70 protein-coding genes (1 of these 70 running past the window's edge) are annotated in these 90,732 nt (G+C 46.7%); 28 read left to right on the forward strand and 42 right to left on the reverse strand.

Annotated features, from left to right (window positions below; translation table 11 throughout):
- From MYF79_RS32050 to dnaB, 4 genes are all read right to left on the reverse strand, one after another.
- Nucleotides 1-113, reverse strand: the start of a protein-coding gene (locus MYF79_RS32050; protein ID WP_247811883.1) for a sigma-70 family RNA polymerase sigma factor. The gene continues 475 nt to the left of window position 1, outside the view; only the first 113 of its 588 coding nucleotides appear in the window; it begins with the start codon at nucleotides 111-113; its stop codon lies off the left edge, out of view.
- Between the two features lie 121 nt (nucleotides 114-234).
- Complete coding sequence (locus tag MYF79_RS32055; RefSeq protein ID WP_247811884.1) at nucleotides 235-939, reverse strand: RsmE family RNA methyltransferase; 705 nt, start codon at nucleotides 937-939, stop codon at nucleotides 235-237.
- Nucleotides 940-1,366: 427 nt separating this feature from the next.
- Nucleotides 1,367-2,707 carry an MATE family efflux transporter gene (locus tag MYF79_RS32060; protein ID WP_247811885.1) on the reverse strand — a complete coding sequence of 447 codons (1,341 nt, stop codon included), beginning with the start codon at nucleotides 2,705-2,707 and terminating at the stop codon, nucleotides 1,367-1,369.
- Nucleotides 2,708-2,784: 77 nt separating this feature from the next.
- Nucleotides 2,785-4,353, reverse strand: a complete 1,569-nt coding sequence (gene dnaB, locus MYF79_RS32065; RefSeq protein WP_247811886.1) for a replicative DNA helicase — start codon at nucleotides 4,351-4,353, stop codon at nucleotides 2,785-2,787.
- 640 nt (nucleotides 4,354-4,993) lie between these two features.
- Here dnaB and pheT point away from each other — a divergent pair.
- The 7 genes from pheT (at nucleotide 4,994) to MYF79_RS32100 (ending at nucleotide 14,543) form a co-directional block, all read left to right on the forward strand.
- Nucleotides 4,994-7,426 carry a phenylalanine--tRNA ligase subunit beta gene (gene pheT / locus MYF79_RS32070; protein ID WP_247811887.1) on the forward strand — a complete coding sequence of 811 codons (2,433 nt, stop codon included), beginning with the start codon at nucleotides 4,994-4,996 and terminating at the stop codon, nucleotides 7,424-7,426.
- A gap of 70 nt (nucleotides 7,427-7,496) precedes the next feature.
- Nucleotides 7,497-7,805 (forward strand): hypothetical protein, encoded by a 309-nt coding sequence (locus MYF79_RS32075; protein WP_199653536.1) that lies wholly within the window; start codon nucleotides 7,497-7,499, stop codon nucleotides 7,803-7,805.
- 20 nt (nucleotides 7,806-7,825) lie between these two features.
- Nucleotides 7,826-8,119, forward strand: a complete 294-nt coding sequence (locus tag MYF79_RS32080; protein WP_149693732.1) for a cell division protein ZapA — start codon at nucleotides 7,826-7,828, stop codon at nucleotides 8,117-8,119.
- A gap of 364 nt (nucleotides 8,120-8,483) precedes the next feature.
- The gene (rny, locus tag MYF79_RS32085) at nucleotides 8,484-10,049 is read left to right on the forward strand and encodes a ribonuclease Y (protein WP_176842132.1); all 1,566 of its coding nucleotides are present in this window, start codon (nucleotides 8,484-8,486) and stop codon (nucleotides 10,047-10,049) included.
- A gap of 118 nt (nucleotides 10,050-10,167) precedes the next feature.
- The gene (locus MYF79_RS32090; RefSeq protein WP_247811888.1) at nucleotides 10,168-10,767 is read left to right on the forward strand and encodes a DUF1080 domain-containing protein; all 600 of its coding nucleotides are present in this window, start codon (nucleotides 10,168-10,170) and stop codon (nucleotides 10,765-10,767) included.
- Between the two features lie 320 nt (nucleotides 10,768-11,087).
- The gene (locus MYF79_RS32095; protein ID WP_247811889.1) at nucleotides 11,088-11,900 is read left to right on the forward strand and encodes a purine-nucleoside phosphorylase; all 813 of its coding nucleotides are present in this window, start codon (nucleotides 11,088-11,090) and stop codon (nucleotides 11,898-11,900) included.
- 210 nt (nucleotides 11,901-12,110) lie between these two features.
- A complete protein-coding gene (locus MYF79_RS32100; RefSeq protein WP_247811890.1) occupies nucleotides 12,111-14,543 on the forward strand; it encodes an ABC transporter permease in 2,433 nt (810 codons plus the stop codon).
- A 73-nt stretch (nucleotides 14,544-14,616) separates the two neighbouring features.
- Here MYF79_RS32100 and scpB read toward each other — a convergent pair whose 3' ends face one another.
- From scpB to MYF79_RS32130, 6 genes are all read right to left on the reverse strand, one after another.
- A complete protein-coding gene (gene scpB, locus MYF79_RS32105; protein WP_247811891.1) occupies nucleotides 14,617-15,951 on the reverse strand; it encodes an SMC-Scp complex subunit ScpB in 1,335 nt (444 codons plus the stop codon).
- Between the two features lie 150 nt (nucleotides 15,952-16,101).
- On the reverse strand, nucleotides 16,102-16,986 hold the full coding sequence (gene atpG / locus MYF79_RS32110) for an ATP synthase F1 subunit gamma (RefSeq protein ID WP_247811892.1): 885 nt from the start codon (nucleotides 16,984-16,986) through the stop codon (nucleotides 16,102-16,104).
- Between the two features lie 168 nt (nucleotides 16,987-17,154).
- The gene (locus tag MYF79_RS32115; RefSeq protein ID WP_247811893.1) at nucleotides 17,155-18,087 is read right to left on the reverse strand and encodes a WG repeat-containing protein; all 933 of its coding nucleotides are present in this window, start codon (nucleotides 18,085-18,087) and stop codon (nucleotides 17,155-17,157) included.
- Between the two features lie 106 nt (nucleotides 18,088-18,193).
- The gene (locus tag MYF79_RS32120; RefSeq protein WP_247811894.1) at nucleotides 18,194-18,775 is read right to left on the reverse strand and encodes a DJ-1/PfpI family protein; all 582 of its coding nucleotides are present in this window, start codon (nucleotides 18,773-18,775) and stop codon (nucleotides 18,194-18,196) included.
- Nucleotides 18,776-18,959: 184 nt separating this feature from the next.
- The gene (locus MYF79_RS32125; RefSeq protein WP_247811895.1) at nucleotides 18,960-20,573 is read right to left on the reverse strand and encodes a RagB/SusD family nutrient uptake outer membrane protein; all 1,614 of its coding nucleotides are present in this window, start codon (nucleotides 20,571-20,573) and stop codon (nucleotides 18,960-18,962) included.
- 20 nt (nucleotides 20,574-20,593) lie between these two features.
- Nucleotides 20,594-23,584: a SusC/RagA family TonB-linked outer membrane protein gene (locus MYF79_RS32130; protein WP_247811896.1), complete on the reverse strand. Its 2,991-nt coding sequence runs from the start codon at nucleotides 23,582-23,584 to the stop codon at nucleotides 20,594-20,596.
- A gap of 242 nt (nucleotides 23,585-23,826) precedes the next feature.
- On the opposite strand from MYF79_RS32130, the gene MYF79_RS32135 reads away from it, so the two are divergent.
- From MYF79_RS32135 to MYF79_RS32145, 3 genes are all read left to right on the forward strand, one after another.
- On the forward strand, nucleotides 23,827-25,200 hold the full coding sequence (locus tag MYF79_RS32135) for a DUF1080 domain-containing protein (RefSeq protein ID WP_247811897.1): 1,374 nt from the start codon (nucleotides 23,827-23,829) through the stop codon (nucleotides 25,198-25,200).
- Between the two features lie 299 nt (nucleotides 25,201-25,499).
- Entirely contained in the window at nucleotides 25,500-27,263 is a 1,764-nt protein-coding gene (locus MYF79_RS32140) for a DUF885 domain-containing protein (protein ID WP_247811898.1), read from the forward strand.
- Nucleotides 27,264-27,663: 400 nt separating this feature from the next.
- Nucleotides 27,664-28,005, forward strand: coding sequence for an MmcQ/YjbR family DNA-binding protein (locus tag MYF79_RS32145; protein ID WP_247811899.1), 342 nt, complete (start codon nucleotides 27,664-27,666; stop codon nucleotides 28,003-28,005).
- Nucleotides 28,006-28,150: 145 nt separating this feature from the next.
- Here MYF79_RS32145 and MYF79_RS32150 read toward each other — a convergent pair whose 3' ends face one another.
- The 14 genes from MYF79_RS32150 to MYF79_RS32215 all read right to left on the reverse strand — a co-directional run bounded on the left by MYF79_RS32150 (nucleotide 28,151) and on the right by MYF79_RS32215 (nucleotide 46,910).
- Entirely contained in the window at nucleotides 28,151-28,939 is a 789-nt protein-coding gene (locus MYF79_RS32150; protein ID WP_247811900.1) for a sulfite exporter TauE/SafE family protein, read from the reverse strand.
- A 317-nt stretch (nucleotides 28,940-29,256) separates the two neighbouring features.
- A complete protein-coding gene (locus tag MYF79_RS32155) occupies nucleotides 29,257-29,862 on the reverse strand; it encodes a DUF6992 family protein (RefSeq protein ID WP_247811901.1) in 606 nt (201 codons plus the stop codon).
- A 91-nt stretch (nucleotides 29,863-29,953) separates the two neighbouring features.
- Complete coding sequence (locus MYF79_RS32160) at nucleotides 29,954-31,321, reverse strand: alkaline phosphatase family protein (protein WP_247811902.1); 1,368 nt, start codon at nucleotides 31,319-31,321, stop codon at nucleotides 29,954-29,956.
- A 46-nt stretch (nucleotides 31,322-31,367) separates the two neighbouring features.
- Nucleotides 31,368-32,582, reverse strand: a complete 1,215-nt coding sequence (gene eboE / locus MYF79_RS32165; protein ID WP_247811903.1) for a metabolite traffic protein EboE — start codon at nucleotides 32,580-32,582, stop codon at nucleotides 31,368-31,370.
- A complete protein-coding gene (locus MYF79_RS32170) occupies nucleotides 32,569-33,732 on the reverse strand; it encodes a 3-dehydroquinate synthase (protein ID WP_247811904.1) in 1,164 nt (387 codons plus the stop codon). Before MYF79_RS32170 ends, eboE begins: the two co-directional genes overlap by 14 nt.
- Before the next feature lie 104 nt (nucleotides 33,733-33,836).
- Complete coding sequence (gene eboC / locus MYF79_RS32175; protein WP_247815104.1) at nucleotides 33,837-34,697, reverse strand: UbiA-like protein EboC; 861 nt, start codon at nucleotides 34,695-34,697, stop codon at nucleotides 33,837-33,839.
- 155 nt (nucleotides 34,698-34,852) lie between these two features.
- Nucleotides 34,853-35,839, reverse strand: coding sequence for a TatD family hydrolase (locus tag MYF79_RS32180; RefSeq protein WP_247811905.1), 987 nt, complete (start codon nucleotides 35,837-35,839; stop codon nucleotides 34,853-34,855).
- 104 nt (nucleotides 35,840-35,943) lie between these two features.
- Complete coding sequence (locus MYF79_RS32185; protein ID WP_247811906.1) at nucleotides 35,944-36,831, reverse strand: EboA domain-containing protein; 888 nt, start codon at nucleotides 36,829-36,831, stop codon at nucleotides 35,944-35,946.
- A gap of 379 nt (nucleotides 36,832-37,210) precedes the next feature.
- Nucleotides 37,211-38,704: an FG-GAP repeat domain-containing protein gene (locus MYF79_RS32190; RefSeq protein ID WP_247811907.1), complete on the reverse strand. Its 1,494-nt coding sequence runs from the start codon at nucleotides 38,702-38,704 to the stop codon at nucleotides 37,211-37,213.
- A 91-nt stretch (nucleotides 38,705-38,795) separates the two neighbouring features.
- The gene (locus MYF79_RS32195; RefSeq protein ID WP_247811908.1) at nucleotides 38,796-38,975 is read right to left on the reverse strand and encodes a hypothetical protein; all 180 of its coding nucleotides are present in this window, start codon (nucleotides 38,973-38,975) and stop codon (nucleotides 38,796-38,798) included.
- A 333-nt stretch (nucleotides 38,976-39,308) separates the two neighbouring features.
- On the reverse strand, nucleotides 39,309-41,105 hold the full coding sequence (locus MYF79_RS32200) for a RagB/SusD family nutrient uptake outer membrane protein (RefSeq protein ID WP_247811909.1): 1,797 nt from the start codon (nucleotides 41,103-41,105) through the stop codon (nucleotides 39,309-39,311).
- 53 nt (nucleotides 41,106-41,158) lie between these two features.
- Complete coding sequence (locus tag MYF79_RS32205) at nucleotides 41,159-44,413, reverse strand: SusC/RagA family TonB-linked outer membrane protein (RefSeq protein WP_247811910.1); 3,255 nt, start codon at nucleotides 44,411-44,413, stop codon at nucleotides 41,159-41,161.
- Between the two features lie 465 nt (nucleotides 44,414-44,878).
- Nucleotides 44,879-45,505, reverse strand: coding sequence for a peptide chain release factor H (prfH, locus tag MYF79_RS32210; protein WP_247811911.1), 627 nt, complete (start codon nucleotides 45,503-45,505; stop codon nucleotides 44,879-44,881).
- Between the two features lie 4 nt (nucleotides 45,506-45,509).
- Nucleotides 45,510-46,910, reverse strand: a complete 1,401-nt coding sequence (locus MYF79_RS32215) for an RtcB family protein (RefSeq protein WP_247811912.1) — start codon at nucleotides 46,908-46,910, stop codon at nucleotides 45,510-45,512.
- A gap of 442 nt (nucleotides 46,911-47,352) precedes the next feature.
- Between MYF79_RS32215 and MYF79_RS32220 the strand changes: the two genes are divergently transcribed.
- Nucleotides 47,353-47,733 (forward strand): transmembrane 220 family protein, encoded by a 381-nt coding sequence (locus MYF79_RS32220; protein WP_247811913.1) that lies wholly within the window; start codon nucleotides 47,353-47,355, stop codon nucleotides 47,731-47,733.
- Nucleotides 47,734-47,796: 63 nt separating this feature from the next.
- Here the strand turns inward: MYF79_RS32220 and MYF79_RS32225 are convergent, their stop codons facing one another.
- The 6 genes from MYF79_RS32225 to MYF79_RS32250 form a co-directional block, all read right to left on the reverse strand.
- Nucleotides 47,797-51,213, reverse strand: a complete 3,417-nt coding sequence (locus MYF79_RS32225; RefSeq protein WP_247811914.1) for a ThuA domain-containing protein — start codon at nucleotides 51,211-51,213, stop codon at nucleotides 47,797-47,799.
- A 75-nt stretch (nucleotides 51,214-51,288) separates the two neighbouring features.
- Nucleotides 51,289-52,131, reverse strand: coding sequence for a ThuA domain-containing protein (locus MYF79_RS32230; protein ID WP_247811915.1), 843 nt, complete (start codon nucleotides 52,129-52,131; stop codon nucleotides 51,289-51,291).
- Between the two features lie 12 nt (nucleotides 52,132-52,143).
- A complete protein-coding gene (locus MYF79_RS32235) occupies nucleotides 52,144-52,857 on the reverse strand; it encodes a DUF1080 domain-containing protein (protein WP_247811916.1) in 714 nt (237 codons plus the stop codon).
- Between the two features lie 125 nt (nucleotides 52,858-52,982).
- Nucleotides 52,983-53,396 carry a c-type cytochrome gene (locus tag MYF79_RS32240; protein WP_199653566.1) on the reverse strand — a complete coding sequence of 138 codons (414 nt, stop codon included), beginning with the start codon at nucleotides 53,394-53,396 and terminating at the stop codon, nucleotides 52,983-52,985.
- A 230-nt stretch (nucleotides 53,397-53,626) separates the two neighbouring features.
- Nucleotides 53,627-54,679: a sugar phosphate isomerase/epimerase family protein gene (locus MYF79_RS32245; RefSeq protein WP_247811917.1), complete on the reverse strand. Its 1,053-nt coding sequence runs from the start codon at nucleotides 54,677-54,679 to the stop codon at nucleotides 53,627-53,629.
- 15 nt (nucleotides 54,680-54,694) lie between these two features.
- Nucleotides 54,695-55,858: a Gfo/Idh/MocA family protein gene (locus MYF79_RS32250; protein ID WP_199653568.1), complete on the reverse strand. Its 1,164-nt coding sequence runs from the start codon at nucleotides 55,856-55,858 to the stop codon at nucleotides 54,695-54,697.
- Between the two features lie 823 nt (nucleotides 55,859-56,681).
- Between MYF79_RS32250 and MYF79_RS32255 the strand changes: the two genes are divergently transcribed.
- From MYF79_RS32255 to MYF79_RS32315, 13 genes are all read left to right on the forward strand, one after another.
- Nucleotides 56,682-57,428, forward strand: coding sequence for a glycosyltransferase family 2 protein (locus MYF79_RS32255; protein ID WP_247811918.1), 747 nt, complete (start codon nucleotides 56,682-56,684; stop codon nucleotides 57,426-57,428).
- A 30-nt stretch (nucleotides 57,429-57,458) separates the two neighbouring features.
- Nucleotides 57,459-59,144 (forward strand): LIC_10190 family membrane protein, encoded by a 1,686-nt coding sequence (locus MYF79_RS32260; protein ID WP_247811919.1) that lies wholly within the window; start codon nucleotides 57,459-57,461, stop codon nucleotides 59,142-59,144.
- Nucleotides 59,145-60,313: 1,169 nt separating this feature from the next.
- Nucleotides 60,314-60,982, forward strand: coding sequence for a DUF4253 domain-containing protein (locus MYF79_RS32265; RefSeq protein ID WP_247811920.1), 669 nt, complete (start codon nucleotides 60,314-60,316; stop codon nucleotides 60,980-60,982).
- Nucleotides 60,983-61,318: 336 nt separating this feature from the next.
- Complete coding sequence (gene secA / locus MYF79_RS32270) at nucleotides 61,319-64,684, forward strand: preprotein translocase subunit SecA (protein WP_247811921.1); 3,366 nt, start codon at nucleotides 61,319-61,321, stop codon at nucleotides 64,682-64,684.
- Nucleotides 64,685-65,157: 473 nt separating this feature from the next.
- Nucleotides 65,158-66,030: a carboxypeptidase-like regulatory domain-containing protein gene (locus MYF79_RS32275; protein ID WP_247811922.1), complete on the forward strand. Its 873-nt coding sequence runs from the start codon at nucleotides 65,158-65,160 to the stop codon at nucleotides 66,028-66,030.
- Nucleotides 66,031-66,079: 49 nt separating this feature from the next.
- Nucleotides 66,080-66,865 carry a carboxypeptidase-like regulatory domain-containing protein gene (locus MYF79_RS32280; protein WP_247811923.1) on the forward strand — a complete coding sequence of 262 codons (786 nt, stop codon included), beginning with the start codon at nucleotides 66,080-66,082 and terminating at the stop codon, nucleotides 66,863-66,865.
- A 6-nt stretch (nucleotides 66,866-66,871) separates the two neighbouring features.
- Complete coding sequence (locus tag MYF79_RS32285) at nucleotides 66,872-67,696, forward strand: carboxypeptidase-like regulatory domain-containing protein (RefSeq protein ID WP_247811924.1); 825 nt, start codon at nucleotides 66,872-66,874, stop codon at nucleotides 67,694-67,696.
- Between the two features lie 445 nt (nucleotides 67,697-68,141).
- Complete coding sequence (locus MYF79_RS32290) at nucleotides 68,142-69,002, forward strand: carboxypeptidase-like regulatory domain-containing protein (protein WP_247811925.1); 861 nt, start codon at nucleotides 68,142-68,144, stop codon at nucleotides 69,000-69,002.
- Nucleotides 69,003-69,051: 49 nt separating this feature from the next.
- Complete coding sequence (locus tag MYF79_RS32295; protein ID WP_247811926.1) at nucleotides 69,052-69,837, forward strand: carboxypeptidase-like regulatory domain-containing protein; 786 nt, start codon at nucleotides 69,052-69,054, stop codon at nucleotides 69,835-69,837.
- Nucleotides 69,838-69,843: 6 nt separating this feature from the next.
- Nucleotides 69,844-70,650, forward strand: a complete 807-nt coding sequence (locus tag MYF79_RS32300) for a carboxypeptidase-like regulatory domain-containing protein (protein ID WP_247811927.1) — start codon at nucleotides 69,844-69,846, stop codon at nucleotides 70,648-70,650.
- A 306-nt stretch (nucleotides 70,651-70,956) separates the two neighbouring features.
- Complete coding sequence (gene deoC / locus MYF79_RS32305) at nucleotides 70,957-71,604, forward strand: deoxyribose-phosphate aldolase (protein ID WP_247811928.1); 648 nt, start codon at nucleotides 70,957-70,959, stop codon at nucleotides 71,602-71,604.
- Nucleotides 71,605-71,658: 54 nt separating this feature from the next.
- Entirely contained in the window at nucleotides 71,659-72,099 is a 441-nt protein-coding gene (locus MYF79_RS32310; RefSeq protein ID WP_247811929.1) for an SPOR domain-containing protein, read from the forward strand.
- Complete coding sequence (locus tag MYF79_RS32315) at nucleotides 72,083-73,258, forward strand: M20 family metallopeptidase (protein ID WP_247811930.1); 1,176 nt, start codon at nucleotides 72,083-72,085, stop codon at nucleotides 73,256-73,258. Before MYF79_RS32310 ends, MYF79_RS32315 begins: the two co-directional genes overlap by 17 nt.
- A gap of 150 nt (nucleotides 73,259-73,408) precedes the next feature.
- Here MYF79_RS32315 and MYF79_RS32320 read toward each other — a convergent pair whose 3' ends face one another.
- From MYF79_RS32320 to MYF79_RS32335, 4 genes are read right to left on the reverse strand one after another with little or no spacing between them, the layout of a single operon-like run.
- On the reverse strand, nucleotides 73,409-74,080 hold the full coding sequence (locus MYF79_RS32320) for a hypothetical protein (protein WP_247811931.1): 672 nt from the start codon (nucleotides 74,078-74,080) through the stop codon (nucleotides 73,409-73,411).
- Between the two features lie 18 nt (nucleotides 74,081-74,098).
- Nucleotides 74,099-74,470: a GntR family transcriptional regulator gene (locus MYF79_RS32325; RefSeq protein ID WP_106601798.1), complete on the reverse strand. Its 372-nt coding sequence runs from the start codon at nucleotides 74,468-74,470 to the stop codon at nucleotides 74,099-74,101.
- 30 nt (nucleotides 74,471-74,500) lie between these two features.
- Nucleotides 74,501-75,328: a hypothetical protein gene (locus MYF79_RS32330; RefSeq protein ID WP_247811932.1), complete on the reverse strand. Its 828-nt coding sequence runs from the start codon at nucleotides 75,326-75,328 to the stop codon at nucleotides 74,501-74,503.
- Between the two features lie 14 nt (nucleotides 75,329-75,342).
- A complete protein-coding gene (locus MYF79_RS32335) occupies nucleotides 75,343-76,176 on the reverse strand; it encodes an ATP-binding cassette domain-containing protein (RefSeq protein ID WP_247811933.1) in 834 nt (277 codons plus the stop codon).
- 228 nt (nucleotides 76,177-76,404) lie between these two features.
- Between MYF79_RS32335 and MYF79_RS32340 the strand changes: the two genes are divergently transcribed.
- Nucleotides 76,405-77,478: a hypothetical protein gene (locus MYF79_RS32340; protein WP_247811934.1), complete on the forward strand. Its 1,074-nt coding sequence runs from the start codon at nucleotides 76,405-76,407 to the stop codon at nucleotides 77,476-77,478.
- A gap of 202 nt (nucleotides 77,479-77,680) precedes the next feature.
- Here MYF79_RS32340 and glyA read toward each other — a convergent pair whose 3' ends face one another.
- Nucleotides 77,681-78,958, reverse strand: coding sequence for a serine hydroxymethyltransferase (gene glyA / locus MYF79_RS32345; RefSeq protein ID WP_247811935.1), 1,278 nt, complete (start codon nucleotides 78,956-78,958; stop codon nucleotides 77,681-77,683).
- Nucleotides 78,959-79,218: 260 nt separating this feature from the next.
- Between glyA and MYF79_RS32350 the strand changes: the two genes are divergently transcribed.
- The 3 genes from MYF79_RS32350 (at nucleotide 79,219) to MYF79_RS32360 (ending at nucleotide 82,777) form a co-directional block, all read left to right on the forward strand.
- Nucleotides 79,219-80,211 (forward strand): sugar phosphate nucleotidyltransferase, encoded by a 993-nt coding sequence (locus MYF79_RS32350; RefSeq protein WP_106601803.1) that lies wholly within the window; start codon nucleotides 79,219-79,221, stop codon nucleotides 80,209-80,211.
- 869 nt (nucleotides 80,212-81,080) lie between these two features.
- Nucleotides 81,081-81,545, forward strand: coding sequence for an IS200/IS605 family transposase (gene tnpA, locus MYF79_RS32355; protein ID WP_247811936.1), 465 nt, complete (start codon nucleotides 81,081-81,083; stop codon nucleotides 81,543-81,545).
- Nucleotides 81,546-81,841: 296 nt separating this feature from the next.
- Nucleotides 81,842-82,777 (forward strand): NAD(P)H-dependent flavin oxidoreductase, encoded by a 936-nt coding sequence (locus MYF79_RS32360; protein ID WP_247811937.1) that lies wholly within the window; start codon nucleotides 81,842-81,844, stop codon nucleotides 82,775-82,777.
- A 2-nt stretch (nucleotides 82,778-82,779) separates the two neighbouring features.
- On the opposite strand, the gene MYF79_RS32365 is transcribed toward MYF79_RS32360, so the two are convergent.
- The 7 genes from MYF79_RS32365 to MYF79_RS32395 all read right to left on the reverse strand — a co-directional run bounded on the left by MYF79_RS32365 (nucleotide 82,780) and on the right by MYF79_RS32395 (nucleotide 90,143).
- Nucleotides 82,780-83,442 carry a hypothetical protein gene (locus MYF79_RS32365; protein WP_247811938.1) on the reverse strand — a complete coding sequence of 221 codons (663 nt, stop codon included), beginning with the start codon at nucleotides 83,440-83,442 and terminating at the stop codon, nucleotides 82,780-82,782.
- An 18-nt stretch (nucleotides 83,443-83,460) separates the two neighbouring features.
- Nucleotides 83,461-84,774, reverse strand: coding sequence for an ABC transporter permease (locus MYF79_RS32370; protein ID WP_247811939.1), 1,314 nt, complete (start codon nucleotides 84,772-84,774; stop codon nucleotides 83,461-83,463).
- A 61-nt stretch (nucleotides 84,775-84,835) separates the two neighbouring features.
- Nucleotides 84,836-85,789: an ABC transporter ATP-binding protein gene (locus MYF79_RS32375; protein ID WP_247811940.1), complete on the reverse strand. Its 954-nt coding sequence runs from the start codon at nucleotides 85,787-85,789 to the stop codon at nucleotides 84,836-84,838.
- A gap of 37 nt (nucleotides 85,790-85,826) precedes the next feature.
- Nucleotides 85,827-86,519 carry a LytR/AlgR family response regulator transcription factor gene (locus tag MYF79_RS32380; protein ID WP_247811941.1) on the reverse strand — a complete coding sequence of 231 codons (693 nt, stop codon included), beginning with the start codon at nucleotides 86,517-86,519 and terminating at the stop codon, nucleotides 85,827-85,829.
- On the reverse strand, nucleotides 86,516-88,024 hold the full coding sequence (locus tag MYF79_RS32385; protein WP_247811942.1) for a sensor histidine kinase: 1,509 nt from the start codon (nucleotides 88,022-88,024) through the stop codon (nucleotides 86,516-86,518). Before MYF79_RS32385 ends, MYF79_RS32380 begins: the two co-directional genes overlap by 4 nt.
- A gap of 69 nt (nucleotides 88,025-88,093) precedes the next feature.
- A complete protein-coding gene (locus MYF79_RS32390; protein WP_247811943.1) occupies nucleotides 88,094-89,656 on the reverse strand; it encodes an NAD(P)/FAD-dependent oxidoreductase in 1,563 nt (520 codons plus the stop codon).
- 103 nt (nucleotides 89,657-89,759) lie between these two features.
- The gene (locus MYF79_RS32395; RefSeq protein ID WP_089828619.1) at nucleotides 89,760-90,143 is read right to left on the reverse strand and encodes a DUF3127 domain-containing protein; all 384 of its coding nucleotides are present in this window, start codon (nucleotides 90,141-90,143) and stop codon (nucleotides 89,760-89,762) included.
- Nucleotides 90,144-90,732: the final 589 nt, after the last annotated feature.

Genomic DNA, 90,732 nt, shown 5'->3' on the forward strand with positions numbered 1-90,732 from the left:
TCCCAATACCGCCTGTACACTTCGTTAAAAGCGTCTACGGAATCGTCCCTGATCATATCCCACAGGTATTTATCCGTGCAAGTGGAATCCGGATGAATGTGCGCGTTCTTCACGTGAAAAGTATAAAGCCCTATAAGTGTGTAATCTACAATTAAATCTTCACTTTTCCAATATGGGATTAGTTATCAGAAAAACGCGTGTTCTGATATTTTTCCTCTATATGTGATAGGATTATCAGGCAGTGGCATTGACTGCATTCATCATCGTACAAGCTGCTATTCCTGCCGTTTCCGTACGCAGGCGGGTGTCTCCCAGGGAAACAGGCTGGAATCCTTTTTCCAGTGCAAGGTTGATTTCCTGGGGAGTAAAGTCGCCTTCAGGCCCTATCAGCAGTAAGCTATCCCTGCCGGCTTGCATGGCTTGCCAGAGGTGCTGCTTCTGTTCCGGCAGGCAATGGGCAATGAACAGTTGCTGAGCAGGCGGCTGTTGTACCAGTGAGTCAAAGGCTGCGGGTGCAGCGAGTTCCGGAAGATAGAACTGCTGCGATTGGAGCATGGCCGAGACGAGGATATTCTCAAAACGGTCTGCACGGAACTTTTCCTTTTCTGTACGCTGGCTTACCAGCGGAATGATGGTCTGTATACCAATTTCGGTCGCTTTCTCGAGGAACCATTCTATGCGGGAGGTATTCTTGGTAAAGGAGATGGCAATACGGACAGGGGCTTTGACAGGCGGCATCAGTTCATAGTTCTTTACCTGTACAACACACTTCTTGCGGTTATCGTCGGTGATAACAGCGGTGTAGCGCCCCCCGCGACCGTCGGCCAGCAGCACTTCGTCGCCGGCTTCATGGCGGAGCACCTGGATGCAATATTTAGAGGTAGGTTCATCCATTGTATAATGCCCGGCGCCGGGAGTGATGTCTTTAGCGTAAAACATGGTGGCCTGTTGAGATTTTTTGCAAATATCGGTTACCTGGAGGAGAATGGGACATCTGATCATCTCCCCACCGGCAGGAAGCGATCCATAGTGAAGACGGCTTTATGCTGGTATGCATCTATAGCAGAGATCTTATACTATAATGATGCTAAACTGATACTAAAATATCATCTAAAGGTCACCTCAATATCGATTCGATATACAGATGACATTTATATGCCTTTTTAGTATTGTTTTGATAACGGTATTGTAAGCCGACTGCATACTGACTGAAGCCTATCTTAACACTACAAAGAGCGGGTAAGACCTTAAATTCACATAAGAAGGAAATAAAAAGCCGCCTCACTGGTTAATGAGACGGCAGTTCAGAAGTATGAGGTTTAATTAAAGTATTGTTTGTCCATGTATAGGGACAGTATTATGCCGTTTACCCGGCCAATGCAGCTTTTGTGCGATGCTGGAACCTGAAAAACAGTAATATCGACGCCGTCAGTAATCCTATCAGCAACCCCCACCAGATGCCCTGCACACCAAAGTGCAGATAGATACCCAGGAAATAGCCTACAGGCAGTCCCAGTACCCAATATGCCAGCAATGTAATGATGGTTGGCATGCGCACATCTCCCAATCCGCGGAGAATACCCAGTCCTACTACCTGTGTACCGTCGAACAACTGGAAGAATGCCGCAATGATGAGCAGATCTGCAGCAATGTCGACAACAGCAGGATCATTGATATACATGAGCGGCAGCACCCTGCAGCCCAGCATGAAGATCAGGGCCGCTGCGCCCATCATCACCAATACCATATGATAGCTGGCAATGGCAGAGGACCGCAGTTCGCGCCATTGTCCTGCGCCAAAATGATTACCGCTTTTAATACCCGCTGCAGCAGAGATACCGCTGGCCATCATATAGGTAATAGACGCCAGGTTGATGGCTATCTGGTGAGCAGCCTGTTCCCGGGCGCCTATCCAACCTGCCATTACAATAGCACTACTGAAGGCGCTCACTTCAAATATATACTGCAGGGCAACAGGCGTACCAATGCCCAGAATTTGTTTAATGGCAGCAAGAGACAAATAATGTTGCCGGAAATGCACCAGGTAAGCTTTGAAACGGGGAGAAGACAATACATACCAGGTCATAGCGGCGGCCATCAGGACCCTGTCTGTCAGCGTACCGATACCCACCCCCACAACGCCCAGCCGGGGCGCTCCAAACAGCCCGTACACCAGGGTAATACCTATCAGAATATTCAGCACATTCCCAATGATGCTGATGTTCATGGCCTGCCGGGTAAATCCCAGCCCCTCTGCAAACTGTTTAAATGTGAGGAAGATCATCAGGGGGAAATAGGATAGGCCCAGTAATTGTAAGAAGGGCCTTGCCAATATGCGTACATCCTCTTCCTGTCCAAGCAGGTGCAGGTAATTGCTGCCGGTTATAATTGCAGTAGATAATAACAGTCCAAGCACGATATTAATAACCAGGCTATGGCGCAGCAGAAAACCGCATTGCGCGAGGTTCTTACGGCCATGTTCCTGCGCTATCAGCGGGGTAAGGCCATAAGACATGCCAATACCTACTACCATGAATATGGAAAATATACTGCTTCCCAGCGCTACTGCCGCCAGGGGAACATCACCTGTATGACCAATGATAATAGTGTCAGAGAAGGCAACCAGGACGTGTCCCAGCTGGGAGATAACTACAGGATAGGCTAACCGGAAATTGTCTTTATAGTACAGACGATATTTATTCCACATAATATTATAAGGGGGAAATTAAAAAGGCGCCCCGTGCAGAAGGAGCGCCTTTCAGTATTATTACTAATTCTGTTTACTTAAAAAGGAGCGTCTTCAAATCCTTCATCAAAATTCATGTCATTCATTTTGGAACCCTTCTGGATATACAGCTTCGCCTCGTCATTTCCTCCGCCATCATTACCACGCAAACCTGCAAATGCGTTGCTGCTGCCACCTCCGGGGTTTTCCAGGCTACCATCGTCCTCAAATCGCTGGAATTCCAGCACCGCGCGCAACTTGATGGTATCCAGCTGACCGTTACGGTGTTTAGCTATACGCACGTGGGTTTCACCTTTGTTGGACTCGCCCATTTCGTTGGTGTTGATCTCATAGTATTCAGGACGGTACAGGAACATTACCATGTCGGCATCCTGCTCGATCGCACCAGATTCACGGAGGTCACTCAACTGCGGCATCTTGTTACCATCCTTACGCTTTTCCACATCACGGCTCAACTGGGAGAGGGCCAGGATCGGCACGTGCAACTCTTTCGCCAGACCTTTCAGGTCCCTGGAGATCTTACTGATCTCCTGCTCACGGTTGCTACCCTTTCCGTCGGCGCTACCGCTCATCAACTGCAGGTAGTCGATGATGATCACCCCTACTCCATGGTTATGTACCAGCCTTCTGGCCTTGGCGCGCAACTCGAAGATGTTCAGTGCCGGGGTATCGTCTATGAAGATAGGCGCTTTTGCCAGGCGTTCAATACCATGGGTCATCAGCTTCTTCATCTCATACTCCTCCAGTTTACCCCTGGTGATCTTTTCCAGTTTTATTTCAGACTCCGCGGACAGGATACGTTGTACGATCTGCCCGGAGGACATTTCCAAAGAGAATACCGCTGCACCTTTCGGGAATCGTGGGTGAAGGGCGGCATTTCTGGCCAGGTTCAGCGCAAATGCCGTCTTACCTACCGCAGGACGTGCCGCGATGATGATCAGGTCCGTCGACTGCCAGCCATAGGTCACCTTGTCCAGTGAAGGGAAACCGGAAGGTACCCCGGTAATATCATCCCCACGGTTACGCAGATCTTCGATACGTTTCATCGTATTCACCAACACACGGTCAATACTGTCGTAGTTCTTACGTAAGTGGTTGTTGGTCACCTCGAAAAGTTTACTTTCCGCGGAGTCCAACAGGTCGAATACGTCTGCCGTATCCTCATAAGATTCACTGAGTATCTCGCCGGATATGCGGATCAGTTCCCGCTGGATGAATTTCTGGAGAATAATACGGGCGTGCGCCTCGATATTGGCGGAAGAAACCACCGTATTTGTCAGTCGGGTAATATAATATGGGCCGCCTACTACTTCCAGTTCGCCCATTGAACGCAGTTCCTCCACAACGGTCAGGATATCCACCGGCATGGACTTACCTGCCAGCCGTGTCATAGCCGTAAATATCTTCTGATGTGCTTCTACATAAAAACATTCACCTTTCAATATCTCTACCACCGTGTCAAATGCTCCTTTCTCCAGCATAATGGCTCCCAATACAGCCTCTTCCATCTCCTTTGCCTGCGGAGGAATCTTGCCGTACATCATGGTAGATACGTCAACGGACGACTTACGGCGTACATTGCGGTCCTTCTTAAGATTGAGATCCATCTATATGTTCGTGATTAGTCTGTTAATCAAAAAATTAATATGTCGTGGCTTCCTTAGTTATCATTACAATTTTATTGTACCAGCTGAACCATTCCCGTTTTATGAAATTGTAAACTTTTTTGGGCCGTACAGACTAAGGTAACCGCATTTTTCGATTTTCTAAAGTTTGCCTGGGTATATAATTTATAAGGTGACATGCACAGGTTATGCACCCGCAAAATGACAGTTATGCACTGACTATCGATTCATTATCCACCAAACTCACACAATATCCCCATACAAAGGTCTGGATATTCACAAACAATGTGCAAAAAAGTTTCACACATAAGCCTTGTTGATTTGCACATTCTCTTCCGGGAAGATTTCGATTGCCTTCGTATCCGGATGACCGGTATAATCTGGTGCGATTATTGGAAAGGCACCCCCCTGCTCACAATGCAGGGACGATGAAATTCACGCTGATCCATACATGCAGTCAGCAGTGTTCTCAGGCATGCCAGCACGGAATTGGGTAGATGCCGTTTATTCACATTTCTGAGGAACAACCGGTCTGACCCTGGAAATGCTGACCGCTATTCCGCCCTATATATAGGGACTATTCGTGATTTACACTAACTTTACGGACTTATATAATTTACAAATGACTATTTCGTACAATTGGCTGTGTGACTATTTGCCGGTTAAACCTACACCGGAGGAACTATCTGTTATTTTGACGCGTATAGGCCTGGAGGTGGAAAGCCTGGAACAATTCGAGTCTGTAAAGGGCAGTCTTGAGGGGCTTGTGATAGGCGAGGTATTGACTGTAGCACCCCATCCCAATGCCGATAAACTGAGATTAACAACGGTAAATACAGGTAGCGGGGAACCGCTCCACATTGTTTGCGGTGCACCCAACGTAGCAGCCGGACAAAAAGTAGTAATAGCTCCTATAGGAGCCACTATCTACCCGGTTAGCGGAGAACCGCTGACCATGAAAAAGGCGAAGATCCGCGGAGAAGAGAGCCATGGAATGATCTGTGCAGAAGATGAGATCGGCATCGGTGAAAGCCATGCCGGTATTATGGTGCTCGACCCTTCACTGAAACCCGGTACTCCTGCCAGGGAGGTGTTTAAACCCGTTCAGGACTGGATCTATGAGATCGGGCTCACTCCCAACAGGATGGATGCCATGAGTCATCTGGGTGTGGCAAAAGACGTATGCGCCTACCTGAACAACAGTGAGAACACACTGAAATACAAGGCATTAACACCTGAACTTTCCACGCTGCCCAAAGCAGCTACGCCTTACCAGATCGGTGTTACCATAGAAAATACAGACGCTTGTCCCCGGTACAGTGGTATTTCCATTACCGGTGTGAAGATCGCGCCTTCCCCCGACTGGCTGAAGAATAAACTGCTGGCCATCGGCGTAAGGCCTATTAATAATATAGTGGACATCACCAATTTCATCCTGCATGAAACCGGTCAGCCGCTGCATGCATTTGATGCCGACGCCGTAGAGGGCCGCCAGGTCATTGTAAAGAACCTGCCGCAGAATACGGTTTTCGTAACGCTGGATGAAAAAGAGCGTAAACTCGATGCCACCGATCTGATGATCTGCAATGGTAAGGGTGAGCCAATGTGTATTGCCGGTGTTTTCGGCGGACTGCATTCCGGTGTGAAAGATACTACTACAAACATTTTCCTGGAAAGCGCCTGCTTCAGCCCTGCCAGCATCCGGCCTACTTCCTTCCGTCACGGACTCCGTACCGATGCGGCAGCCCGTTTCGAAAAGGGAACTGATATTTCTGCAACAGCATATGTATTACAGCGCGCAGCCGCATTGATCTGTGAACTGGCAGGTGGTCAGGCAGCATCGGAGGTAGTGGATGTATATCCTCATCCGAAGGCACAAACAGAAGTAGCGACCAGCTGGAATTACATCCGTAAGCTGAGTGGAAAGGCCTATCCTGAAGATAAAATTGTGAATATCCTCAGCAGCCTGGGCTTCGGCATTCTTAAAAAAGATGCGGACGGGCTGCGTGTGAGCGTGCCTTACAGCAAACCTGATATCAGCATCCCGGCCGACCTGGTGGAGGAAGTTATGCGTATTGATGGCCTGGATAATATTGAGATCCCTTCCCAGGTGATGATCACTCCCTCGGCCAATCCGAAGCCGGATAAGGAGAAGGTGCGTGAAAAGGCAGCTAATTACCTGGCAGCCAACGGGTTTAATGAGATTTTTACCAACTCTATCACAAATAGTAAGTACTTTACAGCTGAAGTGCTGCAGCATACCGTAAAGATGATCAACAGCCTCAGCGCTGACCTGGATGTGATGCGTCCTTCCATGCTGGAAACCGGCCTGGAAAGCGTAGCTCACAACCTGAACCGCCGTAACGACAACCTGTTGTTCTTCGAATTCGGTAACACATATGCTGTCAGCGAGCAGGGCAAGTACGACGAAACGGCTCACCTGAGCCTCTACCTGAGCGGCCAGAAAAGAACGGAAAGCTGGATGCACAAGGCCGAACCGGTAGACTTTTACTTCCTGAAGGGCTATGTGCAGAACCTCTTCAAACAGCTGGGTATCAATGGCCTGCAATGGTCCGAAGCCGAAAACGACGCGCTGCAGAATGGCTGGCAGATCAGTGTGAAGAATAAGCCGGTAGTAGTGCTCGGCGCTGTTAACGCACAGAAACTGAAACAGTTCGATATTAAGCAGCCGGTGTGGTTTGCCGACTTCAACTGGAAGAATGTATTGGGATTACTGCAAAAAAGCGATAACTTTTACAAGGAAATACCGAAATTCCCGGCCGTTCGCCGTGACCTGGCGCTGGTACTGGACAAGCAGGTAAAATTTGCTGCAGTGGAGGCGGCCGCAAAAACGGTGAAGTCATCCCTGTTACAGGAACTGAACCTGTTTGACGTTTTTGAAAGTGAGAAGCTGGGCGCTAATAAAAAGTCATATGCCGTTAGCTTCACCTTCCAGGATGCACAGAAGACCCTTACCGATAAAGAGATCGATGCGGTAATGGACAAGCTGGTAAAAGCATTCGAAGGACAGTTACAGGCAGAAATCAGGAAATAATCAGGGATTAGGAATAAAGAAGGAGGTAGTATAACCGCACTTCTTTATTCTTAATAATGAATTGAATTTTATGGCTTTAGAGCAGTACATACAAAGGATAGACGATAAGCTCCATTTGTTGTTAAAAAAGCTGCAACAGGTGCAGGCTGAAAATGTATTGCTGAAAGAGCAATTGCAGGCACAGGAAGAAACACTGGCAGCCCGGGACGAAACGATCGCAGCCCTGGAAAATAAGCTACACCTCGCTAAAATGGCCGTAGCCACCCAGGGTACACCGTCCAGCCGGGAAGACGATGAAGAATTCAGAAAGGAAATGCGAAACAAGATCAATGATTACATAAAAGAGATTGATCGCTGTATTGCACTGTTAAACAGCTAGTTAAAACCAAATCTACCGACATGGAACCGCTGATTCCCATTAACATTGTGGTAGCCGACAGGTCATACCGCATTAAGATAAAGCCGGAAGAGGAAGAGGAAGTACGCCGTACCATGAAGGAAGTGAACGAAAAGATCATTGAATTCAAGACAGCGTACGCTGGTAAAGACCTGCAGGATTATATTGCTATGGTCCTTATCATGTACGCCACCCATCCCGTGACAAGCGGAGGGAAGATACAGGCGGGCCTTGCGCCATTCCTGGAAGAGAAATTACAGCACCTCGAAGCGCTGCTGGACAGCTCGCTGAAGTAAAACCAGGATCGAACGGATCAGGAAACCGGAGAGATGACATATTTTGGGCCGGTCACTATTCCTGATACTTCATTCCTGACTGACACAGATCTGTGATGCACTAAATATTTTGAAAAAGTAGATTAGCAGCTAGTAACGTATTGAAATAAAATCAGGACATACTACGAAGAAAATCAATGCTTTATCGACTTATCTAATATAGGATTTTCCTGTAAGCTTCCACACATCTGCATATCAGCTTATCATCCCGTCGTTTCGCACGTTCTTTTTTGTATTTTCGCGAATCAAGTTCTAAACCCTCTACCTTTCCACGGAATGGGATATGGCCAGGAATGCAACATAAATCAAGTATTAAAATTTTTGTATGGAAGTTACTTTAATGTCGACAATAGCTGCAGTGGTGGCATTGATCATAGGTATTTTGTTAGGTAAGGTGATTTTTGCCAAGAACACTCAACATAAAATACAGGAGGCAGAATTACAGGCACAGAAAATAGTATCCGAAGCACAACTTACCGCAGAAAACCTCAAGAAGGACCGCCTGCTGGAAGCAAAAGAAAAATTCCTCCAGCTGAAAAGTGAGCACGAGAAAGAAGTTTTACAACGTAACCAGAAAATAGCAGATTCAGAGAACCGCATCAAACAGAAGGAACAGACGCTGAACCAGAAGACGGAGAATCTTCAGAAACAGATGCAGGAAAATGAGGCGATCAAGGAAAACCTCAACCGCCAGATGGAACTGGTTGCTATAAAACGTACCGAGCTGGAAAAACACCAGGAAGAGCACATCCGCCGCCTGGAAAAAGTAGCGGCCCTGACAGCAGAGGAAGCACGCCACCAACTCATCGAAAGCCTGAAGGAAGAAGCCCGCTCACAGGCACTTGCACACATCCAGGAAATTATCGAAGACGCCAAACTGAAGGCAAACAAAGAAGCTAAAAAGATCATCATACAGTCCATCCAGCGTACTGCTGCCGAGCAGACCATTGAGAACGCTATCACTGTGTTCAACCTGGAAAGTGACGAGATCAAAGGTCAGATCATTGGTCGTGAAGGCCGCAACATCCGTGCTATCGAAGCAGCAACCGGTGTTGACCTGATCGTGGACGATACCCCGGAGGCTATCGTACTGTCTTCCTTCGATCCATTACGCCGCGAGATTGCCCGTTTGTCCCTGCAACGCCTGGTACAGGACGGCCGTATCCACCCTGCGCGTATCGAAGAGGTAGTAGAAAAGACCAAGAAACAACTGGAAGAACAGGTAATGGATATCGGGGAAAGAACCGTGATCGAGCTGGGTATCCATGGCTTACATAAAGAACTGGTACGCTTGGTAGGTAAAATGCGTTTCCGTTCCTCTTATGGTCAGAACCTGCTGATGCACTCCAAAGAAACAGCTAACCTTTGTGCTGTAATGGCGGCAGAACTGGGCCTGAACCCTAAACTGGCAAAACGCGCCGGTCTGCTGCATGACATTGGTAAAGTACCTGATGAAGAAACTGAACTGAGCCATGCCCTGCTGGGAGCGAAGCTGGCTGAGAAATATGGTGAGCATGCTGCTGTAGTAAATGCTATCGGCGCCCACCACGATGAAATGGAAATGCAATACGTGATCTCTCCTATCGTACAGGCTTGTGACGCCATCAGCGGCGCACGTCCCGGTGCACGTCGTGAGATCATGCAGAGCTACCTGCAACGTATCAAAGACCTGGAAAACCTGGCCCTCGCCCATGATGGTGTGGAAAAGGCTTATGCAATCCAGGCCGGCCGCGAACTGCGCGTGATCGTTGAAAGTGATAAAGTAACCGATAATGACGCTGACCGTCTGTCTTTCGAGATCGCTAACAAGATCCAGACTGAAATGCAGTACCCTGGTCAGATCAAAGTAACCGTGATCCGTGAGAAACGTGCTGTAAACGTAGCTCGCTAAACCGGCAACTGTATAACCTAATTTAAAAGGCGTCCTGAAAACAGGGCGCCTTTTTTATTTTTAGTTTCTTACATTTAAGTTCCACGTATTCATTTAGCTTATAAAACCGTTCTGAAAAATGAAAAGACTCCTTTTGTTAGCTGCCGTCCTCTTCATAGGCAGCCCTCTCCTCTTCGCACAAAAACAGTCCCTCTTCAATGGTAAAGACCTTGAAGGCTGGAAGATCTACGGTACCGAAAAATGGTACGTGGAAGACGGGACACTGGTCTGTGAAAGCGGCCCTGATAAGGAATATGGCTACCTGGCCACCAACCAGTCGTTCAAAGATTTTGAACTGACCCTCCAATTCAAACAGGAAGCTGACGGTAACAGCGGCGTATTCTTCCACTCTTCCATTGAAGGCACAAAGATCACCGGCTGGCAGGCGGAAGTAGCGCCCAAAGGGAAACACACCGGAGGCATATACGAATCCTACGGCCGCGGCTGGCTGATCCAGCCGGCAGCCGATAAAGAGCAGTACCTGAAAGAGGGGGAATGGAACACCATGAAAGTGATCGTCAAAGGAGATAAGGTGAGCACCTTCCTCAATGGCCATGAAATGATCCAGCTCACAGACGATAAGATCGGCGCTGCCAATGGGCAGATCGCACTCCAGATCCATTCCGGCGGAGGGATCAGGGTAAGATGGAAGGATATTTCAATTACCAGTCTCGACTAAATAAGGGTACTACATTGATGCATTTAATCAATGCCCTCCATCAACTGCGGTGAAGCATTTTTCAGGAAGTGTTTCACCGCAGTTTTTATTACTGCGGATGCCTGTAAACGGTACCCATCTCCCGGCGGCAGTGATGACCTACCCATTATTATGCTCAGCCAGGAATACCTGCTTAACTTCTCTGTATATATCATTTCCCCGTCTCCCGCGGGCAGTGATACTCTTCCGTACTATTTGGCGAATGTTAATGTTCAATCAGGAATACCTGCGTAACTTCGCCGCTGTCTAACCGTAATTAATAATTCGTAACTGATAAAACCATGCTTCAACAGCAAATAAAAGACGTAGCAGCCTTTCTGAAAGACCTCCAGCCGGCCCGTGTAGGCATCGTACTGGGAACAGGACTTGGTCAGTTGGTGAACCATATTAAGATACAGAAAAGCATCCCTTATAACCAGATCCCCCATTTCCCTGAATCTACAGTGGAATCGCACAAGGGGCAACTGATATACGGTCATATCGGCGATACTCCTGTTATTGCCCTGCAGGGCAGATTCCATTATTACGAAGGCTACACTATGCAACAGATCACCTTCCCGGTGCGCGTCATGAAGGCCCTGGGCATTCAGCACCTGCTGCTCAGCAATGCGGCCGGTGGTATTAATAAAGCCTATTCCAAAGGCGACCTGGTGTTGCTGGACGATCATATCAATCTTCAGACAGACAATCCGCTCCGGGGCCTTAACTCCCCCGATTTCGGCCCCCGTTTCCCTGATATGAGCCGGCCTTACGACCCGGTGCTGGGCGAGGCATTATTGGCAGCAGCAGCTACCCTTGGCCATAAAATGCATACCAATGGAGTATACGCGGCAGTTACAGGCCCTAATCTCGAGACGAGGGCAGAATACCGTTACCTGCGTACTATCGGCGCTGATATCGTCGGTATGAGCACCGTACCGGAAGTAATTGTGGCAAACCAGCTGCAATTGCCCTGTGCCACCGTTTCCGTGATCACAGATGAATGCGATCCTGACAACCTGCACCCGGTGTCTATTGAAGAGATCATCGCTGTGGCGGGTACTGCCGATAAAAAGCTGAGTGCGATCTTTGCAGCGGTTGTGAGCAAGTTATAATCGTTATTTAGATAATAAAGCCCCTTATAGTTTCCGCAACTATAAGGGGTTTTGTTTGTTTATCCGACAGCGATGCTCCGAAGCCGGACAACGATGTATTAAAACCGGACAGTTTAGAACATATTAACATACTTATTCTCCTGATGAATTTTGGATTATAGCCTGGCATCTTCTTAGTGAAACTGTTAATTGGCTTCAAACACATGTCACATGCTTAACAACTTTCTCAGGATTGCTATACGGCATATCACGCGAAATAAGGCCTTCTCATTTATCAACATTGCCGGTTTTGCTATAGGATTAGCCACCTGTTTGCTGATCATGTTATATATCCTTGATGAGCACCGTTATGATAAACACCAGGAATATGGTGACAGGAGTTATCGTATTGCCTACTTAAATAATAAAGGAGAAAAGTGGGTAGCCGCATCGGCACCACTGGCATTTGGCATCAAAGATGCCTTACCGGAAGTGGAACAGGTAAGCAGGTTGCTGACATTTCCCGATATTGCCAGGATGCTGTTGCAGTATAAGGATGGTACGCAACAAAAGCAGCTATTTGAATCAAATGGCTATTATGTTGATTCTACATTCTTTCAGATACTGAGCTACAAATTTATCTATGGCAATGCACTAACTGCGTTAAATAACCCCAATAGTCTCGTCATCTGTGAAGATATAGCCCATAAATTTTTCGGTCATGTAAATCCTGTAGGGAAACAGATCAACGTCAATACTCCGTTTGGACCGTTCAACTACACCGTAACAGGAGTTTTTGAGAGTAAAACAAGCAAGTCGCACATTCCTGGCCGGTATTTTCTTTCCATGCGAAATAATGATACCTGGAACTGGGTACGGCAGCAAACCAGTTGGATTGGCAATAGTGTTTTCTATACCTATGTGAAACTGAAAAAAGGAACAGATGCAAAACACTTTGAAGCAAAGCTGCAGTCGTTCTTTAATGAAAAAACTGCAGCCGACATGAAAGCAGCAGGATTTTCCCTGACCCTGTATCTACAGCCGGTGCCGGATATTTATCTTCACTCCTCCGCCGCAAATGAGATTGGGGCCAACGGCAATATCATTTATTTATACATACTTGGCTCTATCGCTGTATTTATACTTGTTATTGCTTGTGTTAACTTCATGAATCTCTCCACGGCATCTGCTGAGAAAAGGGCGAGAGAAGTGGGCATGAGAAAAGTATTAGGCGCAGGAAAAGGAGCACTGATACGACAGTTTATCGGAGAGTCTTTTCTTATGAGCCTCCTGGCACTGATACTCGCCCTCGTACTTGTTTTTACGCTGTTACCGTATTTCAATATACTTGCCCAAAAAGAAATCAGCCTGTTCGATAATCCCTACCTTTTGTTATGGATTATTGTCCTTACTATTACATCAGGACTATTTGCAGGAGCATATCCCGCCTTCTATTTATCAGCTTTCAACCCCGTATCAGTATTAAAGGGAAAAGTACTCAACAATTTCTCTGCGGTAGCTATCCGGAAAGGACTCGTAATATTTCAGTTTACCATTTCGATCTGCCTTATTTTCGCTGCCATCGTCATCAGGCAACAGCTTCATTATCTCAAAAATCAACCGCTCGGCTTCCGTAAAGAACAACAGTTAATTTTGCCACTTGGACAAGCATTCCTGAATAGCGAGGTACACTACTCTTCACTAAAGAATGAACTGACAGGATACCCACAAATAAAATCTATCTCCAGTGGTTCCGTCTACCCCGGCACTTCCGCCATGAGTGATATGCTGTTCTACCCTGAAGGCGGCTCTAAAAGCGATATTGTAGACATACATCTGGCAACGGTAGAAAAAGACTATATAGAAACATTGGGATTCCAGGTGTTGAATGGGAGAACATTCTCAAAGGATTTTCCTGCCGATTCTACCAGTATCATCCTCAATGAAACTGCTGTGAAAGCACTGGGATATACGACAGCCAATGCCGTTGGCAGGAAGATACACTATGATTTTGGTCAATTCCGTGATGCGAGAACAATTGTTGGTGTTGTAAAAGACTTCAACTTTGAAAGCCTCCACAACCCTATCCAGCCATATGGCTTTACCACTAACACTTTTGGAAGTCCTTACAATTATGTCATTGTCAGCGCTGTTACTGACAATTACACAGATCTTCTTCAAAAGATCAGACAGGTTTGGGAGAAATTACACCCGGCTATCCCCCTTGAGTATTCCTTCCTGGATCAGGACTTCCAGCGCAATTATCAGAAAGAGCGACACGCTTTCGGGATCATCTCCTATTTTACTATCATTGCTATCTTCATTGCCTGCCTGGGCCTGTTTGGACTGACGATCTTTTCCGCAGAACAAAGAAAGCGGGAGATAGGTATACGAAAAGTACTGGGTGCTTCTGCCAGGAACGTAGTGGTATTACTCTCAAGAGATTTCATACGGCTGGTACTGATTGCCTTTCTGATCGCATCTCCCCTGGCCTGGTATGCAATGGACAAATGGTTGAGTGAGTTTGCTTTCCATATACAGATAAGCTGGTTAACCTTTCTTGCTGCCGGCATGTTGGCCATCTTTATTGCATTGCTGACGGTAAGCTCACAAGCAGCAAAAGCAGCTTTGACCAACCCGGTGAAAACATTGAAAGCAGAATAATTTATCAGCATACATAATTAAAAAGCCGGTCATTGCGCATGTAGCAATGACCGGCTTTTTAATATCTGATTATCTATTTTCTGTCGTCGTCATCTTCATCATCCTCCTCATCTTCGAAGCCACCGTCTTTATAAAAATCTTCATCATCTACCTCTTCTTCTTTACCATTACCCGCTTCATCGTCTTCTACATCCTCATCATCCTCCTCGTCTTCATCCTCATCGAAGTCTTCGTCTTCCTCTTCGTCGTCCTCGTCCTCGTCATCATCTTCATCTTCATCTTCATCATCATCTTCTTCTTCTTCTTCTTCAAATTCATCGTCTTCATCATCTCCATCCTCCTCATCATCTGATTCATCGTCTTCGTCGCTGTCCTCATCGTCCTCGAAGTCTTCATCATCATCTTCTTCCTCATCTTCTTCGTCGTCACCTTTAGGGCCCAGGTCTGCAGCCGCTTCGAGGAAAGCAGCTATATCATCATCTGTCGCCACTACATTATCATCGTCAGCGACAGGGTTCTCCTTTTCCCCGGCTATATTATCCGGAGATTCATCCTTTTCATTGTCATCCACAGCCTCCTCATCCACAGCAGGGATATCTTCCACTACCACCGGTACAATCCCCTGTGCAGAAAGATCACTATCCTCAGCATCTTCCAGGTCTGTCACCGGAACATCTTCATCCACTACGGGAATTTCTTCCTCCACATCCACATGGTGGCCATTGAGCCCGGCCTCATTATCATGCGGGAGCTCACGTTCAACAAGTTCTCCTGTTTCAGACACGACCATGTTCAGGCCATCTTCGTCCGGAGATTCAGTATTGCCATCAATGCCTACAAGCGTAGGTTGAATACCTTCATCGTCAAATACTTCCTTCAGTTTCGGCAGGTCTTTAGGAGAGTTCAGGCCGAAATAATCCATAAAGGCCTTGGAAGTAGAATACAGAAGCGGCTTACCGGGCAGCGTTTCACTACGACCGGATATCACAATCAATTCTTTCTCAAGGAGTTTCTGAATAGAATAATCAGTACTTACACCGCGGATATGTTCTATTTCCCCTTTGGAGATCGGCTGCTTGTATGCAACGATCGCCAGGGTTTCCAATGCCGCTGTAGAAAGGCGTTTCAGGAATTTCTCCCCGTTCAGCTGAGCAACGGTCTGGTAATATTCTTTTTTTGTCAGGAACTGGTAGCCGCCACCGCTTTCCCTTACCTCGAAGGGATAGAATTCAGAGCTGTATTTCTCCTTGATAGCATCCAGGGCCGTCTCCACCTGTTCCAGTGAGGCACGGTCTTCCAGGAAGGCCAGTGCATTGTTCAACAGATCGAGTATTTCCAGCAGGGGCAAAGGCCTGTCTGCGGCAAATATCAGTGATTCTATGTGCGGTATGATTTGTGAAAGTTCCATTATCGGGTTTTTCAGTATTCAGGTGCAGAAGGCCGGAGCCATTACCACGCCTGTAAAAGAAAAAAGTCAAAGGCCGAAAATACAGCCTTTGACCCTTATGAAGAAATCAAAATATCCTGATGTTAATTCGATGTGTATAAGTTGCTATGATCAGCCTTCCAATGCTGCAGCACCGCTCACGATCTCAGTCAGTTCGGTTGTAATAGCGGCCTGACGTGCACGGTTGTAAGAGATCTTATAACTACGCAGCAGTTCATTCGCATTTTCAGTTGCCTTATCCATTGCGGTCATACGGGCGCCATGTTCAGAAGCGTTAGCATCCAGCATTGCCTTGTACAACTGGGTGTTTAGGATCTTAGGCATTAATTCGGCGATCAGGGCTTTCTTCTCAGGCTCGAAGATAAAATCTGCACGGCCTGCGCTCTGATCTGTATTTTCCACCCGCGCTACCGGCAGGAATTGCTCAGCTACAAAACGTTGGGTAGCAGCGTTCTTGAATTCGCTATAGATAATTTCTACGGCATCGTAGTTACCGGCGATAAAACCTTCCATGGCGAAAGCAGCAGCCTGTTTTACGTGTTCGAAATCCAGGTGAGCGAACAGGTGCCAGAAACTATCGTTCAGTTTATAACCATTCTTTACAAAGTGCTCATACCCCTTTTTACCGATAGGCAGTATTTCTACATGGCCTTTGGCAAACTGCTCCTCGTATTTCTCACGGATCACCTGTTTGGTCAGCTTGATCAGGTTAGAGTTATAAGCTCCACATAATCCCCTGTCAGAAGTGATCACTATCAGCAGCACCTTTTCTACCGGACGTTGAGCGGCCAGCGCCAGATCAATGCTTCCTTCACTGTTGGAAACAATGTTCTTCAACATTTCCTGCAGTTTCAGCGCATAAGGACGCATCAGCAAGATAGCATCCTGTGCACGACGCAGCTTGGCAGCACTTACCATTTTCATGGCTTTGGTGATCTGCAGGTTAGACTGTGTTGACTTTATACGGTTGCGAACTTCTTTAAGCTGACCGGACATAATGTTTTATGTATTACTTTATTTTGAATGATAATAAGGCCCTCTGGGGCTTTTCAATTTGGCTGCAAAGGTAATAAAAAACAAGTCTATTTGAGCATGTAATATAAAACATCCCGGAGGGCTGGGGTATTTCTGAGGGCAGGCCCGCCGTGGCGGGCCGATCACAATTTATTTATTCTGAGCACCTTCTGCCGGCTCGCGGGGCAGCGCTGCTGCAGCCTCCGGCCAGGATTCATTGCCGTCCTTATCCACATAACCAATACGGCCATTCAGGCGGATCAGGCCCCTGCCTTTGGAATAAGTATAGGCTTTATCGTATTTCTGAGGGATCACCACCTGGTTAGCCTTATTAATGAACCCATATTTTCCTCCGGTGGCCACTGCAACAAGTCCTTCATTGAAATTGCCGACCCAGTCATATACCAGTGGTATCACCAGCTCACCCTTTATATTGATGAAACCGAATTTTTTCTGTTGTCTTACCCAGGCCATCCCGTCCCGGAAAGGACCTACCTTCTCATAAGGGGTCATCACCACCTTACCTGTTACCAGGTCAGCACGGCCGCATTTCCCGTCTATGTATACCAGCATACTGCCATTGGTCACAAAACCAAGATGCTCATATTCAGGCTTTAAGATCATTTTCCCCTTGGGACTGACTACCCCGTATTTTCCCTCCAGGAACACAGATACATATCCATCTCTCAGTCCGGCTACCTCGTCATATTTGGGAGATACCAGCTCTTTCCCCCTGCTATCCAGCATACCGGTCTTCCCATTAAGCTTTACCATAGGGTAACGTCCTTCTTTTATCCAGGCAGAGTCGTATTTCAGGGAAGAAGTTTTGCCATCGGTCAGCAGGAAGCCATATTTCTTATTCTTTTTCACGGCAGCAAGACCATTTTGAAAAGGCGCAATCGCATCGTATACTGGTGCAATGACCACTTTGCCCGCCGTATCGGTAAATCCGTACTTGCCGGCTTTCTCAATCTTTACCAGGAGAAGGGAATCTCCGTCTGTTTTACCCGGGGAGGTCAGGGACTGGGCAGAACCCATTATAGCCGGAAACAGCAGGGACAGGAGCATAGGACTCTTTTTCATAGGTAGCTGATTATACTACCAAAAATAGTAAAAAAAGAGGCATTCGAATATAATAAATATGTAAACTATTCGCTGGCACCTGACAAACAGATCATTAATAACTGCGCTATAACTGGATCTTTGTGCCCAGCACTTTCAGGAAAGCCGCGACCCATTGCGGATGAGCGGGCCATGCAGGAGCCGTCACCAGGTTGCCGTCTGTTACGGCTTCATCGATATTCACGGAAGCATAAGTTCCCCCGGCCATCGTTACCTCAGGGGCCACAGCCGGATAAGCCGTCAAAGTCCGGCCTCTCACTACATCTGCTGCCGTCAGGATCTGGATACCATGACAAATAGCTGCAATGGGCTTGTTTGCAACGGTGAACTGTTTTACCAGGTCAATCACCTTTGCATTCAGGCGCAGGTATTCCGGCGCCCTTCCACCGGCTATCATCAGCGCATCGTAAGATGATACCTGCACATCTGCAAAAGATGCGTTCAACACAAAGTAATGCCCGCGCTTCTCACTATAGGTCTGATCTCCTTCAAAATCGTGAATAGCGGTAATGATCTTATCTCCTGCCGATTTATCCGGACAAACAGCATGGATAGTATGTCCTACCATCTGCATCATCTGGAAAGGCACCATTGTTTCATAATCTTCTGCGAAATCGCCTGTAAGAAAGAGGATCTTTTGTTGTGACATGAATCGGGGATTTTTGGGTGTCTTTAAAGTTAGTGAAAAAAAGACTCCGGTAGTATATTTCTACACTACCGGAGCCACTGGATTTTCATGAGGGAAATATCGTTTGCGTACGTCCTGCTTCCTGACTGCTTAAAACAGGAATTCAAGGCAACAGATGACGATGAAAGAGCCAATTCCCAAGCGGTCAATACCCCGGGTTTTGCGGGAATTCATTGCTTGTCCGGTCTATCTGATCCTGCGGAATTGGGCGCAGCATATGCTTTTCTTCAATATTGGGGCCACCCTGCGGATTGTGGAGGCGTACTCGCTCCAGCAATTTGTGGGTGCGTACCAGGTCAAACCACTGTTGCTGCTCTCCTACCAGTTCACGGCCACGTTCATCCAGGATGAAGTCTATATTCAGCTGGCCTTCTGTGATCTTCATGGCATCGCGGTGTGCGCTGGTTTCAGCTTCTGTGGCGCCCACACGTGCCGCACGCATACGCAGGGTGTTCAGGTAACCGACGGCACCTGTTAAGTCGCCTTTATACATCAATGCTTCTGCTGCGATCAGGTAATCTTCCGCCAGACGGTAAGCAATGAAAGGACGCACACCTGAAGCCTGGTTATCAGGACGCAAAGCATCGGCAAATTTATTCAGTGAAGGATACAAACGTTCTGTGTAATTGCGTGGCGGCACCAGCAGGTAGTTCTTGCTGGCTATCTGCTCGTCCGTCACATTATAACCGGGCATATACACAGAAGTATCTCCTACTTTCAACTTGGTACTGCCGGCATTGGCAAACCATACCCTCGTGAAGAATTTCTCATAACGGGTATCGTGTGTACGCTCGGCAAACAATGTGTCCAGCAGGAACTTTGTAGGACGGAAACGCTTCCATGGCGTACCATTCGCCAGATCACGCTTCATACCGCCCAATACATCATATTGCATCAGGAAGAAACGGCAGGCATTATTGTCCGTAGCATTATACAAGGCATCTGTGGTGAATTGTACGGCAAAAACTGTCTCAGCATTGTTCTCCTTTCCCTGTGCCCAAACCTGCCCCACATCCGGCAATAATTGTAAACCATATTGGGAGATCACACGCGTAGCATAGGTAGCTGCGCTGTCGTAGTCTGTAGCGCCCTTGGCTGCAGAAGTAGCCCTGGTCAGGTACACTCTTGCCATCAGGTGCTCAGCGGCAGGCTTCGTAGCCCGTCCCCACTCCGTCTGCGTTACAGGCAATACCTGCACTGCATACTGCAGGTCAGCCAGGATAGCATTATAGATATCAGGCACCGGGTCCCGGTGCGCCTCTGTAACAATCTCCTTGTTCTCGGTCAATCTCAGCGGAACAGCGCCAAACATCTGCACGAGTATAAAATAATAGTTTGCCCGGCAGAATCGTGCCTGCGCCACGCCCAGGCGTTTGGCGGCACTGTCCAGATCAGGTACCTGGTCAGCTCTTCCAATCACGACATTGCAGGTATTGATAGACTGATAAAAGGCATTCCATATTTCGCGCAGGTGTGCATAACGGGGGTCCAGTTGCGATGTATACTGATTCGTAAATTTGAAATCGCCATCAGAACCATTTGTATATGTATCCGTACCAAATACACTCGTTGTCATACCGCGCTCTGTGCTATAAAAGCTGCGAAGCCCGCTATAGCTGCCGTTTACAGCGGTCTGAAAACCGGCAGCGTTATTATAAAAATCATCCGTTACTGAAGACACCACATCTTCATCCAGCATTTTATTACACCCCGTCACAATGCATGCGCATAAGAACAGGTACCAGCATATATTTCTCATAAAGATCTTGTTTTGTTGCATTAAAAAGTAGCATTGACACCAAACTGTAACATCCAGGTAGCAGGTGCATCCACACCGATAATATTCACGTCTTCAGGATCAATACCTTTGTATTTCTGCCTGTAAGGTGCAAGGATCAGCGGTTGTTTCACATCCACAGAGAACCTTAATGATTCCATCTGCCAGCGTTTCATGATACGGGAAGGCAGTGAGTATCCAAGCGTGATATTGCGGATCTTGATGAAATCACCATCAAAGTAACTCAGTGTATTGTAGTTGTTTGGACGCTCCTGGTTGGCATTTGGACGAGGGAATGCATTGGTATGATTGGCAGGTGTCCAGTAGTCCACATCCAGGTTATTGTAACGACCGAAGAGCGTATTGTATGAAGAATAAAAATCACTCTTCACCATACTACCCATACGGGCAAACGCAACGATAGCCAGGTCAATTCCTTTGTAGGAAAAGCGCTGCGTCATACCACCCGACCATTTAGGCTGAGGTGCGCCAAGAATAGTACGGTCTTTATCATCCAGCTTTTTGTCGTTGTTAAGGTCGGCCAGCTGTATCTCACCCTGGTGTTGTTTGTACACCTGTGCAGATGCTTCATCCTGCCAGATACCTACTTTTTTGTAATCATAGTACACATAGGTAGGCTGTCCTACAAACCAGCCATTACCCACGTCCTGTGTTTTACCTTCACCCAGTGCGAGGATCTTTTCGCGGTTCCTGAACCAGTTCACATCCATTGACCAGTTGAAGCCTCCTTTTGTATCGAGAATAACAGCAGACAAACCCAGCTCCCAGCCTGTGTTTTGCGTAACGCCTGTATTTTCCAGTACATAGTTCACGCCGTTGCTGAAAGGCAGGAATCGCTGTAACAGCAGGTCGGTGGTTTTCTGTTTGTACTGATCAATGCTACCGGTCAGTCTTCCTTTGAAAAGGCTGAAGTCAACGCCATAGTTGTAAGAAGCGGTCGTTTCCCAGGTAAGGTTGGGATTCCGCAACAGGATCGGGGAAAAGCCCGTTACGCCTTTGTTGCCGAAGGAATATGGCATACGTCCCAACAGGCCCTGGGTAGCATATGGCGGGATACCGGTATTACCGATACGGCCATAACTGGCACGGAGTTTCAGGTTTTCAACCCAGGACACGCTTTTCATAAAATCTTCGCTGGTCACATTCCAGCCGACTGCTACTGAAGGGAAATATCCCCATTTATGTCCCGGAGCAAAACGGGAAGAACCATCCGCACGCAAGGTCAATGTTAACAGGTAACGGTCGTCATACCCATAGTTCAAACGACCCATATAAGACAGGATGGTCCATGTACCCAACTGGCTGCCAATAGCAGTGACGTTGGCCGCCTGGCCCAGGTTATAGTATTCCTGCCATTCCACCGGTATACCTCTTACAGAAGCGGAAGAAGAGTCCTCACGCTGACGCTGCACACTGTACAAGGCGGTCAGGTTCAGGGAGTGTTTTTTGATGGTCTTGTTGTAGGTCAGCAGGTTCTCCACTGTATATGCCCACACCAGTTGTCCCTGTTTGGTAGCGGTAGCGTCGCCACCACCTATCAGCAGGTCTGTATTCTTTTTGCCCTGGAAGAGGCCATAGTTGTTCTGGAAAACATCAGTACCAACATTGAGGCGGTATTTCAATCCATCGAGGATGGTGACCTCACCATACAGGCTGTTAAAAAAACGGATATGGCTCAGTCTTTCCACGCGGTTACCATCCTGGTAGTCCAGCAATGCATTGGGTTGCTGGTTGTCGGCCGTAGGATAAGTGATCAGTTTACCTGATGCATCATATGGGTCTGCAATGGGCAGCATTTTAAGCGCAGCGCTCATGCCATTGTAGGTGCTGCCTTTGCGCATGCTATAGGTAGACAATGAAGAGACGCCTACCTGTATACGTTTGCCGATCATCTGATCAACAGCTACATGGAGGTTATAGCGCTCATAGCTTTGTAATTTCATCACACCCTGGTCTTTGAAATAACCGCCGGTCACAGCATATTTGGTAGCTTCATTACCACCGCTCACCCCCAGGGAATGGCGGGTTTGCCAGCCCTGATCTATCAGGAGGGATTGCCAGTCAGTGTTCACACCTTTCTTGATATTGGCCAGTTCCACAGCGGTAAATATCTTGGCATCTGAAGCATCGGGATTACTATCGTCATAAAGTCCCGCTGCACGGTTTGCCTCTCTTTTCATGGCGAGGTACTGCTGACTGTTCATCATATCAGTTCTGCCAAGTGAGTTGACAACACCATACATACCACTATAATTCACCTGTGGCTTACCGATCTTTCCCTTGCGGGTACTTACCAGTACCACACCGTTTGCGCCACGTGAACCATAGATGGCAGTAGCAGAAGCATCTTTCAGCACATCCATGGAAGAAATGTCCTGCGGGTTGATGTCGTTAAGATTACCGGCAAATGGAATTCCGTCCACAACGTAGAGAGGATCATTTCCGGCAGATAAAGAACGTGTTCCCCTAACCCTTACCTGTGGCTCATCGCCTGGCTTATTACTGTTATTTAATACATCAATCCCCGGTGTTCTTCCCTGAAGTGCCTGTTGTGCATTCGTCACAGGAACTTCCATAATTGTTTTACTGTTGATAGAGGATATGGCCCCGGTCACATCCTTTTTCTTTTGCTGACCATACCCGACAACAACGACCTCGTCGAGTTTTTTCTGGTCTTCTGCGAGTTTTACTTCAATGTCTGAGCGGCCGTTCACAGGTATTTCCTGTGGGAGGAAGCCGAGAAAAGAGAAAGTCAGTACAGCATCTTTAGGTGCCTGTAGCTTGTAGGAACCGGTAACATCGGTCACTGTTCCGGTTTTTTGTCCCTTGACGGATACGGAAGCTCCGATAATAGGACTACCGTCCGGTCCGGTAACTTTCCCCCTGATAGGGATGGATTGGGCGCTGATAAATGTGCCATACAATAACAGGCATAGTAAAATGGCGCCCGCCTTCGATAACGTGTTCTTCATACGTAGAATTTTAAATTTGTAACAGAATACACCTCCCTGAAAAAGAGTTATTATAAGTTCAATCAGGTTTTTCTAAAACATTTTTCAGAGAATGGGGTAGTACAAGTTAAGGAGATTAGTCATAAATTGCAAACGATTGCATAAAATCAACCTGAAATAATACCGCTTATCATAAAATTTGTGCAATCGGTTGAATAAATAATTATCATTATTTACTTTTAAGAGTACTTTAGGTTATGGTTATGAAAAACACGTTATTAGTATGCAGCGCCATACTTATAAGCAGCTTCTCTGTCGCCCAGAAAAAAGCAGAATGGAAAAACCTGTTTGACGGCAAGACACTGAATGGCTGGAAAGAAGTAAACGGGACAGCACTCTATGATGCAAAAGACGGGATGATAAACGGCACTTCCGTGGCCGGCAGCCCGAATTCCTTCCTTGCTACGGAAAAAGAATATGGTGATTTCATACTTGAACTGGAATTGAAGCTGGATGCTCCGATGAATTACGGCATTCAGTTCCGCAGTGAAAGTAAACCAGAGTACAATAATGGCCGTGTGCATGGGTATCAGATGGAAGTTGATCCCAGCGACCGTGCCTGGAGCGGCGGCATTTATGATGAAGCCCGCCGTGGGTGGCTGTATCCGCTGGAACTGAACCCCGCGGCTAAATCCGCATTTAAGAAAGAAGGCTGGAACAAATACCGTATAGAATGCCGTGGCCCGGAGATCCGTACCTGGGTAAATGGCGTTCCTACCGCTCACCTGGTCGATGACATGACCCTGAAAGGGTTCATTGCATTGCAGGTGCACCAGATCTACAAAGAAGACGATAAGGGAAAACAGATCCACTGGCGCAATATCCGCATCCTGGAAAATCCGGCTCCTTCCCAATATTCCCCATATGATAATATATATGTGGTAAATGATGTTCCGAATAACATTTCCGGCCAGGAAAAGAAAAACGGGTATCAGTTGCTGTGGGACGGTAAAACCAGCAACGGCTGGCGCAGGGTGAACCAGGATAAGTTTCCGGCTACCGGCTGGACAATGGATAACGGCGAATTGTCCATTCATCAGTCCAACGGCGATGAAATGGGCTCCGGCGGCGATATCATCACCACTAAGGAATATGGTGCTTTTGAGCTGGAGTTTGACTTCAAACTGACGGAAGGCGCTAACAGCGGGGTGAAATATAATGTAAAGGAAAGTTACGACACGAAGGGTAAATCAGCTATAGGCCTGGAATACCAGGTGCTGGACGACGAGCGTCATCCTGATGCAAAACTCGGCCGCGACGGTAACAGGACCCTGTCTTCCCTGTATGACCTGATCCCCCGGAAAAATACCGATCTGAACAAAGCTGCTATAAAGAAGATTGGAGAATGGAATAAAGGACGTATAATTGTATATCCCAACAATCATGTTGAACATTGGTTGAATGGTTTCAAAATGGTTGAGTACGACAGAGGTTCCAAAGAATTTAAAGACCTGGTAGCGATCAGTAAATACAAAAATTGGAATAACTTTGGCTTGTGGCCCGAAGGACACATTTTATTGCAAGACCACGGCAATACAGTGTCATTCCGTAGCATAAAAATCAAAAATTTAAAATAGGTTAACAAGTTCGGTTTGTTAATTAAGCTAATTTTGCATTCGTTTGCTGGCTTGTCCAGGCAGACGGGTTGATAAAAGTAAGCTCCGTATATGCTGGTTTGTGGGATAAAGTATCACGGAATCAATTACTTGCCTTTACTATAAATTTATAATAATGGCTTTATCAACTGATGAAAGAGTTTTCATTGTTCACTGTTCTATATAAAACATTCCGATTCTTCGGAGTGTTTTTTTTATGTTTATTCTACCCGAAAGCTTATAACGCAGGAAAATATATCACCTTCATCTAATCGCAAAACATGCTAAAGACTAACTACGCCCTTTTGCTGGCAGTGACGATCTTTTCAGTCTCCTGTTCAGGACCAGGTAAACCGGCTGGAAATAGCGCTCCCGATTCGTTGCATCATCTTGTTGAACACTACTATGACGAGAAAATGGAACTCTTTCCTATGGAGGCTACCATGAATGGAGAACATCAGTACGACGGACTGTTGCAGATCGATATCAGCGATCGTTTCCGGCAAAAACTGGATAGCTTTTATACCCGCTACCAACAGGCGTTACAGGGATTTGATACTACAGTACTTAATGATAATGACCTGATTAGCTATTCCATGCTGCAAAGGGAAATATCCGTAGGTAAGGAAGGCCTCCGCTTTCCGGATCACCTGATGCCTATCCAACAATTCTGGGGCCTCACCCTTACGCTCCCCCAATTTGGTTCAGGTACAAGCGCCCAGCCGTTTAAGAACAAAGCAGATTATGAAAAGTTCATTATGAGAATGAAAAGCTTTGCGGAATGGAGCGATACAGCTATTGCAAACATGCGGCGTGGTATGTCTGCCGGCTATGTATTACCCAAAGCGCTTGCAGTGAAAGTAATACCTCAACTTGCAGACCTGGCGAAGAAAGATAGCAACAACGTATTTTATACGCCGCTGCGGCTCCTGCCGGCAGACATTGACAGCGCAGGCAGGAGTGAACTGCGTATAGCCTATAAAGCAGCTATTGAGCAGTATGTACTTCCTTCCTATGCTAAACTGCATGACTTCATTGCCAATGAATACCTGCCTAAAACGCGGACCAGCAGCGGTATTGACGGCCTGCCCCAGGGAAAGGAATGGTATACATACCTCATCAGGTACTGGACAACCACTGATCTGACGCCCGATCAGATATTCTCAACCGGAGAAAAAGAAGTGGCCCGTATCAGAAGGGAAATGGATTCGGTGAAGAATAGCACCGGTTATACAGGCGACCTGCCGGCCTTTTTTAACTTCATCCGTACAGACAAACAGTTCAGGATATTTACTACTCCCTCACAAGTGCTGGATTCCTTCAGAGCCATTGAGCAAAAGATCATGCCTGCCGTTAAACAGCTCTACGGACATCTGCCAAAGACAAAATTTGAGATCCGCCAGACAGAAGCTTTCCGTGCAGCATCTGCCAGTGCTGAATATATGCCCGGCAATCCGGATGGCTCCCGTCCCGGCATTTTCTATGTGCCCATCCTGGATGCTACCACTTTCAATTATACAGGCATGGAATGCCTGTTCCTGCATGAGGCTATTCCCGGACATCATTTCCAGACTTCCATACAGCAGGAAAATGACTCCCTGCCTAAATTCCGTCGTTTCAACTGGATCGGCTCCTACGGTGAAGGATATGCATTATACTGTGAAAGCCTGGGCAGGGACCTTGGCATTTACACCAATCCCTACAGTTACTTCGGTCACCTCTCAGACGAAATACATCGCGCTATCCGCCTCGTTGTGGATGTGGGAATGCATTCAAAAGGATGGACGAGGGAGCAGGCTATCAAGTACATGATGGACAACGAACCGGTGAGTGAACATGAAGCTGTGGCCGAAATAGAACGGTATATGGCTATACCGGGCCAGGCACTGTCTTACAAGATCGGCGAACTGAAGATCCGCGGACTGCGGGATAAATACAGCCAATCTACCGGGTTCAGTATGAAAAATTTCCATGATGAACTGTTAAAAGATGGCTGCGTACCGCTAAGTGTGCTGGAAGAAAAAATGGCAAGACGCTTTAAGTAACTCATCCATAATAGGTAGTAGTCCATAGGCGATAACCACTAACTCATAGTATTTTTTTATACTATAACAAATATGGCGGTCGTTGCCTGTGGACTACCCGTTTACAGACTTGTCTTTATCAGTTGTTAACGAAAAATATACATCTGGCTTTGGGAAAAGATACTTAAATTTATAGTACGAATAGAGTCAGGAACCTTAAGGTTTTAGGTTAGTTGTCCATCAGCGATACACAATAAAAAACAACATATCCGGAACAGACCCTCATGTCTGGCAAAAACTGGAGTAAGAAGACAATCAACAACCTTTTACCATCATTTGTTGTTTCATTTTTTTGATTGTGCTTTTATATTTTCCACCCGATTATTTTTTAACTTTTTAAGCTGCCAGTATTATGTTTGACATGACCCTTAATTACTGTCTCGCATTTCCTGCTGTAACACAGGAAGAAAAATGGGATGAAGATCTGCGGTTCTCCGTTGGAGAAAAGTTATTCTGCATGATCTCCAAGAACGAGCCACATCGCGTATCCCTGAAATGCCGTCTGGAAGATTTTCATCGTCTTATTTCACAACCAGGCATCGTGCCGGCCCCATACCTGGCGCGCTACCACTGGGTGCAGATAAGAGCGCTGGATACCTTGCCTTTGCCTGAGCTGCAGTCGCTTCTTCAGAATGCGTATGATCTTGTGGTGAGTACGTTACCGCCGGAAGAACGAACCCAAATACGGAAAGAAAGAGTATAAGGGGTAATGCATTGGTGCTATTGATACATGAGGAAGTTTTGCGTATAGCGCCTGGCAGCGCCTATAATATTAAAATAGAATGGCTCGCTTAGCGAGCCATTTGTGTTTTCTCTACTTCTAGCATATCCCCTTGTCCCCCGTTTAATTATTTCCAAAGAGTATAGATAATGTCGTATAACCCGAATATGATCAGCGTGCAGGCAAACACCTTCTCCAGCAAGGGTGACTTCATTTTCACGGCTGTTTTGGCCCCCAGGTAAGAAGAAGGAATGGCTGTCAGCGACAGTAACAATGCAATATTCCAGTCAATATGCCCCAGCCACCAATGCGCCAGCGCGCCGGGCACCGATAATAAGGCCGATAAGACAATAGAGCAGGCCAGCGCCTGCTTGATAGGCATATGCAGTTTTTTGATGAAGAAGGAGCTGAACAACACACCGCCGGCATTCGCCAGCAATCCTGACAACAGGCCAATGCCCACGGACGCCATAACGATCAGTACATGATTGCCTTCTTCTGCAGCTACCGGATGTTCTTCAACATGGCCCTTTTTACGCAGGAAAGAGAACAATAAAGAGCCGCCTATCGATACAATGAACAAAGCGGTCAATATCATTAAGGTCTTTCCCGGAAGGAACTTGCTCAGCCACGCACCGGCCAGTGTAGCCGGTATACCGAACAGCGCTCCGGTAACGATGACCCGCCTGTTAAACAGCTTCTGGCGGCTGTATACAGTAGTTGCTGATATTGTGCTGGTAATAGCTGCCGGTAATGGTGATGCCAATGCATAGAACGGATTTACGCCTGCAAAGATCTGCAAGGCCGGCGTACTCACTGCACTTCCTCCCTTGCCCAATAAACCGGACAGATAACCCACAATAACGCCAATAACTAAAACGACCAGATAATCGGTCTGTTGCAATAATGTGATCATAAATACTTCCTTCAGCAAACAGGCCTGGTGCACAGCCCTCGCTGCTTATTATTTGATTGGTTGGTATGTGTGAATTACAGGTATCCTCTTCAGTACATCGATGTTTTGTGGAAGGACAGTTCAAAGCTACAGCACTGGTACGGGTTCAACAAAATTCAGGACAGGGTGTCACTATTACTAAAAGTTATCGGAGATAACCTGAAGTAATGATTTTGACAGTAGCGACTTACACGGGTGTATAACCTAGCTAGCCTACTAAATCTATGATTTGAATAAGTTCAGTATAAAAAGGCAAAAAGAGAAGATATGGGCGAATATTACCAACTATATACCATTCCCACTCCCCCAGGGGCAACAGTTAACTGCAGCTCATTAAACCGCTGGAATAAGCCCTTGCCATGTGCATGATGCAGGGTGAAATTGACACCGTCATAGAGTAACAGGAAAGCACCCTGTAAGATAAACGAGTTGCCATAACCCTTCCACCGGTCATACGCCTTCCCCGTCAGTTTTAGTTTGCCCCGCTCCCGCAGGAACAATCCACCGGCTATGTAGGCCAGGTCCAGCGCTCCGTTTACCAGATAGATCTTTTCTATTTTATGCTGTTCCTGTACGCTTCCCTGCCAGTTATATTTACCAGGGTCCAACCTGCTGTTGCCAAGATAACTGGCAGTGGCAATGCCCAGGTTTACAACACCCCAGACAGCATTCATCTGGTGAAAATATTTCGCCTCTCCCCCGGCAGTACTGTTACCGATCAGTCCTGCCGTGATGTTGGCTATTCCCCAGCCGCCCAGCACGAGCATCGCAGTTTTGGTGCTGTTGATCCGCTGTTTGTTGTATTGATAAAGAAAGGAATTATCCTGTGCTGAAGACACACCTGTAAGCAGCAGCATACATACAGAGAGGAAGAGTAGTTTCATGGGGTAGTGTTTTCTGTATATACGGAAAAATAAAGGGTCAGGAATTACATAAAGGCCATCCGGCATTGCAATTCCTGACCTCTATAAGAAGTTATCTCGTCAGCGCGTTCCAGATCACACCATAAACGTCCGTAGCAGCCAGTTCCTGGCCCTGAGGCACCCTGCCCGATATGAGTACAGGATGATTGGCTTTATCTTCCGAAATACGTCCGTGAGATCCTTTTATGAGCGTTGCATCCAGCGGTATCACGTTCATGAGGTAGCGGAAGCCCAGTTTCTTTTTCAGCAACTTGAAGCCGGCTTTTAGTTTGACCAGCGGATCGGCAGGATTCATGAACATTTCCACCGGATCATATCCTGGTTTCTTATGAATATCTACCAGGCGGGCGAAGTCAGGCGCCTTAGCATCGTCCAGCCAGTAATAGTAGGTAAACCAGCTATTGGCATCTGCTACGAGTATCAGCTCACCACTACGTGAATGGTGCAGATGATGTTGCCGTTTGCCTTCCCTGTCAAGCACCAGTTCCACTCCCGGGGTATTTTCCACAATACTGCGCACCTTCTTATACACAGACGGATCGTTTACATACACGTGAGCGATCTGGTGATCTGCCACCACAAATGCTTTTGAAGCACCGGCATCCAACAGCTCCAGGCCCCTTTCTTCCCTGATCTGTATCAGCCCTTCCTCACGGAAACGGCGGTTCAGGTGAATAGGGTGATTGACATTCGTGATGCCATATTCGGATAAAATGATCACTTCGCAGCCTTTCTTCTCATAGAATTCAACCAGCTGTTTACATACCGCATCTATTTCTCCCAGCTCTTTGCTGATACGGTTGAAGTCCTGTCCGAATTTCTGCAGGCAGTAGTCCAGGTGCGGCAGATAGATCAGCGTTAATGTCGGATCGTATAAGTTATCCGTTATCATCGACGCGTCTGCAATCCATTTTGTGGACTTGATATTGGCGCCCGGTCCCCAGAACTGGAATAAGGGGAAGGTCCCCAGCTCCTTCTGCAGATGATCCCGCAGGGATGCCGGATGAGAATAACAATCCGGCGCTTTTCTGCCATCGGCCAGGTATTGCGGACGGGGAGTGACGGAATAATCGGCAGTGGAATACATATTGTACCACCAGAACATTTTTGAGCAGGTAAAGGAAGGATCAAGGCGTTTGGCCTTGTCCCAGATCTTGGGAGCTTCTACCAGTTTGTTGGATTGCTTCCAGAATTTAACTTCACTGTCCTGTCTGTCGTACCAGCCGTTGCCGACAATACCATGTTCAGAAGGCCATTGCCCGGTAACATAAGTGCTCTGCACGGCTGTGGTCACTGCCGGCACCATGGGTTTAATGGTCGACAATTGCTGCCGGCTGACATATGACTGCAGGAAAGGTGTGTGAGAACCTATCAGGGAGGAGGAAAGCCCTACTACGTCAATTACTACTGTTTTTTTCATGAGAGTGGCGCCGTTAGGATATGTGGGTCAAAACCAGACGTAGGGATCATTTGTTCAGCTGTTGCAATACCCAGTGCAGTTCCCTTGATATGGACCTGTCCATGGGCAACTTCAGATCAGCCGGCAAAACATCCCAGGTGTAAGTCTCGACTTCCATGTGTTGTGTAAATGGTTGTTTCCGTTGTAATGCTAATACTTTCTCTATATCGGAACGGGTAGATGACAATACGCCGTAACTGTCGATAAATACCGGTACATGAAAATGCGAGCGCCATTCTTCCACTGCAGGGTTGGCAGCATCTTCCAGTGCCTGCGGAAGATCCGGATAATGTATATACCCGTCTGCCTTTCGTGCAACGACCTGGTGCAAATAGGTTGTTTCATTGAATTCACTGAAGGCATCTATCAAGGGTTTCCTTGCCTCCATCTCCGCCGGCAGCAAAGCTTTTACTGCAGCACTGATCTGTATCTTACCTACCTTTAATCCATGCTCATCCAGTTTCTTTACGACACTTTCTGCTGACTCATATACCAGTGCAAAATGACATACATCATAGCACAGCTGTACATGTGCCTTTATGCCGGCCCTCGCCTCTTCTTCACTCATGCCAAATTTATCCTGCAGAAAAGGTACTCCATATGGCAACAGATAATTCAGGTACCAGTACAGATATTCCTTCGAATTTTCCATCAGGCCATCAGGCTCGGGCTCAATATCCAGGTGCATCAGGGGCCCGCCTCCCCTACGGGTGCGTATCAGCTGTTCTACTACAAGTAATACTTTGAGGGTGGCGTTTTCCATAACCGCCTCCCTTTCTGTATCGCAACGTACATGCCACAATTTATAGGTAAGTGGAGAAGTAGAGATGCCTCCTTCCATGCCTTCAGGTAACAGGGCGGCCAGCAAACGGAACAGACGGATGGTATAGGCTACCCGCTCTGCCGTTGTCCAATCCGGGGTATGTACCTGGTCTTTCACTACAGTATGATGAAACCCGCCATAGGGAAATCCGTTCATGGTAAATACATAACAGTCCTGTTCCTGCAGCCATTGTTTAAATTCAAGCAATGCCTCTTCTTTGCTCAGTTCCAGGCTGGCGGTATTGGACAGGCGTAATCCGATGCCAAAGGGTTTATCAGGCGATACTTCCTGTTTTACTGCGGGAACGAACTGTTTGAGCTGCTGAAAATGAGCGTGCCAGTTCTCCCCCAGATGAATGTTAGTGCAATAGGTTAAGTAAGAATGGTCAGATACTTGCATGGTTCACTTTTAAATGCGCTATGGCTTTATTCAGTAACACTTCGTCTATTACATGTACCTCAGCGCCCTGCCCTATTGCCTTCAGCAGGCAGATAGTGAGACGTCCGCCCAGGTGCTCCCTGAACTCCTGTAAGCCTTTTATAACAGGCGACGAAACACCATTCTGCATTTCCAGCAGTGAATGATAGACAGGCAGCTGCAGGTTCACCAGCAATCGCACGATCCTCTCTGCATCTGCCGCATCGATCCACCCTAACAGGGAAGAGTATACGCTGTCAACAGCTATTCCTATCGCTACAGCTTCGCCATGACGTAATACGAAGTCTGTCAGTTGTTCCAGTTTATGAGCGCTCCAGTGCCCGAAATCCAGCGGACGTGAAGAACCGCTTTCAAACGGATCACCACTTCCTCCGATATGCGCCATATGTAAGGCAGCACACCGGTACACCAGTTCCTGCATCACGGGCAGATCGTTATTTACCAGGGCAGCGGCATTCGTCTCCAGCCATTCAAAGAAGGCAGCGTCTTTTATTAACGCTACTTTCACTGCTTCTGATATACCTGAGCGCCAATCCTGACCAGATAACGTTGTCAGGAACTGCGCATCATTGAACACGGCAGCCGGCGGCGCAAACGTACCGAGGAAGTTCTTCTTTCCCCTGTAATTGATACCGTTCTTTACACCTACCCCCGAATCATTTTGCGACAATACGGTAGTTGGTATACGAATATGGCGCACTCCCCTGTGCGATACTGCGGCCACCATCCCAACCAGGTCAAGTACTGCGCCTCCGCCGATAGCTACTACAAATGAATGACGGTCTATTCCCTGTGCATCCACCTGGTCTATCAAACGATAAAAAAGTTCCTGGTCATTTTTGCAGGCTTCTCCGCCAGGTACCAGTATCACATCTCCTGCTATCTTAAAACCCTCTATCTGTTGTAAATAAGCTGCTATTTCTGTCGCAAGCGCCGGATGGGCCCTGGCCACTCCGTCATCTAAAATGAAAAGTAGTTTCTTGGTTAGTCCCTGCGTAACCTGGGACGCCAGATAATTCCGGAATTCCGGGTTAGATGGATTAAAAAGGTACCGGGTAAAAAAGACCTTATATGAATAATCTACGCTAAAAGTCTGTTGAATACTCTGCATGGCTAATCGCTCTGATGTTTCTTTCGTTTAATGAATCGTCAAACCAGGCCGTTAAAGTACAAAATTTAATTGCTACGAAGAACTACGAATGACGAGCGAGGAGCTCAGGTCACTGCAAACGCCCTGGCCATCAATAGTGACAATGGTAATAATATCAGTACCAGTAAAGCATGAGGCATGGTGGAAAAGGCTGCTACCCAGGCGGCATTCATCGCTATCAGGGCTATAATGCCTCCTTTTACCGCTTTTCCTATATTGGGACCGGAGGGGTCCTTCATGGCCCTGAATAAGGGCAGGTTAATCATAAGTGCGAACAGGATGACAAATGGAGCGGCTATGAGAAGATGCCCGTTCATCGCTGCCAGTACCAACACAGTACCATATACCAGCGCATAGCAAAGAGCTGCAATACGCAGCGTACGTTTACTTCCTCCATGCACCTCTCCCCTGCTGATAGCTGTCACAGCGGCAATATAGATCACCGGGATGATACCTATCCACCAGTACTTATTCAGGGTAGCCCCAACCATGCTGATTCCCATCAGCAGGTTCAACCCGCGGCATAAGCCCATATTGACCGGCCCCCAGGAGAAGTGCTTCCCCCACTTATCATATATCAGTGCAGAAGCTGCAATGCCCAATCCGAAATAACCTGTAACACGGCCAACCGTAAAGGCTGCCAGTATACCTACCAGCAAAAGGTAGCTTCCCAGTACAATCGCCTCGGTAAGAGAAATGACCCCGCTGGGGATCGGACGCTCAGGACGTTCCTTTTTATCCAGCTCGGCGTCCATCACATCGTTAAATACCACCCCTCCGCCATACAGTCCGATAGTTGCCAGGCACATGCACATCACGGGTAACAAATGATCAAGGTAACTTGATACCTGCGACCCCAGAAAACCGGAAATAGCAACCCCGGCCAATATATCTGCTACTGCAGTAACTATGTTGGCGGGCCGCATTAAACGTAAATATCCTAACAACTTGCTTATAATATAATTCACCGGGCTCGGGTTTTCTCCAAGTAGGCAATACGGCTCACCGGTTATGCAAGACACAGCAATGTTTCTGCGTCACTGCACAGCAAGGGATATCCGTAGTACAGACTTGTAACGATTTATCTAATAATATTAGATTGTTTATCTATTCTTGGCTGCTGGCCACCGCGCAGTACGGTGCTTCCATTAAATTTCAGACTTTGATCCACGTCCTTGACCGTGTCAAAATCCGCTTCATCCATCTGACCACTTTGAGCGAAAGCAGTTATAGCATTGCGGAAAGTTACCAAATGAATGTCATTCAAGTCAATACCACTTTCGTGCATGAGCGCCGCGGTTTTTGGTACAGCCAGGGGGTCACTGATGCCCCAATCGGCGGCAGAATTGACCATTATGCGTTCACTACCATACTGTTTTACGATTTCCACCATGCGTTCATTACCCATTTTAGTAAAAGGATAAATAGTGAACGCTGCCCAGAAACCACGGTCTAATACTTCTTTGACCGTTTCCTCATTGTTGTGATCCACGATGACCATATAGGGGTCCAGGCCATGCTCCAACGCAATGTCCATACTACGTTGAGTACCTTTTTTCTTGTCCCGGTGCGGGGTATGTATCTGAACAGGGAGCCCTGCTTCTTTAGCGAGTTCAAGCTGTGCGCGGTAGTATTTCTCTTCAGCAGCAGTCTGATCGTCAAAACCGATCTCTCCGACACCTACCACGCCTTCTTTATACAGGAATGAAGGTAATATCTCCATTACGGCTTCTGCCAGCCTTTCGTTGTTGGCTTCCTTGGAATTGAGGCCTATAGTGCAATAATGCTTGATACCGAACTGGGAAGAACGGAATCTTTCCCAGCCGATCAGGCTGTTATAATAATCACGGAACGTATCCACACCGGTACGCGGTTGTCCCAGCCAAAAGGCCGGTTCAATGATGGCCACTACCCCGGCGTCTGCCATTGCCTGGTAATCATCCGTTGTACGGGATGTCATATGTACGTGAGGATCAAAAAAACGCATGCCTTTTATGCGTTCCAAATAGGAGGAAGACGTGGCAATAGGTTGATATTCTTTACCTGTTAACTCATGACTGCTACACATATCTTATTCTGTTTTTCGAGACCTGTAAATTGAAGCACCTGCCTTAGCTGGCGGAATTACTGCATGCAAGTTACTATTATATACACTGAAGGTGTGATACACGTTTATGCTATTCGGGCCGCAATAGTGTCCCATGTCAGGTGTTGGCTGGCGATTTCTTCTCTAAGTGTGGCCGACTGCTCCAGCAACTGTTTCGCCGGAGCATATGTACTTGAAGCGCAGGCTAATGCCGCTGCCTCTTTTTCGACATTCACTTCAGAATGCCATACTCGTTGTATATCTGTGAAATTGTCAGCATTAATAAAAGGCCCTACCAATCTCCATAACATCGGATGCACCTTTCTGCCTGCGGCCCAGCGCTCATGCGCATAGTCTGTAAGAATAGCAGCTAATGCCGGATTCGCTCTTTCATCCAGCCCCCGGATGAGGTGGATCGGCTTGTCCGTGAAGAACGCTTTCATTACCAGCTGGTTCCAGGCTGGCTCCTCCAGGTTACGTGCAGGGTAAATGTTATATAACATCACTGCCTCCTGCACAGGACCAATATTAGACCGGATCCCCTCCGTTGTGCGGAATACCCATGCCTCCGGCCATGCCAGTACAGGCAAAGCAGCATACAATGCAGCCTGTTCATTCATATCAGCCGCATCAAACAGTCCCTCTATCACCCTGACATACGCCTCCCTGTCGGCCGCCGGGAACTGCAATAACCACCAGATCCTCACCAGCTTATCTAACGTATAGCCCTGTATGAAAAAAGGAGTATTGTCAGACAATTCAATATATGATGGGGCAGTCTGTATGGTATTTTTCCCCATGAACCGCGGGATGGCGGTGAAAGTGAGATTGAAACGCTGTACACTTACTGGTTCGCCCAGTTTCTCTTTTTGTTGCTGTAACCAGCTGAGCGCCTGTTCCGTACTGTTTTGCTCAATGATCCCGTATAATAACGTGTCGAATTTATTCCTGTCGTAGTAATAAGCATGTTCCATCGCTCCGGTTGAAATTTAGCTACGTTAAAGTTAGCTGAATAAGCATTATAAAAAAGGGAAAACTGTGATAGATGGTGTAGTAAATAAAAGAGAGGCACGGTGTGCCTCTCCTTCCGCCATTCTAAAACCTGATCAGTTCAATCAGGAGTATCTTGAAAAACAATAACACTGCGGAGATTATTGCTTTATAAATTCAGTACTGTTTACAGGGAAAAAGAAATACTACGTGGGCTAAACTGAGTAGTTTAAGCAGCATAGATTTAGATTTTTGCCTGACATTGCTTATGCAATATAAGTATTTATTTGTTACAACTGCAATCGAATGATCAAAAAACTGATCCCTCGATTACTATTTTTAAACTGAGCAAGTGTAATTGCCTCATTTTGTTTTATTTCTGAGGATTATAAATGGAATGTTAACGTTCCAATCCGGCTTAAAATCGCCCTGGATAATGAACCCTTTTGAGTAGTTTCCAAGCACTATATCCGCATCCCCATCTCTGTCATAATCCCCCACATCCATGCAGATCCACCTGCCCGCTCCTGTCAGTGCCGGCATAACATGTGGATTAAATTGCATAGGATGATCCTGGGTGAATAATATAAACTTCTCCGCCGGCTTGTGTTTCAGATCTGCAAAGAAGGCGACGCTGGCAATATCCAGGTCTCCGTCCTGGTCAAAGTCGGCCGCTATTGCCTTTGTACAGCCATTCACCGGGTAAAACCAGGCCTGCTCAAACCGAAAATCGCCCTTATTCAGGTAGAGATAGACCCCATGAAAGGATTTCAGCTCCATCGAATAGTCACCGTTATCGCCGGAGGTATATAATATATCCGGCAGGCCATCCTTGTTCATATCCACCACCTGGAAGCCCGTGGAACCCTGCACAGGAGGAAACCGTAAGAGTTGTTGCTGTTTGAAGCCGCCCTTATGATCGTTGCGGAACAACCAGATGCCCTCATCTCCATAGGCAAACAATGTCATGATATCCGGCCAGCCATCCTTGTCAAAATCTTCCACTACACTATGAATGGCGCCCGGCACCTCCCAGACGGCCTGTTTGGTATATTCTTCGGCTGCTGTTTGCTGCAACACATACAAGCCACCATAATTATGACCAAAGCCACAGACCAGGTAATCCATCCTTCCGTCTTTATTAAAGTCGGCCGCTATACTCTGCACCGGGCGGGGTAATCCCATCGCGATGGTCTTTACCTGCCCGGCCTCTTCTGCCGCGGGGTGCACCTCCCACAATACGCCTGTTGGCACATCCACCGCCCGTATGTTACCAATACAGGTCAGCAGGGCGGTATCGGCCGCACGCCAGCTCATATCCACTGCTGTAGATTGCAGCCTGATTGCCGGTGAAGCCTTCCCCTGTCCCTCCCATTTGTAAAGGGTAGCGCCATATTCTGTAGAGGAGTAAACAACGCCGGTAAATGGATTGACAGCAACCATCGTCGTGGTGGCAGTCTGGGTGTATCCTGCCGTATCCGGCTGCACCAGGTCAAACAACTGCAGGTCCCCCGCCAGCGGCCGGGAGGCCTTTGCCGGAGCCAGACTATCAGGCGCCAGCTCCTGGTAATAAGCAACAATACTTTTCCAGTCTTCTATGCTGATATTGGCGGCGCCATTCGCCGGTTTAAGGAAATACTCATTTTCCCGCCATACGCCAATACCCAGCTTCGGCGCCATCGCAGGCAATACATGCTGCGTCCAGGTGGTTTTATCCAGCATGGCAGGAGATACAGGCAAGTGGCAACTGCCACAGTATTTTTCGGCGAGAAGTTTTCCTTTTTCCTGTTTGCTCAGGGAACAGGAGGTGTATGTGGTGTATGTAATAATGAGAATGAAAGGGAGTAGTGTTTTCAAGTGTGTTGGATTGCGTACGTGGAAGTATATTTCCTCAGTTTGAGAAGAAGCTAGGGGAACATATCAATGAATAGTTATAAGGCGGTGAAAATCACTTGAATTTATGCAATAACTCTTTGGCAGGCACTCTCTTCACATTGCCGTATTTATCTCCAACAACCAATTCCTTGTTGTTGGCCGCACTTGTTTCAGCCAATTTTTTCAAGGCTTTGGTTATACCTTGAAGCACTTTTTCAGATAACTCGTCAATATTCTTTTTCTTATTTTCCATAGTGCTCACTTTGCATCAAAATGGTTTCCCAAATATCGTTATTTAATATCGTTTTTTCAAAAGCTCCGCTTTTCGCAACGATCTGAGGCCTCATCTCTCCGTTATCAACCACGATCCAGTTCGAGAAAGCCCCGCTGCAATGCTGTCAGCATTTACAAATTCCCGGCAATTTAACATTTCAGGAAGTACAGTATAGCTAGCCGTAGTTTTTCCGGCACCGTTACAACCGGATATTATATAAAGTTCAGGCATACTGTAAATATACCCAAAAAGAAGAAAGACCCCGTTGCCAGGGTCTTTCCATTTTATCCTCTTCGTTTAAAAAGCAATCTGTTAATATCCCTCATTCTGCTCAAGCGTCTTAGCGCCATTTTTGAAGCTCAGGTCAATCTGACGTTGAGGAATAGGATAATGCTCATTACGGCCAACAACGAATTTACCGCCATTCAGGTCAGTAGTGATCTTGGACTCATAAGCAAAGAACCTGGTCAGCTCAGCCGGCGCTGTGCCCCAGCGAACGATGTCGAAGAAACGCTGACCTTCCATCGCCAGCTCCAGTTTACGCTCAAAACGGATCGCTTTCAGCGCACCATCTTTACCCATTCCGGTGAAAGCACCTGCAGGATAGCTTGCTATTACATAATTTGCAGCCGGTGTATTGGAAAAACCGCCCATTGGTTTGGTATCGTCAATGTATTTGTATACACGGGTCTGTGGATTAGCAGCCCTGGTACGCACCATATTTACATATGCCTGCGCAGCATCCAGGTTAGTCAGTTCTGCTTCTGTTTCCGCAGCCATTAACAATACATCTGAGTAACGGATCAACACCAGGTTGATAGCGGAACCAGGCGCCCAGGAGTTAGGATCTTTATACTTATCCTGGTTGTACTGCCAGTAAACGTTCTTTTTAGGAGCGTAAGGACCAGCATAATCCTGATCACGCACCCAGCTACGGCCAGGGTGGTTACCCCAATCCAGGTAAGGAATACCACGACGGCCTACAGTCCAGTCAAGACGTGGGTCAAGGTTACCGGCATCAGGCGTAAACGGCGCGGTAGACAATACCTTCATATCGCTTTTTACTGCATGATCGTTATAATCTTCCAGGAAAGGCAATCCGTTAGCATCGGTACGGAAAGAGTTTACCAGGTCCTGTGTAGGCTGATAGAATCCGCAGCAACCAAATGGACTGTTGTAAGGGAAGTTCAGCATTTCACCCTGGTTACCATTGGAGATCTGACCGGTACCGTTATTCGCAGACATCTGAATGGCAAACACAGACTCACTATTATTCTTTGTTGCAGCATCAAAGTTGTCTTCGAATCTTGGCGTCAATGCATATTTATCACCTTTTGCAGTTACACCCTGTGTAGTGATCAGGTCAAACAGCGGTTTAGCATCTGTCCATTTTTTCTGATATACGTAGGTCTTAGCCAGGTATGCAGCTGCAGCCCATTTGTTGGCACGGCCTGCCTGCGACTGTGTAGGTGGCAGGCTCTCGTATGCAAATTTGAAGTCTTCTTCAATCTTCGGCCAGATATCTGTATTGTTAGGCTGTTTGTAATCAGTGATATGCATCTCGTCTACCCAGGGCACTTTACCGAACATTTTCTTCAGTTCGAAGTAGTAGTGACCACGCAGGAAACGCGCTTCTGCCTGCACCTGCGTAACCTGAGCTGCTGACATGTCCTTTACATTAGGCAACAACGACAAGATGATATTTGTACGTGTTACACCTTCAAACAACACTTTCCATTTGGTATTGAAGAAGCCATTGCTCGCATCAAACTGACCGGTTGCTATCAGACTGATAGGCGGCTGGTCTGTCGCATCACTGCCTTTGTGTGCATCGCCACCGGCTACGCTTCCGTAGATCCAGTTGCTGGGCGCTGCTTCCCATGGGCCACCTGTACCGATAGCAGCTACGTCCTGCTGCTGACCATCCAGTGCGGCATAAGCGCCAATCAGTAATGCATCTATACCATCTTTGGTAGATACGTTCTCACCTGTCAGTGAGCCGCGGGGGTCACGTTCCAGGAAGCTTTTGCTACAGGCGTTAAAGAAGAATACGCCTCCCACAACTGCTGCTGCAAGTATATATTTTGATCTTATTAAAGTCCGTTTCATGTTTAGATTTTTTTGATGTTCTCCAATTGTTTCCGGTATAATCACTACGCAGATCAGAAGCCTACGTTAACACCCACCAGGAACTGACGTTGGTTAGGATAAGCACCCTCATCCAGACCAAAGTTGGTAGTACCACCGGTGATCTCAGGATCAATACCTGAATATTTGGTGATGGTGAACAGGTTAGCTGCCTGTACATAGATGCGGAATTTCTCAATGCCTATGCGCTGCAGAACAGCCTTAGGTAAAGTATAACCAAGCATCATGTTTTTAGCACGCAGGTATGAACCATTTTCAACGAGGAACGAGTTAGGCACTGTGTTGGTACTGAAAGAACCTTCGTTCTCCTGGATTGGTGCTTTTGCGTTCTGATGATCAGGCCTCCAGGAATCGTACAGGGCTGTTTTGCTCTTAGCACCTGCGAAAGATGGATAGAAGTCTGTCCACCAACGTACCTGGTTCCAGATGTTATTACCCTGTACACCATACAGGAACACTGTGAAATCAAAATTCTTGTAATCCAGTTGCAGGTTCAGGCCATAGCTGAAATCAGGGCTCGGGTTACCCAGGAAGGTACGATCAGCATCTGTGATAATGCCATCACCATTTGTATCCTGGTAACGGAAACGACCCAGTTTGATACCTGTCTGGTACACTGCATTAGGATTGTTGGTAGCTTTCTGCGCCTGATCATTTGCTGCTGCGATTTCTTCTGCAGTATTCCAGAAGCCCACAGTTTTATAACCATAGAAGCTGGAGATAGGATGATCGATCGCGTTACGGATGATGAAGTTACCGTTGAAACGACGTGCTTCCAGGTCGAAGTAAGGCGCGTCGCCGGAGATATTAATGATCTTGTTCTTATAAGTGGTCAGCGTAGCATTTGCTTTCAGCACCAGCTCCTTAGTGATATGAATATCATTGATGCCCAAAGACAGATCAATACCATGGTTCTGCATTTCTGCAATGTTCACAGCCGGAGGGTTGGAACGGCCGGCAGTACCGGAAACCTCTGGTGTGAACAACAGATCTTTTACGCGTTTCTTATAGTAGTCTGCGCTGATTTCCAGTTTGCCTTTAAAGAGGGTCGCATCAAAACCAACGTTGGTGTTGATATTGCTTTCCCATTTAGCATCCGGGTTACCGATGGTTGTTCTGAAGAAACCGGAAGCGAGCGTATTGGAAGTACCGCCAATGTCATAGAAGGAAGATCCTTTGTTCAGACCATACTGAGTAAATGCATTGGATGGATCAACGTTTAGCTGGTTACCCATGATACCCCATCCACCTCTGATCTTTAAGTCAGAGATCCAGGATACATGTTTCAGGAATTCTTCCTGGGAAACACGCCAGCCCGCGCTGATAGCCGGGAAGGTACCATAACGGTTGTTGGCACCGAACCTGCTGGAACCGTCACGACGGATAACAGCACCGAGCAGGTATTTATCAAACAGGCTGTAATCCAAACGGCCAAATATAGAAAACAGACCATCAGTGAATGCATTACTGTTGTTGGTAACAGTACCTGTACCAGTACCCAGGTTAGTGAAGTTAGGATCAAAGATGAAATAGTTCTGTGTAGTACCTGTTACCATACGACCATGGTTGTCGAAGGCTTCAGTACCTACCAGTACCTTCACATTATGTATCTTATTGAAACTCTGTGAGTAGGTCAGGGTATTGCTCCATGTCCAGTTATAACCGCTGGTAGCGCTTTCTGTATAAGAGTTAACCTTGTTGTTCTCAGCATTCTCATATTCCGGATAAGTGAAGCTGTGATTGGAAGCGGAATATACCTCACCACCAAAGCTGGTACGGAAGGTGAAATGCTGCAGGAAATCAACTTCTCCATATACGTTACCTAACAGGCGGTTACCCAGACCTCTGTTGTCTTTGGTACGCTCCTGTATGGCTACAGGGTTACGGGCGTTACCTAACTGAGCGCCATTGGTACTGAATGAACCTGCAAAGTTACCCTTGATATCGCGCACCGGGATAATAGGTTGCTCGCGGAAAGCCATACCGATACCACTTCCTTCTGTCAGCGCAGTGATACGTGGGTTGTCTATTACAGAAAACTCCAGGTTTTCACCGATACGTACGTGTTTGCCTACATTGAAGAAGCTGTTGGAACGGATAGAGTAACGTTTCAGGTAAGTGTCCAGCAAGGTACCTTTCTGATTGAAATAATAGAAAGAGAGGTAGTAAGCTCCCTGATCGCCACCACCACTTACTGATACGTTGTGGCTGGTGATCATCGCAGGCTTGAAGATTTCATGGAACCAGTCTGTACCTCCTTTATTCGCCTTGTTGATACGGTAGAAATTGTCCAGATCAGAAGGGTTCTTGTAGAAAGGATTTACATTGTATTTGGATGGATCTACAGCAGGATCTCCTTCCATCAGCCCACCGGGAGCGATGTAATCTGGCAGTCTCGGCGTAGCGCCCGAGCCATACAGTCCATCATTATAAACAACGTTAGGATCTGTGTTTTTTAAGGCCATCCATTTCAGGTTAGCCATTTCCTGCGGAGAAAGGATGTGCCATACATTGCCACCTTTAGGACGCTGGGTACCATAGTAACCATCGTAGGTCACTCTTACTTTACCATCAGGTTTACCTCTTTTGGTGGTGATGATGATCACACCGTTAGCTGCTCTTGCACCATAGATAGAAGCAGAACCTGCATCTTTCAATACCTGCATAGAGGCTACATCATAGGGGTTCAGGTCTACGATGTTCTGAGTAGGTACTCCATCTATTACATAAAGCGGAGTGTTGTTACCGAAAGTGTTCACACCACGGATACGTACCTGTGGCTCTTCACCCGGCTGACCAGAACCTAATACAGTGATACCAGATACCTGGCCCTGTAACTGGTTGCTCACCTGGGCTGTGGGTTGACGGCTGATCTGTTCTACATTTACAACAGATACAGCGCCTGTCAGGTCTTTCTTACGTTGAGTAGCGTAACCTGTTACCACTACTTCATCGAGTGAACCTACTTTTTCACTCAGCACTACACTGATAGAAGCAGCATCTCCCAATACTACTTCCTGCTGCGTGTAGCCTACAAATGAAAACACCAGGGTCTCTCCTTTCTTGGCAGTCAGACTGAAATTACCAGCCGGGTCTGTGGCTGTACCACGGCCGGAATTCTTAACTGCTACAGTTACACCTGGCAAGGGATTACCGGAAGTCTTGTCTGTGACCTTCCCGGTAAATTTAGTCTGGGCGAATGCAGCGCCGGCAAACAACAACAACAATAGCCAGCAACACGCAAATGTGCGGTAGACATGTCTCTTCATAACGTGAAACGTTTTTAAAAATTGGTTAATAATTAGCCTGTTCGGGTGTATACACTGCGCCGTCCGGCAGGTACAGACACGAAAAATGACCGGGTTAAGTCAATATCCTGGTCTTAGAGGGACACTATTTAAATCCTTCCTCTCGGCTCAAATCCATATTGATACCGATTGCATCGGTATCAATGCAATAATATATCCGGGCGTTTAAGTTGTTAAAAAATGGGAATGGCGTTTTAATTCTTTTTTTGGACTACAGTTTAGTTTTTTCATACGTGTTAACATCAAAAAATTAGGGAACATGGATTAGATCTTGGCAATTATTAAACACACACTAAAATTTCAATTGTTAACTGGCGACCAAGGTAACACATTCGTTTAATTTAAGCAAGACAAGCGGTAAATTTTTAATCAGTATTTAAGAATTTACTATCAGTTTTACAATACGATGAAGAAAGAAGGCGGCGATCACAGTTTGTCTGTGATCACCTTTACCGCCCTTCCCCTCTCCAGTTCATTATGTTCCTGCCACTGATCCTGCCGGCGTGCCAGCAGCTGTTCCATTTGCCAGGACATAAACTTTGCTTCCAGCCTTTCGAGGCAAAGCTGTTTATTCTGCAACTGTGAGCGGCTGTCCATTGCCAGCACCTGGATGCCCGATGGAAGATGTGTACCCCGTACGGCCGTTTCCACTTTATTCACATGCTGCCCGCCGGGCCCCGATGCACGGCAGGATTCCAGCTTCACATCTTTCAGGTCCCATTTCGCCTGCTCCTTTACATCAAACACTTCGACCCCCACAAACCAGTTCTTGCGCTTGTGGAACTTACGGTAAGGGCTCTCTGCGATCCACTGCACCGTACCCCGCCACTCTTTTACGAAGGCGTCAAGTTGCTTAGCGCCTTTTTCTTCCTTTATTAAAAGTACTGCGGATAACAGTGTTCCCTTCAGATCGCCCTTTTTGCTTTCCAGTACCTGGATATCCAGTCCCTGCCTGCGGGCGTCCTTCATCATCAGCTCTACCACCTTTGCCACTACCCTCGTGCATTCTGCCGGCCCTCTCCCCGCTGTTACCTGTATAATTGACTTGTTCATGTTGTTACTCTTTATGCATTCTTACAATCCGGGGTAAAAAGCGACCCTCAATGTTGACCAGTTCCTGTTGCGCAGCAATCACGCTCTCGATGTCTTTATAGGCGAGCGGATTTTCTTCCACACTTCCACCGATCAGCGTAACACCCGCATCGCCCAGCATCTTCTTTAATGCGGAGACTGTCATACTTTCCCTGGCGCGTTTCCGGCTCATCATTCTGCCTGCACCGTGTGACGCAGAAAATAAAGACTGCTCCACTCCTTTTCCGGTCACCAGGTAAGCTGCCGTGGTCATACTGCCCGGAATAATACCCGGTTCTCCTTCGTGAGCAGGTGTAGCTCCTTTGCGATGTACGATCACTTTACGGCCATCTTCCAGTCTTTCTTCCCACGCAAAATTGTGGTGGTTCTCAACAGTGATCAGCCGCTCCAGTCCCAATGCTTTCGCCATATTAATATGTATCCTGTCATGACAGGCCCTGGCATAATCACCCGCCAGTTGCATGCTGAGCCAGTACTCCTGCCCCGCCTCACTGTTCATATCCAGCCAGGCCAGTTGCTGCGCTTGTCTCGGCAGCTTGCAGGTATCCATAGCGATCTTCGTGTAATGCATCGCTACATTGGCGCCCAGTCCCCTGCTGCCGGAGTGCGATAATAGCGCGACATAATCTTTCGCCGGCAGCCCCAGTGAGTTATCTTCAGACAAACGGATCATACCAAACTCCACGAAATGATTACCACTGCCTGAACTTCCCAGCTGCCGCGCCGCTTTTGCCTGCAGCTTCTTTAATAAGTCAGTTGCCTGAAAAGCAGGATCATCCAGTACCGCATGCTCCTGTTCTACATCCAGCCCGCCTTCCATACCAAAGTGTGTCCACTCTTTCAGTGCCACCTTCATCTGGTATCCGTAACGTTTAATAAAGCTCTCTCCTTCATCGAAGATGGACAATGCCATGCGGCAGCCAATGTCTACGCCTACAGCATAAGGTATAACAGCATTATCAGTAGCCAGCACACCGCCAATGGGCAAGCCATACCCGGCATGTGCATCCGGCATCAGCGCTCCCTGTACCGTTACAGGCAGTGACATAGCGATCTCCATCTGCTGCTTCGCGCTGTGCTCAATCTCCTTACCACCGTAGATCTTCAGTCGCCCGGTCTCTTCCAGTAAATTGAACGCCGTATGATGTGTTACTTCTTCTTTTTCTATGAATGTGCCTGCGATCTTACCCAGTATTTCATCATTGATGTATTGCTCAGGCTTCTCTTTTATGCCAGACAATAATGTAATGAGCTGCTCTTTGGTATGATGCTTAAAATGTTTTGAAATAGTATTAATGACCAGACTTCTTGCACGGTCATTTGTATAACCGATCTTACTCAGTTCTTTTGTGCGTAAATTGCCCATATGGGTGCGTAATAATTGTATAGTGATGCGTATCGTTCAAATGATATCGAACGGACAATTAAGGCATGAGATACCCTTTCCGCAGGCGCAGAAGGTCTTGCTGTCGTGATTCCCGGGGTGCTCCTCCGGGACACAAACATGCAAGCCCCGCAGCAAGTGATCTGCACGATCATTCCCCGGGTGTTCATGGTACACCAGTTATACAGGCATAATAATGGAAGACACTAATGATGAATGATCATCAATGTTACTCGCTTTCCAGTAAATTAAAAAGGAAATATTACCTGTATCAGGCAGCGGGCGAAAAGGGTGATATGTGAATACGTTCTGTCATGATTCCTTGTGTTTTTAGAGGTGAACAATAAAGGAATTCGGATGCAAAGGTATATATTTTCTATGTTATATCAAGTATCTTCGTTCCATCGCTGATAATTTTTTTTCTATGAAAATATTCAACATCATCTGGGGTATCCTGTTCATCATTTTCGCAGGACTGCAATACAATGATCCTGATCCATATATATGGGGCCCCATCTACCTGTTTGGCGCCGGCTGCTGCCTGCTTGCTGCACGTGGCCGCTTTTACAGGCGGGCATATCTTATCGGTATATTTGTATACCTGGCATATGCCGCATATCTTTTCTTTGACAAGAACGGCGTTATAGACTGGGCCACAGAACATCATGGTGAGAATATTGCAGAAACAATGAAAGCAACGAAGCCCTGGATAGAAGAAACACGTGAGTTCTTCGGCTTGTTCCTTCTCATCATAGTGCTGCTGATCAATTATTTCTATGCTGGCAGACGATTGAAGAAGAGCTAGCATAAAAAAAGAGAGCCTGTATCGCAAATTGATACAGGCTCTCTTTTTTTTATTTGAAATCACTTATTTACTCATCAACTGGAAAGATGATATTCCAAGCCCGGTTTTCTCTGCCGGATCAGCCGCTTTAATCGTTACATGCAATGTATGCTCCTTCCCGTCTGCCACCGGTGCAAACGAGATCGTTGCAGTATTAGGCGCCATTCCTTTAGCTCCTACTCCAATTATAGCTTCTCCCAGTTTCTGACCATCTGCCTTATCCAGGAATATCTCTACGATATAACCATGCTGCAAAGGCTCCTGCGTGAAATAGTTAATATTGATACCATTTACTGCTGTCAGGTCAAGATTTTTGTAAGTAGCCCATCCATTGCCGGCAGGTATCAACAACTTCTTACCATCAAATTCGAATGTAGAGACACCGTCCGATTTATCAAATGATGCTGCAGCTATTTTCGGGCTCCTCAGCGTAATGGCATCGGTACCAGTAATAGGCTTGATACCAGGACCACCTTTATCAGTATAACTCGCCATCAGGTACAACACACCATTGTCTTTTTCCGGTTTCCCCACAGTAGGATCTACCGTACCGCTTACTGGCAATGATGGTGCAGCTTTGGTATTACCGCCTAATGACATCACATACTCTACCAGCTGATGCGCCTCTGACTGTGTGATGGTAGGATGCGCAGACATGGCTGTTTCGCCCCATACACCGCCACCACCTTTGATGATCTTGTCTGCCAGGTAATCAGCCGCTTTCGGATCATCTTTATATTTCTCTGCCACCTGTTTGAAGCTGGGCCCGATAGATTTTTCATCTACTTTATGACAGGTCTTACAATCGCTGGATTCTACCATGTTCTTACCGGCAATAGCGCCGGTAATGATCTGGTGCCCCTGCTGGGGAATACCGGCTTTGTCATTACCTTCCATATAGTCTGCCCTGATATACAGGTTGGCAACATCGATCTTGCCATCTGCTGTAGAGCCGTCTTCTTTATCCTTCACACTTACACTGTAAGCGACAGGCTTGCCGGGGAAATAGAACATCTTATTGCCGGTCACACTCACCTTCACTTCCGGTGTTTCATTACCAGCATACAGCTCTATACCACTGCTGCGCGTGCTGGCGCCATTGCCATCCAGCACTTCTACAGATACTGCGTATTCACCTGCAGTGGTAAAGGTTACTTCTGTTTCAGGCTCTTTGGTTTCTTTCTTATTGCCATTGCCCAGGTACCATACATATGTCAGCTGATCGCCATCAGGATCGGAAGATCCTTTCGCACTCAGTTTCGCTTTAAATGGCAGACCGCCCGACAGTTTATCGGCATGGATCTCTGCTACAGGCGCACGGTTGCCGCCATTATAGTCGATACGTGACAGGGCTGCATCCTTATTTTTACTGAACCATCCATTGCCATATTCCAATAAATACAGGCGACCATCAGGCCCCATTTCCATATCGATGATGGCATTGAATTTTGTATGTGGTATAAAATCTTCCGTCTTTGACAGGTTGAAGTCTTTGTCGAAGCTCACTGCCTTGATCCAGCCGCGTACCCAGTCGTAGATGAAGAACTTGTTGTTATAATAATCCGGGAAACGTGTTTCCTTCGGATAGAATTCATTGTAGTATACAGGTCCCGCCATTGCATTACGTCCACCACTACCCATTGAGGGGAAGTCGGGCGATTTGGCATAAGGGTACCATATAAAGGCCGGCTGCGCGGGTGGCAGGTTCTTGATACCGGTATTATTGCGTGAATTGTTCACAGGCTTTGCAGGATCAAACGCAGGGCCGCTCTTACCTGTTTCATAGTCATACAGATGATAGGCATAGTTGTTACCTACAAACATCGGATAACCAAAATTGCCCGGTTTCTTTGCCTGGTTGATCTCATCATAACCACGCGGACCACGGTTAGGATCGTCGTTATTAGCATCCGGTCCTACTTCGCCCCAGTAGAGGTATCCATTCTTACGGTCTACAGAAATACGGTAAGGGTTACGTGTACCCATTGCATAGATCTCAGGACGGGCATTAGGCGTACCTGGTTTGAAGAGGTTACCTTCCGGAATGCCGTAAGTACCATCTTCGTTGATCTTTATGCGCAGGATCTTTCCGCGCAGATCGTTGCTATTGGCAGATGTACGGCGGCCGTCATACTGCAGGTGCCCCGGGCGGTCATCCAGCGGGGCATATCCGTTGCTGACATATTTCTGTCCGGGTTCGTCGAAGGGTGTACTGTTATCGCCTGTAGACAGGTATAAGAGACCTCCGGGGCCAAAGGTGATAGAACCACCTGTATGGCAGCAGATATTACGTTGGGAATACAGCTGGAGGATGATCTTTTCAGATGCAGTATCCAGCACGTTGTTCTCAAACTTGAAACGGGACAAGCGGTTTACGGAAGTATCTGCCGGGGAATAATAGATATAAACATAATGGTTCTTTGCAAAATCCGGGTCTGCGCTCATACCCAGCACACCTTCTTCTGCATTTACATTAGGCACTTCAGTTTTATAATATACCCGCAGGAAACCGGCCTGTGTCAGTTTACGACTGGCCTGGTTATAATACATGATCTCTCCCCTGCGTTGTGCCACCAGGATGCTGAGATCCGGCAGGATGGTCATTTCAGTAGGCTCAAAGAGCTCTCCAGAAATGAGCGTGTTTTTAGTGAACCTGTTCTCTTCCGGCACACGCAAAGTGGTAGCCTGCGCATAATCGAGCATGGTATTCTTGCCGATGGCATATTTAATACCACCCAGGATATGTGCGAGATACTGTGGTTCTGTATATGATTCGTTGGTATGACCTAACTCTGTATAAAAGGCGCGGCCACCGTCGAAATCGTGGTACCAGCTGATAGGATGATCAGGTCCGTTGGTACCGCCTTCATAAGTCTTTTCATCTACTGTGATCAGCACATGTGTATGCTTGCTGATCTTCTTAAAATTATACCACTCATCGGTATGTTCCCATGTATCAGGCAGTGTAGCTGTGGCCTGGAACGTTTTGTCCTTCACCGTCAGTTTGGCCTTGTGTGTACCCGCGGGATGATTATCGAAATAAGCACCTACCAGTTCTCCATACCAACCCCACTCATATTCAGTGTCAGTTGCAGAGTGGATGCCCACGAAGCCTCCGCCTGACTGAATATATCTTTCAAAATCTGCTTCCTGGTAATTGTTCAGTACATCGCCAGTGGTATTCAGAAAGATCACAGCTGCATATTTCTGCAGCGTATCTTCGGTAAAATTGGCGGCATTCTCTGTGGTGTCTACTTCAAAGCCATTTTCTTTTCCGAGCTTCTGAATAGCCTGTATCCCTGCGGGGATAGAAGCATGCCGGAAACCGGCGGTTTTGGTGAACACCAGTACCCTTGGGTTACCGGGCCGGGTTTTCTTCTGGCAACCGGACATTACTGTTCCCAGTAATACCAGCAGCATCATTACGTACCTGATTTGCATGATATTTTAATGTTGATTGATAAGACGGCATACGGCGCCTTTCGCAGGCCGCATGCCGTAATAGGGACTAATCCTTTATTTTCCAGCTTTTAAATTCATTGCGTAGCGAAGGCCACCCATTACATGCTGCAGGTATACCGGGTCGGCATAGGACTCTTTAGTATGGCCCAGTTCCGTATAAAAAGCACGGCCTCCTTCAAAATCGTGGTACCAGCTCATCGGGTGATTGTCTCCATTCTTACCACCTTCGTAAGAACTTTCATCAATTTTGATCAGTACATGTACATCCGGGTTGAGGTCTTTGAAATTATACCATTCATCCCAGCGTGACCATTTCTCCTGCAGGTGGCGGGTTGCATCGTTGTTACGGTCTACCACCAGCAAAGTAGCCTGCTGTTGTTTAGGATGGCTGGTGAACCATGCACCGGCCAGCTTATTGTACCAGGGCCAATCATATTCTGTATCGGTAGCAGCATGGATGCCCATGTATCCGCCACCGTTATGAATGTATTTCTCCATTGCCGCCTGCTGCTCATCGTTCAGCACATTGCCGGTTGTATTGAGGAACAATACTGCAGCATAGCGCTTCAGATCTTTATCATTGAACACGCTGGCATCTTCGGTTGTATCTACAGCGAAACCGTTTTCCTGACCCAGTTTGATCATGGCCAGTTTGGCAACAGGGATACAGTCATGCCGGAAGCCGGCAGTTTTGGAAAATACCAGTAAACGGGGCATTTTTTTGAAGGATGCTGCATAGCTGTCTGTACCGGTAACCAGTGCCAGCAGGAGGGCAACAATAAAGCATGGTCCCATCCTGAAGGGGACCATGCTTATACCTGCTTTATTAGAAGCGAGGTTATGATGTTCTTCCGTACGGGACGAAAGCATTGTTTCTCTTACGTGGATCTTGCTCATGTGTATGTGGTATTAAAGTACGTGAATCTTGATGTTGCGGTACCATACCTCATTCCCATGATCCTGGAGCGCAATATGACCTTTTGCATATTCGCCAAAGCCTTTCCAGGTCTTGAATTTACTGTTGGCCAGGAGTGTTTTCCACTCTTCGCTGCCCATGGTAGTTTCTACGGTTTTAACACCATTCAGCCAGAAGGTCAGCTTACCATCCTTTTTCAGGATCTTTACCTTGTTCCATTCACCAACAGGTTTTGCGGCGTACTTCACAGATTTCTTCATGTCGTACAGATCGCCGGAATTATGTTTGGTGATCTTACCATCAGGATGTTTAGCATCATCCAGCACCTGCATTTCAGGACCGGTGAGGTAAGTAGCTTTGAACTGCGGATCTTCGTGAACGCCGAAAATGATACCGCTGTTACCACCTTCGGAGATCTTCCACTCCAGTGTTAACTCATAGTTTTCGTATTCGTCGTTGGTCACCAGGTCACCACCTGGAGCGCCGTTCTTTTTAGCTTCCTGGTCCAGTGCCAGTGCACCGTCCTGCACTTTCCAGGCAGCACTTGCATCTTTCTGCAGATAGGTGTGCCAGCCTTCGGTATTGGTACCGTTGAACAATAATTTCCAGCCCGCTTTCTTTTCTTTAGCGGTGAGGGTATTCAATTCCTGCGCGGATGTGGATAAAGAGATCAGACTGAGTGCCAGAACGGGAATAATGTGCTTCATTGCAAATTGAGTTTTTTAATAGCCGATAATTGCTATACTGCCTAACGGGAGGTAAGGCAGGCAACTACCGGCTATTTATGATAGTTAATTTAGAAAGCTGAGAGACCAATATAAAATGCCGTCTGCTATTTCAGCGACAGAACATATTTCACCATTTCCTTAGCATCTTCCTTGGACAGGTCAGCGTGAGGTGTCATTGCTACTTCACCCCAATGACCGCTACCACCGCTGATCACTTTGTCGGCCAGCATTTCTATGTTGGCATCTGTGGCTTCATATTTCTGTGCTACTTCCTTGTAAGCAGGGCCTACCAGCTTCACATCCACCTTGTGGCAGGTTTTACAATCCTTCTGCTCGATCAGGGCAGCTCCTTTAGAGGCTGCAGCTTCAGCTGCACCCGGAGTTACCATGGAATTGTCTGCCGGTGTTTCGCTGGCAGCTTCTTCTTTCTTTTCAGTTTTGTTTTCGCTGCTGCCGCCACCGCAGGAGGCCAGCACTACAGCACATAATACAACCGGCGCCAAAAAACGCATTCTCATTTTACAATCGTTTATAAGTTCCTAAATACAAATTGACTTTATAATAAAGCATACTACTTCCATAAGTATGCCTAATTACCGTAATTATTCCCAGCTAAAGCAGCATAGCATCTTTTACGAACGACCGGAAGGTAATATACTCATCATTGTACAACCCTGTATACATAATATGATGAGCAGTCCCATTATTCCCCATTCCTGATTGGTTATCTGCAGCTGACCGTTCCGTTTTACAGCCCCAATACTTTTCTGTTCAGGGCTTCATCGGCCCCTCCGCCAGCAAAGTCATCAAAGGCTTTTTCGGTAACACGGATGATATGGTTCTGGATGAACGGCGCACCTTCTTTGGCGCCATCTTCCGGATGTTTGATACAGCACTCCCATTCCATCACCGCCCAGCCACTGAAATCGTACTGGGTCAGTTTGCTGAATACGGCTTTAAAATCCACCTGGCCATCTCCCAGTGAGCGGAAACGCCCCGGACGGTCAATCCATCCCTGGTACCCGCCATAAACGCCGGAACGGCCGGTTGGATTGAATTCTGCATCCTTTACGTGGAACATTTTGATCTTCTCGTGATAGATGTCAATATATTCCAGGTAATCCAGGCATTGCAGCACGAAATGGCTCGGATCGTACAGCAGGCAGGCACGGTTATGATTGCCGGTAGCCTCCAGGAAACGCTCATAAGAAACGCCGTCATGCAGGTCTTCGCCAGGATGGATCTCATAACAGAGGTCTACCCCGTTGGCGTCAAACTCGTTCAGGATCGGCAGCCAGCGCTTCGCCAGTTCCTTAAAGCCAGTCTCTACCAGTCCTGCAGGGCGCTGTGGCCATGGATATACCGTATGCCAGAGCAAGGCCCCGCTGAAAGTAGCATGTGCATTCAGGCCCAGGTTTTGGCTTGCCTTTGCGGCATATTTCAGCTGGTTTACCGCCCATTCTGTACGGGCAGCCGCATTGCCTCTTTTATCGGCAGGCGCAAAGCCATCAAACAGTTCATTGTATGCGGGATGTACAGCCACCAACTGTCCCTGCAGGTGCGTGGACAATTCAGTGATCTCCAAACCTGCCGCATTTACGATACCCTTGATCTCGTCTGCATAGGTCTTGCTTTCGGCAGCCTTTTGCAGGTCTATCATACGGGAGTCCCAGGTGGGGATCTGAACCCCTTTAAATCCTAATCCTGCCGCCCATTTACAGATGCCTTCCAGGCTATTGAAAGGCGCAGCGTCTCCGAGAAACTGCGCCAGGAAAATTCCAGGTCCTTTAATTGTTTTCATACGTGCCTTTATTAATTAGATTTCAAACGTTGTCCATTTCTCCGTGCTCTGGCTGGAACGAACCACGTTGTCGATGAACGCCATACCACGGATGCCATCATCTACGCCAGGGAAGTCGAGTGATTCCGGAGCCGGGGTATTTCCATCCAGTTTAGCCTGCAGGGTCTGTGCGAAGTTGCGGTAAAGGTTACCGAATGCTTCGAGGTATCCTTCCGGATGTCCGCCCGGAGTACGGGTATTGTGAATGGCATAACTGCTCTGGTAGCCGCCGTAATTGCCCCCTGCGCGATATATTTCAGCCGGTTTATCCAGCCATTTTACCAGCAGTGTGTTAGGCTCCTGTTGCGCCCATTCGAGGCCGCCTTTTTCACCATACACCCTGATTTTCAGTGCATTCTCTTCACCGGCAGCTACCTGCGATGCCATCAGCACACCGGCAGCGCCATTGTCGAAACGAAGCAGTACAGCGCCGTCATCATCCAGACCGCGGCCCTCCACCATGATATGCAGGTCAGCGCAAAGCTTTTCGATCTTCAATCCGCTGATATATTCCGCCAGGTTAGCAGCATGGGTACCGATATCGCCAAAACATCCGCTCTTACCGGAACGTTTAGGGTCGGTTCTCCAGGCAGCGCCGGCACTATCTTTTTCTGTTGGTCTGCTCAGCCAGCCCTGCGGGTATTCCACCCATACCTTACGGATCTTACCCAGTGCGCCTTCAGCCACCATGCGGCGGGCCTGTTTCACCAGCGGATAACCGGTGTAGGTATGTGTGAGCAGCAGGGTCAGGCCGGTCTGTTCTACCTTAGCCTTTAATTGTTTGGCTTCATCGAGGTTGAAGGTGATCGGTTTTTCTATCACTACGTTAAAGCCTTTGTCCAGCGCCATCATCGCAGGTTCGAAGTGTGCGAAGTTGGGTGTTACGATGGTAATAAAATCCAGCCTTTCATTTTCCGGCATTGCAGCCTCTTTTTCCAGCATGGTCTTAAAATCAGTGTAGGTGCGGGCAGGGTCCAGGAATAACATTTTTCCTGATTCCAGGGCCGTTTCAGGATTTACACTCAGGGCACCGGCTTTCAATTCGATCAGTCCATCCATATTGGCAGCAATACGATGGATTGCTCCGATGAAGGCATCCTTACCGCCTCCGATCATTCCCATTCTTAACTTACGGTTCATTGGCAAAACGTTTTATTCTTTATAAGGTTTTGAGTTGTCTCTGTGACATTTAACGTGGAATAAGCAGGAAAAGAGCTTTTCCGCCGTCTAATATATAAAAAAGTACAGGCAACAATCAATATAATACGCAAAAATGCAACAAGCATGAGGGTTTTTACCACCTCCTGCATGAAAGTCCTGACCTGTACAATTTTTAAATACGAACGCGCTGCCGGCATTATCCTGCCCTCTCTACGCTGGCTATCCCTTCCATTTCCGCAGGGCATTACGGCCCCTTATACGGTTGATGGGCTGCCCTCAACACTGCAATTGCGAAAAGTATCCATGAGCACGACAGGGTACTTCCGGATACCCGTTCATAACGTAAGCGCTACAATCACCGCCGGCAAAAACCCTAAATGTAGAAAACTCCCGCCACATTTTTGTGTGATATTTTCATGAAGAGATTAGGTAGAACTACCTACAAAAATGGCTACTTTTGTCCTACGAAAGTGTTACAGTTGATACCATTTAGTATACACGAAAACATGATTCCGGAGATGCATAACGAATAAGAGAAAGATAAATAAAAGGCTAAAAAACAAAGTTTTATAAAAAAAGAAAGAGCCAAATAAGACTATCCGGCTCTTGTTTTACTATCCTATGAAAACCCTAATAATGTAAAGGTAAAGTGTTGTAACAAATGATAGTGTTAAATGGTCGTTAATAAATAATATTTTTTTCCAAACGAGCTGACCTATTAATATTTTTTTTCTACATACTTTTTTCGCTTCTTTGCACACGTTTACGGCTAAATGGCCGCAGGATTTAGAAAATTGTCATTATGTCACAACTGCTTTCCGTGATCATTCCGGCTTACAATGAAGAAAGATATATATACGATATCCTTGAAAGGGTACAGGCAGTAATGCTGAATGGTGATGTGGAAAAAGAGCTGGTTGTAGTGGACGATCATTCCAAAGACAATACCGGCGGAGAAGTAGCGCGTTTCCGTGCCGCCTATCCGCATGTTAAGCTGCAATACGTACGTCATGAAGTGAACAAGGGCAAAGGCGCTGCGCTGCGCACAGGTATTCAGCAGGCCAGCGGCGACTTCACCATCATACAGGACGCGGACCTGGAATATAACCCGGAAGAATACAACCGCCTGCTGAAGCCCATGTTACAGGGTGTGGCAGACGTCGTATATGGATCACGTTTCATGGGAGATGGCCCTCACCGTATCCTCTTCTTCTGGCATACTATCGGGAACAAGTTCCTCACCTTCCTGTCCAATGCACTCACCAATCTGAACCTGACAGATATGGAGACCTGTTACAAACTGTTCCGCAGCGCTGTTATTAAACAGATCGAGCTGAAGGAAAACCGTTTCGGATTTGAGCCGGAAGTAACCGCCAAGATCAGCCGGGTACCTGGCATTCGTATATACGAAGTAGGTATTGCTTATTATGGCCGTACTTATGCAGAGGGCAAAAAGATCAACTATAAAGATGGTTTCCGTGCTATTTACTGCATCCTGAAGTACAATATCTTCTCACGGCAGAAAAAGGTTGTGCAACTCAATAAGTAATCCAATACATCATCCTATTACTCCATTATTATGTTATTCCTGTTAGTTAAATTTCTGTATATCATCATACTATCATTCCTGTATGGATATACGCTGCAGCAATTTATACATAACAGGATCCTGAAAAACAATCCCGGGCTGCCGCATTTCCCGCTCATTGCGCTCAACGGCCTGCTGGCCATCACCGTGCTGGCCTCCTGCCTGTCCATTTTCATGCCCCTGGCTGGTGTGGCACACGGCATTATACTGGTTACGGCATTGTGTTGCTACATGTTCCAGCGCGCTGCCATCCATCAGCAGGTATCGGCTTATGCAGAACAGGTACGCAACGCGGGAAGGCCCCGGCAGTTGCTGGCCATTGCAGCCATTATATATGTGCTGTATCTTTCGGCACAACAGCCTTTTACCTACGATGAAGGTCTATACTACGCACAGTTCATCAAATGGATGCAACACTATAAAGCAGTACCGGGACTAGCTAACCTGCATGAACGCTTTGGTTATAATTCGCACTGGCATGTACTTTCAGCCATTTTCAATTTTTCCTGGCTGAGCGGGATCGATGATAATCGCCTGAATGGTGTCTTGTACCTGCTGACGGTATTATATCTGTTTCCCCGTAAGGATGATACCAATTTCATTGCCATGTTGAAGGCAGGTCTGCTGGTAATGGTCAACATGCCCCAGTTTGGCGTTTACTACATTATAGCCCCTGCTGCAGATACTGCTATATACTATATCAGTTGTATGGTGGTGGTAAGCTGGCTGGAAAAAAGCGCAGCGGGAACATCTCCGCTTCAGAGCGAGAATGGCGTGTTCATGTTGCTGGCGCCCATCTTCCTGCTTACAGTAAAGGTATCGTCCATTCCCATTCTTATATTGACGCTCCTGATGTTCTGGCAGGTATTGGTTCAGAAAAAATATACCCAAATACTCGTACTCTGTGGAATCGGTATCGTGATCGTGGCGCCCTGGTTAGCCAGGAATGTCATTCTTTCCGGTTACCCGCTTTTTCCCCTGGAAATGCCGGACCTGTTCCATACCGGATGGGCGGTCCCAAAGGAGGTGATACATGCTACCCGGCTGGATGTTACTGTCTTCGCCCTTTACCGGGCAAGTGATATTCAACGGTATTTATCCGAGAACATTATACAACAGTATAGCAACTGGTTCCTTCATAGTCTTCGCATATATGATAAACTGATCGTATTGGCCGCGATGGCATCGCCCATACTGGTATTTATCCGCCGTAAGCAATTGCCGGCGGGTTTTGTTCCCCTATATATCTTTTTATTGCTAGGCAGCTGCTTCTGGCTGAAACAGGCGCCGGATCCACGCTTTGGATACAGCTACCTCGCTCCGCTGGTGATATTGACAGCTATATTCTGCTTCCCTGCACTGCAATTAAAGTATATCCGTATCCCAATTTTTTGTGTGACATTGTTATTCCTGGCCGGCACACTTGTGTTGCGGCATCATCTGAATAAAGTGTTTGTAAGTGAGAAAATAGTCAATGAAGCCCCTGCCAACAGCTTTTTGTTAATGCCTGTCCCTTATGCATCAACAGAAATTATTCAACACAATGCGCCTTTCCCGGTCAATACGACACCTTCCGGACTTTGCTGGACCGCACCTCTTCCCTGTGCCGATTTTCTGCCAAACGGGGTTAAAAGGAGGGGGACTTCCCTGGGGGATGGTTTCGCTCCTGAGCGGTAATGTTTCGTCGTCGCTTGTTCGATGCTAGTTCGATGCTTGTTCGTCCATAATATTTCGGATGTAGCAGGTTATTTTGTGTTTTTCCCTGGTTTGTCGTTTCACATTCCATGTTTCCCCTGTTCCATGTTCCGTGTTTCGATTTTCCGTGTTCCGTTTCACGTTCCCGTTTCCCGTTTGTCGTGTTCCGTGTTCCGTTTCACGTTCATGTTTTCCATTCCCCGTGTTCCGGTTCCGGGTTTCCGTTTTCCGTTTCGTTCCCCGTGTTCCGTGTTTCGTTTCACGTTCCAGTTCCGTATTCCGGTTCCCGTTTTCCGCGTTCCGTGTTCCGTTTCACGTTCCCCGCGTTCCATGTTCCGTTCGCCGTTTCGTTCCCCGTGTTCTGTTTTTCGTTTCACGTTCCAGTTCCGTATTCCGGTTCCCGTTCCCCGCGTTCCGTGTTCCGTTCGCCGTTTCGTTCCCCGTGTTCCGTGTTTCGTTTCACGTTCTCGTTTTCCCCCGTAGCTATCGCTACGGGCTACAAACACCTGGACTCCTGACGGAGTCCTATTATGTTTTGTTGTTTGCGTTTGTTAGCATGTAGGCCTTAGTAACTGACAGTAGCGTACATGTTCGGTATCTCTATAGCACCAGTAGTCTTAACTTACGTTCATCTTACGTCTTGAACGTAAGTTTAACGTAAGTTAAGACTACTGGTACACCGTTGGTACCGGATACATACTATACTCCAAACAGTGGTTATTCCCCAAAACGGCCCCTAAGTGAATCTTGTGTTGTTTTCCTGGATTGCAGCCATAATGAATTATACCTCTCGAAGAACCGAAAATGGCGGTCTCCCGGTTCAACCCGATCCTGATTAAGATAAGGTCCAGTCGAGGTTCGGTCAAGGTTCGCTCGAGGTAGCCTCATCTTCCCTTAATCTTCCGTTGCGGAACGGAAGATTAAGGGAAGATGAGGCTACCTCGAGCGAACCTCTGCTAAACAATCAAACCGGCAATTATATATCCCAATATGAAAACTTAATCTGCACTAATACATCCCGAGTAATGATCAAAATGCTCAGACCGCCGTTCTGTCTGAAACCACGGATTCACTACAACAACTAATGACAATTCTTCATCAGTCCGCTATACAAACATTTTGTACTTTTATTTAATATTTCAGTAAATCCTATGAGTAGAATCCTATTATCCTTATCGCTGGCAACTGTGATGTATGGCTGTAGCGCTGCCGGAAAACAGAAATTTCCTTCGTCGACAAAAGACTACGCACTGGCAGACGCAATGCACTACGATCACGCAATTATTGACGCACTAAGAGAAACAGTACCTGGCAACATTAACAGATTAAAACCAACATCAGACGAGGCAATCGACAACACTACACTGGGAGATGCACTGCAATTCGAGTACGAAGTGAATGCAGATAATGCCGAACATTATGAACAGCTCAGAACATCATTAAAAGAACAGGGATACCTGTTGTTCAAATCAGAAGAAAATTTTGGCACTACTCCCGATAAATTTGCCGTCCTGAAAAGCAGGAATCAATTCGATATCGTAAAATTCCGGGCTACTACCGGTGCGAATTATAACATCAGCAATGACAGCATTATGCTGAAATTGCATGAGTGGTATCAACAACAGCCTTTCGAGATCACGGGCGCCGATGCAGACTGGGTGGAAGTGCATCTGCTCAAACTCACATCGCCCGGGGCCCTCTCATTTGCCAGCGAAGTTGCTGCCTTCTGTCCGGACCTGACAGAACAGGGCACTGAGACCGTAGAGAACCTGGCTGCCGAAATGTTACATACCAGGCGCTTATTCCTTTGGTGGGATTAAACAGATTAAATAACAGTATTTTAACATTTGAAGCCGTTCCGGTCAGCCGGGGCGGCTTTTTTGCACCCGCTAACAGCTTCCGCTTCCTTTAAAGGCCCCTACCCTGCTGTATTCTGCCTAAAAATAGGCGCGCGCCTGCCATAATACGGCATTTAGCCTTCACTATGTGCAAATAATTCCTAATTTTACAGGCCTTGCCAAAACCGGGTTTCCAGTCTGACAGCTTGTCATCCGATGCTGCATAAGCACAATATTTGGGTAAGGTAGTCAGGCACGATAGGACTATCGTCCTTTGACTGTACAACTGTTTTAACAATCATTCGTAATAAACACAACATGTTAGGTTTTTTAACTAAACTTTTTGGCGGGCACAAGTCGGAGAGAGATATCAAAGCTATCGAGCCTATAGTGAGGCAGATCAATGAAGCGTTTGAAAAACTGCAATCCCTTCCTGTAGACCAGCTGCGCAACAAAACGCAGGAGTTCCGCCTGCGTATCAGTACGCATCTGTCAAAAATCGACGGTACCATTGCCGAAAAGAAAGCTGCGGCTGAAAATGTACATGACGTAGCAGAGAAAGATACTATCTACCAGGAGATTGATAAATTAAAGAAAGATCGTGATACACAGCTGGAAGAAGTACTGAAGGAGATCCTGCCTGAAGCCTTCGCCGTTGTGAAAGAAACTGCGCGCCGCTTTTCACAGAACCCGACCATCACGGCCACGGCTACTCCGCTGGACAGGCAACTGGCAGTGAAAAAGGATTATGTCACTATAGAAGGTGACAATGTGACGTGGAAAAATACCTGGACGGCTGCAGGTAATACCGTTACATGGAACATGGTACATTACGATGTACAGCTCATCGGTGGTATCGTGCTTCACCAGGGTAAGATCTCCGAAATGGCTACGGGTGAAGGTAAAACCCTCGTTTCCACTCTCCCTGCCTACCTGAACGCCCTTGGCGGTGAAGGTGTGCATGTGGTAACAGTGAACGACTACCTGGCTCGTCGTGACTCCGAATGGAATGGTCCTATCTTCGAATTCCTCGGCATTACGGTAGACTGTATTGATAAACACCAGCCTAATACCCCTGAGCGTCGCAATGCCTACCTCGCGGATATTACCTATGGTACAAATAATGAGTTCGGCTTTGACTACCTGCGTGATAACATGGTGCATAGCCCGGACGAAATGGTACAGCGTAAACACCACTTTGCCATGGTCGATGAGGTGGATAGCGTACTGATCGACGATGCCCGTACACCGCTCATCATCTCCGGTCCTATCCCCCGTGGAGAAGAACAGGAGTTCTACGCATTAAAACCACGTATCCAGCAGCTGGTAGACGCACAACGCAGAGCTACCAACCAGTTCCTGATCGAGGCAAAGAAACTGATAGCTGAAGGTAAAGACGATCCGAAAACCGGTGGTCTGGCCCTGATGCGTGCATGGCGTGGTTTACCAAAGAACAGCGCCCTGATCAAGTACCTCAGTGAACCTGGTGTAAAAGTGCTGTTACAGAAAGCTGAAAACTACTACCTGGCAGATCAGCAACGTGAAATGCCGAAAGTAGATGAAGAACTGTACTTCACCATCGACGAAAAAAACAACAGCGTTGACCTGACTGAAAAAGGTATCGGCCTGATCACCAAAGCCGGTGAAGACCCACACTTCTTCATCATGCCCGACGTTGGATCTGAAATAGCAGAAATAGAAAAAAGCAAAGAGTCCGCAGACGAAAAGCTCCGTCGCAAAGAAGCGCTCCTGCAGGACTTCGCTCAGAAATCCGACCGTATCCATTCCGTTCAGCAGTTGCTGAAGGCATATACCCTCTTCGATAAAGACGTGGAATATGTGGTAATGGAAGGTAAAGTAAAAATAGTAGACGAACAGACAGGCCGTATCCTGGATGGCCGTCGTTACTCCGACGGTCTGCACCAGGCGATTGAAGCAAAGGAAAACGTGAAAGTGGAAGCTGCTACGCAGACCTTCGCTACCGTAACCCTGCAGAACTACTTCCGTATGTATCACAAACTGGCGGGTATGACCGGTACGGCTACTACAGAAGCCGGTGAGTTCTGGGAAATCTACAAGCTGGATGTGGTAACCATCCCCACCAACCTGCCTATTACCCGTAAGGATGCGGAAGACCTCGTTTACAAAACCAAGCGCGACAAGTACAAAGCCGTTATAGAAGAGATCAAGATACTACAGACCGCTGGTCGTCCGGTACTGGTGGGTACCACCTCCGTAGAGGTATCCGAATTGCTGAGCAAGATGCTCACCTTCGAAAAGGTGCCACACAATGTATTGAACGCGAAACAGCACGCCCGTGAAGCGCAGATAGTAGCAGAGGCTGGTTTGGCCGGCGCTGTGACCATCGCTACCAACATGGCAGGTCGTGGTACGGATATCAAACTCGGACCTGGTGTGAAAGAAGCGGGTGGTCTTGCCATCATCGGTACTGAACGCCATGAAAGCCGCCGTGTAGACCGTCAGTTGCGTGGTCGTGCCGGTCGTCAGGGAGATCCCGGTACTTCACAGTTCTTCGTGTCTCTGGAAGATGACCTGATGCGTATGTTCGGTTCTGACCGTATTGCCGGTCTGATGGACCGCATGGGCTATAAAGAAGGTGAAGTGATCCAGCACAGCATGATCACCAAATCTATCGAAAGAGCACAGCGTAAAGTAGAAGAAAACAACTTTGGTATCCGTAAGCGTCTCCTCGAATATGATGATGTGATGAACAAACAGCGTACTGTGATCTACAACAAACGTAATCACGCCCTGTTTGGTGAACGTCTGGCCATCGATATCGACAACGCGTTCTATGATGTAGCAGAGAAACTGGTTACCACGCACAAAGATTCCGGTGACCATGAAGCCTTCAAACTGGATGTGATCGTCAATTTTGCTATTGATACAGACATTACCCAGGAAGACCTGGCCCGTACTGATATCAATACACTTGCCGGCCGTCTTTATCAGCAGGCAAAAGAAAGCTACGAACGTAAAACAACTGAACTCGCGGAAAATACACTGCCTGTTATTGAGCAGATCCACCGCGAACAGGGGCATCATATCGAGAATATCTCTATCCCGTTCACTGATGGTAAACGCGGTATGAACGTACTGGCCAACCTGCAGAAAGTAGTAGAGACCAAGGGTTACGAAACTATCAATGCACTGGAGCGCAGCATTACGCTTTCATTGATCGATGATGCATGGAAAGAACATCTGCGTGCAATGGACGACCTGAAACAATCCGTTCAGGGAGCCGTTTACGAACAGAAAGATCCATTGCTGATCTATAAATTCGAAGCATTCGAGCTCTTTAAAGAACTGAATGCCGAGACCAGCCGCGAGATCGTATCATTCCTCTGCAGATCAGGCATTCCTGTTCAGGAAGACAATCGTCCGCCTCAGCAGCAGCAACAACAGCAGCAACAGGCCCCACAACGTCCTGCGCAACCGCAGATCCGTGAGGGACATGAAGAAAAGACCGATATGAGCCGCATGCGTGCTTCTCATCAGGAATTCGAAAGCAGCAACGGACAAACTATGGTGGAAGAATATGCAACCAATGCAGAACCATCAAAACAGGAACCCGTGAAAGCAGGTCCGAAAGTAGGCAGGAATGATCCTTGTCCTTGCGGAAGCGGAAAGAAGTTTAAACAATGTCACGGAAAAGATCTTTAGTTCTTCCGTATAGATATAACTGGAATAGCCTGTATCGAATTGATACAGGCTATTTTTTTCCAAATACCTGATGGCGCCCCGACAGGCCTTAAACAATACGCCAGGCCCCGATTTAACCCTGGCAGCTTCTTTATTGAAATCGAAAGCAGATAATATTTTGCTATTTCCCTGCGCAGCCTACACATATTTTTACGTAGATTTGGAGGACCAACGTCGTCTTATTGCTTTTTAAGGACAAACAGCAGGGTACGAGAACACTATCAGATCTACCTCAAAAGATCTGCAACACCACCCCGATTGCCAATAGTTTTATTCTTCCGGATTGTCTAATATATACAACAAGTTTCTTGCTGTTGTAATGCATTGGATCTGCCAACGCCTGGATATGTCGAAACGCAGGGCTATCTCATATGTCATATATGTATCCGATTCATCGTTAAATCCTGTTTACTTACTTTGATAACCTCATATGTATGACCACCAAAATCATCTTCAGCCTATGCTGTCTGCTGGCATTCTATTCAATGTCCTCATGTACTAAAGATGAGTTTAAGGGGCCTCCCGGGCCTCCGGGAGATACAGGAGCATATATCCCTCCAAAAGGAGACATCAGCGGCACAGTAGCCGTATATGACTCACTGGGAAGGTCGCTTGCCGATTATTCCGGTGTGCAGGTGATAATAGATTCATTAGGTATTTCAACCATGACAGATACCAGTGGCGCTTACTTTTTCCACGATGTGCCGGCAGGCAGATATAATTTTTCTTTTAAGAAGGACGGTTATGGTACTTACCGCATTGTACGTCAGTTACATCCCGGAGGGCCGCAGGCAACGCACCTTGTAAATGCGGATGTGGGCAAGATCTATGACGGGCCGCCAGTCATTCATTTTGAGCTGATATCGATAGGTACCATGCACTATCCGGAGATCTTTCCGTACGTTGAATTTGCATCTCCCTATCGCATTCCGGTCGCTTCCGTAATATATGTCAACAACACGCCTGGTGTTTCTGCAACAAACTCCAGGGCCGCCATCAGGTATCCTTTCAATAAGGATGCCCGTGTAAACGAACTGTATTATCAGACGGACCCGATTCCGTCTTCCGTGATCCAGAACGATACTACCCTCCTCAGGGCGGAACTCCTTTATATGTTCTTCGCGTTTGACAATATCAGGGATATCCATTACATCGATGAAGAGGGACATGTGGTATATCCATGTACGGGGAAACCGCTCGCCACATTTGCAATGTCCCCCTTTCCTTTCCAATACGTCAAAGACTTCCCCGCCAGGAAAGCCAATGATGGCATCTATCCCCTGTTGCGGAAATTCCGTTTGCACTAAAGCTATATTCATGTGCGTAGCATATGATAATCATTTTCAATTCATCCATATGAAAAAGATTGCGTCCCTGTCTCTCTTCTTATGCCTGATCATGGCATGCATCAAAGAAGGTCCCGTAGGCCCCAAAGGACCAGACGGCCCACCGTATGCATGGCCACCGGGCAACATAACGGGCTATATTGAATTGCACGATCAATTCGGAGATCTGATCGGGAGAGGAGACAGTGTCTTATTACATACATATAATGCGGACAGCATTTTCAGGGCATATACCGATTCTAACGGCCATTTTAATCTCCGCGGACTTCCGCCGGGAAACTATGACATCAGTATATCGAAACCAGGCTTTGATTCACTTCATATGTATGTACAGCATGCAGGTGGGATGTTGGACAAATTCACCGGCTTCACCACGATGAGTAAGCCGGTGACAACAAAACTGCTGTCCATCACGCTCGATACCCTCCGAAGCTACATCTTCCCTCATATAGATGTTAAAGCTATTTTTGAATGGCCGCAGCCATTTATAGCCGGCAAAGTGGCTATTACGGCCTTTCTTGATACCTCGTCCGTTCCCGGATCCGGCAGGTCGCTGAGCACTTTTTACGGATTCGCCGACAACATGATGAACATAGATAATACCAAGGGTAGTTTGCATGGATACTTCAGAACGGAAGACTCCCTGCTCAAAGCAGTCACCCGAGTCTACGTTACAGTAGTTGTCATTCCTCCATACTTCGCCCGAAGTTCATGGTTTAATTACGCAACATTGACGGAGGTGCCTTATCCATATCCGGGCGATTCAATAAAAGCAAGCATTATACTACCAAAATAATCTAACATGAAACAGCTGATATTAGTGTTATGCTGCTGTCTCAGTCTGGCAGCCTGTGTAAAATGGGAGATCACTGGCCCCGCAGGACCAGCAGGACCGCAAGGCCCTCCGGGACAAAAACCGCCAGGTGCTGACACCGGTACTATATGGGGAAGGGTATATACTGTTAATGAACTCACCTTTCCTATCGCACCGGTGGATAGTGTAAAGATAACCTTGCAGGTCAGCGTAGACTCTGCACTTACGACAATGGCCGATTCAGCGGGCTACTATTATTTTCACAACATGGGCACCGGTACATATAACCTGATATATAGCCGCCCGGGGTTTGGCGAAATGAAAAAATTTGGATTGACACATTTATCGGGAGGCAAGCAGGGCTCAAGAGCACCGGATGTACTGCTCCTGCAGATCCCCGTAAAGACCGTTGTTGATACTGCCTGGTTTCAAAGAATGATGAATGGCGATCTCAGCCTGCAGTTTGAGCTGCGTATCCCTTATCCCACCTATCAGCCGATACCGGGCAATCTTGATTTTTATTTTTCCAAACATTCAGATGTAACAGCAAATAACTATCTCTTCCGGATGGATGGCGCGAGCTATATTCCGAAAGCAACACTTGACAAATACTTTGCAGCAGGTGATTCGATGTATTGCAGGATCTATACTTTAGATAGATATTTTATCGCTGATACCCTCCTGGGAATATACTCGAACGGATATGCATGGCAACAGATGAAACAGCCTATCTATTACATAGATCCGGCTACAGGATTGTGGATATATCCTTCCAGAAGCATCGAGTCTGCGCTGGTTGGCACGGTTTACTAAATCACTGTTCTTTTTTCAAATACAGATAGTTCATAGCACCTTTCCCAAGGCGTGAAACATGTCCGCCCTTTGAATAGCTGCTGCAGGTGTAAATAACGTTAGCGGAAGATCTTTCCCTTCAGATTTTTTTCTGTTTTGCAGCAGATGAAAGATTTTTTTGCGTAGATTTGATCAGGCGAACAAACGCACTATTATGTAAAACCAATTGGAATGGCATAAGAGCACACGTACAGATCAACCTCAAAAAATCATAGATTCCACTCATTTCATCAACAGTTTTATTTCTATTAACCTTATCATCATGCTGCAGCGTTTATTGCTGTTATAAGTTACATAGGCTATTTACCGCCGGAAAATAGGGACACAAGACGATTTTGTTATATGACTCAAGGATGCATAGTCATGGTACTATCTGTTTGAATTTTTTGATTAACCTCTTAATGTTATGAGCTCCAAAATCCTTCTCAGCGTATGCTGCTTTGCAGCTATTTATTCATTGTTCTCATGCACCAAAGACGCCCCACAGGGCCCACAGGGGCCGCCAGGCGATACGGGCATCTATGTACCTCTCAAAGGCGAGATCAGGGGTAACGTGGTCGTATATGATTCAACGGGAAAAGCGCTCGCTGACTATTCCGGCGTGATCGTAACCATTGATTCCACTGGCTGGGCAGACACTACCGATGCAAGCGGCGCTTACAGTTTCAGCCAGGTGCCTGCGGGACGGTATAACTTTTCCTATAAGAAAGCCGGTTATGGTACTTACCGGATCATCCGTCAGCTGCATCCTGGCGGGCCACACTACACACAACTTGAAAATGCGGACGTAGGACAGATCTACGTCGGTCCGCCGTGTTTGGGGGCTGGTCCGATAGCCTATGGAGGTCCGGAAAATCACGAGATCTTCCCCTTCGCTGAGTTTTCAGATCCTATGCAGGTGCCTACAGCGGTGGTCTTATATCTAAGTGTCGGCGGGCCACCCAAGACTAACTTCGTGAAGAACACGAGGACTTACCAGGCAATTAATGACTATCCTACACAATACGTCGGGCCTGTTATCTCCTCGTATATGATATATGGCGACAGTATATTGGTCAATGCGCCCAACATTACTTTCTCTCTGGCATTTGACAACCCGAAGGATATTCACTATACAGATGAACAGGGCCGTACTATATATCCTTGTACGGGACCTGTCTTCGGTTCTTTTACATTATCTGCATCAAGTTTTACACCTCCGTTTGAACAATCCAGGCAACGCAATGACGGCATTTATCCATTGATGCGGAACTTCCGTCTGAAATAATGCACACATGCATCCGCATTTATACTATCATCCATCCTAATTCATCCACATGAAAAATATCATATTTCTCGCATTCTTTTTGTGCCTGATCACGGCATGTGTTAAAGAAGGGCCTCCCGGCCCCAAAGGACCAGATGGTCCGCCATATACATGGCCACCGGGCAATATCACCGGTTATATTGACTTACTGACTCAGGCCGGATGGCCCTTCATCACCAGGAAGGACAGTGTGCTGCTACAGATCACCAATATCGACAGCATGATCACGGCTTATACCGATACTACGGGATACTTTCATTTCGATTCTATTCCGCCCGGCAATTATGACATCCGCATATTAAAATCAGGATATGACTCCCTGCACCTGTATGTGCGGCATGCAGGGGGAGCGATAGACAAATTCACAGGCATTACTTTTCTGAGCCAGCAGATAACGACCAGACTTGTATCGATAAGCAGTTTTACCCGACATGAGTACAATACCATCCGTATAGGAGCAACGGTAAGATTTGAATGGCCGGTCCCTTCCAATACTGCAAGTGCTTCCGGTTTCAGGTTCTTCCTGGATACAACTGCCGCTCTGGGAGCCGGCAGGCTGGTAAATGAGGTGCCCTCCTACCGGATACGTGATATCAATGGTGTGACAGGCGAAGCATATGGAGAGTTTATCATATCCGCTTCCGGGATTCCCTCAGGCAAACAATATTATGTAACTGCCGCTGCGGCTCCGCCAACCAGGGTGCAGAAAACATGGCTTGATTATACAAACGGCATGCAGATACCTTATCCGTATCTGGGAGATTCTATTAAAACAACTATTACTTACACTGAATAGTCTTATATGAAACAGCTCATATTAGTGTTGTTCTGCTGCCTTTTTCTGGCAGCCTGCGTAAACTGGGATATTACTGGTCCTGCGGGACCGGAAGGCCCTCCCGGACCTCCGGGACAAAAGCCGCCGGGGGCTGATACTTCTTCTATCGTTGGAAGGGTATTTACTTTTGATCAATTTACGGTACCAATGTGGCCGGTGGATAGTGTCAAAATAACCTTACATCTGGGCGCTGACTCTACACTTGAAACAATGGCCGATACGGCCGGCTACTACCAGTTCAATGGCATAGGCACCGGCACCTATAATTTGACATTCAGCCGTAACGGTTTTGGTGAGATGAAGGTGTTTGGTCAGACCCATATTTCCGGTGGCACATTGAACACGACGGTGCAGGATGTATCGATCGTTCAGTTACCCGTTCAGACTATTGCGGATTCAGCCTGGTTTTACACGGGCGCACCCGGATATTTTTCTGTGAGGTATAGTGTACCGCCGGCAGCCATTATACTGACCTCACGGAATTATGAAGTATATTTTTCTCATCACGCAAATGTCAGTTCTACTAACTACGAGTACAGCACAGAATTTATATATCACATGCCAACCGGCTTGCTGGGCCACTATTTTACTCCTGGCGATTCCATTTATGCAAGGGTGTATACGCTGACGAAATATTTTTATACGCCGGTAATAGGATGGTCGAACAATATCAGGCCCGGCATTACTTATGTGGACCCGGCTTCCGGAAAAGTGGTATACCCATTCCGAAGCAGTCAGGGTACATTGGCCGCCGGCGTATTTGTCAATAACTGATGGCACATAGCAGGAGCAGATCCTTCAGTGACATCTATGACTGTATAGTCATGCAGCCCTTTAAATGCATATGGAACAATTGCTCATCTAACGGCACTATTTGAGGAGAATCCTTATAGCAGCAGGCAAACAGGAGCCGCTCCCCGGCTGCAGTTCAGGCATCAGTAATGGATCCCTTTGTTTTTATTCGGTACAAAACGTTCCTTCAGGCAGCACTGCATAGTGCTGCCTGATCTGTTAATATTGCCCCCTGTCTGTCACCCCATTTCCGGATTTCCCTTACTTTCGTGGGCGAAACCTGTCACAATGAAACTCAACAGATACATAGACCACACCGTCCTCAAGCCAACTACCACACTGGAAGACATTAAGAAACTCTGCATGGAAGCGGTAGAATATGATTTTGCCGCAGTATGTATTCCTCCTCCCTTTGTAAAACTGGCGAAGACCTTTGTAGGCAGTACCACAACGAAGGTGGCTACCGTTACCGGGTTCCCTTTCGGGTATTCTGCTATAGAAGCAAAGGTGGCGGAAACGGTGCTGGCCATTGTGGATGAGGCAGACGAGATCGATATGGTAGCCAATATACTGGCCATCCGGAATAAGGACTGGGAATATGTGGAGAAAGAGATCGCAACCATTATGCCCATCATCCGTAACCATAAAAAGGTGATCAAAGTGATCATTGAAAGTGGCATATTATTGGAAGAAGAGATCATACAATGTTGCCAGCTATATGCCAAATACCAGGTAGATTTTGTAAAGACCTCTACCGGCTATGCAGAAAAAGGGGCGACCGTAGCAGCCGTACAGCTGATGAGGGCCAATCTGCCGGCAAATATTCAGATAAAAGCTTCCGGCGGTATTCGTACCTTTGCGTTCGCCAAGGAACTGATCGACGCTGGCGCCACAAGGATAGGAACGAGCAATGGAGTGGCACTCATGAAAGAATAGTTACGATGATGGCAGGACCCCTGCCCTCGTAATTATCCGCCTAAACAGATGAATATGAAACACTTAATATTATTATTCTCCGGATTGCTGATCGGAGGCCTGGCCATGGCCCAGGATGCCCCGATAGCCAGTACAGGTGGCGTGAAGGTTGTAAAAGACCCGCGTCTCGACCTGCTGATCAGGAAACAGATCTACATCAATACCCTGGCCATCCGTAACCAACCGGGATTCAGGGTACAGATCATCTCTACCAACAAAAGGAATGAGGCCAGCGATATAAAGGCCCGTGTAATGCAATTATATCCCGATTACCGTACTTATATGGATTACCAGGCGCCGTATTTCAAGGTGCGCGTGGGTGACTTCAAGAGCCGGGAAGAGGCAGCCGATCTGCGGGAAAAGCTTTCCGAAAGTTTTCCGGGCGGCGTATTTGTAGTACCAGCCATCATTAATGTGTCACCTGAGAAAGAAGCCGGGAATGAAGAATCGTATTAAAGAACTGGCGCAGCAGTATGCGCCGGAGTTCGTTGCTATCCGCCGCCACATCCACTCCCATCCCGAACTATCGTTCCAGGAATATGAAACATCTAAATTCCTGCAACAGAAACTGGATGAATTCGGGGTGTCTTATACAGCTGGTATTGCGGGAACCGGTATTATCGCTACTATAGAAGGAAAGAATCCGTCTTCCAAAACCATCGCCTTAAGGGCAGACATTGACGCACTTCCTATCACGGAAGCCAATGACGTACCTTATAAATCGCTCAATACCGGGGTCATGCATGCCTGCGGGCATGATGTACACACCACCTGTGTGTTGGGCGCTACCCGCATCCTGCAACAGCTGAAGGGTGAATTTGAGGGAACCATCAGGGTATTGTTCCAGCCGGGAGAAGAGAAACATCCCGGAGGGGCCAGCCTTATGATCCAGGAAGGCGCACTGGAAAATCCCCGTCCCGATGCCATCCTGGGCATGCATGTGCAGCCGTCCATGGAAGCCGGTAAACTGGGCTTCAGGGCAGGTCAGTATATGGCCAGTGCAGATGAGATCTATATTACCATCAAAGGGAAGGGCGGTCATGCGGCATTGCCTCACCTCACAGTAGATACGATCCTGGTGGCATCTCACCTGGTGGTAAGCCTCCAGCAGGTCATCAGCCGTAATAATAATCCCTTCTCTCCTTCCGTGTTGAGCATCTGTGCTTTCAACGGCGGATATACCACCAACGTCATTCCCAGCGAGGTAAAGCTGATGGGCACCTTCCGTGCAATGGACGAAACATGGCGCTTCAAGGCCCATGAGATCATCAAGAAACAGGCTACGGAGCTGGCTCATGCCATGGGCGCTGAAATTGATATTGAGATACTGGTAGGTTATCCCTGCCTGTATAACAATGAAGCGGTAACGGGCAAAGCACGTTCCCTGGCAGAAGATTACCTGGGATTATCAAACGTGGAGGATACTGAAGTGCGCATGGGAGCAGAAGATTTTGCGTTCTATTCCCAGATAGTACCAGCCTGCTTTTTCAGACTGGGCACAGGTAATGTGTCCCGTGGCATCACCTCCGGCGTACACACACCCACCTTCGATGTAGATGAAAGCGCCATTGAAGTAGGGATAGGTACAATGGCCTATCTTGCCACCCAATTCTAATAACGCTACGTTTATTACAATATTATGAAAGGCCGGGATGCATATCCTGGCCTTTTTCATTGCTTTCATTTGAATATTTAACTAAAAGAGGCCCACTGGAAAGCGGGCCTCTATCAACATAGCCTTTTTGTCTTTTCGTTATAAAAAAAGTTATTGGATCTGTTTCATACTGGTCAATGATTCTCCCGTCAACTGCAGCTCCTGCAGGCTATCTACCGACATGGATACATGACCATAAGGCACTTCGTAGGATTTTAACACGCTGGATTTTCCTAACTGCAGATGGATGGAATCTATGCGGCTGTTATTTCCGGTTGCCTGGAAGTTATTTTCTTCACCTCCCTGCACATCCAGTACTTTGACCCGCATATCAACAAGACGAATGCTGCAGGATTTACCTGCCAGGATGTTCAGCTCGGGCAGATGTAACTGCTGCATGTCGACCCCGGTTCCTTCAGATAAGATCACCGTTTGCAATGCCGGACATCTCACCGTAACATAGTGCCCCTGTTTCAATTCGATAAACAGCGTATCATTTTGAGTAGCGTAAATGGGCTGCTGGTTTTTGTCCGACGTGAAAAGCAGCTGGTATTTTTCATCGCTTTCAACAAACAGATGACTGTCCACATCGCCTTTTATCTTCAATACTTTGAATGCACTGGTTGTAACGTGGTTCCTTTTTATATTGAGATTGTCGTCGGTCAGTAAACCATCTCCGCTTCTTCCTCTTTTATAATTAGCCCACATCACGGTATCGGAGAGGAACATCAGCAACACGATCAGTCCCACGAAAGCGAGTAATAATTTATTACTTGTCTTCATAAATATCTTTTTAGTAAATTATCTGAAATGAGATTTTTTATATTTCTCGTAGTGTGTTTTTAGTTCATCCAGTTCTATATCCAGTAAATAGATATTGCGGAAGAATTGCGGAAGTTCATTGGCAAGAAAGCGTTCCTTCTTCAGTTGCTTTATTTTCTTTCCTGCGTTGGGAGCAACGAAGTAACCAATCCCTCTTTTGTTATAGATGATCTCATACTGCTGCAGATATTCACAGGTGCGCATTACAGTATTGGGATTCACTTCCAGCTGCACTGCCAGCTCCCGCACAGAAGGAATTCTGTCTTCCGTCTTCCACTTGTCCAGCAATATCTGCTCACACATATGATCTGCGATCTGGAGATATATCGCTTGTGATTCTTTGAATTCCATAAAACATTTTTTTTACAGGCATGACCTTAATTACATCTCTTTATCCCTTAAGCGCAGATATCCCAAAGTCCAGAGCATAGGCGTGACCAGGTACTTCGCGAAGAATAACAGCCCGTCTCCCACAGACGATGGCAACATCAGGAATTTATGTGTTTGCGGAGCGTATTCCGAAGGATGTTCGCCCAACATTACATTGATGCCCACGAAGGGGAAATGAGCGTTCCAGCCCACCATTCGACCGCCAAAAAAGCCATAGGAAAAGAGCATATTCAGAAAATATAAGCACAGCAGAAATATCGTGAACAGGAATACTGTTTTGATAAGTGTATACTTCTGAAAGTAGACAGCTCCCAGTAACATCACCGCCTGCCCGAAAAACCATGCGTAGTAGAAATATACCAGGGGCCCATGACCGAACGCTTCGCCAAGATCATTTTTCATATGCTGACCGCTATGTGATACTACTATTGCATCTATACCGAGATAGGCCAGGTAAAAGGCAAAGTGATAGATCAGCTGGAATCCTAATGTGGTGACCAGTAATGTGCTGAGATATTTTTCCAGTTGTGAGGCGGGAAATAACAGGTAATCTATTCCCTGTGGTTTATTGGCCAGTTCACTAAAGGATAAGCTGGTGAAGATGAACCCTGTCATAAACATACCGATAAAATACAAGGGTATTAATCTGCCAATAGCAGGCTGTACCCTGAAATTGTCAGACAGGTTCAGTAATAGCATGATTAACAACAACACTGTCAGAACAATTGCAGACATGCCGTAGATGCGGTAATTGTCTACCAGGTGCTTTCTCATATAGAGACCGAAGCGGCCTGCACTAAAAACATTATTTGTTTGCATAAGGAGTTACAGTGTTAGTTAAAGATTTGAGAGATACTTTCCCTTTTTTCCAGCACGGCATTGAACAGGAGTTCCATATCAATGCGACTGTGTTCAGCGCCTTCATTGGGTATAATAATGGCATGGCCGCGGATAGAACTATCTGAGAACAGTATATTTTCCGCATCGGCGATATTCGTTACGTTCTTAAAACAGAGCCTGTCGGTGACTGCAGCTACGTTCTGGCGGAAGATGATCTTATGATCGTCGATGATCACAATGTTGTCGATCAGATTATCCAGATCACGCACCTGGTGAGTGGAAATAACGATGCATTTCTCATCACTTACTGCAGCGGCGATCACCTTACGGAACTGGCTTTTGGAAGGGATGTCCAATCCATTGGTAGGTTCATCCAGTATCAATGCTTTCGTATTGGTGGCCAGGCCAAAGCTGATCAGCACTTTCTTTTTTTGTCCGTAAGACATTTCTGTCAGTCGCTGGTCCAAAGGAATATGGAATTCCTCCAGGTAGTTATGAAAGGCTTTACGGTCGAAGTTGGGATAAAAAGGCGCATAGGTGGCGAGGTATGCTTTGATGTGTACCTGTGGCAGGTAAAATTCTTCAGGGACCATAAACAGGTTCTGCAAAAAAGCTGGTTGACGGTAACGGGATTCAAAGCCCAATACTTTACAATGGCCTTGCTGTGGAAATAACAAACCGGCAATATGCTTTAGCAGGCTGGATTTACCGGCTCCGTTCTTTCCCAGTAAACCATAGATGTGACCAGCTTCCAGTTGCAGGTTCAGATGCTCGAAGAGGGGCTTGTTCTTACGGTAACTGAATGAGAGATTCTGGATGGATATCATAGCTTAGTGATTTAGTGTACTACATATCTAGTACACTGTAAATGTAGGAAGCTTTTCCTGATAATTCCAAAAAAATTTCCGGAAGGGACAGGAAACAGGGTCGGGGAAGGGCCATTTTTGAAGCTTACTATTTCATTATCAACATCTTTTCCCTGTAGAAGCATTTCTACACATTAAAACTTTTTAATAGGTTATATTTGCTTGTGGTTTAAACTAAAAATAACTCCTATGAAAGGCCCTATAGCAGCCTTGCTTTGTTTAAGCCTTTTATTTTCAGCGATTACGGTATCCGCGCAGTTCGTAAAGACGAAAGACCTGGAGAAGATGAAAAAAAGGACAAGGGTCCTTGTAGTGAAAGAAAAACCTGATAAGAAGATCTTAAAGCAACTCGCCCGTAGTTCCCCTGAAATGGCAAATGCTTATAAGCAGGCTATCAAACAATTAAATCAGGATTTCCCTGAAGCGGTCAGGCAGTTCTGGACAGTGAACGGCAGCGCAACCATCGAGGTGCGAACAGAAAAAGAAATTGAAAAGATCCGCAAAAAGAATGACAGGAGCGCCATTGTAATGGATTGTCAGTCGCTGCATGTCAAACCTGGTGTAAAAAGCCGTTATTCCAAGTATACGCGTACCTATACCGGCCCCCTTATATGGCAGAAGGATAGTAAAGATCTCAGCATCCCGGTCATTAGCATGACCTTTATAGAAAGTGACCTTCAGTACCCTTTTTATATCCAGAACATGTCTGACAGGTTCCCGGATTTTGTTGACCTGGCAGTGGGCCTGCGGCTGGCTACCTTTGTCTTCAATGAGCAGCTGGATGGCAAATCTTCTACCATTCTGCAGAAAGAGATCAAGCACAATGCGGTGCTTATGAAAGGTAAAACGCTGGTATTGTGTAAGGAATGGCTGGACGACACCTTTGAAGCCAAGACGGCCAAACAGGATTACCCCTACCCTATCCGTTATGTGAACCAGGAGGAACTGGAAGGGCTGATCCGGAAAGATGTATACGATAGTGCGGTGGTGGCCTATGTTCCTGCCGGCGTATTCTCTACATTTGATCGGAATGCCCCAAGCATGGAAGTGCATGTGCCTGTAGTTTTTGATCCGGTGAACGGAATGCCCCTTTGTCATTCTGATATCAGTGATGAGATGTTCCAGGCCTGGGGGTTTTCACTCATCCCCAGGATGGGGAAGACGGTGGTGGGGTTCAAAAAGATCCGGAATGAGGATATCCGGAACTTTGCAAAGTCCATTAATGAAGGAGAAGAGATAGATATTACCCGGAATATAAAATAAGCGCAGCGGAAAAACATGCGCAGGAATTCGCTTATGCGCTTCAGCGCTCTATTAGGTATCCAAACAAGAGGAGAAGTATTAAAATAAACGAAGGCCCTGGGAATTACTTAAATGACGTCCTGCCGCCATCAGGTATCCGAAAAAGAAGCGGCCGTGTCAAGATGACACGGCCGCTTCTTTTTTATCGTTATTACGGATTGACTTATAATTCAGGGTACAGTGTGAACTGCTTCATGAAATCGTTCACTGAACCTCTCACCTTAGTAATAAGCGCTTCATTATCAGCATCCATCAGCAGTTCATCGATCCAGGATACCACCTGCGGCATGTGTTCTTCTTTCATACCACGGGTTGTGATAGCAGGTACGCCGACACGGATACCGGAGGTAACGAAGGCAGATTTATCGTCGAAAGGCACCATGTTCTTATTAACAGTGATGTCTGCTTTTACCAGCACCTGTTCTGCTTTTTTACCGGAAATGTTCTTGTTGCGCAGGTCGATCAGCATCAGGTGGTTATCTGTACCGCCAGACACGATCTCATAGCCTCTTTCAACGAATGCTTTAGACATGGCCTGGGCATTTCTGATGATCTGTTTTGCGTAAGCATCGTATTCGTCGGTCAGGATCTCGAAGAAAGAAACTGCTTTAGCGGCAATTACATGTTCCAGCGGACCGCCCTGAATACCAGGGAATACGGCAGTATCGATCAGTGAGCTCATCATACGGATCTCACCTTTTGGTGTTTTCAGACCGAATGGATTTTCAAAGTCCTTACCCATCATGATCAGGCCACCACGCGGACCACGCAATGTTTTGTGGGTGGTAGTGGTTACGAAATGGCAATGTTCGAACGGAGAGTTCAGCAGTCCTTTAGCGATCAGACCAGCTGGATGCGCGATATCTGCCATCACGAACGCTCCTACCTGGTCAGCGATCTGGCGGATGCGTTTGTAATCCCAGTCACGGCTGTAAGCAGAAGCGCCACACACGATCAGTTGCGGTTTCTCTCTCAGCGCGATCTCTTCCATTTTATCGTATTCTACCAGGCCGGTTTCTTTGTTCACGCCATAGGAGAAAGGCTGGTACAACTTACCTGAGTAGTTTACCGGAGAGCCGTGGGTCAGGTGACCACCCATGCTCAGGTCCAGTCCCAGGATCTTATCGCCTGGCTTCAGGATAGCCAGCATTACGGCTGCATTTGCCTGAGCGCCGGAGTGCGGTTGTACGTTCGCATATTCTGCATTAAAGATCTGCTTAGCCCTGTCGATAGCCAGTTGTTCGCTCTGGTCCACGATTTCACAGCCACCATAATATCTACGTCCCGGATAGCCTTCCGCATATTTGTTGGTCAGCACGGTTCCCATAGCCTGTATAACCTGCAGACTGGTAAAGTTTTCCGACGCAATCAATTCAATGCCATGACGCTGACGCTCCAGCTCCTGGCCGATGATATTAAATATTTGCAGATCTCTTTGCATTGTATGTACTTTGAAAATTTGCTGCAAAGGTAATCGAATTTGCGAATAGTGCATAGTGAATAAAGGATACCAGCTAGATTTTTTTGCTACAAAAACACATTACTACAGTTATAAATACTAGAAAAGTCGGCGGTCTATAGACGATAGTTCAAGCTACTGCTAACTCATCCTCTCGCCCCTATGGACTATTTTCATTTTTTGTTCTACCTTCACGCCCTCGGTACGAGAACGAGAAGTATCATTTAAACTAACCTGCGTACATGAAGGCCATTATACCTGTAGCCGGTGCTGGCACCAAGCTACGTCCTCATACATATACACAGCCGAAAGCATTAATTCCCCTTGCGGGCAGAACTATATTAAGCATTATCATAGACCAGCTGGCGGAAGCGGGTATCACTGAATTTGTGTTTGTGATCGGATACCTGGGAGAAAAGATCCAGCATTATGTCCAAAAGAAATATCCCCACCTGACCTGCCACTTTGTACAGCAGAACAGTCGTGAGGGTACCGGACATGCCATCCTGCTGACCAGGCAGGTAGTGCAGGACGATGAGATCCTGATCGTACTTGGCGACACCATCTGCGAAGGCAATTTCCAGGAACTGATTGCCGCTCCTGTGTCTATGCTTGGTCTGAAAAAGGTGGATGATCCGCGCAATTTTGGTGTAGCCGAACTGAATGAGGACAACAACATCATCCGGGTAGTGGAAAAACCACAGATTCCCAAGTCCAACCTGGCCCTTGTAGGTGTTTACAAAATAAAGGAGACCGCACAATTATACGATTGCCTGGAACAGAATATCCTGAACCAGAAGAAGTCGCACGACGAATTCCAGCTGACGGACGCCCTGCAATGCATGATAGAGCATGGTGTTACCTTCAAAACTTTCAAGGTAAGCAACTGGTTTGACTGCGGCCGCAAAGAGACCTTGCTGGAAACGAATGCCATCCTCCTGAGTAAAGATAAAATGCATGGTAACCAGGGGCATCCATATGAGAATACGATCATTATCCCTCCGGTAAGCATTGCAGAGGGCTGTAATATCAAAAATTCCATTATCGGACCTAACGTGGCTATCGGCGATAATACTGTCATCAATTATTCAATCGTCAAAGATTCCATTATTGGTTCGTTCAGTAATTTGTATGAAGTGGTATTGAAATCGTCATTGATCGGTAGTGATGCGAATATCCGCGGCTTGAGCCAGAGTTTGAATATCGGGGATAATACGGAAATTGATTTGGGATGAAATAACATAACGCAATAGACTCCGTCAGGAGTCCCGTGTTTGTAGCCCGGGGTGGTAACCACGGGAATATGGCACACCACCATCATCAAGCCAAAACGATAATAACAACAACGCGTTTACAAATCACACATCCAACATAATGTATTCGGCTCAGTCAGGAGCCACGTGTTTGTAGCCCGGGGTGGTAACCACGGTAATATGGCACACCACCATCATCAATCCAAAACGATAATAACAACAACGCGTTTACAAATCACACATCCAACATAATGCATTCGGCTCCGTCAGGAGCCTCGTGTTTGTAGCCCGGGGTGGTAACCCCGGGGGGATATGGCACACCACCATCATCAAGCCAAAACGATAATAACAACACGTTCACAAACAACACACCCAACATAATGTATTCGGCTCCGTCAGGAGTCCCGTGTTTGTAGCCCGGGGTGGTAACCCCGGGGATATGGCACACCAACATCATCAATCCAAAACGATAATAACAACAACGCGTTTACAAATCACACATCCAACATAATGCATTCGGCTCCGTCAGGAGCCACGTGTTTGTAGCCCGGGGTGGTAACCCCGGGGGGATATGGCACACCACCATCATCAATCCCAAACGATGATAACAACAACGCGTTTACAAATCACACACCCAACATAATGCGTTCGGCTCCGTCAGGAGCCACGTGTTTGTAGCCCGGGGTGGTAACCCCGGGGTTACCACAGACGTTTTACAAAATATCGGTTTAATCCGTCACCCACACATGTTATGTTCATTTTGTTCATTTTTATTACACATGTATATGTCCCCGTTTATATCGATACATTTATACCGCAACACCTCAATTCCGTTTGCTAACCAACCATTTATGGCCAATACATATTCACAAATCTATTTACATTTCGTATTTGCGGTAAAGCATAGACAGAATCTGATCAACCGCGAGCACAAGGAAGAATTACATAAATACATAACATCACTGGTTCAGGCAAGGAACGCTAAAATGTTAGCAGTACACTGTATGCCCGATCATTTACATTTATTTGTCGGTTTCAGACCCGATATTCATATTTCGAATTTTGTAAGAGATATTAAATCAAAGACAAATCAATTCATTAATACCAAAAAATGGGTTAGAGGTAAATTTAACTGGCAAGAAGGCTACGGAGTATTTTCATATTCCCATTCTCATATTGACAATGTCGTTAAATATGTTTTAAACCAGGAAGACCATCATAGGAAGGTTACATTTCAGGAGGAATACCGCGAGTTCCTGGAAAAATTTGAAGTACCTTATGAATCCAGATTCATATTTGAATTTATTGAAGGGTGACGGGAAATGGTTATGTTCAGCAGCCGATCATATCCGAAATGATAAATACCAATTAGCGGTTGACATCTACAAATATCATATCTGCGTGGGTTAACATCCAAACATTACAAACACCCGTTCCCGGCGTTAACACCCGGGGCTACAAACACCCATTCCCGGGGTTAGCACCCCGGGCTACAAACACGGGGACTCCTGACGGAGTCCTATTACGTTTTGTTAATGACGTTTGTTGTTTGTTTCCTAAAATAGGTGTCTGGTCTTGTCGCATTTCAACGAAACATCCTATTTTCACGCCCATGAACCGCATCACACAATTATTCCACATACAATATCCGATTATACAGGCAGGCATGATATGGGCGAGTGGCTGGCGATTGGCCAGCGCTGTAAGCAATGCGGGTGGATTGGGCCTGCTTGGTGCAGGCAGCATGTATCCTGACACATTGAGGGAGCACATTCAAAAATGTAAACAGGCTACAACACAACCATTCGGTGTAAATATTCCTTTATTGTATCCGGACATTCATAAACTGATCGACATTGTCATAGCGGAACAGGTACCTATCGTATTTACATCCGCCGGAAACCCTAAAACATGGACGCCCACATTGAAAGCAGCTGGTATTACCGTTGTACACGTAGTGTCCAGCGCCCTGTTCGCAGCCAAAAGCGAAGCAGCCGGAGTTGATGCCGTAGTTGCGGAAGGCTTTGAAGCCGGCGGACATAACGGCCGTGAAGAAACGACCACCATGGTATTGATTCCCGCGGTATGTGAGAAAGTACAGATCCCTGTTATTGCTGCCGGCGGTATAGGATCAGGCAGGGCCATGACAGCCGCGTTTGCGCTGGGAGCAGAAGGTGTGCAGGTGGGGAGCAGGTTCGTGGCCTCTCCGGAAGCATCCTCTCATCCCCATTTTAAACAGGCTATATTGGACGCAAAAGAAGGAGATACTATGTTGGCACTGAAAAAGCTTACCCCCGTGAGGCTGTTGAAGAATAGCTTTTTCGAAACAGTGAAAACAGCAGAAGATCAGGGCGCAGACCCGGAAGTATTAAAAAACCTGCTGGGACGCGCCCGTGCAAAGACGGGTATGTTTGAAGGCAACCTGGAGGAAGGAGAACTCGAAATCGGGCAGGTAAGTGCACTGATACATACACTTAAACCTGCCGGAGATATCGTTAAAGAAATATGGGATGAGTTTAATGTAACGAGAAAGAAGCTATGTCCTTAAAGTCACTGCAATAATTCTGGCGCCACCTTTACACTTCTTACTATCTCTTCCAGTTTAGCTCTCACTAAACTTAAGGGATGGCTGGGGAATTGCGCATCATAATGTACGGCTTCAGCAAGATTCATGAGAAAACCCTCAGTGACGGTGTTATCGTAAGGATCCGCAGACCAGCCGGTCATGCGCCCTGCTTCATCAATCGACACCACACCTGCAGCATTCAGCTGTGGCCATATCATGGCTTCGCGAATACCGGTTGCTCCCTGTTCAATCGCCTGCACCTTGATCACATAACTACGATCCACAAAAGGAATTGTCAAGGCACCAATGTAAAGAACACCTCTTTCCTCCCGTGGTAATTTGAATATCGTTTCAATACAACGCAGGTGCTGTATATCTGTTACGTCTACCTTAATCAGGCCGCCACCACTTCTGGTTACCATCGGCCGGTAAAAATCCCTCAATTCTTCCACCGGGCTGTTGTAAGGCACGTCCGGCGGCAATTCAAAATAATTGATGGAAAGCACCGCTGGAAATGTAGGATGCACCCATGATATTTCATCTGCACTCTCTGCACGCTTTTTCCAGCCAAAATCAGTGAATGATACCGCGTGAATACCCGTCTTCTGTTCCGATCTGCCGAGTCCGAATAACTTTCTAATATTCATTTAACTATAACTATTTTATTACGCCTTTCGCCCAATCCATTTAATCGCCTCTTTCCAGGTAATCTTCTTACCATACATCAGTATACCCGTACGGTATATCTTGCCCGCCATCCAGGTGGTGAACAGAAACCCTGCTATAAGCAGGCTGATTGACAATCCCAGCTGCCAGTAGGGCACTGTACCCGGTACACCATAAGGAATACGCGCCATCATCACCATGGGAGATGTGAATGGAATGATACTACCCCAGAATGCCAGTGGCCCTGTAGGATTTTGCACTGAAGATATCATCACCATGATACCAATGATGATCGGTAATGTAATAGGAAATGTCAATGCCTGTGCGTCTGTGGGATCTTCATTTACCAGGCTGCCGACTGCGGCAAATAAAGCGGAATAGAACAGGTATCCTCCCAGGAAGTAGAATATGAAACAGGTAATAACAACTGTCCAGTTGACACTGCCCACTACGAACCGGATCTTCTCCATCGCTTCCATGGCAGCGGCACTGCTACTGCTCTGCATCATGGCGCCGCCTTCACTCATGGCGCTTACAGTATCGCCGGAGAGGAAGAGTGGCAATACCAGTTGCACACAAATAATAAGCACTACCCATATCAGGAATTGCAATAATCCTACGGCTGCAATACCGATGATCTTTCCCATCATCAGCTGGAAAGGTTTTACGCTAGAGATCATTACCTCCGCAATACGGCTAACCTTTTCTTCCATCACACCCCTCATAACTGACATCCCAAAAAACATCAGGATAATATAAATGATAAACCCGCTGGCATATCCGACACCGTAGGCAACTGCAGAGCTGCCCTTTTTGCCTTCCTCTCCTGTCTTGAAATCAATGCTGATATCAGATTTCACCGCTTTCAACTGTGCTGCATCTATATTCGCTTTTTTCAGCCTTTCTTCTTCGATCAGATCGTTCACACGGCGGGTAAGACGGCTTTCAACTGCCAGACCGGGCTGTGCGTTGCTGTAGTAGGTGATGCCCGCCGGCCGCTCAATATCAAGTTCGGGAATATAAAGCAGGCCGGAATAGCCGTAGTCTGCATATTTATGCTGGAATGAATCCACACTGGTATTCAACAGGTATTTATAATATACGCCTTTATCGTCCGGGAAACGATTCATGAAAAGATGACTGTCATCTATTACGGCAATACGCTTCTCTTCTTTTGAATTTGTTGCAATCAGTATAGGAACAACAACCATCGCAGCGAAGAACAGCGGCACCAGCAGTGTTACTACCAGGAATGAGCGCTTCCTTACGCGGGTCATAAATTCTCTTTTTATTATCAGCCAGATTTTGTTCATAGCATTTAGGAATGACGGGTTAGAAATAACGAATTTAAATCAGCGGTTAAGAATGAAAGGATCAGGAATAAGCAGGTTGACTTTCATTCGTCGTTCCTACTTCAGCATTCGTAATCGAAGTGACCTGCTGAATAAATACCTCATTGATGGAAGGCAGTATTTCCTGGAAATAGGTAACCGGTATTTCCTGCCTGATGAAGTGCATCAGGATATCATTGGTGCTGCTGCCCTCACTGAGCTTCACGGTATAAGCAAGTCCCTCCTGTTTGATGATCGAAAAATGGTAGGTAGCCATTTGTGCGAAGTTCGGCATGACACCTACGCCTATGCGGAACAGGTGCTGCTTGAAATCCTGTTTGATCTGTTTCACTTCGCCATCCAGTAGTTTCTTTCCCTGGTTCACTAATACGATGCGGTCACAAATTTCTTCCACCTGTTCCATCCTGTGAGTAGAAAAAATGATGGTGGTGCCATTCCGGCTAAGGTCAAATATTTCCTGCTTGATAAGATTGGAATTGATGGGGTCAAGGCCGGAAAATGGTTCATCAAGTATCAGCAGTTCCGGGCTGTGCATAATAGTGGAAATGAACTGCACCTTTTGCTGCATCCCCTTACTCAGCTCCTCCACCTTCTTATTATACCAACCGTTGATCTCAAACTTATCGAACCAGTATTTGATCTTGTCTTTCGCATCTCTTTCTGACAAGCCTTTCAACTGCGCCAGGTACAGGGCCTGCTCTCCTACTTTCATTTTCTTGTACAGGCCTCTTTCTTCGGGCATGTAACCAATGGAATGGATGTCTGTTCGGGGATCAAAAGGGCGCCCGTTGAACAATATTTCTCCCTGATCAGGATAAAATATACCGGTGATCATGCGCAACAAGGTGGTCTTTCCTGCGCCGTTAGGCCCCAGTAACCCGAAGATGCTGCCCTTGGGAATAAAAAAACTGATATCGTCTACTGCCTTGTGAGTGGCATAGTATTTACGCAGATGTTTTATTTCTATGAGGTTCATAGAATAAATGTAAAAAAATAATATGAGAGAAAGGAAATTACCTCAATATACTCTCTGCGGCCTGCGCGTAGGCAGCACCGATGCTGACGGGTACCTGACCGATGTATAGACAGTTCCTGTCTGCCTTTTCGATTTTGTTGTTCGCTACAATGAATGACCGGTGTACCCGGGTAAACTTATCAGGCGGCAGCAGGGCCAGGGCTTCCTGCATAGACAGGCGGGAAAGGATGCGTTTATCTTTCAAAACAAAGCTGATATAATTACCCGCACTTTCCAGGTACAGGATATCGTCAAACGGTACCTTATATTGTTCATAACCGCTCTTGATCATGATATGAGCAGGCACATCCGATTTCTGACGTTGTTGTATCAGTTCCTGTAATGCCTTTGCTTTGTTGCATGCTTTCAGGAAACGTTCAAAGGAAAATGGCTTCAGTAAATAATCCAGTGCATCCAGCTCAAAGCTTTGCACAGCATGTTCGGAATAAGCGGTGGTAAATATTACCATTGGTCCCCCGGGCAAGGTTGTCATCAGTTCCAGCCCGGAAATGTCGGGCATACGTATGTCGAGAAAAAGCAGGTCTACCTTTTCCTGCTGCAGATACTCCAATGCCTTGAACGGATCGGTGAAATAACCTTTTATCTCCAGGAACGGGACCTGCACAGCATGTGTACGTATTACGGACAATGCCACCTGTTCATCATCTATGGCAATAGCAGTTAATCTCATACTATTTCAATGGTGAGATGTACAAAATATTCTGTGGCGGTTTCCCGGATGTTCAACTCGTGCTTTTCAGGATACAACAATGCCAGGCGCTGCCGTACATTATACAATCCGATGCCCATGCTGTCTTTTTCTACTTCAGCGGCTCTATTTGCATGTACAGTATTATATACATCGAAATAGATCTTTTCCGGCGTGCAGGATAAAGATATTGTAATACGCGACCTGCTGCGCTGGCTGATGCCATGTTTAAAAGCATTCTCCACGAAAGGGATCAGCAGCATAGGCGCTATTTCATGATCACAATGCGTGTCATTTATATTGACTTCGATCTGTATATCCGGCGTTCCCTGTGCGCGCAAACGTTGCAGTGCGATATAGTTCTCCAGGTAAGCTATTTCCTTGGTGAGCGATATACGTTCCAGTATATTATCATGCAACATAAACCGCATCATATCCCCCAGTTTCTGAATGCCCTCGCTGGTGGAAGATGCCTTCTCCATCAATGCAGTGCCGTATAAAGTATTCAATGCGTTGAAAAGAAAATGTGGATTGATCTGCCAGCGAAGAAAGTCCAGTCCTGTTTCTGACTGATCGAGCGCCTTACGTAATCCGAGAATGGTATTACTGCGGGACTGCCGCATGTTGAAGATCCATAATGATAAAGGCAACACCAGGAACAGCGCACCTGCATACAAAAGGAAGCAAACTGCCAGTAGTGCCGGCGCCTGAACATGGTGATCCATGATCCAGAATAAGGGAAGCAGCGCTAAAGCAGTCAGGCTGGTGAATGCTGCATCTCTTATCAATATACGCAGGTTGCGATGGAGATGGTAACGGGGCAGCAGGCGATACTGTAATATAAAGTAGGTACCTCCGAGGTATGAGCCAATGAAGAACATTAAAACACCTTTATCGATCGTTCTTCTCCCCGGCAATATCAGCGTAATTGCTGCCAGCAGCAACAGCATCGTGATCAGCTCTATGATCACCTGGTTGAACCATGGTTTCTTGGAGATCTTCGGATGCAGCTGTTGAAAGTACAGGTACCTGACAGCATAATACAGTGCATATAATGTGGCGTAAAAGATTGTAATAATAAAAGCTGATTTTGCGCAATGCATATGTACACCACGCACAGTTTTGTATACACCAAACAGATAGCCGTCATACCAGGTAGAAGCAACCAGTATCACCAGAAATACCGCGCCGCAGGTGATTGCTAGTAATGGCACTCCTATCTTCCAACGCCCCTTTTCAAAAAAGGAAGGGATGATCCAGGTGTTGGTACTCAGGAACGCGAGATATACAACAGTAATATGCGCAAGCAATGGTAACAGGTAATGTTTATAATAATCAAACACCTGGTGGTACCTGGCAAACTTGTAACCATACTCATGTTGCAGATCGAATACGTTATAAGAAACGCTCTTATATAGAAGAGAGAATATAATCAACAGGAAAAGCCCTGTTGCAACACCCAGTTCTGTTTTTCTTAGCTGGTTCATAAGGATAAAACTTTCAGCAATGATAGTTATCCCTTTTACACTTTTTGAAAAAGTGTGATAAAACGGATACTATGCGTGATAGAAAGCCACGATCCGCTCTGCTACCCGTTCTCCGTCCATAGCGGCCGACACGATACCACCTGCATACCCGGCTCCTTCCCCGCAAGGGTACAAGCCGCTGATCTGCGGGTGCATGAGTGTATCGTCTTCGCGGGGGATGCGTACGGGAGAAGAAGTGCGGGACTCTGTGGCTACAAGAATAGCATCAGCCGTATAGTATCCCTTCATCTTACGGCCAAACGCTTTAAAGGCGGCGGCCAGTCTTTGATGTACACTAACGGGCAGGACTTCACGGAGATCAACACTGTTTACACCGGGCAGGTAAGAGCAGGGTGGCAGGGTCGTGGATACTTTATTGTGTACAAAATCCGTCATCCGTTGAGCGGGCGCAACAAATTGTCCGCCGCCGGCAGTAAAGGCATCACGCTCTACCATCTGCTGATAATACATAGCCGCCAGCGGGCCTTTATCAGCAAAAGGCAAAAAGTCTGTTTCATCAACGGTAACTACCATTCCGGAATTAGCGTAGGGGTTATCACGTCTTGAAGGAGACCATCCGTTCACCACCAGTTCGCCCGGATCTGTAGACGCTGGTGCAATAATGCCTCCGGGGCACATACAGAAAGAGAACACTCCCCTTCCATCCACCTGTTCTACCAGGCTATAGCTGGCTGGGGGTAAATACTCATTTCTTGTGGGGCAATGATATTGTGCACTGTCAATTAATGCCTGCGGATGTTCTACACGAACACCCAATGCAAATGGTTTGGCACTGATGAGAATATTTTTCTGATGTAACAGGCGGAAGATGTCCCTGGCAGAGTGGCCTGTAGCGAGAATGACCTGGGAAGCGGAAAAGGTTTGTCCGCCGGCAGTCAGCACACCCGTCACTTCATTATTCCTGGTTAAAATATCAGTTACTTTCTGTTCAAATAATACCATACCACCACTATTGGTGATCTGCTCCCGCATGGCTACAATAATATGTGGTAATTTATTGGTACCTATATGAGGGTGTGCATCATACATGATCTTTTCAGTAGCGCCGAAATGGACGAAGATGCTGAGTATGCGGTTGATGTCGCCACGCTTATTGGAGCGTGTATATAATTTACCATCAGAATAAGTACCGGCCCCGCCTTCACCGAAGCAATAGTTGGAGTCCGGATTGACAACGCCCATTTTATTTAATGCAGCAAGGTCTCTCCGTCTTGCACGTACGTCCTTGCCGCGCTCCAGTACAATGGGCCTGATACCGGCTTCTATAAGACGCAGTGCTGCAAACAATCCTGCAGGGCCTGCACCTACGATGATCGCCTGGGGAGCATCCGCGGGCAATATATCATATATCGGTATGATACGTTCTCTTTCCTGGAAAGGTTCATTGACGAACACTTTAACAGTGAGCATGAAGTACACCTGTCTGGAACGGGCGTCAATAGAGCGTTTAAGCAGATGGAAACCAGTGATGGCGGAAGGCTTTATACCAAGAGCAGCAGCAGCCTCCCCGATAATGGTGATGTCGGAAGCCGCCTGGGAAGGCAACAATTTGAGAGAAAGTTGTTGAATCATATATACAGTGGTTAGGTAGTTATCCTAACAATTGAAAACGGATACCCGTATTTCAGGTATCCGTTTCCAGTTATTTTGTTAACGAGTTGTTATTGTCAGGGCATTAAAATGGCAGATCATCAGCCTGACCACCTCCGGAAGATACTTCCTGGGAAGTATTATAATTAGGCATTGAGTCTGTAGAAGATCCGCCTGCCACAACAGATTCCATGCGCCATGCATCAAGGTTTGTGATGTAATTCACCCTGCCGTCCTTTTCCCAGCGGGTTCCTTTGATGTTGAAGTAAACCTTCACGGTTTCACCTTCATTGAAGCGATCTACGATAGCAGTTCTGTCCTGCACCGCCTGGAACTTGATGTAGTTATTTATAACGCGGCCATTGATATCATCAGACTTTTCGATAACGAACTCCCTGGTTTTAAAGGTTTCGCTACGCTGCATCGTATTATACTTCACGATCAGTTTTCCGGTTATTTCAAAACTCATATAAAAATTTTTAGCTGTTCAGAGGGCCAAAGATAGGTTTTTTAGCAGAAGTCCCACGCAATAAAATTTAAAACAGGCAGTTATAAAAGAAGTCTCACAACGTGCGGGCGCGTATATAATAATTTTGCATGGTATTTGCTAACCTAAAGGACATTTTTTTAAATGCAATTACTAACATAGTTTTGCACCCCCGCAATGGAATTATTAACATTCGGAGCGATCATTTCTAATGATCAAAAAGTAGCTTGTAGTTGTATACAATAGTATTTTATCAGTAAGTACACATATCTATGACAAACAAGTTAATGTCAACTGGAAAAGCCTGGCTATCAAAGCAGAGCAGTACTGACTTTCATCAAGTTAAAATGACAAAAAAACAAGCTCAAAAAAGAGAATAAAAACAGCGAAAAACAGAGGCGGCAAACTGTTATCAGAGAAATAAAAACAAGGGGAGATAAATTTTTTTTTTCAACATTTTCTACTGATATTCGTCGTCCTGTCTGAAAATCTATCGACCCCCCACGTTGATAAGATTTACAATTCGAGAACAATCCTTAATTTAAGAACAACATTAATTTACAATAGCTCA

The sequence above is a fragment of the Chitinophaga filiformis genome (assembly GCF_023100805.1).
GTDB lineage: Bacteria > Bacteroidota > Bacteroidia > Chitinophagales > Chitinophagaceae > Chitinophaga > Chitinophaga filiformis_B.

Coding starts and splice junctions, on each gene's coding strand:
- MYF79_RS32055 (WP_247811884.1), bottom strand. CDS start 939: ATGTTTTACGCTAAAGACATCACTCCCGGCGCCGGGCATTATACAATG.
- MYF79_RS32060 (WP_247811885.1), bottom strand. CDS start 2,707: ATGTGGAATAAATATCGTCTGTACTATAAAGACAATTTCCGGTTAGCC.
- dnaB (WP_247811886.1), bottom strand. CDS start 4,353: ATGGATCTCAATCTTAAGAAGGACCGCAATGTACGCCGTAAGTCGTCC.
- pheT (WP_247811887.1), top strand. CDS start 4,994: ATGACTATTTCGTACAATTGGCTGTGTGACTATTTGCCGGTTAAACCT.
- MYF79_RS32075 (WP_199653536.1), top strand. CDS start 7,497: ATGGCTTTAGAGCAGTACATACAAAGGATAGACGATAAGCTCCATTTG.
- MYF79_RS32080 (WP_149693732.1), top strand. CDS start 7,826: ATGGAACCGCTGATTCCCATTAACATTGTGGTAGCCGACAGGTCATAC.
- rny (WP_176842132.1), top strand. CDS start 8,484: ATGGAAGTTACTTTAATGTCGACAATAGCTGCAGTGGTGGCATTGATC.
- MYF79_RS32090 (WP_247811888.1), top strand. CDS start 10,168: ATGAAAAGACTCCTTTTGTTAGCTGCCGTCCTCTTCATAGGCAGCCCT.
- MYF79_RS32095 (WP_247811889.1), top strand. CDS start 11,088: ATGCTTCAACAGCAAATAAAAGACGTAGCAGCCTTTCTGAAAGACCTC.
- MYF79_RS32100 (WP_247811890.1), top strand. CDS start 12,111: ATGCTTAACAACTTTCTCAGGATTGCTATACGGCATATCACGCGAAAT.
- scpB (WP_247811891.1), bottom strand. CDS start 15,951: ATGGAACTTTCACAAATCATACCGCACATAGAATCACTGATATTTGCC.
- atpG (WP_247811892.1), bottom strand. CDS start 16,986: ATGTCCGGTCAGCTTAAAGAAGTTCGCAACCGTATAAAGTCAACACAG.
- MYF79_RS32115 (WP_247811893.1), bottom strand. CDS start 18,087: ATGAAAAAGAGTCCTATGCTCCTGTCCCTGCTGTTTCCGGCTATAATG.
- MYF79_RS32120 (WP_247811894.1), bottom strand. CDS start 18,775: ATGTCACAACAAAAGATCCTCTTTCTTACAGGCGATTTCGCAGAAGAT.
- MYF79_RS32125 (WP_247811895.1), bottom strand. CDS start 20,573: ATGAGAAATATATGCTGGTACCTGTTCTTATGCGCATGCATTGTGACG.
- MYF79_RS32130 (WP_247811896.1), bottom strand. CDS start 23,584: ATGAAGAACACGTTATCGAAGGCGGGCGCCATTTTACTATGCCTGTTA.
- MYF79_RS32135 (WP_247811897.1), top strand. CDS start 23,827: ATGAAAAACACGTTATTAGTATGCAGCGCCATACTTATAAGCAGCTTC.
- MYF79_RS32140 (WP_247811898.1), top strand. CDS start 25,500: ATGCTAAAGACTAACTACGCCCTTTTGCTGGCAGTGACGATCTTTTCA.
- MYF79_RS32145 (WP_247811899.1), top strand. CDS start 27,664: ATGACCCTTAATTACTGTCTCGCATTTCCTGCTGTAACACAGGAAGAA.
- MYF79_RS32150 (WP_247811900.1), bottom strand. CDS start 28,939: ATGATCACATTATTGCAACAGACCGATTATCTGGTCGTTTTAGTTATT.
- MYF79_RS32155 (WP_247811901.1), bottom strand. CDS start 29,862: ATGAAACTACTCTTCCTCTCTGTATGTATGCTGCTGCTTACAGGTGTG.
- MYF79_RS32160 (WP_247811902.1), bottom strand. CDS start 31,321: ATGAAAAAAACAGTAGTAATTGACGTAGTAGGGCTTTCCTCCTCCCTG.
- eboE (WP_247811903.1), bottom strand. CDS start 32,582: ATGCAAGTATCTGACCATTCTTACTTAACCTATTGCACTAACATTCAT.
- MYF79_RS32170 (WP_247811904.1), bottom strand. CDS start 33,732: ATGCAGAGTATTCAACAGACTTTTAGCGTAGATTATTCATATAAGGTC.
- eboC (WP_247815104.1), bottom strand. CDS start 34,697: ATGCGGCCCGCCAACATAGTTACTGCAGTAGCAGATATATTGGCCGGG.
- MYF79_RS32180 (WP_247811905.1), bottom strand. CDS start 35,839: ATGTGTAGCAGTCATGAGTTAACAGGTAAAGAATATCAACCTATTGCC.
- MYF79_RS32185 (WP_247811906.1), bottom strand. CDS start 36,831: ATGGAACATGCTTATTACTACGACAGGAATAAATTCGACACGTTATTA.
- MYF79_RS32195 (WP_247811908.1), bottom strand. CDS start 38,975: ATGGAAAATAAGAAAAAGAATATTGACGAGTTATCTGAAAAAGTGCTT.
- MYF79_RS32200 (WP_247811909.1), bottom strand. CDS start 41,105: ATGAAACGGACTTTAATAAGATCAAAATATATACTTGCAGCAGCAGTT.
- MYF79_RS32205 (WP_247811910.1), bottom strand. CDS start 44,413: ATGAAGAGACATGTCTACCGCACATTTGCGTGTTGCTGGCTATTGTTG.
- prfH (WP_247811911.1), bottom strand. CDS start 45,505: ATGAACAAGTCAATTATACAGGTAACAGCGGGGAGAGGGCCGGCAGAA.
- MYF79_RS32215 (WP_247811912.1), bottom strand. CDS start 46,910: ATGGGCAATTTACGCACAAAAGAACTGAGTAAGATCGGTTATACAAAT.
- MYF79_RS32220 (WP_247811913.1), top strand. CDS start 47,353: ATGAAAATATTCAACATCATCTGGGGTATCCTGTTCATCATTTTCGCA.
- MYF79_RS32225 (WP_247811914.1), bottom strand. CDS start 51,213: ATGCAAATCAGGTACGTAATGATGCTGCTGGTATTACTGGGAACAGTA.
- MYF79_RS32230 (WP_247811915.1), bottom strand. CDS start 52,131: ATGAGCAAGATCCACGTAAGAGAAACAATGCTTTCGTCCCGTACGGAA.
- MYF79_RS32235 (WP_247811916.1), bottom strand. CDS start 52,857: ATGAAGCACATTATTCCCGTTCTGGCACTCAGTCTGATCTCTTTATCC.
- MYF79_RS32240 (WP_199653566.1), bottom strand. CDS start 53,396: ATGAGAATGCGTTTTTTGGCGCCGGTTGTATTATGTGCTGTAGTGCTG.
- MYF79_RS32245 (WP_247811917.1), bottom strand. CDS start 54,679: ATGAAAACAATTAAAGGACCTGGAATTTTCCTGGCGCAGTTTCTCGGA.
- MYF79_RS32250 (WP_199653568.1), bottom strand. CDS start 55,858: ATGAACCGTAAGTTAAGAATGGGAATGATCGGAGGCGGTAAGGATGCC.
- MYF79_RS32255 (WP_247811918.1), top strand. CDS start 56,682: ATGTCACAACTGCTTTCCGTGATCATTCCGGCTTACAATGAAGAAAGA.
- MYF79_RS32260 (WP_247811919.1), top strand. CDS start 57,459: ATGTTATTCCTGTTAGTTAAATTTCTGTATATCATCATACTATCATTC.
- MYF79_RS32265 (WP_247811920.1), top strand. CDS start 60,314: ATGAGTAGAATCCTATTATCCTTATCGCTGGCAACTGTGATGTATGGC.
- secA (WP_247811921.1), top strand. CDS start 61,319: ATGTTAGGTTTTTTAACTAAACTTTTTGGCGGGCACAAGTCGGAGAGA.
- MYF79_RS32275 (WP_247811922.1), top strand. CDS start 65,158: ATGACCACCAAAATCATCTTCAGCCTATGCTGTCTGCTGGCATTCTAT.
- MYF79_RS32280 (WP_247811923.1), top strand. CDS start 66,080: ATGAAAAAGATTGCGTCCCTGTCTCTCTTCTTATGCCTGATCATGGCA.
- MYF79_RS32285 (WP_247811924.1), top strand. CDS start 66,872: ATGAAACAGCTGATATTAGTGTTATGCTGCTGTCTCAGTCTGGCAGCC.
- MYF79_RS32290 (WP_247811925.1), top strand. CDS start 68,142: ATGAGCTCCAAAATCCTTCTCAGCGTATGCTGCTTTGCAGCTATTTAT.
- MYF79_RS32295 (WP_247811926.1), top strand. CDS start 69,052: ATGAAAAATATCATATTTCTCGCATTCTTTTTGTGCCTGATCACGGCA.
- MYF79_RS32300 (WP_247811927.1), top strand. CDS start 69,844: ATGAAACAGCTCATATTAGTGTTGTTCTGCTGCCTTTTTCTGGCAGCC.
- deoC (WP_247811928.1), top strand. CDS start 70,957: ATGAAACTCAACAGATACATAGACCACACCGTCCTCAAGCCAACTACC.
- MYF79_RS32310 (WP_247811929.1), top strand. CDS start 71,659: ATGAAACACTTAATATTATTATTCTCCGGATTGCTGATCGGAGGCCTG.
- MYF79_RS32315 (WP_247811930.1), top strand. CDS start 72,083: ATGAAGAATCGTATTAAAGAACTGGCGCAGCAGTATGCGCCGGAGTTC.
- MYF79_RS32320 (WP_247811931.1), bottom strand. CDS start 74,080: ATGAAGACAAGTAATAAATTATTACTCGCTTTCGTGGGACTGATCGTG.
- MYF79_RS32325 (WP_106601798.1), bottom strand. CDS start 74,470: ATGGAATTCAAAGAATCACAAGCGATATATCTCCAGATCGCAGATCAT.
- MYF79_RS32330 (WP_247811932.1), bottom strand. CDS start 75,328: ATGCAAACAAATAATGTTTTTAGTGCAGGCCGCTTCGGTCTCTATATG.
- MYF79_RS32335 (WP_247811933.1), bottom strand. CDS start 76,176: ATGATATCCATCCAGAATCTCTCATTCAGTTACCGTAAGAACAAGCCC.
- MYF79_RS32340 (WP_247811934.1), top strand. CDS start 76,405: ATGAAAGGCCCTATAGCAGCCTTGCTTTGTTTAAGCCTTTTATTTTCA.
- glyA (WP_247811935.1), bottom strand. CDS start 78,958: ATGCAAAGAGATCTGCAAATATTTAATATCATCGGCCAGGAGCTGGAG.
- MYF79_RS32350 (WP_106601803.1), top strand. CDS start 79,219: ATGAAGGCCATTATACCTGTAGCCGGTGCTGGCACCAAGCTACGTCCT.
- tnpA (WP_247811936.1), top strand. CDS start 81,081: ATGGCCAATACATATTCACAAATCTATTTACATTTCGTATTTGCGGTA.
- MYF79_RS32360 (WP_247811937.1), top strand. CDS start 81,842: ATGAACCGCATCACACAATTATTCCACATACAATATCCGATTATACAG.
- MYF79_RS32365 (WP_247811938.1), bottom strand. CDS start 83,442: ATGAATATTAGAAAGTTATTCGGACTCGGCAGATCGGAACAGAAGACG.
- MYF79_RS32370 (WP_247811939.1), bottom strand. CDS start 84,774: ATGAACAAAATCTGGCTGATAATAAAAAGAGAATTTATGACCCGCGTA.
- MYF79_RS32375 (WP_247811940.1), bottom strand. CDS start 85,789: ATGAACCTCATAGAAATAAAACATCTGCGTAAATACTATGCCACTCAC.
- MYF79_RS32380 (WP_247811941.1), bottom strand. CDS start 86,519: ATGAGATTAACTGCTATTGCCATAGATGATGAACAGGTGGCATTGTCC.
- MYF79_RS32385 (WP_247811942.1), bottom strand. CDS start 88,024: ATGAACCAGCTAAGAAAAACAGAACTGGGTGTTGCAACAGGGCTTTTC.
- MYF79_RS32390 (WP_247811943.1), bottom strand. CDS start 89,656: ATGATTCAACAACTTTCTCTCAAATTGTTGCCTTCCCAGGCGGCTTCC.
- MYF79_RS32395 (WP_089828619.1), bottom strand. CDS start 90,143: ATGAGTTTTGAAATAACCGGAAAACTGATCGTGAAGTATAATACGATG.